This is a genomic window from Delftia sp. ASV31 (assembly GCF_016428765.1).
GTDB classification, from domain to species: Bacteria; Pseudomonadota; Gammaproteobacteria; order Burkholderiales; family Burkholderiaceae_C; genus Comamonas; species Comamonas acidovorans.
The window spans coordinates 1-95,838 of record NZ_JAELTK010000012.1 but is presented as its reverse complement, the minus strand read 5'-3'; the positions used below and the strand labels follow the sequence as shown (position 1 = coordinate 95,838).

The following is a 95,838-nucleotide window of genomic DNA, read 5'->3' as shown; positions in this document are numbered from 1 at the left end:
GCAGCTGGCCCTGGGCGCCCGCGCCGACGCCGACGTGGTGCGCGAAGGCTGCACCCAGGCCGATATCTGCGTGGAGTTCGACGGCTGCGCGCGGCTGCGCCCCTGGCTGGAGGCCGCAGGCCTGGCCTGCGAGGACAGCAGCCTGCTGCTGCGGCGCACGGTGGACACCCAGGGCCGCAGCCGCGCCTGGATCAACGGCACGCCGGCCACGGCCACGCAGCTGCGCGCCCTGGGCGAGCAACTGATCGACATCCACGGCCAGCATGCCTGGCAAAGCCTCACGCGGCCCGATGCGGCGCGCGCGCTGCTGGACGCCTATGCCGGCATCGACAGCCGCGAGGTCCAGGGCTGCTGGAGCCGTTGGTCCCAGGCCCGGCAGGCGCTGCAGCATGCGCAATCCGCCCAGGACAGCCTGCAGCGCGAGCGCGAGCGGCTGCAGTGGCAGATCACCGAACTCGACAAGCTGGCCCCGCAGGCCGACGAGTGGGACGAGCTCAATGCCCAGCACACGCGCCTGTCCCATGCCCAGACCCTGATCGACACCGCCCAGACCACGCTGCAGATGCTGGAGGACGACGAGGCCGGCGTGATCACTCCGCTGGGCCGCGCCAGCCACCTGATCCAGAACCAGGAGCACCTGGAGCCCGACTTCCAGAACATTGCCGACGTGCTGGCCTCATGCATGGCCCAGGCGCAGGATGCGCGCCATTCGCTGCAAAGCTATCTGCGCCGCGCCGACCTGGACCCCGAGCGCCTGGCCGAGCTCGATGAACGCCTGTCGCTGTGGATGCAGCTGGCGCGCCGCTACCGCCGCACACCCGATGAACTGCCGGCACTGCTGGCCGGCTGGCGCCAGGAGCTGCAGCAGCTGGACGCCGCCGTGGACATCGAGGCCCTGCATGCCGCCGAGCAATCGGCGCAGCAGCACTACCAGGCCAGCGCCCGGGTGCTGTCGCAGCAACGCGCCCTGGCCGCGCCGCGCCTGTCGCGCGCCATCACCCAGGCCATGCAGGGCCTGGGCATGGAAGGCGGCCTGTTCGAGGCCGCCCTGTCCACGGCCGACTCCCCCGGTGCCTTTGGCGTGGACAGCGTGGCCTTTCTGGTTGCCGGCCATCCTGGGGCCAGTCCCAAGCCGATTGCCAAGGTGGCATCGGGCGGCGAGCTGTCGCGCATTTCGCTGGCGATTGCCGTGACCACCAGCGAGCTGGGCGAGGCCGGCACGCTGATCTTCGACGAGGTGGACTCGGGCGTGGGCGGCGCCGTCGCCGAGACCGTGGGCCGCCTCATGCACGCACTGGGCCGATCGCGGCAGGTGCTGTCCGTCACCCACCTGCCGCAGGTTGCCGCCTGCGCCGACCAGCACTACCTGGTGGCCAAGCAGCGCGCCAGGCAAGGCACGCTCAGCACCGTGCAGCCGCTGGACAGCGCCGCACGCGAGGCCGAGCTGGCGCGCATGCTCGGTGGCGAGCGCCAGTCCGAAACCACGATGGCCCATGCCCGCGAAATGCTGGCCATGGCACGCCAGGCACCTGCACCCCGCCCACCCCCACGACGGGCCGGCCGGCAGCGGCCCCAGGCCGATGCCGACCGCACACGGTCCAAGCCGGGACGCGCGGCCAACGGCGCGCGCAACACCAATGGAGGCTGATGCCATGTCGCTTGAGATCGTGCTGATCACCGGGATGTCCGGATCGGGAAAATCCGTCGCCCTGCATGCGCTGGAGGATGCTGGCTACTACTGCGTGGACAACCTGCCTCCCGAGCTGCTGTCCGCCTTCGTCGAACTGGAGCACGGCCGCCACAGCAACAAGGTGGCCATCGCCATGGATGCGCGCAGCGCCGGCGGACTGCCCCACCTGCCCGGCCAGCTGGAACGGCTGCAGCGCCAGGGCGTCGTGCCCCACCTGGTCTTTCTGGACGCCACCACGGGCACCCTGGTGCGGCGCTTCTCCGAAACCCGGCGCCGCCATCCGCTGTCGCAGGGGCCGGTCGCCGAAGGCCGCCGCGCCCTGGTGCAGGACATAGAAACCGAGCGCGAGCTGCTGGGCGACCTGCGCGAGAAGTCGCATGTCATCGACACCAGCCACCTGCGCTCGTCCCAGCTGCAAAGCTATATCAAGGAGCTGATTGCGGCCCCGGTGGGCCAGATGACGCTGGTCTTCCAGTCCTTCGGCTTCAAGCACGGCCTGCCCTCGGATTCCGACTATGTGTTCGATGTGCGCATGCTGCCCAACCCGCACTACGAACCCCAGCTGCGCCCGCTGACCGGCATGGACGCGCCCGTGGCCGAGTTCCTGCGCCAGCAGCCCGGCGTGGACCAGATGCGCCGAGACATCCAGCAGTTCCTGGAGTCCTGGCTGGACATGATGGCCAGCAACCACCGCAGCTATGTCACCGTGGCCATCGGCTGCACGGGGGGCCAGCACCGCTCGGTCTTCCTGGTCGAGGAACTGGCGCGGCACTTCGCCCCGCGCTGGCCCACGCTGTGCCGGCACCGCTCGCTGGACAGCCGGCCCACGCTCAAGCCTGCCGACTTGCTTGCGCACGACGTCTGAGTGCCAGGCCCCGCCTCCGGAACACTGCGATGCAAGGCTTGCCGATGACGAACGCTCCGCGTGTGCTGCTCGTGGAGGACGACCCCGCCATCGCGCGCACCGTCTGCTATGCGCTGGAGCGTGACGGCATTGCCGTGCGCCACTGCCTGCAGCTGGCCGATGCACGCGCGCAATGGCAGGCGCAGCCGCCCGATGCCCTGCTGCTGGACGTGGGCCTGCCCGATGGCAACGGCCTGGACTGGTGCCGCGAGCTGCGCCAGGCCGGCTCCGCCGTTCCGCTGCTGGTGCTCAGCGCACGCGGCGAGGAAATGGACCGCGTGCTGGGCCTGGAGCTGGGCGCCGATGACTACCTCACCAAGCCCTTCAGCCCGCGCGAGCTGGTGGCCCGCACCCGCGCCCTGCTGCGCCGTGCGCAGCGCCTGCAGCCCGCGCCAACGGCCAGCGCAGCGCCGGCCGATGCCATGTTCAGCATCGATACGCAAGGCCAGCGCGTGCGCATGCAGGGTGTGGCACTGGATCTCACGCGGCGCGAGTATCAGCTGCTGCGCTGCCTGCTGGAGCGCCCCGGGCGCATCCTCAGCCGCGAGTTCCTGCTCGACAGCATCTGGGGCCAGGACAGCGACAGCACGGACCGCACCGTGGATACGCACGTCAAGACCCTGCGCGCCAAGCTGCGCGCCCAGGCGCCGCAGCAGGACTTCATCACCACCCACCGCGGCATGGGCTACAGCCTGACGCTGCCGGGCTGAGCCACCGCAGCACGCCATGCGCCTCGGACTGCGGCTGTTCTTCGCCTTTTTCGTCATCAACGGCCTGGCCGCATTCTTCGTGCTGCGCGTCTTCATGGTCGAGGTCAAGCCCAGCGTGCGCAAGGTGACCGAGGACACGCTGGTCGAGACCGCCTACGCCCTGGCCGCGCTGGCCAGCGACGACATGGCCAGCGGCGTGCTGCAGCAAAGCCCCGCCGACAGCCGCTTCGCGCACCACATGCAGGCCTATGCCAACCAGACCGTCAAGGTCTGGATCTGGGACACGCGCAAGACCAGCCTGGACATGCGCGTCACCGTCACGGACCAGAAGGGCCTGGTGCTGTTCGACTCGGCCGGCCTGGACCAGGGCGCCGACTACTCGCGCTGGCGCGACGTGTACCGCACGCTGCGCGGCGAATACGGCGCACGCACCACGCGCGAGGTGCAGAACGACGAGGCCAGCAGCGTCATGTATGTCTCGGCACCCATCATGGTCGATGGCCGCGTGGCGGGCGTGCTCACCGCCTCCAAGCCCGCCCACTCGGTGCAGAAGATCGTGGACAGCGCGGAAAGCAAGATGCTGCGCGGCGGCCTGCTGTTCCTGCTGCTGTCGGCCGGCGTGGGCTTTGCCGTCACCTGGTGGCTGGTCATCCATGTGCGGCGCCTGCGCAGCTATGCCCAGCAGGTACAGGCGCCCACGCTCAACGAGGCCGCCTCGCCCACCACGGCGCCCCCCATGCCCGAGGCCCCGCGCATGCCCGGCGAGCTGGGCGAGCTGGCCCGCGCCATGGAGAACATGCGCAGCCGCCTGGAAGGGCGCGACTACATCGAAGGCTATGTGCGCGCCCTCACGCACGAGCTCAAGAGCCCCGTGGCTGCCATCCGTGGCGCAGGCGAGCTGCTGCAGGAAGACCTGCCATCGGCCGACCGCGAACTGTTCGCGCGCCAGGTGGTGGACCAGTGCCAGCGCCTGCAAAACCTCGTGGACCAGTTGCTGCGCCTGAGCCAACTGGAGCAGCGCCGCGCCCTGCACCCGCACACGGCCTGCAGCCTGCAGGCCTGTGCCGAACAGGCCGTGGCGCAAGTCCACAGCGCAGCGCACCAGCGCCGCATCCAGCTGGTGCGGCAAGGCCAGGACAGCAGCGGCCCCTGGGAGCAGGACCTGGTGGTGCTGGCCCTGAGCAACCTGCTGAGCAACGCCATCGACTTCGCCCCAGAGGGCAGCAGCATCCACGTGGACCTGGAGCCCGGCCGCGTCAGCGTGCGTGACCACGGCCCCGGCGTGCCCGAGGCGCTACTCGGCCGGCTGGGCGAGCGCTTTTTCACCACCCCCCGCCCCAACGGAGAACGCAGCGGCACGGGACTGGGCCTGTCCATCGTGCTGCGCATCATGCTGCTGCACGGCGGCAGCATGCAGGCCGCCAACGCCCAGCCCGGGCTGCGTGTCACGCTGAACTGGCCACTGCGGGCACACTGACGCCCACCCCCTATCGGCCCTGCGAATCCGACTTCACACCCGCTTCACACACTTCATTCCGGCCACACAGCCCCCGCCCAGACTGCGTCCACGATCAACGAACGGGATGTGGAATGAAGAACCGACTGCTTGCCAAAGGCGTGGCCCTGCTGGTCATGCTGGGCCTTTTGATGCTGGGCCTGGGCCTGATACACGACGTGGTGCGGGACCGCATACGCAACCGCGACAACGCCGTGCAGGGCGTGGTCGCCAGCCTGGCTGGCCGCCAGACGCTGATGGGCCCGGTGCTGGTGCAAAACTGCACCGAGACCACGGGCGTGGAAAAAGGCAGCAAGACCGAATGGACCACGCGCCAGTTCCAGCGCATGCTGCTGCCCGACCAACTGCGCCACCAGGCCACGGCGCGCATGGAGGAGCGCTCGCGCGGCCTGCACCAGGTCAGCACCTATGCCATGCAGGACAGCATCAGCGCCAGCTTCACGAACGCCGCCCAGTACCTGGAAAAGCCCTCCATCGACACGGCGGCCAACCAGACCGTGCGCTGCGGCGCACTGCGGGTGGCGCTGTCGCTCACCGATCCGCGCGGCATACGCTCGGCCACCATCGAAGCCGATGGCAAGAGCCTGGACGTGGGCCCCGGCACATCACTGGAGCGCTACTCGCAGGGCCTGCAGGCGGAACTGGCGCCGGCCCTGCTCAAGAAGGACGGGCCCCTTGAACTGAAGATTGCCCTGGAACTGGTGGGCACCGAAAAGCTGGCCTTCGTGCCGCTGGGCAGCCACAGCCAGGTCCAGTTGTCGGCCGACTGGCCCCATCCCTCGTTCGGTGGCAGCTTTCTGCCCAACCGGCGGGAGATCAGCGACAAGGGCTTCGAAGCCAGCTGGAACCTCTCGGCCCTGGCTTCATCCGCACGCCAGTCCTTCACTGACCAGCAGCCGCTGTGCCAGCCTGGCCGCCGCGACATGGAGGAATACGCGGCCACCGCCCATGCCCCCAACAGCGGCCCTTGCCTGGAATCGCTGGATACGGACTTCGTGGACCCCATCAACGCCTACTCGTTGAGCGACCGCGCCACCAAGTACGGCCTGCTCTTCGTGGTACTGACCTTCGTGGCCGTCGGCCTGTTCGAGGTGCTCAAGCAGCTGCGCGTGCATCCCATCCAGTACCTGCTGGTGGGATCGGCGCTGTGCAGCTTCTTCCTGCTGCTGATCAGCCTGTCGGAGCACATGGGATTTGCCAGCGCCTACGGCATTGCCGCCTCGGCCTGCGTGCTGCTGCTGGCCTACTACGCCAGCCACATCCTGGGCAGCCTGCGCCGCGGCCTGCCGTTTGCGGCGGGCATCGCCGCACTCTACGGCCTGCTGTACGTGCTGCTGCAACTGGAGCAAAGCGCGCTCATCGTGGGATCGATCGCGCTGTTCGCGGTGCTGGCCCTGATCATGGTCTGCACGCGGCATGTGGACTGGTATGCCTTCGGCCGGCAGGATGGCGACCGCTCCAGTGAAGGCGCGGGCACCCCACCCACCGTGGGAGCGCTGCAGCCATGAGCACCATCACCGCCATCAGCGATATCCGCAGCCCGGACAATCAGGCGCTGGAGCGCCAGCGCTGCGAGCAGGCATGGCAACAGGCCGTGCAAAGCGGGGACCGCCATGCCCTTGGCTCACTGCGCCTGCACATTGCCGACGCCACCGCACGCGCCAGGCGCACGCCCGGCGCGCGGGAGCAGTGGCTGGCCTGGATGCTGCTGCGATGCGCCCTGCTGCTGCCGCGCCGCAGGTTCTAGCCAGCCGGGCCGGCCGTGGCCTCAGCCCGCGAACTGCGCATCCAGCAGCTTGCGCACCGGGGCTGGCAGGCCCATGTCGGCCCAGGCTCCGGCATCGGCCCAGCAGCCCTGGCCGTCTGCCATGGCAGCATCCGGGCCGCTGCCATGGACAGGCACGCGTACCGGATGCAGATGCAAATCACGATGGGTGAGCACATGCAGGAAAGCCGGCAGCTCGGTCCAATCCGCGGATCGTGCGGCAGGCCAGTGCCGTGCGGCGGCCTGCTCCAGCGCCTCGCGTTCATTGAACACGGGCGGCGCATAAAGCCCCGCCCAGATGCCCTGTTGAGGACGGCGCTCCAGCCAGACGCGGCCTTGCCCGTCCACGGCGATCAGCAGCCACCAGGCCTCGGAACTGCGCTTGAGCTTGCGCGTTCGCACGGGATAGTTTTCGGGATTGCCAAAGCGCGCCGCGCGGCACTGCGGCTGCAGCGGACAGACCAGGCAGCTGGGCTTGCGCGGCGTGCAGATGGTGGCACCCAGGTCCATCAGGCCCTGGGTATAGCGGGGCATGGCCTGCTGCAGATCCTCGGTGGGGCACAGCTGCTGGGCCAGGTCCCACAGTTCGCGCTCATTCCTGGCAACCGCCAGATCGGCATCGAAAGCCAGCACGCGCGTGAGCACACGCCGCACGTTGGCATCGAGGATGGGCACACGCTCGGAAAAGCAAAAGGAGGCGATGGCGCCCGCCGTGGACCGGCCTATGCCGGGCAGCGTGGCCAGATCCTCGGCCCTGCGTGGAAAGGCACCACCCCAGTCCTGAACCACGGCCTGGGCACAGCGGTGCAGGTTGCGCGCGCGGCTGTAGTAGCCCAGGCCGCTCCACAGCGCCAGCACCGCGTCCTGCGGTGCGGCCGCCAGGCTGGCGACATCGGGGAAGGCATCGAGAAAGCGCTGGTAGTAGCCCAGCACGGTACTCACCTGGGTCTGCTGCAGCATGATTTCGGAGAGCCAGACGCGGTAGGGATCGCGCGTCTGCTGCCAGGGCAGGTGATTGCGTCCATGCGACGCCTGCCACTGCACGACGGGCGTGGCAATCGAGGGAAAGGTCAAGATATCAAGCAGTCAGTGAGGTTTCCTGTGCAGCCTTTGCCAGGCCGGGGAAGGCAGGCGTGGGCGACAGGGGTTGCAGCAGTTCCATGGTGGCCTGCCCCAGCTGCAGCTGCAAGGCCGTGAGCTGTTCGTCAGCGGTCTCGATCTCGGCAATGCGTTCCACCAGGCCCGAGGCCGCATTCTGTATGCGGTCCACCGCTTCGATGCGGCGGGCAAAGCTGCGCTTGCGCTCCTTCAATTGGGCATCGAGCTGGGCCGTGGCGGATTTGCTCCACATGTCCACGTCGTTGGCCGCAGACTCGAACACCGTGCGCAACCGCATCGCCAGCGCCTTGATCAGGCGCTGCGCAAACGCAGGATTGCTGCGCCTGAGCGCATGACCCAGGCCCAGGTACTGGGTATAGCTGGCCTCGATGCGCTGCAGGTCGGCGCCGAACTCGGCCAGTTCCAGCTGGGCCGGAGCCTGCAGCGAGAAGCCGAACTCGGCATTGAGTTCCTTGAAGGTCGCGCCCAGCATGGACTGGATCTCTCCGGCCTGCGCCTGGGCCCGGGTCGCCACGGTGCGCAGGCGCTCGAAGGTTTCGGCATAGACCTTGCGGGCGCCCAGCTTCAGGCCGCGCTGCTCCAGCGCATCCTTGAGATCGACCAGCTCCTGCTTGAGCGCGCTGGAGCCCAGCTGGCGGAAGATGTCGCGCAGCATGCGCATGTGCACCAGCCGAACGGCCTGGATCCTGGCGGCGCTGGCATCGAAATCCTGCTGCTCGCTCTCGATGCGGTGGCGCATGGAGGCGATGACGCTGGCATTCTTGCCGCGCAGGCTGCGCAGCTCGGCCATCTGGTCGTCCAGGTCGCGGCGGCGGATGTTGAGCACGCGCTCCACCTCGACCTGCAACTGCTGCACATTGGCCCTCACGGCCGTCTGCAGCACCTTCTGGCGCTGGCCCATGATGCCCTCGGCCAGCATGTTCTCGAAAACGGGCAGTCCGCTGGCCTGCAGCAGCGCATCGTTGCTGGAGACCTTGGCCACCAGGCCCTTTTGCGCCGACACGGGCAGCACCCGCTCCATGGGCAGGCCCAGCATCTGTGCCGACTCCTGGCGCTGGCGCTGCAGCTGGGCCTGCACCTGCGACGCGGAACTCAGGCTGTCCCAGAGCGTGTCTATCTTGTTGAGCACCACGAGGCGGGAGTCGGCCAGCGCATGCTGGCCGGAAGCCACATCGGGCGGCAGCACATGGTCGCGCCAGATGGCCAGATCGGACTTGGTCACGCCGGTATCGGCCGCCAGCACGAAGACCACGGCATGGGCCTGAGGGATCAGGTTGACGGTCAGCTCGGGCTCGGCGCCCACGGCATTCAGGCCGGGCGTATCCAGAATCACCAGCCCCTGCTTGAGCAGGGGATGGGGCATGTTGATCAGCGCGTGGCGCCACATGGGCACCTCCACCAGGCCCTGCTCATCCACGAAGGGATTGCCGCCCTGGTCCTCGTCATGCCAGAAGCCCCAGGTCCGCGCCAGTTCCACGGAAACCTTGCGCACTTCGGCCACCTTGGCCAGCGTGTCGGCGATCTGCTGGGCATTGTTCACGTCGAGCGGCAGTTGCAGCCAGGCCTCGGGACGGGCGCGCCACTGGCCCAGGCTTTCCAGCGATTCGCGCGTATCGATGGGCAACAGGCGCAGGCTGGGCTGCAGCTCGGCTTCCCAGCCCAGCTCGGCGGGGCACATGGTCGTGCGCCCTGCGCTGGCCGGCATGAGGCGGCGGCCATAGTGGGCGAAGAAGACCGCATTGATCAATTCGGACTTGCCGCGCGAGAATTCGGCCACGAAGGCCACCATGACCTTGTCGCCACGCACCTGGGCTTCCAGCCGCTGCAGCCGCTCCTGCACCGCGACATCCAGCAGCTCCTGGGACTGCAGCCATTCGCGCAGCGCATGCAATTGCTGCGCAAAGCCGCGGCGCCATGCGCCGTGCTGGTCGAATTGCTCGTTGAATGATGGTCCCACGTGTTTCCCCCGCCATTGCACCGCCAATGTCTGCCGATGCCTAGTGATCGCCTCGACATTGCGCCGCAAGCGTGATGCCTGTTCTCTTCAAAATATAGCACCGTCGCCCCGTTTTGCCTGCTGCGGCGCCCTAAGGCCGGCCCCTGGAGCGGGGGGATTACGTACAAAATATCGTTTATTTACAAATGAAACAATATTTCACCATCAATCTGCGGCGGTTGGTGCCTGAAATTTAAAGAAACAGGCGTTTTCTGCAAATGCTTCGCGGGACCTCCCGCAATGCAGCCGCAACAGGCGTTACGAGACGTTGAGAATTCGCTCCGTTTTTTGAAGCGATCATCCCGCCTTCTGGCACCGCGCGCAGAAGTAGGTGCTGCGCTGCCCCTGGCGCAGCATTTGCACGGGCGAGCCGCAGTGCGTGCAGGGCAGGCCTTCGCGGCCATAGACCTTGGCCTGCAGCTGGAAGTGGCCGGCCATGCCGTCGGGCGCGGAGAAATCGCGCAGCGTCGTGCCGCCCTGCTCCACCGCCAGGGCCAGCACGCGGCGGATCTCCTCGAACAACCGGCGCACCTTGCGCGGCCCGACCTCGCAGGCTGGCTGCGTGGGCGCGATGCGCGCCATGAACAGCACCTCGGACGCATAGATATTGCCCACGCCCACGACCACGCTGCCGTTCAGCAGCAATTGCTTGATGGGCGTGCGGCTGGCCTTCAGGCCGGCCCGGAAGGTCTCGAACGAGAAGCTGTCATCCAGCGGCTCCATCCCCAGATGGTCCAGCAGCCTGCGCGCCCAGGGATCGCTCTCGGCCGCCACATACATCACCGCACCAAAGCGCCGCGGATCATGCAGCCGCAGCAGGCCCTTGCTGGTCTGCAGGTCGAAATGGTCATGCGTTCCTGCTGGCCCCAGCGGTGCTTCATGGGGGGCCACGAAACGCAGGCTGCCCGACATGCCAAGGTGCAGCATCAGCAGGCCCTCGCTCAGCTCCATCAGCAGATACTTGCCGCGCCGGCGCACGCCGTGCACATCGCGCCCGGCCAGCAGCTCGGGGGCAATGCCCAACGGCCAGCGCAAGGGCTTGCCCAAGGCCACGGATTCAATGCGCGCTCCGGCGATCTGCGCGGCAAAAGCGCGCCGCGTGACTTCTACTTCTGGCAATTCAGGCATGCGATCCGGGTTGTGCTGTAGTTGTGCGAAATGTGGTCTGGGCTTCGATTATTATGGTTCGATGGATCATCGCCTTCGCCTTCAGGGACTTGCCGTGGCAGCAGCCCTGGCCATGGGTTCCGCCACTGCCTGGGCACTCCCAGGCAAGACCGCAGCCACCATCGAGACGGAATCCCCCGAACCTCCCTCGTCCGCCGCCGCCTCTGCGGAGGACGATCGCGCCGCCCTCAACGCCGAGCTGTTCTACGAGATCCTGGTCGGCGAGATCGCCGCCAGCGAAGGTGCGCTGGGCGACGCCCAGGCCATGATGATGGAGGCCGCTCGCACCAGCGGCAGCGAGCAGCTGTACCGGCGTGGCACGGAACTGGCGCTGCAGTCGCGCTCCGGTGAACGCGCCCTGGCCAATGCCCGTGCCTGGCTGGACGCCTTTCCCCAGTCCCGCGACGCCAACCGCTTCGTGCTTCAGATCCTGGTGGCACTGAACCGCATCGCCGATACCGGCAGCTATCTCAAGCGGGAGATCGAGGCCACGCCTGCTCCCTCCAAGCCCGCCACCTACCTGGGCATCACCCAGCTCTACAACAACGCCAGCGACAAGGCCCTGGCGGCCGATGTGGTCGAGCAGGCCATGGCGGGCGAGACCGACAACCCCGCCAGCGGCCCGCTGGCCTGGGCCACCATCGGCCACATGCGCCTGGGCGCCGGGCAGAAGGCTGCCGCCATGCAGGCCGTGCAAAAGGCACAGGCGCTGACACCCGATACCGGCCCCGTGGCCCTGCTGTCCATGGAACTGCTGGAAGCCGGCATGCCTGAGGCGGAGCCCATCGTCAAACGCTATCTGGCCAAGAACCCTTCAGCCCAGATGCGCATGGCCTATGCCCGCGTGCTGCTGGGCCAGCAGCGCCTGGACGAGGCCCGCCAGCAACTGGTCTCCATCACCGTGGACTCCCCCGACTACGCCGAAGCCTGGGCCACCCTGGCCGCGCTGCAGCTGCAGTCCAACGACGTGGATGCAGCCCAGGCGTCCACCGAGCGCTTCGGCAAGCTCGTGCCGCAGATTCCCGCCGGTGTGGCGCGCAGTGCGGGCCAGTCCCAGTACTATCTGCTGCAGTCCCAGATTGCAGAAAAGCAGGGCAAGTTCGCCGAGGCCGACGCCCTGCTGCGCCGCATCGACGACGCGCCCAACCTGTTGAGCGTGCAGGCGCGCCGTGCCGCCCTGCTCGCGCGCCAGGGCAAGCTCAAGGAAGCCCGCGCCCTCATCGAGGCCGTGCCCGCCAGCGGCCCCAGCCAGCAGCGGCTCAAGCGCCTGGCCGAAGTGCAGTTGCTGCGCGATGCCAATCAGAATGCCCAGGCCTACGCGCTGCAGGCCGAGTTGCAAAAGCAGGACCCTGAAGACGCCGAGCTTGCCTATGACACCGCCCTGCTGGCGGAGCGCATTGGCAAGCATGACGAAATGGAGCGGCTGCTGCGCGGCATCATCGCGCGCCAGCCCGATTTCCAGCACGCCTACAACGCGCTGGGCTACTCCTTCGCCGAACGCGGCATCCATCTGGATGAAGCCGAAAAGCTCGTCGGCAAGGCGCTGGAAATGTCGCCTGGCGACCCCTTCATCACCGACAGCCTTGCCTGGGTGAAATTCCGCCGGGGCGACCTGGACGAAGCCCTCAGGCTGCTCGAAAGCGCCTACGCATCACGCCCCGACGTGGAGATCGCCGCACACCTGGGCGAAGTGCTCTGGGCCAAGGGTGATCGCGAACGCGCGCAGAAGATCTGGCGCCAGGGCCTGGCCACCAGTCCCGACAACACGACCCTGCGCGAAACCCTGCGCCGCCTGGGCGTCTCGCTTTGAGCCACCGCGCCGTGCCCGGATTGCCGCATCCCGCCCTTGCACGCAGGCAGCTGTGCGCCACGGCGGCCGCCGCCGCACTGCTGGCCCTGGCCGGCTGTGCCCTGCCACCCCGCCAGCTGCAGGCCGACGCAACCGCCCCCACCGCTGCAGGCCACTGGGCGGGCCGGCTGGCGCTGCAGGTGGAAGATGCGCAAAACCAATCCTTCAGCGCAGGCTTCGAGCTGCTGGGCACCCCCCAGCGCGGCGAGCTGCTGCTGTTCACGCCCCTGGGCTCGACACTGGCGCGTTTGCTCTGGGAACCGGGACAGGCAAGCTTGCAACAAGGCGAGGAGCGCAAGACCTCGGACTCGCTACCGGCACTGGTGCAGGAGCTGACCGGCAGCGATCTGCCCATTGCCGCCCTGTTCGACTGGCTGCAGGGCCGGGCCACCGCAGCCGCAGGCTGGCAGGTCGACCTCTCCCGCATGGAGCAGGGCCGCCTGTCCGCCCGGCGCAATGACCCGCAGCCGCCGGCCGCGCTGCGCATCGTGCTCGACACGCCCTGATTTCCGCCGGGCGCGCCTGCTCCATCCCCACCTGCCGCCCCTGCCTCTTTTTCCTCATCCTCTCCAGCCCATGCGCTCGCTCCACGACGTGCCGGCTCCGGCCAAGCTCAACCTGTTCCTCCACATCACCGGCCGCCGCGCCGATGGCTATCACCTGCTGCAATCGGTCTTCATGCTGTTGGACTGGCATGACACGCTGCATTTCGACAGGCGTGGCGACGGCCAGATCAGCCGCGAGGACCTGTCGGGCATGGCACTTCCTGCCGACGATCTCATCGTGCGGGCCGCACGGGCCCTGCAGCAGGCCACCGGCTGCCGCGCGGGCGTGCACATCGGCGTGGAAAAGCGCCTGCCGGCGCAGGCCGGGATGGGCGGGGGCTCGTCGGATGCGGCATCGACCCTGATCGCACTGAACCGCCTGTGGCAGTTGAACCTGACGCGGCGCGAGCTGCAGCGCATTGCACTGGTCCTGGGCGCCGATGTGCCCTTCTTTCTGTGCGGCAACTCCGCCTGGGTGGAAGGCATAGGCGAGCACATCACGCCGCTGGAACAGGCCAATGCCCTGCCGCCCCAGCGGTTCGTGGTGGTCAAGCCCGAGGCGGGGCTGGAGACCTTGTCCATCTTCCGCGACGCAACCCTCAAGCGCGATCATGCCCATGCTACAATCGAAGACTTTGCTGCAGATCACTATGGCTTTGGCCAAAACGACTTGCAGCCTGTCGCCGAAAGGCTGCAGCCTGAAGTGAAAAAAGCCATCGATTGGCTAAACTCACTAAAACTGCATGCTAGAATGACGGGCTCAGGAAGTGCAGTATTTGCACCACTGACGCAAACGATTGACTTAAAGGATGCTCCTGGCGCCTGGAATGTCAGAGTTTGCAGCAATCTGCAGGCCCATCCTCTCAAGGATTGGCTGAAAGATGAAAGTTTATAGGCTGTCTGCCTGCGGCAGAAGGCCTGTGTAGGGGAGTCGCCAAGTTGGTAAAGGCACCGGATTTTGATTCCGGCATGCGAGGGTTCGAGTCCTTCCTCCCCTGCCAAACGTCTTTCGCGTCAAGGCAAACCCATCGTACTGGGGCGCTCAATGCATTCACATCATCCTGACATCATGGTCTTCACCGGCAATGCCAATCCTGGCATGGCCACTGAAATCGTTCAGCACCTCGGCACCACGCTGGGCGCAGCCGACGTGGGTCGTTTCTCCGATGGAGAAGTCGCCGTCGAGATCAAGCAGAACGTGCGTACGCGCGACGTCTTCGTCGTGCAATCCACCTGCGCACCGACCAACGACAACCTGATGGAACTGCTGGTCATGGTGGACGCGCTCAAGCGTGCATCGGCCGAGCGCATCTGCGCGGTGATTCCCTACTTCGGCTACGCCCGCCAGGACCGCCGCCCGCGCTCCACCCGCGTGCCGATCACGGCCAAGGTCGTGGCCAACATGCTGCAGGCCGTGGGCGTCGAGCGCGTCCTGACCATGGACCTGCACGCAGACCAGATCCAGGGCTTCTTCGACATCCCCGTGGACAACATCTATGCCACGCCGGTGCTGCTGGGCGATCTGCGCCAGAAGAACTACGAAGACCTGATCGTCGTCTCCCCTGACGTCGGCGGCGTGGTCCGCGCACGTGCGCTGGCCAAGCAGCTCGGCTGCGATCTGGCCATCATCGACAAGCGCCGCCCCAAGGCGAATGTCTCCGAAGTCATGCATGTCATCGGCGACATCGACGGCCGCAACTGCGTGATCATGGATGACATGATCGACACCGCCGGCACGCTGGTGAAGGCGGCCGAAGTGCTCAAGCAGCGCGGCGCCAAGAGTGTCTATGCCTACTGCACGCACCCGATCTTCTCGGGTCCGGCCATCGAGCGCATCGGCAACGGCAACGCCCTGGACGAGGTCGTGGTGACCAACACCATTCCCCTGAGCGCCGAGGCACAGGCCTGCGGCAAGATCCGCCAACTGTCCGTGGCCCCCCTGATTGCCCAGACGATCCAGCGGATTTCCACCGGCGATTCGGTGCTGAGCCTGTTCTCTGAATAAAATATCGGCCCCTGTGGTCGGAACCCAGCAAACCTCCTTCGGGAGGTTTGCGCGTTCCGGAGTGGTTTCAGGACCACCCCGGGACACCGCAAGAGCAGCCTGGTCCGCATCGGACAGGCGTTCTTTTATCAACGGATGAGGCTGGTCGCGGTCCATCCATCTAGGAGTTAGTTATGCAATTCGTCGCTTTTGAGCGCGCCAAGCAAGGTACGGGTGCGAGCCGCCGTCTGCGCAATTCGGGCAAGGCCCCTGGCATCGTCTACGGCGGTGCTGCCGAAGCCCAACTGATCGAAATCGATCACAACGCCCTGTGGCACGCCCTGAAGAAGGAAGTGTTCCACTCCAGCATCCTGGACATGGAAGTCAACGGCCAGACCTCCAAGGTCGTGCTGCGCGACGTGCAATTCCACCCCTACAAGCAGCTCATCCTGCACGTGGACTTCCAGCGCGTTGACGACAAGACCAAGGTTCACCTGAAGGTGCCGCTGCACTTCGAAGGCATGGAACAGTCCCAGGCCGTCAAGGTCGAGAACTGCACGATCACTCCCCTGGTCCATGAACTGGACGTGGTGTGCATGCCCGCCCAACTGCCCGAGTTCATCACCGTGGACCTGAGCGGCCTGACTTCCAAGTCCACCCTGGGCCTGCAAGGCCTCAAGCTGCCCAACGGCGTGAAGGCCGTGGTGCGCGGTTCCAACAAGAACCCCGCCCTGATCTCCATCAAGCTGCCCGAAGTGGCTCCTGATGCATCGGCAGCTCCCGTGGCAGCCCCGGCCGCTCCGGCCAAGAAGGGCAAGAAGTAATTCTTGGCTTTCCCTTGCGGTGGCCCCGGCTGCCGCAAACCTGCAAAAGGCCCACCTCGCGTGGGCCTTTTGCATGGAGGAGCACCCTCGCCCGCCTGCTGCGGCCGCCATGGAGATAATCGCCCGATGATCAAATTGTTTGTCGGCCTGGGCAACCCCGGGCCGGAGTATGAGGACACCCGCCACAACGCGGGCTTTTGGTGGATTGATGCGCTGGCGCGCGAACTCAAGGTCCAGCTGGTGCCCGAGCGCAGCTACTTCGGCCTCATGGCCCGTGCCAGCGTGCGCGGCGAGAACGTCTGGCTGCTGCAGCCGCAGACCTTCATGAACCTGTCGGGCAAGTCGGTGGGCGCGCTGGCGCGCTTCTTCAAGATCCAGCCCGAGGAGGTCCTCGTGGTCCATGACGAACTGGACTTCGAGCCCGGCCAGGTCAAGCTCAAGCGCGGCGGCAGCCACGGTGGCCACAACGGCCTGCGCGATATCCATGCCCAGCTGGGCTCGGCCGACTACTGGCGGCTGCGCATCGGCATAGGCCATCCGGGCCACAAGGCCGAAGTCGCCAACTGGGTGCTCAAGAAGCCCGCGCCCGACCAGCGCCAGCTGATCGAGGACAGCATCGCCCACTCCCTCAAGGCCTGGCCCGAACTGCAGGCCGGCAACATGGACAAGGCAACCTTGCTGATCCACACCACCAAGCCGCCACGCCCCAAGCCCGCACGCCCGGCCACGGCCGAGAGCGACAAGGGCTGAGCGTTCAGGAAGAAGCGGGAGCCTGGGACTGCAGACGCAGGTACTTCTGCATCAGCGTCTCGCGGTCTTCCACATGGGCGGGATTCACGGGAATGCAGGCCACCGGGCAGATCTGCACGCACTGGGGCTCATCGAAATGGCCCACGCACTCCGTGCACTTGCTGTGCTCGATCTCGTAGTACTCCTCGCCCATGGAGATCGCATCGTTCGGGCACTCGGGCTCGCAGACATCGCAGTTGATGCATTCGTCGGTGATCATCAAAGCCATGGCAGGTCCCTCGCAAGTGCCAGCCACGCTCCGGGCCGGGCGGGCCCATGTGCCCCGAACGGGCCTTGCAGCAAGGTGGCATCAGTCATGCCGCCATTATCCTGTCCGCCACATAAGCATGGAGGCTGCACGGGCAAGCCCGGCGCCCTGAAATCGATGGCCGCGTCCCCGTCCATCGGGGCCCTGCCGCTTCAAAGGCCGCTATGCTGCGCGCATGGGCCGTGCGCAGTACCATTCGGGCCCTTCCAAGAACAACCCACCCACTCCGCCGACGTGACCGCCACCCACCCTGCCGAGGCCGATTGCCCATGAGCATCTTTCTGCTCAAGCGCCTGCTGATGCTGGCAGCCACGCTGCTGGGCGCATCGGCCGTAGTTTTCGGCGTGCTGGAAGTGCTGCCCGGCAATGCCGCCCAGACGCTGATGGGTCCCGATGCCGCGCCCGAGGCGGTGCACGCGCTGGCCGTGCAACTGGGGCTGGACCGGCCGGCCTGGCAGCGCTACCTGCAGTGGCTGCAGGGGCTGCTGCACGGCGACATGGGCCTGAGCTACGCCTACAGCACACCGGTCAGCGAGCTGGTGCTGGAGCGGCTGGCCGTCACCGTGCCGCTGGCCGTGATGGCCATGCTCATCACGACCGTGCTGGCACTGGCCGCCGGCATCTATGCCGCATCGCGCCACAACCGCTGGGGCGACCTGGGCATCATGGGCCTGGCACAGGTCGGCATCGCCATCCCCAATTTCTGGTTTGCCATCCTGCTGATCCTGGTGTTCTCGGTGAAGCTGCAATGGTTTTCCGCCGGCGGCTTTCCCGGCTGGAGCGAGGCCGACGGCGGCGGCCCGCTGCAGGCACTGCAGGCGCTGCTGCTGCCGGCCATCTCGCTGGCCGTGGTGCAGGCGGCCATCCTGGCGCGCATCACGCGCTCGGCCGTGCTGGAGGTACTGCGCGAGGACTTCGTGCGCACGGCCCGCGCCAAGGGACTGTCGCGCCGTGCCGTGCTCTGGGGCCATGTGCTGCGCAACGCCATGATTCCCGTGCTCACGGTCATGGGCCTGCAGTTCGCCCAGTTGCTGGCCGGCACCATCGTGGTGGAGAACGTGTTCTACCTGCCGGGCCTGGGCCGGCTGATCTTCCAGTCCATCGCCAACCGCGACCTGATCGTGGTGCGCAACTGCGTGCTGCTGCTGGCAGCCATGGTGGTGGTCATCAACTTCATCGTGGACGTGCTGTACGCGGCCATCGATCCGCGCATCGAGGCCAGCGACGTATGAGCCAGCCGCACAGCCCTCCTTCGCCCCCGCCCTCCGCCTCGCCAGCGGGCCATCGGCCCACGCGGGCCGTCACCCTGGGCGCGCCCGCCGGAGCGGGCCGGCGCATGCTGCGCCACCGCAGCTTCCTGCTGGGAGCGGTGCTGACCGCGCTGCTGCTGCTCACGGCCCTGCTGTCTTTCTGGTGGACGCCGGGCTCTGCCTACGACATGGACATGGACGCCAAGCTGGCTGCACCGGGCGCCCTGCACTGGCTGGGCACCGACGCCTATGGGCGGGACGTGGCCTCGCTGCTGTTCCTGGGCGCGCGCAGCTCCATCCTGGTCGGCGTGATTGCCGTAGGCATCGGGCTGTCGATGGGCGTGGCGCTGGGCCTGGTCGCGGCAGCCTGCAGGGGCTGGGTGGAAGAGGCCATCATGCGGCTGGCCGATTTCAGCTTTGCCTTTCCCGCGCTGCTGTCGGCCATCATGCTCACGGCCGTGTTCGGCGCGGGCATCGTCAACGCCATCATTGCCATCGGCATCTTCAACATCCCCACCTTCGCGCGCATCACGCGGGCATCGGCCAAGGCCGTGTGGGCGCGCGAGTATGTGCTGGCCGCACGCGCCTGCGGCCATGGCCGCGCCAGCATCACCTGGCGCCATGTGCTGCCCAACATCCTGCCGGTGCTGGTGGTGCAGGCCACCATCCAGTTCGCGCTGGCCATTCTGGCCGAGGCCGCCCTGTCCTATCTGGGCCTGGGCACGCAGCCGCCCCAGGCCTCCTGGGGCCGCATGCTCAGCGAGGCGCAGACCCTCATGTTCCAGGCACCGCTGCTGGCCGTGTGGCCGGGCCTGGCCATTGCGCTGTCGGTGCTCGGGCTCAACCTGCTGGGCGACGGGCTGCGCGATCTGCTCGACCCGCGCCTGTCGCGCCAGCGCTGAGGAAGGCACGCGCCCATGCCCCTGCTCGAAGTCTCCGGCCTCACCATCACCTTGCAGACCCCGCGCGGCCGCGCGCGCGCCGTGCAGAACCTGGAGTTCATCCTGGAGCGCGGCGCCACGCTGGGCCTGATCGGCGAGTCGGGCTGCGGCAAGTCGCTGACCGCCCTGGCGCTGATGGGCCTGCTGCCCGAGCATGCGCAGGTGGACGGCAGCATCCAGCTCAACGGCAAGGAGCTGCTGGACATGGACGAGAACGCGCTGTGCCGCCTGCGCGGCAACCGCATGGCCATGGTGTTCCAGGAGCCGATGACGGCGTTGAACCCCGTGCACGGCATCGGCCGCCAGGTGGCCGAGCCGCTGCGCCATCACCTGCGCCTGGGCCGCCAGGCCGCGCGCGCGCATGCGGTGGCGCTGCTGGAGCGCGTGGGCATTGCCCGTGCGGCCCAGCGCTATGACGACTATCCGCACCAGTTCTCGGGCGGCCAGCGCCAGCGCATCACCATCGCCATGGCCCTGGCCTGCGGGCCTGACCTGCTGATTGCCGACGAACCCACGACGGCGCTGGACGTGACCGTTCAGCAGCAAATCCTGGACCTGCTGCAGGAACTGGTGGCCGAGCATTCCATGGCCCTGCTGCTGATCTCGCACGACCTGGGCGTGATCGCGCAGAACGTGGAGCAGTTGCTGGTCATGTACGGCGGCAGCGTGGTCGAAAGCGGCATGACCGAGGCCATCTTCGCGCGCCGCGCCCATCCCTATACGCGCGGCCTGTTCGCGGCCAGGCCCCAGCTGGACCTGTCCGCCCCCGGCAGCCTGCCGCCGGCCCGGCTGCCCACCATTGCCGGCACCGTGCCCGAGCTGGTGGACCTGCCGGCCGGCTGCGCCTTCGCGGGCCGCTGCAGCTTCACCGAGCCGGCCTGCCACAGCGAGCGCCCGCGCCCCGTGGTACTGGAGCGCCCGCAGCGGCCCACGCCCGCATCCCTGCAGGCCTGGGCACAGCCGCATGTGGTGCGCTGCCTGCGCCCCGAGGCCATTGCACAGGACCTGCCTGCACAGGAATGCGCATGACAGAGCACCCCCTCCAGGCGCCACCGGTCCAGACGCCACCGGCCTCCGATGCACCCCTGCTGCAAGTGACAGGCCTGGCCCGCAGCTACCAGTTGCCGCGCCGGTCGCTGTGGCGCGCGCCGGAGCAGGTGCATGCGCTGCGCGGCGTGGATTTCACGCTGACGGCGGGGCGCAGCCTGGGCGTGGTGGGCGAGTCGGGTTCGGGCAAGTCCACGCTGGCACGCCTGGTCATGGCGCTGGACACGCCCAGCGCCGGCAGCGTGCGGCTGCTGGGCCAGGATCTGCACCAGTTGGGCCGCCAGGCACTGCGGACGGCACGCCGCGACTTCCAGATGGTGTTCCAGGACCCCTACGGCTCGCTGGACCCGCGCATGACGGTGGAGCACATCGTCTGCGAACCCCTGCTCGCACAGCCTGCGTCGCCCAAACGCACCGCCCGGCGCGACCTGGCCCGCGCCACGCTGGAACAGGTCGGCCTGCGCGCGCAGGATCTGGACAAGTACCCGCACGAGTTCTCGGGCGGCCAGCGCCAGCGCATCGCCATTGCGCGGGCATTGATCACACGGCCCCGCCTCATCGTGGCCGATGAGCCCGTGAGCGCGCTGGACGTCTCGGTGCAGGCCCAGGTGCTGAACCTGCTGCACGATCTGCAGCAGCAGCTGGGCCTGTCCTATCTGTTCATCAGCCACGACCTGGCCGTGGTCCAGCACCTGTGCGACGACGCCATCGTGCTCAGCGAGGGCCGCATCGTCGAGCGCGGAGCGCCGCAGCAGCTGTTCCACGCCCCGCAGCACCCGTATACGCAGGCCCTGGTCCGGGCCGTGCCGCGCATCGCCCTGCAGCACCGGGCCTGAAAGCTGACGGCCGCCCGCGCGGACCAGGCCCCCAGGGCCACGCACCCGTGCGCCGTGGTGTAAAAACACTGCTGCAGGCCGCAGACAGCGGCCCGAGAACCATCTGCAAGAATTTCCGGAGACCTGTTCATGTTCAACCGCCGTTCCCTGCTGGCCAGCTCCGCTGCTGCCGGCCTGCCCCTGCTGATGCCCTGGCCTGCGCTGGCCCAGAGCCGCAAGGACAGCATCACGCTGGCGATGACGCTGGAGCCCCCGGGGCTGGACCCCACGGCCGGCGCCGCATCGTCCATCGGCGAGATCGTGCTCTACAACCTGTTCGAGACGCTGACCAAGATCAACCCGGACGGCAGCGTCTCGCCGCTGCTGGCCGAGAGCTGGGAGGTCTCGCCCGACCTCAAGACCTACACCTTCCGCCTGCGCAAGGGCGTGAGTTTTCAGAACGGCGAGCCCTGCAACGCCCACAGCGTGAAGTATTCCTTCGACCGGGCGGGCGACGACAAGAGCACCAACAAGGACAAGCGGACCTTCGCCTCCCTGTCCACGCGCGTGGTGGACGACCACACCGTGGTCGTGATCAACAAGGACATCGATCCCGACTTCCTCTTCGTGCTCGGCCAGGCGACTTCCATCATCGTCGAGCCCAAGAGCGCGGCCACCAACGCCACGCGCCCCGTGGGCACGGGCCCCTACCAGTTGGGCAACTGGAGCAAGGGCGCCTCGGTCACGCTCACGGCCTGGCCGCAGCACCGCATGGCCTCCGGCCTGCGCATTCGCCGCGCCAGCTTTCGCTTCATCTCCGACCCTGCGGCCCAGGTCGCTGCGCTGCTGGCTGGCGACGTCGATGCCTTCCCGCGCGTTACGCCGCGCAGCGTGGCCCAGTTCAAGGCCAACGGGCGCTTCCAGGTCGTGGTCAGCGGCTCGCGTGCCAAGACCATCCTGGCCATGAACAACGCACGCAAGCCCCTGGGCGACGCGCGCGTGCGCCGCGCCATCGCCGCGGCCATCGACCGCAAGGCCGTGATCGACGGCGCGGGCGACGGCTACGGCCTGCCCATCGGCAGCTACTACGTGCCCACGGCCTTCGGCTACGTGGACACCACGGGCATCAACCCCTTCGACGTGGAAAAGGCCAAGGCGCTGCTGGCCGAGGCCGGCGTCAAGACCCCGCTGGAGCTGACCATGACCCTGCCGCCCACGCCCTACGCGCGCCAGGGCGGCGAGGTGATTGCCGCGCAGCTGGCCAAGATCGGCATCCGCGCCAAGCTGCAGAACGTCGAATGGGCGCAGTGGCTGTCGGGCACCTACACCCTCAAGAACTACGACCTGACGCTGATCTCCCATGTCGAGCCCTTCGACCTGGGCAACTTCGCCAAGCCCGATTACTACTGGGGCTACCAGTCGTCCCAGTTCAACGAGCTGTACGACAAGATCAAGAACGCCTCGCGCCCCGCCGACCGCTCGCGCCTGCTGGGCGATGCCCAGCGCCTGCTGGCCCAGGATTGCGTGCACGCATTCCTCTACACGCCGCAATGGGTCACCGTGGCCAACAAGAACCTGCGCGGACTGTGGAAGGACATGCCCATCTTCGTCAACGATCTCTCGGCACTGTCCTGGGCCACCTGAACCGCGCACCGGCTGAGCCACAGGCGACAGGCGCGCCGGTGGCCCCGGTCCACACTGCGGCAGATCTGCCGCTGAAACCGCCACCCTCGAGGAAGCCGCGATGACTGGAACGACACAGGCCCTGCACGACCTACCCGCCCATGCGCTGCTGCGCGCCTACCGGGAGCGCAGCCTCTCGCCCGTCGAGGTCATGCACGAGCTGCTGGCCCATGTGCAGCGCTGGGAGCCGGCCCTGGGCGCCACCTACCTGCTGCGCCCCGAGGCCGCACTGGCCCAGGCACGCGCCAGCGAGGCCCGCTGGCTGCGCGGCGAGCCGGCAGGCCTGCTCGACGGCGTCCCCGCCACGGTCAAGGACAACATCGCCACGCGCGGCGACCCCACCCCCGTGGGCACGGCCGCCACGCCCCAGGTCGCCGCCCCGCTGGACGCACCGCCCGCCGCGCGGCTGCGCGAAGCGGGCGCCATCCTCTTCGCCAAGACCACCATGCCCGACTACGGCATGCTGTCCTCGGGCCTGTCCTCGCTGCACGGCAACACCTTCAACCCCTGGGATCCGGACAAGACGCCGGGCGGCTCCAGCGCAGGCGCGGGCGCCGCTGCGGCGGCCGGCTACGGGCCGCTGCATGTGGGCACGGACATTGGCGGCTCCATCCGCCTGCCCGCAGGCTGGTGCGGCATCTTCGGACTCAAGCCCAGCCTGGGCCGCGTGCCCATCGACCCGCCCTACACCGGCCGCTGCGCCGGCCCCATGACGCGCAGCGTGGCCGATGCCGCGCTGATGATGCAGGCGCTGTCGCTGCCCGATGCGCGCGACAGCATGGGCCTGCCGCACCAGGACATTGCCTGGAGCGGCTTCGACATGGACCCCGCCCAGGTGCGCGGCCTGCGCATAGGCCTGCTGCTGGATGCCGGCTGCGGCCTGCCCCTGCAGCCGCGCGTGCGTGCCGTGGTGGAGCAGGCTGCGGCCTGGCTGGAATCGGCCGGAGCCCATATCGAGATCATCCAGCCCTGGCTCACCCGCGACATGCTCGACGGCCTCGACCATTTCTGGCGCATGCGCTCGCATGTGGAAATGCAGTCGCTGCCGGACGCCCAGCGCCGCGTGGTCCTGCCCTTCATCCGCGACTGGGCCGACAGTGCCGGGTCCATCACCGCCACCCAGCTGTTCGTGGCAAGCCAGCAGTCGCACCTGCTGCGCGTGGCCACGGTGCGGGCCACGGCGGCCTTCGACTATGTGCTGTCCCCCGTGGCGCCCATCACGGCCTTCCCGGCCCACCTGCCCAGCCCCACCAACGACCCGCTGCGACCGCTGGAGCACATTGCCTTCACCGTGCCCTACAACATGTCCGAGCAGCCCGCCGCGTCCGTGCCCTGCGGGCATGACGGGCAGTTGCCCATCGGCGTGCAGATTGCGGGCCGGCGCTTTGACGACCTGGGCGTGCTGCGGCTCAGCCGTGTGCTGGAGCAGCTGCGGCCGCCGCAGCCTGCCTGGCCACAGCCCCTGCCGCCGGGCCGGGGCACTGGCGACAGCGAAGACGGGGCACAGGCGCGGGCACGCGCAGTGCCTGCTACTCCAGCCTGATTCCCGCATCCTTGACGATGCGCGCCCAGCGCGGCAGGTCGCGCGCCATGGCCGCTGACAGCTCCTCGGGCGTGCCGCCCACCGGGCGCAGCCCCATGGCCGCCAGGCGCCCGCTGAGTTCGGGCGAGGCCACGATGCGCCGCACCTCGGCCGAGAGCTTGTCCACGATGGGCCGGGGCGTTCCCGCCGCCACGAAGGTGGCGAACCAGCCGTTGGCCTCGAAGCCCGCCAGCCCCAGCTCGGCAAAGGTGGGCACCTCGGGCAGCGCCGGATGGCGCTGCATGCCGGTGATGGCCAGGATGCGGATCTTGTCGGACTTCAGGTGCGCATTGGCCGAAGACACGTCGATGAAAGCCGACGACAGCTGCCCGCCCAGCACATCGTTGACCAGCGGCGCCGCGCCCTTGTAGGGAATCAGCGCCAGATCCAGCCCGGCCCGGGCACGCAGCAGCTCGCCATGCATGTGCGAGGAGGTGCCGTTGCCGTAGTTGCCGTTGCTGTACTTGCCCGGATGGGCCTTGACCAGGGCGATGAACTCCTGCAGCGTCGTGGCCGGCACGTCGCGCGGCACCACGAACAGGTCCGAGGACAAGGCCACCTGCGATACGGGGGCAAAGTCCTTGAGCACGTCATAAGGCATCCTGGCGTACAGCGCAGGCGCCTGGATCATGGCCGTGATCCCCAGCAGCAGCGTATAGCCGTCTGGCGCCGACTTGGCCACCACATCGCCGCCGATGATGCCGCTGGAGCCCGGCCGGTTCTCCACCACCACGGGCTGGCCCCAGGCCTGGCTCAGTTGCTGGGCAATGATGCGGCCGATGATGTCCGTGCCGCCACCCGCCGGATAGGGAATCACCATGCGCAGCGGCTTGGACGGATAGGCACCGCCTGCCGGCTGTGCAAAGGCGATCGGCGATGCCGTTCCCAGGGCGGCACCCAGTGAGGCGCTGGCGGCGCATGCCAGCGCTGCCCGCAGGCAGCCGCGTCGGCTCGATTCCATGGCTTGTCTCCTTGTCCTTCGGTGCTCCGCCCTCGTTGGCGGGACGGTGTGCCCTGCCGCAGTGGCAGGGTCCATGGACAGTGTGGCCACCGGGCCTTCAGCCACCAATCGCCGATCGTCTCAAAATGATTGGCAAAAAAGATCAGCGGCCGCGATGCTGGGCCTGCCGGTAGGCGCCCGGCGGCAGGCCGGTCCAGCCCTTGAAGGCGCGGTGAAAGGTGCTGGCCTCCGCAAACCCCACGCGGGCCGCGATGTCGGCCAGGGTCAGATCCGGGCGGTTCAGCAGTTCGATGGCGGCGTCGCGGCGCAGATCGTCCTTGAGGGATTGGAAGCCCAGGCCTTCGTCGCGCAGGCGGCGGCGCAGCGTCTGCGGTGTCATGGACAGCGCGGCGCCCACCTGCTCCAGCGAAGGCAGCTCCCCCGCCAGGTCTCGGCGCAGCAGGCGGCGGATGCGCTCGCCCAGGCGCGTGCGGTCGCGGTAGCGGATCACCAGGCCCATGGCCGCCTGGTCCAGGAATTCGGCCAGGCTCTCCGGGGTCTGCACCACGGGCAGCTCCAGCCAGCGCGCATCGAACTCCAGCCCCGTGAAGTCGCGGTCCCGCTGCAGCGGCGCCAGGAACAGGCGCTGCGCCTCCGTGCCATACGGCATGCTGGCTCCGACCGGCGCGCATACGCCCGTCAGCTCAATCCTGCGCGACACCAGCCAGGACATGACGCCATAGCCCAGAAAGCAAAAGGAACGCTCGGCATAGGCCAGCGGCGCATCACGCTCGCGCAGCGACACCATGGCGATGCGGGCCACGCCATCCACCACCTGCAGCCGGGGAGCGAAGTCGCGCAGCACCAGGCGGTAGAAACGCAGCCCGGCCTGCAATGCCTCGCCCAGCGTGCGGCAAGGCAGCATGCTGCGGCAGGCCTGGGCAAAACTGCCCACGGGCAGCGGATGGCGGCACAGGCCCCACAGCTCGTCGCGGCAGACACGGCGCAGCACGCGGATCAGCGCCGCGTACTGCGCCTGGGTCACGCGCGACAGCGGCGCGTCCAGCAGGGCCGGCGCAATGCCGGCGCGGCGCAGGATGGCTGGCACATCCATGCCATTGCGCTGCACGCCCTGCACGATCTGCAGGACCTGGGCAATGGCAATGGTGTGGGCCGTGGTCTGTGGCATGGGCTTGGTGGAGACGGCGTCAGATGGGCAGGTCAAGGCCTGCCCGCCATTGTCTCCATCAATGGCCCAGATATCGATCCAGGAATCCGAGCACCCGCTGCTCGTAGGGCTTGGGCGCGTAGTCGTACAGGTCCACATGCGCGGCGCCTTCCACCATCCACAGCGCCTTGGGTTCACGCGCCGCATTGAACAGCTCGCGCGTTTCTGCGGGCGTGGTGTGCCGGTCCTGCAGGCCGGCAGCGATCAGCACGGGAGCACCCAGCGCCTTCACATGGTCGATGGGACGCAGTTGCGCCAGCTCCAGATGCAGGCGCAGCGGCAGCTGCCACGCCAGCAAGGGCGTGACCACGTCCGCCAGCCAGCCGATGTGCGCGCGCACGCGGTTGTCTATGGCCTGCCGTATGTCGGGGAACACGGACTCCAGCACCACCGCATCCGGCCCCGGCGCCACATGGGACAAAAGCAGGGCCGCGCCGCCCAGCGATGTGCCGATCACCGCCACCTTCTCGCCCGGCAGCTGTTGCCGCACATAGGCCATGGCGGCACGCACGCCTGCGCCTTCGACCATGCCGAAGCTGATGCGCTCGCCACTGCTTTCGCCGTGCGCGGGCAGGTCGATCAGGCAGACGGAGTATCCCTGCCGATGGAGCATGCGCGCACGCGCCAGCATGGCCAGCCGGTCTGCGTACACGCCGTGCAGCAGCAGCACGGCACCATGGCCCGGCTGCCCCTTGGCAAACCAGCCCCGGACCTGCCCGCCCTCGTCGGTGGGCAACTGCAGCGTCTGGACCGGCCAGTCCGCGGGCGGCGCGCCGACAGGCTGGTGGTCCGGCTGGCTCAACAGGCTGCCCACCAGCCAGGCCGCCGCCATCAGCAGGGCCAGTCCGGACAATCCCGCCATCAGCAAGGCGGCAGGCCATGAAAGATTGCGCAATCGGGAAAGCATGGCGTGGACTGTGCCACGGCCCGGCCCTTGCGCCGTGGCCCGCAGCGAAAAGCAGAGTATTCCTAACGCTGCACCAGGGCCAGCCGCACGGCCATGCCCAGAAAGACCAGCCCGGCCACGCGGTTGAGCCAGTTCTGGGCGCGCACGGAGCGCTGAAGCAGCACGCCGAACCAGCCCGAACAGCAGGCGATGGCGCCGAACACCAGCAGCGCCGCCAGCATGAACACGCAGCCCAGCACCATCACCTGGGTGGCCACGCTGCCGCGTGCGGGGTCCGCGAACTGCGGCAGAAAGGCCAGGAAGAAGATCAGCACCTTGGGATTGGTGAGGTTCATCACCACGCCACGCCCCACCCAGCGCAGCGCCCGTGCGGGGGTCAGCGGGTCGGCTGCGCCGGCCAGCGGCATCTCGCCCGGCCGGGCCACGGCGCGCAGCGCGCCCCAGGCCAGCCAGGCCAGATAGGCCGCGCCGCACAGCTTGATGGCGGTGAACAGCAGGGGCGATGCAGCCACCAGCGCCGCCAGGCCCAACGCAACCGCCGCCGTATGCACCACCAGCCCCAGGCACAGGCCCAGCACCACGCACAGGCCCACGCGCCAGCCACGCTGGGCCGATTGCATGAGCACGAACAGGTTGTCAGGCCCCGGGCTCAGGCCCAGCAGCACGGCCACGCCGAAAAAGGCCAGCAGGGTTTCAAAGGTCGGCATCGCTTCTCTCTTTTCGATTCATCGCATGTTCCAGCGCGGCTTGGGTCAGGCTTGCGCCGTGACGATCCAGCCTTCCAGCGGATCCAGGTCGTGCGGCAGCCCGTAGAGCGCATCGCCCTGCGCATGGCGTGCTGCCGCCCAGGCGGCCTGCAGCATGCAGATCACGGCGTCCAGCCGGTCTCCGCTGCCGTCCGCCAGCAACTGGTTGCGGGTTTCTTCGGCGTCGATACGCAGGCGCAGCGCCAGCGGGTTGTCGCCGCTCTCCAGCGCCGCCAGCAATTGCACACGCGCCTGATGGCGTTCGGACGTTTGCCGCGCGGGTTCGTCGCTTTTGTAGCTGAGGCGGCCCATCACGGCACGCGCCAGCATGCCCGGGTAGGCTTCCAGCGCCACGCGGCGCACATCGCCTTCGCCGGGCGGCTGCAGGCCCGGCAGATGCACGCCGGCCGCGCGCAGCAAGGGCAGCCCGGCATGCAGCATGTAGGCTACGGGCGGATTGACCCACTTCATGGAAGGGCTGGCACCGGCAGGCCAGTCCGTGGCGCGGTGCGCGAACTTGCCGCCTGCGGGCCGCGCCGCGCAAAAGGCCTTGAACTGGTCGCGTATGGCCTGGCGCGTGAGGCCGGCGTAGTGATCCATGCAGGCCGCCCAGTCCGTGGGCCAGCCCAGTTGCTCCACCAGTTCGCGCGGCAGGCCAAAAGGCAGGTCGAATCCGCCCACCCAGGCCGACTGCGCCGACTGCGCCGAATCGGCGGGCCGGGCCAGCCAGGCGGCCCATGCGTCCAGCGAGGCGAACTCCAGCAAATCCTGCAGGATCACCGTGTCGCCAGCCAGCAGGTGGCCCAGGGCCATGGTGATGGGCTTGCGCGCCGTAGGCCGGCTGCTGAAATCGCAGCCCAGCACCCGTATTGCCGCCATGGCGCTCAGCCCAGGCCCAGCGCCGTCACGCCGACAGCAATGCACACCGCGCCCGCAATGCGCGCCAGGCGGTCTCCTTCGCGCAGCATGTGGCCGCCGATCAGCGCCGCGAACAGCATGGAGACTTCGCGCGCAGGCGCCACGTGCGACATGGGCGCATCCTGCATGGCGTAGAGCACCAGCACATAGGCGATGGGGCTGATCAGCGCCACCAGGGCCGCGAAACGCCACTGCGTGCGCCACAGGCTGCGCGCAGTGGGCAGGTCGCGCAGCACCACGGGAGCGAGCAGGAATACGCGCACGAAGTTGCCCATGTAGTCGATGAGGATGGGCGACATCAGCAGCATCTTCACGCCGTAGCCGTCCACCACGGTGTAGCTGGCGATGAAGGCGCCCGTCAGCAGGCCGTACCACAGGCCCAGCCGCAGCCGCTCGCGCGCTTCGGGGTCATGGCGCGCGCGCAGCAGGCCGGGGCCGCCCGCGATCAGGAACACGCCAACCACCACGCCGGCAATGCCCAGCACACCCAGCGAGGAAATCTGCTCCCCCAGGAAGACCACCGCCACCATGGACGACAGCAGCGGCCCCGAGCCGCGCGCCAGCGGATAGACCACGGTGAGGTCCGCGCTGCGGTAGCCGCGCAGCAAGGTGACGTAGTAGGCCACGTGCAGCAGGCCGCTGGCCAGCACCACCAGCCATTCGTTGCGGCCCCATGTGGGCACCACATCGCGCCCCACCCACCAGCCCAGCGGTGCCCAGATCACCATCATGATGACCGAGGTGAAGAAGGCGAAGCGCGAGTCGCCGCCCGCCTTCTTGGCCACGATGTTCCAGCCGGCATGGATGAGGCCGGCAATGATGATCAGGGCAAAGGCTTGCAGCGACATGGGCAGGTCCGGGGAAAGCGGGGCTCGGGCTTGGCGCGGGAAAGAAAAAAGGCCGCGCACTGCGCAGCCTGGGGTCTTGTCTGAGGCGTCCGGGGACGCCACCCCGGGGAGTTACCTGCGGCTGGACACCAGCGAGAGGAACTCGCGGCGCAGTTCAGGATTGGTGAGGAAGGCGCCGCGCATGACGGAGTTCAGCATCTTGCTGTCCATCTCGCGCACGCCGCGCCAGGACATGCAGAAGTGCGAAGCCTCCATGACCACGGCCAGGCCGTCGGGGCGGGTCTTGTCGAGGATCAGGTCGGCCAGCTGGATGATGGCCTCTTCCTGGATCTGGGGGCGGCCCATGATCCAGTCCACCAGCCGCGCGTACTTGGACAGGCCGATGACATTGGTGTTCTTGTTGGGCAGCACGCCGATCCAGATCTTGCCGATCACCGGGCACAGATGGTGGCTGCAGGCGCTGCGCACCGTGATCGGGCCGACGATCATCAGCTCGTTGAGGTGCTCGGCGTTGGGGAACTCGGTGATGGCGGGCTGCGCCACATAGCGGCCGCGGAACACCTCGTTGACATACATCTTGGCCACGCGGCGCGCCGTGGCGCGCGTGTTGTGGTCGTGCGTGGTGTCGATGACCATGCTGTCGAGCACGCCCTGCATCTTGTCCTGGACTTCGTCGAGCAGCAGCTCGAGTTCACCGGGCTCGATGAATTCGGAGATGTTGTCGTTCGCATGAAAGCGCTTTTGCGCCTGCTTCAACCGTTCGCGGATCTTGACCGAGACGGGGGTGCCCTCGGCCTGGCTGTCTTGTTTCATGTCGACGAGTTCTCTGAACATGGCTGGCATGGTAACAGCGAAACCCGCGGCATGGCACGCAAGGGATTTTCCACCCAAACGCAGGTTCTGCCCGCGCTGAAAGCTATCATTTTAATAGCAAAAGAATGGCTTGTGTGACAGAACCCGGGGCTAGAGGCGGAATTCGGCAATCAGCGGCAGATGGTCGGACATGCGCCACCAGATGCGTCCCTTGGGCACATGCAGGCCCAGCGGGGTGAGGCCGCGCACGTAGACGTGGTCCAGCTGGGCCAGCGGCAGGCGCGAGGGATAGGTGGGCACGCTGGGCAATTCGTCGTATTCGTACAGGCCGAAACCGCCGAGCATGCGCTTGATCTGGCCACCCCAGTCGTTGAAGTCGCCAGCCACCACCACGGGCGCGCCGGGCGGCACCTCGCGCTCGATGAAGCGCTTGAGCTGTGAGACCTGGCGCACGCGGCTGCCGGGGATCAGGCCCAGGTGCACCACGATGGTGTGCACGCGCCGGTTCTGCACTTCCACCTCCACATGCAGCAGGCCCCGCTGCTCGAAGCGGTGGTCGGAGATGTCCTCGTGCTGGTGGCCCACCACGGGCCAGCGAGTGAGCAGCGCGTTGCCATGCTCGCCATGGCGCGTGTAGGCATTGGTGCGGTAGACGGCCTCGTAGCCCAGGGGAGCCAGGTACTCCGCCTGCGAGACCTGGGGCCAGCGCTCGAAGTACGCGGCCTCCTTGTGGTTCATCTTGCGCACTTCCTGCAGGCAGACGATGTCGGCATCGAGCTGCTCCACAGCATGTCCCAGGTTGTGGATCTCCAGGCGGCGCACGGGACCCATGCCTTGCACGCCCTTGTGGATGTTGTAGGTCGCGACGCGCAGTATGGACGGGCCGGGGTCCACCTCGTGGGAGGATTTCACGTTGTCAGTCATAGGCGGTCAGGAACACAGGGATCGGGATCAGTCCAGCTCCAGTGAAGCGAATCGCGGCAGCATCAGGATGGCTTCCGCATTGGACGGGGAGTAGCAGCGCTCGGCAGCGCCATGCCAATGATGCCAAGCAGATGCGGTATGTTCCCTCGGATTCAAGAACACAGGGGTGTAGGACGGAATCCGCAGGCCGAAAACCCTCTCGCGGTTGTGCCATACACCAGGCGCATAGCGGTGCTGCCAGGCCGGGTAGATGGTGTAGATGTTCTCCAGCGCCCAGTCCTGCAGCAGGCAGCCGGGCGCCTCGGGATCGATGCCGGTTTCTTCCCGCACCTCGCGCACTGCGGTCTCGCGCCAGGACTCGCCTTCATGGTCCTTGCTGCCCGTCACCGACTGCCAGAACTCCCCGCCCTCAGGCGCCGGTGCCGTGCGGCGCATCAGCAGCACCTGCCCGTCATCGCGGTAGATGACGACCAGCACCGATTCAGGGATCTTGTAGCCTGGCATGGCAGGCATCAGCCCTTGCCCTGGACCGCTTTGGTCGCCACGGGCGGTGGCAGCTCCTTGGCCTGCAGCGCGCGCACCTGATGCACGAGCTGGTTGTGCGCATCCAGAAAGGCGGCGGCGATGACCTTGCCCTCGTTGGTATTGCTCCAGCCCGCGCCTGCGGCGCCCAGGCGGCCCAGCACCATGCCGCCCACGCCCAGATCGGTGGTGCGGGCGGCACCCGTGGCAGCGGCCACCTGCTCGGTGGTTTCGTTGTCCGACAGCAGCAGCGCGGTTTGCGCCTCCTTGAACTTGACCTGCTCGACCATGCCGGCCAGCCCCGCGATGTCCCGCAGCACCGGAATCATGGCAACCACGCCGGCCAGGCCCCGGCCCGCGTCCTGCTCGCTGAAGGTCAGGCTGGGCGTCAGCGTGTATTGCGCCTCATAGCCACGGCCCTTGCGCACCGTGGAGTTCTCGCGCAGCACGCCGGCGTTCTTCAGGTCCTGCTCCTGCACCGTGCCGCGCAGGCCCGCGCCCCTGTCCACCACACGAAAGCAGCCGCTTTGCTGGGCCAGCAGCTTGATCAGCGGCACGGGCGAGGCGGGCAGCTGGTAGCCCGACCCCATGACGTAGCCGTTGGGATTCTCGGCCAGGGCGAGCGTGGCCACGGGCGCGTCGCAGCGCACGAGTTCGCGCGAGCCATTGTTCGCGCCCAGGGGCCCGGCGGAGCCTGTGATCTCCGAGCCGCCCTGCCCCAGCTCGGTCTTCTTTTCCCCGCAGCCGGACAGGCCCAGCCCTGCCAGCACAGCCAGCGCCACCGATGCAATGCCTTGAAAACGCATGAAAGCTCTCCGCAAAAAGAAAAACGGCAGAAGCTTTGCCAGCTTCTGCCGTCCGTATCAAGCCGCCAGGCCCGGTCCTCAGCCCTGGGTGGCCGCCAGCGGGTTGCGCAGGCGGATGTGCAGCTCGCGCAGCTGCTTTTCGTCCACGGGCGAAGGTGCCTGCGTCAGCAGGTCCTGGGCACGCTGGGTCTTGGGGAAGGCGATCACGTCACGAATGGAGTCGGCACCCGTCATCAGCGTGATCAGGCGGTCCAGGCCGAAGGCCAGGCCACCGTGCGGGGGCGCGCCGTATTGCAGCGCGTCCAGCAGGTAGCCGAACTTGGCGCGAGCGTCTTCGGGCGAGATCTTGAGCGCGTCAAACACCTTGCTCTGCACGTCGGCGCGGTGGATACGCACCGAGCCGCCACCCAGCTCCCAGCCGTTCAGGACCATGTCGTAGGCCTTGGCCAGGCAGTTGGCCGGGTCGGTGACCATGAGCTCCTCGTGGCCGTCCTTGGGCGAGGTGAAGGGATGGTGCACGGCCGCCCAGCGGTCGTTTTCCTCGTCGTGCTCGAACATGGGGAAGTCCACCACCCACAGCGGCGCCCAGCGGTTCTCGAACAGGCCGTTGGCCTTGCCGAATTCGCTGTGACCCACCTTCAGGCGCAGCGCGCCGATGGAGTCGTTGACGATCTTTTCCTTGTCGGCGCCGAAGAAGATGAGGTCGCCGTCCTGTGCGCCCGTGCGCTTGAGGATCTCGGCAATGGCCGCGTCATGCAGGTTCTTGACGATGGGAGACTGCAGGCCATCGCGGCCCTTGGCCACTTCGTTGACCTTGATCCAGGCCAGGCCCTTGGCGCCGTAGATCTTGACGAATTCGGTGTACTGGTCGATCTCGCCGCGCGAGATCTGCGAGCCGCCGGGCACGCGCAGCGCGACCACGCGGCCGCCCTTGGTCGTGGCGGGGGTGGAGAACACCTTGAAGTCCACGTCCTTCATGACTTCGGTCAGTTCGGTGAACTCGAGCTTGACGCGCAGGTCAGGCTTGTCCGAGCCGAAGCGGAAGGCCGCATCCTGGTACGTCATCATCGGGAACTCGCCCAGATCCACGTTCAGCTGGGTCTTGAAGACCTCGGTGATCATGCGCTGGAAGATGGCGCGGATTTCCTCTTCGTCCAGGAACGAGGTCTCGCAGTCGATCTGTGTGAACTCGGGCTGGCGGTCGGCGCGCAGGTCTTCGTCGCGGAAGCACTTGGTGATCTGGTAGTAGCGGTCGTAGCCGGCCACCATCAGCATCTGCTTGTACAGCTGGGGCGACTGCGGCAGGGCGAAGAACTCGCCGTCATGCACGCGGCTGGGCACCAGGTAGTCGCGCGCGCCTTCGGGCGTGCTCTTGCCCAGCATGGGCGTTTCGATGTCGATGAAGCCTTCCTTGTCCAGGAAGTTGCGCACCTGGATGGCCGTGCGGTAGCGCAGCATCATGTTGCGCTGCATGTAGGGGCGGCGCAGGTCCAGCACGCGGTTGGTCAGGCGCACGGTCTCGGACAGGTTCTCGTCGTCCAGCTGGAACGGGGGCGTGACCGAGGCGTTGAGCACGTTCAGCTCGTGGCACAGCACTTCGATCTGGCCGCTCTTGAGCTTGTCGTTGGTCGTGCCTTCGGGACGTGCGCGCACCAGGCCCTTGACCTGCACGCAGAACTCGTTGCGCAGGCCTTCGGCAGTCTTGAACATCTCGGCACGGTCGGGGTCACAGACCACCTGCACATAGCCTTCGCGGTCGCGCAGGTCGATGAAGATCACGCCGCCATGGTCGCGGCGACGGTTCACCCAGCCGCACAGGGTAACGGTTTCGCCCATCAGGGCTTCGGTCACTAGACCGCAGTAATGGGAGCGCATGGCCATGATGAAAAGCTTCCTGCGCCCGGGATGGGCGCGACAGTTTGTTATTTGGATTCCGCGGGCAGTGTGAGATCCGGAGGAGTCACCACGCCCATCGAAACAATGTACTTGAGCGCGGCATCCACGCTCATTTCCAGCTCGATGCAATCGCTCTTGCGAACGATGACGAAATAGCCGCCCGTCGGGTTCGGCGTTGTCGGCACGAAGACGCTCAGGTATTCGTCACGCAGATAGGCGGCGACCTCTCCGCTGGGCGAGCCGGTGACGAAGGCCACGGTCCAGACGCCTTCGCGCGGCCACTGCACCAGCACGGCGGTGCGAAACGCATTGCCACTGTCCGAGAAGACGGTGTCGGACACCTGCTTGACGCTGGAATAGATGGAGCGCACCACGGGAATGCGGCTGACCACCGCATCGCCCCAGGAGACAAGCTTGCGGCCGATGAAGTTGCTGGCCGCAGCACCAACCACCAGCAGGATCAGCAGCGTGAGCACCACGCCGAAGCCGGGAATGTGGAAACCCAGCAGCCGGTCCGGATGCCAGGCCTCGGGCAGGATGGCCAGCGTCTGGTCCAGCGTGCCGATGATCCAGTTGAGCACGCCCAGCGTGATCACCAGAGGAACAATCACCAGCAGGCCGGCGAACAGCCATTTGCGCAGAGCGGACATGAGAAATGCAAGCCTTGATTAATGGCCCGTGGAGGGTGCGGGAGCAGATGCGGGGGCCGCAGCAGGCGCAGTTGCCGCAGGTGCGGCAGATGTATCCGAGGCCTGGGTGTCTGCCGCTGGAGCCGGCGTGGCGGCGCTCTTGCTGCCGCTGTTCTTGAAGTCGGTCGCGTACCAGCCCGAGCCCTTGAGCTGGAAGCCGGCAGCCGTCAGCTGCTTGGAAAAGGCCTCGGCACCACAGGCCGGGCAGGTCGTCAGCGGAGCATCCGAGATTTTCCGCAGCACGTCCTTGGCATGACCGCAGGAGCCACACTTGTATGCATAAATAGGCATGGCGCTAATGCTTATACGAGAGAAGATGCAAAACTTTCGATTATAGGCATCCGCCCGATACTGCGGCTGCCTTGCCCCCAAAGGCCCAGGCCGGAGAGCCGCAGGCCGCATGCATCAGTCGGTACCTGATGGCCCGAAATGCAAAATGCCAGTCGCGCGGACTGGCATTCCATCAGGGCGGTGCGGGCCCCGCTGCCGGGGCGCCTGCCGCGTCCATGTTCAGCGCCGTGCCCGGCGCCGCTGCATCCCCATACCGGCCAGCATGATGGCAAGACCCATCAGCACAAGGGCAGGCACCCCGGTGGCGGGGACCGGCTCCGGCGTCAATGCGGCAGCAACCACCAACTCCTGGTCCCGCGAATTGTTGGCCGGCTCCGGGTCCGTGGTTCCACTGACCGCCGTCACGGTGGCTGTCAGGCTGCCCTGCGTGGTGGGCGTGAAGCTCACCGTGCAGGAAATGCTGGCACCCGAGGCCAGCGGCGCGCCTGTCGGCACCGCAGGCGTGCATGAGGTGCTGGCACCTGCCGGCAGCCCTGCGATGGAGCAATTGGCAAAGGCTGCCGCATTGGGGCCGGCATTCGTGCAGACGAACGATCCCTTCACGGGAACACCCACGTTGGCGGTGGCCGGCAGCGTGACGCTGGTGGCCTGCATGTCGGCCCGCTCCACGGGGTTGAAGGGGTGGGCCTTGGTGTTGTTGGCCGGCACCGGATCCACCGTGCTGCTGCTCGCCGTCACCAAGGCCGCGATGGTGCCCGTTGTGGTGGGCGTGAACTGCACTGTGCAGGCGATGCTGCCGCCCAATGCCAATGGCGAGGCCGTGGGCACGCTGGGCGTGCAGGACGTGGTCGCCCCGGCTGGCAGGCCGGAGATCACGCACGAGGCCGCCGTGGCCGCACTGGGGCCGGCATTGGTGCAGCTGAAACTGCCGGAGACCGGCGTGCCCACAGCCATGGTCAGGGGAAGCGTGATGGAGGTGGCCTGCATGTCGGCCGCTGGCGCAACCGCCAGCACGGCCGGGCTGGCTGGCTGGTTCAGGCCGATCAGGCTGAGGTTGGAAGCGCCATTGGTGAAGCTGCCTGTCGCGGTCGGGCGCACGTCGAGGCTCACCTCGCAGAAAGCGGCGCCCTGGGCCAGGTCTCCGTTGGACACGGTCACGGTGCTGCCGCCTGCTGCGGCCTGCACGGTCGCGCCGGGGCAGGTGGTGCTGGCATTGCCCTCGACGACCAGTCCTGCAGGCAGGTTGTCGGTAAACGACCAGCCTCGCTTGCGCAGCAGATCGGTCGTATTGGTGATGGTCATGGTCAGCCGGGAGACCTGGCCGAGTTGAATGCTGGCGGGCGAGAAGGCCTTGTCCAGTTGCGGCGTGACATCGATGATCTGCGCGTTGTCGATCGACGAATCGTTGCCCATGGAGCTGGTCTGGTCGTTGTGCAGAACAAACCCGACAGAGGCTCCGCTGAAGAGCAGGGCTCCGGGAGAGTTCACTGTCTGGGCCCTGGCCGTTTGTATGATCCCAGTACCGATAGGCATCGTATTGAACGACACACCATCCACGCATGGATCGACAGCGTTCATGGAGATGGGCAGTTCCGCATTAGCGTCATTGACAAGAGAAAAACGCAGCAACGGAGCGACGAATCCTGACGAGCAGAAGTTCGCCACCACATCGGCACGGGCCGTGAGGAATCTGCTGCCGGAACTTTGCGGAATATTGGCCTTGGTGCGAAAGGCAATTGCGCCAGCAGGATAGGTTCCATTCGCTGTAAGCATCGCCATGACGTGATTTTTGACCGCATCCGCCGCACTCTGGCCCTGATAGCGCCCTGCGACCTCCGCCATCTGCTGCAGGGCGTTCCAATTGCCTTGGGAACCGCAGGCCGCACTCATCGTCGCCGAAGTTGGATCCTGGTTGAAGGACGTGACTATGCCATTGCACTGGTTGGCGCTCATCCGGTACAGGGGGTCGGCGGTATACATCTGCCCCGCAGGGTCCGCGCCCTGGTAGACCAGCAGATCCCGCCCCTCCGTGGTGATGGGGGGTGTCTGCGGGTTTTCGAAGTCCTCGCTCCAGACAATGACCGGAGCGACCGGGATCCTCGGCGCAGCCATTGCCACCTGGCCGCACAGGGCTGGCACAAGCAAGGCGCCTCCAAGCCACCTCCATCGGAACCGGACGCCGGCAACAGGCCGCAGCTTCAGCCGGCGAGCCCTCGCAATCAGTTTGAGTGTTTTCATGACGGTGCTTCCTCCCAAGCGTTTGCTATCCGGAGGTCCGCCGTACTGTCACGACCTGTGCTTCACACCACCCAAGTCAGCATTCCGGGACCTCCACAATCCCAGCCGCCGACTATATAGTTAATAACTATTGATGATTGTCATCAATTGTTTTTGCAAATGACGAGGAAGCGGCGCTTACCTTTCGGGCCTGAATTCAAGAATGTCTGCGCTGCGATTGGCCAGCCACTGCGGCGCCAGTGACCCGGCCACCATCCCCGTCACAGCCGCCAACAGGCCCGCCAATTGCTGCGGAAATGCCTCGTGCAAGGCAGGAGTGGCCATGAAGACCACCCACACGCCAATGCCCAGTGCCACGGCGCAAATGGCGCCCTGCGTGGTGGCGCGCTTCCAGTACAGCCCGAAGACCAGGGGCACGAAGGCGCCGACCAGCGGCACCTGGTAGGCGCTGGAGACCAGCTCATAGATGGGCGTTCCTTCCATCTTGATCGAGTAGGCCAGCACGCAGATGCTGAAGACGAGCACGCTGATGCGCATGGCCAGCAGCATTTCCCGGTCGCTGGCCTGGGTGCGGAACTGGCGCCAGATGTTCTCGGTGAAGGTCACGCTGGGCGCCAGCAGCGTGGCCGAGGCACAGGACTTGATGGCCGACAGCAGCGCGCCGAAGAACAGCACCTGCATGACGAAGGGCATCTTGTCCATGACCAGGGTGGGCAGTACCTTCTGCGGGTCCTGCTTGAGCAGCTCAGCCGTCTCGCCGGGCATGATGATCAGCGCGCTGGCCACGAGGAACATGGGCACGAAGGCGAAGCAGATATAGGCCGAGCCACCGATGACGGTGCCGCGCGTGGCTGCCTTCTCGCTGTGGGCCGACATCACGCGCTGGAACACGTCCTGCTGGGGAATGGAGCCCAGCATCATGGTGATGGCCGCGCCAAAGAAGAAGAGGATTTCATGCCAGCTGGGCTCGGGCCAGAACTGGAACAGATCGCGGCTCACGGCCAGGTCGATGACCTTGCCGGCACCGCCAGCCATGTCGCTGGCAAACCAGGCCAGCACCACCAGGCCGACGACCAGGATGATCATCTGCAGGAAGTCCGTCACCGCCACCGACCACATGCCGCCGAACAGCGTATAGGCCAGGATGGACACCACGCCGATGGCCATGCCCATGGAAATGCTGACCGTACCGCCCGACAGCAGGTTGAACACCAGGCCCAGGGCCGTGACCTGGGCCGAGACCCAGCCCAGGTAGCTGAGCATGATGATCAGCGAGCAGACGATCTCGATGGACCGGCCATAGCGGTGGCGGTAGTAGTCGCTGATGGTCAGCAGCGTCATGCGGTAGAGCTTGCCCGCGAAGAACAGGCCCACCAGGATCAGGCACATGCCCGCGCCGAACGGGTCTTCGACCACGCCGCGCAGGCCGCCCTCGATGAACTTGGCGGGCACGCCGAGCACGATCTCCGAGCCGAACCACGTGGCAAACGTGGTGGTGATGATCATGTACATGGGCAGATGGCGCCCGGCAATTGCGAAGTCGGCCGTGTTCTTGACCCGCCTGGCCGCCCACAGGCCGATGGCGATGGTCACGAACAGGTAGGCGATCACCATAGAGAGCAGCACGCTGGCACTCCTGTTTCAAAGTGGGAAAAGGGAGAGGTCCGGAAACCCGTCAGTGTTCTCAGTACCAGCGCAGCCGCACCACCAGTTGCAGCAGGATCAGCGCGATGACAAAGCCGATGCCGGCGCTGACGATGGCCTGCAACAGGCGGTTGGTGAGCTTTTGCTGCTGCAGCAGCTCCTTGAGCAGTTCGTCGTGCTCGCCGGAGTTGCGCGTGAGCCGGCGATGGATCAGGCGCGGCAGCTCGGGAATGAGCTTGGCATAGCGCGGCGCCTCGGCCAGCAGCTCGCGCCACAGCCGTTGCGGGCCCATCTGGTCCAGCATCCATTTTTCGAGGAAGGGCTTGGCCGTGCTCCACAGGTCCAGGTTGGGGTCCAGCTGGCGCCCCAGGCCTTCGATGTTGAGCAGCGTCTTTTGCAGCAGCACCAGCTGCGGCTGGATCTCGACTTGAAAGCGGCGCGAGGTCTGGAACAGGCGCATCAGCACCATGCCCAGCGAAATCTCGGCCAGCGGACGGTCGAAGTACGGCTCGCAGACGGCGCGGATGGCGGCCTCCAGCTCGTCCACGCGCGTGCTCGGCGGCACCCAGCCGCTTTCGATATGCAGCTCGGCCACGCGCTTGTAGTCACGGCGGAAGAACGCCGTGAAGTTCTGCGCCAGGTATTCCTTGTCGTACTCGGTCAGCGTGCCGACGATGCCGAAGTCCAGCGAGATGTAGCGCCCGAAGGTCTCGGGCTCCAGGCTGACCATGATGTTGCCCGGGTGCATGTCTGCGTGAAAGAAGCCATCGCGAAAGACCTGGGTGAAGAAGATGGTCACGCCGTCGCGTGCCAGCTTGGGGATATCCACGCCGGCTTCGCGCAGGCGCTCGACCTGGCTGATGGGCACGCCGGTCATGCGCTGCATGACCATCACGTCGCTCCGGCAGAAATCCCAGTACACCTCGGGGATCAGCACCAGGTCCAGCCCTTCCATGTTGCGGCGCAGCTGCGCGGCGTTGGAGGCTTCGCGGATCAGGTCCAGCTCGTCGTGCAGGTAGTTGTCGAATTCGGCGACGACCTGGCGGGGCTTGAGGCGCTTGCCGTCGGCCGACAGGCGCTCGACCCAGCGCGCCATCATGTGCATCAGCGCCAGGTCCTTGTCGATCACGGTCTTCATGCCCGGACGCAGCACCTTGACGGCCACGTCGCGCTGCACGCCGTTGCGGTCGCTGATCACGGCAAAGTGCACCTGGGCGATGGAGGCGCTGGCCACCGGCTCGCGCTCGAAGCTCACGAAGATCTGGTCCAGCTTCTTGCGGAAGGCGCGCTCGATGGTGTCCACCGCAATCTGCGAATCGAAGGGGGGCACGCGGTCCTGCAACCGGGCCAGCTCCTCGGCCACGTCGGGCGGCATCAGGTCGCTGCGCGTGGACAGCACCTGGCCGAACTTCACGAAGATGGGCCCCAGCTCCTCCAGGGCCTCGCGCAGGCGCTGGCCGCGCGGCTTGTCCAGCCGCCGGCCCAGCGTAAGCACCGCGCGCGCGCGGCGCATCCAGGGATGCTCGAAGCTCGACAGCACCAGCTCGTCGAGTCCGTAGCGGAACACCACCCAGAGGATGGTCAGCCCGCGAAGAAACCGGCTCATGGCTTGTCGTTCTCGAAACCGGGCAGGGATACCACGGGGGAACCAACGGGCGCGCTGGCGGGCGCTGCCGCACGTGCGGCCTCGGGGGCGGGGGCATCGGCATCGGGCTTGCCGGCCATGCGGGCGCCCACGAACTGGCGCAGTGCCTGGGCGGCGCTGCGCGCGACCTTGGCCACAGTGTGCGCGGGCGCATCGCCGATGATGCGGGCCAGGTCTTCCTCCACCTCCCATTCGACGTGGTCCACCAGCCAGTTGATGTCGGCGGCCAGTTGCACGTCGCCTTCGATGCGGATGGAGGGCTTGTCGCCGCGCAGGGCCACCTGGGCCAGGGCCAGCGGGGAGGTCTCCGTGACTTCAAGCAGCAGGTCGGGCTGCGCGCCTTCGGGCGCCACGTTGAACAGGCCGGCGGGCGTGATCTGCAGGGCCATGGAGTAGCCGCGCCACTGCACGCGCGCCACGCGGCCCTTTTGCCGCACGAGGCGCTCCATCGCCTCTTTCTCCTGCATCAGCACATGGTTGAGGAACAGCACGAGGCGCTGATGCACCTCGCTGACCAGCCATTGCGGCGGTTGCGGACCGGCCATCACGCGTTCCATGAGACCGTTCAGAAAAGAAAAAGGGGACTGTGTTGCCATAGTCCCCGATTATTCCCGAAGTGAGAGGATGCGGCCGACGCAAATCCGGTCGAGACAAGTGGCCAGCCCATGGCGTGACCCCCTGTCGCATCCCTGGCTTGCGCCGGTCGTCTGCAAATTACTTACTGCAGTGCCTGGACGCCGGCGACCAGCCAGCCGCTGCTGCCGCTCTTGGGCTTGGTCATGTTCCAGACCTCGCGGAAGGGCGTGGGGCCTGCGGAGGCGTCCTCGCGGATCATTCCCGAGAATTCCACGCTGGCCATGTAGTCATTGCCCAGATCCTCGATGCCCAGCAACTGGGCATCGATCATGACCACGTCGGTCTGATTGGGCTGGCCAGGGCGCTGCACCTCGCGCTCGCTGAGCTGGCCACGGATCTCGGTCAGCATCTCGTCGGTCATCATGGCGCGCAGCGAAGCGATGTCCGAGCGGTCCCATGCCGATTGCAGGGTGACGAAGTTGCGCTTGGCAGCCGTCAGGAAGCCTTCGGTATCGAAGCCTTCAGGCACACCCCAGTTCTGCGAGCCTGCCAGGGCAGAGCCGATCTGCACGCCGGAACCCGAGGCCAGGGCGGCCGGCTGGTGGTTCTGCTCCCAGGGACGGGCCGAGGCGTCGTTGCCGACCTTCTCGGGGTTGTACTGGCGTGCCAGCGGTGCGCTGTCCACGTTGCCACCCATGTTGCCCGCGCCCGCAGGGGCCGGGTTCTGGAAGGCGAAGGGGCTGGACGATGCCTGCTGCGCGCCGGCCGCTGCACGGCGCGAGCGCATGACCATGCCCACCACGACCATGATGACCAGGGCCAGCAGGGCGATCAGCAGGAACTGGCCGAAGGCGGCGCCCAGGCCCAGCGAGTGGGCCAGCCAGGCCAGGCCCAGGCCGGCGGCCAGACCGCCGAGCATGGCGCCCCAGGGCTTTTTGGCCGGAGCGGCCGCAGGCGGCGTGGCAGGCTTGCCCGCAGCGTTCTGTGTGGCGGCGTTCTGCGGCGGCGTGTTCTGCGCCGGCGCGCGCGTAGCTTCACGCTGCGTCACATTGCTCGACTGCTTGCCCACCGATCCGCCACCGCCCATGCGCTTGGCGTCGGCCGTGCCGTGGACCACCACCAGCATCGCGACCAAGACCATAGACCATAGCTTTTTCATGTCATCTCCTCGAATAATCGTGTTGCCGTCACCTCACCGAGCGCCTCGCGCGCTCAGCACTTGATTCCCACATGCAGCGCGGCAATGCCGCCCGTCATGTTGTGATAGTCCACATGGCCGAAGCCGCATTCCTGCATCAGGCGCTTGAGATCCTCCTGGCCGGGGTGCATGCGGATGGACTCGGCCAGATAGCGGTAGCTGGCGTCATCGCCCGCCACGAGCTTGCCCATGGCCGGAAGAATCTTGAAGGAATACCAGTCGTAGGCTTTCTCCAGGGGCTTGGCCACCTTGGAGAACTCCAGCACCAGCAGCTTGCCGCCGGGGCGCAGGACACGGTTCATTTCCTTGAGCGCCGCATCCTTGTGGGTCATGTTGCGCAAGCCGAAGGCCACGCTGACCAGATCGAAATGGTTGTCGGGAAACGGCAGGGCCTCGGCATCGCAGACCATGGTGGGCAGGATCACTCCCTTGTTGATCAGGCGGTCGCGGCCCACGCGCAGCATGGCTTCGTTGATGTCGGTGTGCACCACCTGGCCGGTGGAGCCGACCTTCTTGGCGAAGGCCAGGGCCAGATCGCCCGTGCCACCCGCGATGTCCAGCGCCTTGTCGCCTTCCTTGAGGTTGGCCACCATCACCGTATAGGCCTTCCAGGCACGGTGCAGACCACCCGACATCAGGTCGTTCATGACGTCGTAGCGCGAAGCGACCGAGTCGAACACGCCGCGCACGCGGCTGGCCTTCTCGCGCTCGTCCACCGACTGGAATCCGAAATGTGTGGTGCTCATAACAACGATGCTAAGCAAGCAGTAGTAATGCGTACAGCGACAACCCCGTGTGACCACGGGCTTTGCCGGGCAAGGGTTATCAAGAACAAACAGCTTGAAACGCCTTCAAACAAAGACTTTCAAGCTATTTTAAATATAGCACCACCCCCAATAACCCTGTGCCGTACAGAGGTCCGGAATGTGGTGCGAGGGGAACGGCGCCATACAGCGCGCACCCGTGCGCGGCGTCAGTGGCTGCCGCAGCCGTGTCCGCCGCCGCTGGCCTTGCCGGGCATGGGCGTGTCGCGGTCCATACCGGACTCCTGCAGCCGGTCCAGGTACTGCGCCCAGAACTCGTCCTGGCGGCGGCCCAGTTCGTAGAGGTATTCCCAGGTGTACAGGCCGCTTTCATGCCCGTCGCTGAAGAAGGGCTTGATGGCGTAGTTGCCCACGGGCTCGATGGCCGTGATGGACACCTCGCGCTTGCCCGTCTGCAGAACTTCCTGACCCGGGCCGTGGCCCTGGACTTCGGCCGAGGGCGAGTACACGCGCAGCAGCTCGAAGGGGATGCGAAAGCTTGCGCCGTCGGAGTAGGCCACTTCCAGCACGCGCGATGCGCCGTGCACGGTCAGGGCTTCGGGGGTTGGGGTGTCAGGGGTCAGGCCGGCCATGCGGTGCTCCTCATTCAGTGGCGGGGTGCTGCTGCCAGGCATCGAGTGCCTGGACCAGCGCCGTGTCTATGGCTGGCAAGCGCGCTGCCACCTCGGCCTCGCGCTCGGCATTGCGCGGGCGCTGGGCCGGGGCCCAGACCGCGCCCGGGAAATGGCTGTCCCAGTCAAAGCGCGCAATCACATGCCAGTGCAGGTGCGGCACCATGTTGCCCAGCGCCGCCAGGTTGATCTTGGCCGGCGCAAGGCGCTCACGCAAGACGCGCTCGACCACGACCACGGCATCCATGCAGTGCTGGCGGTCGGCGGCGTCCAGGTCGGAGAACTCGGCCGCATGCGCATTCCAGACCACGCGGTAGAAGGCCGGAAAGCCCTCTTCCTGCGCGCGGATCACGCGCAGGCGCCGGCCGCGCCAGACAGGCAGGCCGCCTTCTGTGGCGCACAGGGGGCAGGAAGCGGGAGCAGCCATCAGACCAGAACCCGTTCGATGCCGCCGGCGTTGGCACGCTGCACGTACTCGGCCATCCAGTTCTCGCCCAGGATCTGGCGCGCCATCTCGACCACGATGTAGTCGGCCTCCAGCAGGCCATTGTTCATGTCCCCGCCGTAGCGCGACAGGCCCTGCAGGCAGCTGGGGCAGCTGGTGAGGATCTTCACGTTGTCCTTCTCGGCCAGGGCGCCGCTGGCGCGCAGCGCGGCCTCGCCCTTCTTAAGTTCCTCTTCCTTGCGGAAGCGGATCTGCGTGGAGATGTCGGGGCGCGTGACGCCCAGCGTGCCCGATTCGCCGCAGCAGCGCTCGCTCTTGACCACGCCGTCACCCACCAGGGCCTTGACGGTCTTCATCGGGTCCTGCAGCTTCATGGGCGAGTGGCAGGGGTCGTGGTAGAGGTAGCCCTCCTTGCCCTGCAGCGTCACGCCCTTTTCCAGCAGGTATTCGTGGATATCGATGATGCGGCTGCCCGGGAAGATCTTGCCGAACTCGTAGCCCTGCAATTGGTCGTAGCAGGTGCCGCAGCTGACCACCACGGTCTTGATGTCCAGGTAGTTGAGCGTGGTGGCGACGCGGTGGAAGAGCACACGGTTGTCCGTGATCATCTTCTCGGCCTTGTCGAACTGGCCGCTGCCGCGCTGGGGATAGCCGCAGCACAGGTAGCCGGGTGGCAGCACGGTCTGCACGCCGGCATGCCAGAGCATGGCCTGGGTGGCCAGGCCCACCTGGCTGAACAGGCGCTCGGAGCCGCAGCCGGGGAAGTAGAACACCGCCTCGGTGTCCGCGCTCGTGGTCTGCGGGCTGCGGATGATGGGCACGTAGTCCTTGTCCTCGATGTCCAGCAGGGCCCGCGCCGTCTTGTTGGGCAGGCCGCCGGGCAGCTTCTTGTTGACGAAGTGGATCACCTGCTCCTTGAGGGGAGCGCGCCCCACCGAGGCGGGCGGGCGCTGGGTCTGCTTCCTGGCCAGGCTGTGCAGCACGTCGGAGGCCAGGCGCTGGGCCTTGAAGCCCACGCCGACCATGGCCGAGCGCATGAACTTGATGGTGTCCGGATTGGTGGCGTTGAGCATGGCCATGGCCAGCTTGTTGCCAGGCCGGAAGCTCTTCTTGTCCATCTTGCGCAGCAGGTTGCGCATGTTCATGGTCACATCGCCGAAGTCGATCTTCACCGGGCAGGGGTTGAAGCACTTGTGGCAGACCGTGCAGTGGTCCGACACGTCCTCGAACTCCTGCCAGTGGCGCAGCGACACGCCGCGGCGCGTCTGCTCCTCGTAGAGGAAGGCCTCGACCAGCAGCGAGGTCGCCAGGATCTTGTTGCGCGGGCTGTACAGCAGGTTGGCGCGCGGCACGTGGGTGGCGCACACGGGCTTGCACTTGCCGCAGCGCAGGCAGTCCTTGACCGAGTCGGCGATGGCGCCGATATCGCTCTGCTGCATGATCAGCGACTCGTGCCCCATCAGGCCGAAGCTGGGCGTGTAGGCGTTGGTCAGGTCGGCGAACATCAGCGATTCGCGCGGCGAGCGGCCGTCATGGCTCTGGCCCACCACGGCCTGCAGCTTCTCGTTGCGGATCAGCTTGCCCTTGTTGAAGCGGCCTTCGGGGTCCACGCGCTGCTTGTAGGCGGCAAAGGGCGCCAGCTCGTCGTCGCTGAGGAATTCCAGCTTGGTGATGCCGATGCCGTGCTCGCCCGAGATCACGCCGTCCAGATGGCGCGCCAGCACCATGATGCGTGCCACGGCCTCATGGGCGGTCTGCAGCATCTCGTAGTCGTCGCTGTTGACCGGAATGTTGGTGTGCACGTTGCCGTCGCCAGCGTGCATGTGCAGCGCCACCCAGACACGGCCCTTGAGCACGCGCTGGTGGATGGCGTTGACTTCGGCCAGCAGCGGCTGGAAGGCCGCGCCCGCGAAGATCTGGGCCATGGGCGCCTTCAGCTGGGTCTTCCAGCTGGCGCGCAGCGTGTGGTCCTGCAGCTGCGGGAAGAGGTTCTCGACATCGTCCAGCCAGCCCTGCCACAGCGTGCGCACGTCGGCCACCAGGGCCAGGGCCTGCTGCACGCGGTCCTCCAGCAGCTCGGCCGAGGGGATGTCGCCCGCATCGTCCTGCTTGCCCAGCGGCAGGTCGCCGTGCTGGAAGAAGTCCGTCAGCGCATCGCACAGCTTGAGCTTGTTGCGCAGCGACAGTTCGATGTTGATGCGCTCGATGCCGTCCGTGTACTCCCACATGCGGGGCAGCGGGATCACCACGTCTTCGTTGATCTTGAAGGCGTTGGTGTGGCGCGAGATGGCGGCCGTGCGCTTGCGGTCCAGCCAGAATTTCTTGCGCGCCTCGGCGCTGACGGCCGTGAAGCCTTCGCCGTTGCGCGAGTTGGCAATGCGCACCACCTCGGCGGCCACGCGGGCCACATCGTCGGCGTTGTCGCCGGCAATGTCGCCCAGCAGCACCATCTTGGGCAGATGGCCGTTGCCCTTCTTGCTCTTGGTGGCGTAGCCCACGGCCTTCAGGTAGCGGTCGTCCAGGTGTTCCAGGCCGGCCAGCAGCACGCCCGAGCGCTTTTGCTCGGCGAACATGAAGTCCTTGATCTCGACGATGCTGGGCACGGCGTCCTTGGCGTTGCCGAAGAACTCCATGCAGACCGTGCGCGTGTGCTCGGGCATGCGGTGCACCACCCAGCGCGCGCTGGTGATCAGGCCGTCGCAGCCTTCCTTCTGGATGCCCGGCAGGCCCGACAGGAACTTGTCGGTCACGTCCTTGCCCAGGCCTTCCTTGCGGAATTTCTGGCCGGGAATGTCCAGCCGCTCGCTGCGGATGGGGGTCTTGCCGTCTGCCTCGAAGTACTGCAGCTCGAAGCTGGCCATCTCGGCGTCATGGATCTTGCCGAGGTTGTGGCCCACGCGCGTGACTTCCAGCCACTGCGCATCGGGCGTGACCATGCGCCAGGACACCAGGTTGTCCAGCGCCGTACCCCAGAGCACGGCCTTCTTGCCGCCCGCATTCATGGCGACGTTGCCGCCGATGCAAGAGGCCTCGGCCGATGTGGGGTCCACGGCGAAGACGAAGCCCGCGCGCTCGGCCGCGTCGGCCACGCGCTGCGTGACCACGCCGGCTTCGGTGAAGATGGTGGGCACCTCGTGGTCCACGCCGGGAATGCGGCGCATCTCCACCTCGGTCATGGCTTCGAGCTTTTCGGTGTTGATCACCACGCTGCGCCAGGTCAGCGGGATCGCACCGCCCGTGTAGCCCGTGCCGCCGCCGCGCGGAATGATGGTCAGGCGCAGCTCGATGCAGGCACGCACCAGGGCGGCCATCTCGGCTTCGGTATCGGGGGTGAGCACCACGAAGGGGTATTCGACGCGCCAGTCGGTGGCGTCCGTCACATGGGCCACGCGCGACAGGCCGTCGAACTTGATGTTGTCCTTGGCCGTGTGGCGGCCCAGGCTCTTTTGCACGCGGCGGCGCAGTTGCTCGGCCTCGACGAAGGTGGCGTTGAACTCATGTACGGCGCGGCGCGCTGCATCCACCAGCTGGCCCACCAGCGCATCGCGCACGGGGTCCTGCTGCGGAGCACGGCGCTTGTCGATCTCGCCCAGGCGGTGCTCAAGGGCCTCCACCAGCGCCTTGCGGCGGTCGGGACTGTGCAGCAGGTCGTCCTGCAGGTAGGGATTGCGCTGAACGACCCAGATGTCCCCCAGCACCTCGTAGAGCATGCGGGCGGAGCGGCCCGTGCGCCTCTCCTGGCGCAGCTGGTTGAGCACATCCCACATGGACGTGCCCAGCAGGCGGATCACGATCTCGCGATCGGAAAACGAGGTGTAGTTGTAGGGAATCTCTCGCAGACGTGCAGGTTCGGCAGCCTGTGCCTGCAGGGCTGCCAACGCAATCGGTACATTCATGGGGTAGACCGTGTCTGGCGCTCTCGGGGCGCCGCTAAGCCAAGTGGGAGCGCAATTTTAAGCGAGCGCCCCGAGGATGCGCTTCCCACGGGGCTCTGGACGACGCGCCGTCTTGGCCCGCGAAGCCAGCCCTCGCCAACGTGGCGGGATCTCACGGAGCCCGGTGAAGGTGCCTTATACAGAAAGAGCACAAACGAGCCAATACGAACAACCCGGCTTTTGAAACGAAATGGTATTGACCTAAAATAGCGCCGCTTCGCGTGTCATTTTTTGTCACACGACTGACATACGGGACCAGCGGCTCACCGGGTTTGGCCTGTAGTGCGGTACGAAGCATCCGAAAACAATGACACAGACATGTCATGCCCCTGCCTTACCGTGGCAGCGGTCTGAAACCGTCACCGAACTAGAGGAGTCCTCATGCAACTGAAGCAACTGGCCATGGCGGCCGCGATCGCGGCCACCACCATCTCGGCACAAGCCCAAACCGAAATCCAGTGGTGGCACTCGATGAGCGCAGCCCTGGGCGACTGGGTGAACGACCTGGCCAAGGAGTACAACGCCAGCCAGACCCAGTACAAGATCGTGCCGACGTACAAGGGCCAGTATGACGAGTCGATGACGGCCGCCATCGCCGCGTTCCGCGCCGGCAACGCGCCTGACATCCTGCAGGTCTTCGAAGTGGGCACGGCCACCATGATGGCCTCCAAGGGCGCCGTGGTGCCCGTCACCAAGGTCATGAACGACGGCGGCTTCAAGTTCGACCAGGGCGAGTACATCTCCGCCGTGGCCGGCTACTACACCGCTCCCAACGGCCAGATGATGAGCTACCCGCTCAACAGCTCGACCACCATCTTCTACTACAACAAGGACGCCTTCAAGAAGGCAGGCCTGGACGAGAACAAGCCGCCCAAGACCTGGCCTGAAGTGTTCGCCGCCGCCGAAAAGCTCAAGGCCTCGGGCCACCGCTGCGCACTGACCACGAGCTGGATGAGCTGGACCCAGCTGGAGAGCTTCTCGCTGTGGCACAACACCCTGTACGCGACCAAGAACAACGGCTTTGACGGCACCGATGCCAAGCTGGTGTTCAACTCGCCGCTGCACGTCAAGCATTTCGAGAACCTGGCCAAGGCCGCCAAGGATGGCAGCTTCGTCTACAAGGGCCGCGGCAACGTGCCTGACGCCGCCTTCGCTTCCGGCGAGTGCGCGATGATCACCGGCTCCTCCGGCCTGTATGCCCGCGTGGTCAAGGAAGGCAAGTTCGCCTTCGGCCAGTCCCAACTGCCCTACTACGCCGACGTGAAGGGCGCTCCCCAGAACACGGCCATCGGCGGTGCCTCCCTGTGGGTGATGGCCGGCAAGAGCGCCGAACGCTACAAGGGCGTGGCTGACTTCTTCAACTTCCTGAACAACACCAAGATCCAGGCCGCCAGCCACCAGCGCACCGGCTACCTGCCCGTGACCACCGCTGCGTACAAGCTGACCGAGGCTTCGGGCTTCTACGAAAAGCATCCCGGCACCGACACCGCCGTGACGCAGATGATCCGCAAGACCACCGACAAGTCGCGCGGCATCCGCCTGGGCAACTTCGTTCAGATCCGCACCATCATCGATGAGGAAACCGAACAGATCTGGACTGGCAAGAAGACTCCCCAGCAAGCCCTGGACACCGCTGTCACCCGTGGCAACGAGCAACTGGGCCGCTTCGCCCGGGCCAACAAGTAATCCTCCCATGTGATCTGCGGTGTGGCAGCTGCGCAGGCAGCCCGCACCGTGCATCACAGGCCCGCAACCGGCGGCCCCACGGCCATCCGGTGTGCGGGCTGTTTTGTTCTACCGAGTTCCGTCATGGAAAAACGCGTTCTTTTTCGATCCGCCTGGCTGCCGTGGTTGCTGATAGCACCACAGATGGTCATCGTGCTGGTCTTCTTTTTCTGGCCCGCAGGCCAGGCCATCGTGCAGTCGTTCCAGGCGCAGGATACGTTTGGCTTCTCCACCGAATGGGTGGGGTTTGCCAACTTCCAGCACCTGCTGGATGACCCTGCCTACCTGGCCTCGTTCAAGACCACGGCCATCTTTTCCGTGCTGGTGGCGGTGTTCGGCATTGCGCTGTCGCTGATGCTGGCCATTTTTGCGGACCGCGTGATCAAGGGCGCGCTTGCCTACAAGACCGCCTTGCTGCTGCCCTATGCCGTTGCGCCCGCCGTGGCGGGTGTGCTGTGGGTGTTCATGTTCTCGCCGTCCATCGGCGTCGTGGCCTATGCGCTGCGCATGATCGGCTATGACTGGAACCACCTGCTGAACTCCGGCAACGCCATGACGCTGATCGTCATCGCCGCGATCTGGAAGCAGATTTCCTACAACTTCCTGTTCTTCCTTGCGGGCCTGCAGTCCATCCCCAAGTCGCTGATCGAGGCCGCCGCCATCGACGGCGCGGGCCCCATGCGCCGCTTCTGGGACATCCAGTTCCCGCTGCTGTCGCCCACCACGTTCTTCCTGCTGGTGATGAACGTGGTCTATGCCTTCTTCGACACCTTCGGCATCGTGGACGCCACGACCCAGGGCGGTCCGGGACAGGACACCTCCATCCTGGTCTACAAGGTCTATCACGACGGCTTCAAGGCCATGGACATGAGCGGCTCGGCTGCCCAATCCGTCGTGCTGATGGTGATCGTGGTTGCACTGACCGTGATCCAGTTCCGCTATGTTGAGAAAAAAGTGCAGTACTGATCATGGTTGAACGCAGTCCCCTTCTCTCCTTTTTCTCGCACCTGATCATGGTGCTGGGCGTGATCATCGTCGGCTTTCCGCTGTACCTGGCCTTCGTGGCCTCCACGCACACGCCGCAGGACATCATCCAGGTGCCCATGCCCCTGGTGCCCGGCAGCAACTTCTGGGAAACCTACAAGGCCGCGCTGTTCGGCGGCTCGGGCCCCGGCTCCAGCGCGCCCGTGGCACGCATGATGTGGATCAGCTTCGTCTCGGCCATGGTGATCACCGTGGGCAAGATCGCGATCTCGCTGCTGTCGGCCTTCGCGCTGGTGTACTTCCGCTTCCCGTTCAAGAAGATCTGCTTCTGGCTGATCTTCGTGACCCTGATGCTGCCCGTGGAAGTGCGCATCGGCCCCACCTACGAAGTCGTCTCCACGCTGGGCATGCTCAACAGCTACGCCGGCCTGACGATTCCGCTGATCGCCTCGGCCACGGCCACCTTCCTGTTCCGCCAGTTCTTCCTGACGGTGCCGGACGAGCTGGTGGAAGCCGCCCGCATCGACGGCGCAGGCCCCATGCGCTTTTTCAAGGATGTGCTGGTGCCGCTGTCCAAGACCTCGATCGCGGCGCTGTTCGTGATCCAGTTCATCTACGGCTGGAACCAGTACCTGTGGCCGCTGCTCGTGACCACCTCGGAAGACATGTACCCCGTGGTCATCGGCATCAAGCGCATGGTGGCCAGCGGCGATACCGGCAATGACTGGAACGTGGTGATGGCGACGGCCCTGCTGGCCATGCTGCCGCCCGCTGCCGTGGTGATCCTGATGCAGCGCTGGTTCGTCAAGGGCCTGGTGGACACCGAAAAGTAAACCGCCCGCCGCCGCCCCAACCCACCGTATAGAACCCCGCAGAGCAAGCGCCAGCGCCCTTCGCTCTGCGACTCAACCAGAATCTTCGTATGGCATCCATTTCCTTTCGCAACCTGATCAAGCGCTACGGCCAGGGCCCGTCGGCCAACCAGGTACTGCACGGCGTCAACGCCGAAATCAAGGACGGCGAGTTCGTCGTCATCGTCGGCCCTTCGGGCTGCGGCAAGTCCACCCTGCTGCGCATGGTGGCGGGCCTGGAGGAGATCTCCGACGGCCAGCTGCTGATCGGCGACAAGGTGGTCAACGACGTGGAACCGGCCAAGCGCGACATCGCCATGGTGTTCCAGAACTATGCGCTGTACCCGCATATGTCGAACTACGAGAACATGGCCTACGGCCTGAAGATCGCCAAGGTGCCGCCCGAGGAGATCAAGCGCCGCGTGGACAAGGCCGCCAAGATCCTGGAGCTGTCGCACCTGCTGGACCGCAAGCCGCGCCAGCTGTCGGGTGGCCAGCGCCAGCGCGTGGCCATGGGCCGCGCCATCGTGCGCCAGCCCAAGGTCTTCCTGTTCGACGAGCCGCTGTCCAACCTGGACGCCAAGCTGCGCGGCCAGACCCGCATCGAGATCCAGAAGCTGCACGCCGAGCTGGGCATCACCAGCCTGTTCGTGACCCACGACCAGGTCGAGGCCATGACCCTGGCCCAGCGCATGATCGTCATGAACGGCGGCGTGATGGAGCAGTTCGGCACGCCTGAAGAGGTCTACCACACGCCCGCCTCCACCTTCGTGGCCAGCTTCATCGGCTCGCCCCCGATGAACCTGCTCAAGAACGCGCCCGGCGGCACGGCCGGCCGCATCCTGGGCATCCGCCCCGAGCACCTGGTCGTCGTCAGCGAAGGCGGCTGGGAAATCAAGGTGGACACCGTTGAAATGCTGGGTGCCGAGCGCCTGGTCTATGGTTCGCTCAATGGCGAGACGATGACGGTGCGCATCGACGAAGGCGCGCCCTTCCCCAAGTCCGGCGAGACCATGCGCGTGCGTCCTTCCGAAGAGCGTCGCCTGCACTGGTTCGACGCAGAATCCGGAAAGCGGATCTGATCCCCTGAAGGCCGGCTCTCCGACCTTTTCCAAGAGAGCCCCAGAGGCTCTCTTTTTCCATCCAAGCTCCCTTCTTTTGACGGACTCGCCATGACCGAGAACCTGAAATCCTGGCCCTACCCCCTGTGGGTGGCCCACCGTGGCGCTGGCAAGCTGGCGCCCGAGAACACCATGGCTGCCTTCCGCCTGGGCGCCGCGCACGGCTATCGCATGTTCGAGTGCGATGCCAAGCTGTCTGCCGACGGCGTGCTGTTCCTGATGCACGACGCCACGCTGGAGCGCACCACCAACGGCCACGGCACGGGTGGCGACCTGTCCATGGGCGAGATCGCCCAGCTGGACGCCGGCAGCTGGCACTCGCGCGCCTTTGCGGGAGAGGCCCTGCCCACGCTGGAAGCCCTGGCCCGCTGGTGCCTGGCCAACCACTTCTTCCTGAACGTGGAGATCAAGCCCACGCCCGGCCAGGAAGAGGCCACGGGCCGCGCCACGGGCGAGCTGATGAACCGCATCTGGCCCAGGGACCGCATCCAGCCGCTGTTCACCTCGTTCAAGACCGATGCGCTCAAGGGCGCACGCGACACGGCACCGCACATTCCGCGGGGCCTGCTGGTGGACAAGCTGGCCGATGCCACGGGAGACGCCGACCTGCGCACCGCGCTGGACCTGGGCTGCGCGGCCATGGTGCTCAACCATGCGCTGTGGGATGCCGCACTGGTCGCCAAGGTGCATGGCGCGGGCCTGCGCTGCAGCAGCTATACGGTCAACGACGAATGGGCCGCGCAGCGCCTGATCGACCTGGGCACGGACGGCGTCATCACCGACCGTGTCGATATGTTCAGTCCCGCATCGCGCTGAGACGGCTGCCGGCTGGCGGGGCCGGACCTTTGGAAACAACCGTCGCGGCGGCCCGCCGCACAATGTGCGTCCATGACACCGCCCCGCCCGTGCCCTCTCCCGCTGCGCCCTAGGTGGGCGCAGGCCCTGCGCCAATGCCTGGCCACCGGTCTGATGGTCCTGGCCATGCTGGTCCTCACCGTGCCCGCTCCGGCCCATGCGCAGGACCGCGCGGCAGCGGCGGCCACGGCGGCACCCGACGGCCGGCCCGCCCTGCCCAGCGTGGACGATCTGCGCAAGCAGCTGGACGCCATTCCCCGCAAGCTGGCCGAGGACGATGACGGCCGCAAGCTGCTGGACGAGGCTGCGGCCATTGGCGCGGCGGCCGACCAGGTGGCGGCCCGCCGCACCGAGGAACTGGCCGACATCGATTCACGCCTGGCCGGCCTGGGCCCCGCGCCCGAAAAAGGCGCCCCTGCCGATGCGCCCGATGTGGCCGAGCAGCGCGCCAGCCTGGCCAGGCAGCGCAGTGCCGTGGATTCCGAACTCAAGCTCGCGCGGCTGGTGTCGGTCGATGCCGACCAGCGCGGCAACGAGCTCATACGCCAGCGCCGCGAACAATTCCAGGCCGCACTGACGGCCCGCACCGACTCGCCGCTGGGCCGACCTTTCTGGCGCAACCTGCGCGCTGCCGCGCCTTTGGACGCGGCGCGCCTGCAGGGCCTGGGGCGCGAGCTGCGCCAGGCCGTCGCCGCCACCATGGCGTCCGATCGCCGGGGCGGCTTCATCGCCAGCCTGGCCGCCGCCTTGCTGATCGTCCTGCTCGGCCCCTGGCTGGCCGAGCGTCTGCTGGTGCGCGCCGCGCCCGCGCGCCTGCCCAGCGGCCGCCTGCGCCGCTCGTTGCGCGCGGCGGCCACCGTGCTGATCAACACGCTGCTGATCGGCCTGGCAGCGCAACTGGCCTGGAGCGTGCTCAAGGCCGGCGATGGCTTCAGCGAATCGCTGGATGCGCTGGCCAAGGCCAGTGTGCAGGTCACGCTGTTCGGCGCCTTCGTGGTGTCGCTGGGCCAGACCCTGCTGTCGCGCAGGCGCAGTTCCTGGCGCCTGCCCGGCGTGTCGGACGAGCTGGCCGAGCGGCTCAGCCCCTATCCCTGGTGGATTGCCGCCGGAGCCGCGCTCAACGGCCTGGTGACCGAAGTCAACGCCATCATCGGCGCCAGCCTGGCCGCCGAGGTCACGGTGCACGCCCTGTCGGCCCTGCTGATTTCGGCCGTGGTCATGCTGGCCCTGCGGCATCTGCGCGCGCCGGCGCCGGTCGCGCAGGAAGACGGCGCCCAGGCAGAGCCTGCGCCGCCCCGGCCCTTGTGGGTGGGCCTGCTTGTGGCCTGCGCGGCGGTGGCCAGCATTGCCACCATTGCGCTGGCCGTGACCGGCTACGTGGCGCTGGCCGGAACGCTGGCGCGCCAGATGGTGTGGACCGGCGTGGTCTTTGCCACCACCTACCTGCTGTTCCAGCTGGGCGACGATCTGTGCGAGGCCCTGCTGTCGTCCAAGGGCAGCTTCGGCACCCGGCTGAACCAGAGCCTGGGCATCGAGGGCCGGCTGCTGGACCAGGCCTCGGTCCTGGTCTCCGGCCTGCTGCGCGTGGCCCTGTTGTTCTACATGGTGATCGCTTTGCTGGCGCCGCTGGGCACGGGGCCGGACGAAGTGTTTCGCCGCGGCAGCACGGTGAACCACAGCCTCAAGGTGGGCGACTTCACCATGGCGCCGCAGGCCCTGTTCACCGCATTCGCCGTGATCGTCACGGGCCTGATCGTGATCCGCGTGATCAAGCGCTGGCTGACGGACCGCTACTTCCCCAACACCTCGCTGGAGCCGGGCATGCGCAGCTCCATCACCACGCTGCTGGGCTATGTGGGCGGCATCTTCGTGGTGGCCGTGGCGCTGGCGGGGCTGGGCATCAGCGTGGAGCGCATTGCCTGGGTGGCCAGCGCGCTGTCGGTGGGCATTGGCTTTGGCCTGCAGGCCATCGTGCAGAACTTCATCTCGGGCCTGATCCTGCTGGCCGAGCGGCCCGTGAAAGTGGGCGACTGGGTGGTGCTGGGCGATACCGAGGGCGACGTGCGCCGCGTCAACGTGCGCGCCACCGAGATCCAGCTGGGCGACCGCTCCACCGTCATCGTGCCCAACTCGGAATTCATCACCAAGACCGTGCGCAACATGACGCTGGCCGGCGCGCCCGGGCGCGTGCTGCTGCGCCTGCCCGCACCGCTGGACACCGATGCCGAACGCATGCGCACCCTGATATTGGAGGCCTTTCGCACGCATGAAGGCATCCTGGACACGCCCGAGCCTGTGGTGCAGCTCGAAGGCATCGCCAACGGCACGCTGACCTTCCTGGCCATCGGCTACGTGGGCAACCCGCGCAATGCGGGCGGGGTGCGCAGCGATGTGCTGTTCAGCATCCTGGCATCGCTCAAGGGCGCGGGCCTGTACCTGTCGCCACCGGCCACCACCTCGGTGGCGGCGCCGGTGTTGACAGGCATGCCGGGCTCGCCAGGCACGCCGCCCATGCCCGGCGACCCCGCCAGCCCGGCCTAGCCGCGCCTTGCCATTTCAGATCGCACATGCGCCGCGACCACGGCCATCAGCTCACGCAGATGGCCGCGCAGCGGCTCGAAGCCCACGTTGGGCTCGCGCGTGTCCTCGTCCATGTAGACCGGGCGGCGGATCTCGATCTGCAGGCTGTGCCGGCCCAGGTGCGGCTGGCCTATGCGGCCGATCAGCTCCACGCCCTTGTAGGGCTCGTTATAGGCCACGCTGTAGCCGAAGCCCGCCAGCGTCTCGCCCACCAGCTGGATGAACTCGGGCGCGCAGGTCGTGCCGTCGCGGTCGCCCAGCACGAAGTCGGCCAGCGGCGGCGCGTCGGTACGGCCCAGGCGCTTGTAGACATCGTTGGGCATGGAGTGCAGGTTCAGGTGCCAGACGCCGCCAAAGCGCTGCACGCTGTCATCGATGGCCTGCGCCAGCGCCGCATGGTAGGGACGCCAGTAGCGCGCGATGCGGTGCTCCACCTCGGCCACCGTGCGCGGGCGTTCATACAGCGGCGTGGCCACGCCGTCCCGGCTGATGCGCTGCCAGACCAGGCCCAGGCCCTGGCGGGTCTTGACGCTGGGCGCCAGGGGCACGGGCCACTGGCCGTCGATCTGGGCGGGGTCCAGGTCGGCCTCGCTGCGGTTGGGGTCGATGTAGGTGCGCGGAAAGGTGGCCTCGATCAGCGTTGCGCCATGCGCGGGCCACTGATCCCAGAGCGCGGCCACATGCGTGTCCTCGCCACGGCGCAGCAGGGACATGGGCACGGCATGGCCGAAATCCTCGGGATAGGACGTGCCGCTGTGCGGCGAGTCGCAGACGATGGGCAGCACCTCGCCGGTGGCGGGATGCACCACGACCGGGGTGTCCGGCCGGGGGCGCAGGAAATCGGTCTGTGCCATGCGGTCCATCAGTCGAGCTTGATGTTGGCGCGCTTGGCCACGGCCGTGTAGCGCTCGATGGCGGCCTTGATCTGCTTGGCAAATTCCTCGGGCGTGTTGCCCATGGACTCGCCCGAGATGGATTTTTGCTTTTCCAGGTAGTCAGGCATGGCCATGGCCTTGTGCGCAGCCGCATTGAGCTTGTCGATGATGGGGCGCGGCGTGCCGGCAGGTGCGACCAGGCCGAACCAGCCGCCGTCGCCCATCTGCGGGAAGCCCAGCTCGGTGTAGGTGGGCACGTCGGGCAGCACGTCGGCGCGCTTGAAGGCCAGCACGGCCAGCGGGCGCAGCTTGCCGTCCTTGATGTGGGGCAGCGTGGAGGGCAGGTTGTCCGTCATGGCATTGACCTGGCCGCCCAGCGCGTCGGTGATGGCCTGGCCCGCACCCTTGTAGGGGATGTGCAGCAGGTCGATACCGGCCAGGTTCATGAAATTCTCGATGTTGGCGTGGCCCAGGGAACCTGTGCCCGGCGAGGCAAAGCTGTACTTGCCCGGGTTGGCCTTGGCCAGGGCGATGAACTCCTTCATGGTCTTGGCGGGCACGCTGGCGTTGATCACGAACACGCTGGGCACGGACATCACATTGGTGATGGGCGCGAAATCCTTGATCGGGTCGTAGGGCAGCTTGCGGAAGATGGCCGGGTTGGAGCCATGCGTGCTCACCGTGGCCATGCCGATGGTGTAGCCATCGGCCGCAGCACGCGCAATTTCGGAGGCGCCAATGGAGCCGCCCGCCCCGCCCCGGTTGTCCACCACCACGGACTTGCCCAGGATCACGCTCATCTTCTCGGCCAGCAGACGCGCCACCATGTCGGTGGAGCCGCCCGCACCAAACGGCACGACCAGGCGGATCGGCCGGCTGGGATAGTCGGCAGCCGGGCCCTGGGCCCAGGCGACGGGAGCCAAAAGAGCAGCGGCGGCGCAGGCGGCCAGGCTGGACAACAGGGTGCGGCGCATTGCCATGATGTGTTTCCTCTCGTGATGGATGAAAGAGCGGCCTGCTGCAGGGCAGGGCTTCGCGGAACAGGCGCCGATTCTGGACAGCCGCCGCACGCGCGAAAAGAGACAAGACGGCAAGCAACTATGACAAACCGTCATAATTGCGCCCGTCATGCGCATGCACTCTCCCTCGCTTTCCGAGCTGCACGCCTTTGCGGCGGCGGCGCGCCTGGGCAGCTACTCGCTGGCAGCCCAGGAGCTGTATGTCACCCAGGGCGGCATCAGCCGCGCCATCGCCCGGCTGGAAGAGCACCTGGGCTTTGCCCTTTTCGAGCGCCAGGGCCGGCGCAGCGTGCTGACCGAGGCTGGCCGTGAATATCTGCAGGCCGTCGAGCCTGCCGTCCAGTCCATCGAATCGGCCTCGGCCGCCGCACGCAGGCGCCACTTCGGCCCGCAACTGCGGTTGTCGGTGGTGCCCACGCTGTTCAGCCACTGGCTGATTCCACGCCTGCCGCGATTCAATGCCCTGCATCCGGGCATCGTCCTTTCGTTTGCCCCCTATCGGCGCGATGACCCGCTGTCCGCCGCCGAGATAGACGGCTGGCTGCGCGTGGGCAGCGAGCCCTGGCCCGCCCATGTGGTGGCCGACTATGTGGTGGGCCGCGATCTGGTGCCCATCTGCCATCCGCGCGAATTGCAGGGCCCGCAAGCCATTCGCAGCGCAGCGGATGTGCTTGCGCGCCCCTTGCTGTTTCACACCAACTATCCGGGCAACTGGGCGCGCTGGATGAGCCACCTCGGCCTGCCCGGGCCCTGCCCCGCGCCTGCGGCGGACTTCGAACTGGTGGCCCTGCTGGTCCAGGCCGTGGCCGCCGGCATGGGCGTGGCCCTGGTGCAGCGCTGCCTGGTGGAGGAAGACCTGGCCGCCGGCCGCGTGGCCCTTGCCTTGCCTGCACCCGTCCACATCGAACGCGGCTACTTTCTGTGCCGGCCGGCTGCACGGATGCCTTCCGAAGCGTTTGTGCAGTTCCGCGCATGGCTGCTGGAGCAGGCCGCGCCAAGTGCCGTGCCTCCAGCCACAGTCTCAGGCCCCTGATCGCCGGGAGAAACGCCCTCTTCCGTTGATCTGCATCAATCTTTGCTGTCGGCCATCAGCGCCAGCCGCGCGAAAGCACCCACTGGCAAAGCGCCATCACGAGGACCAGGGCGGTGTAGGTGGCTATCTTTGCATCGCGCCCGAACCACCACAAACCGGCCAGCAATACCAGCGCACCAACAACCAAATTGATAGCAACCTGCAACCACCAGGCAAGGGATTGCTGCGATTTTCCATAGATCAAAAGCGCGCAGAACATCAGGGCCGGCGACAGGAAAAGTGCAGGCGCCAGGAAGTTCAGCCAATGATTCGTACTCGCAATCCATCCCATGTGCGGGCTCCGATTCCAGGGTGTTGTGATCAGGGATGCCTGAAACTGCGCGAAATTTTATAATCCCGGGTTATGGCAGTCTGGGCACTCGGCATCAACCACCACACGGCTCCGCTTGATATGCGGGGACGTTTCGCGTTCGCGCTTGACCAGATCGTGCCCACGCTGCAGGGCCTGCGCGAATCGCTGACCGGCCCGGGCCGCCAGCACAGCGCCGTCGAGACCGCCATCCTCTCCACCTGCAACCGTACCGAGATCTACTGCGCGGCCGAAATGCCGGCCATGGACCACACGCTGCACTGGCTGGCCAACAGCGGCGGTATTTCGTCCGAATTGCTGCGCTCGCACTCCTATCTGCTGGAAGACGGCCATGTGGCGCGCCATGCCTTCCGCGTGGCCAGCGGGCTCGATTCCATGGTGCTGGGCGAGGCCCAGATCCTGGGGCAGATGAAAAATGCCGTGCGCGCCGCAGAGAACGCAGGCGCCCTGGGCAGCACGCTGAACCAGCTGTTCCAGCGCAGCTTCGCGGTGGCCAAGGAAGTGCGCAGCTCCACCGAGATCGGCGCCCACAGCATCAGCATGGCCGCTGCCGCCGTGCGGCTGGCCGGCCAGCTGTTCGAAGACCTGTCCCAGATCCGCGTGCTGTTCGTGGGCGCGGGCGAGATGATCGAGCTGGTCTCCACCCATTTCGCGGCCCGCCACCCCAAGCAGATCATGATCGCCAACCGCACGCTGGAGCGCGGCGAGAAGCTGGCTGCCCAGTTCGGCGCCGGCACCATGCGGCTGGCCGACCTGCCCGACCATCTGCATGAATACGATGCCGTGATCAGCTGCACGGCGTCCAGCCTGCCCATCATCGGCCTGGGCGCCGTGGAAAGCGCGCTCAAGAAGCGCAAGCACCGCCCCATGTTCATGGTCGATCTGGCCGTGCCGCGCGATATCGAATCCGAGGTCAAGGACCTGCGCGACGTCTACCTCTACACCGTGGACGATCTGGCCACCGTGGTGCGCACGGGCCAGGCCCAGCGCCAGGCAGCGGTCGAGCAGGCCGAAGTCATCATCGACCATGGAGTGCAAAGCTTCATGCACTGGCTGGACCAGCGCCGCCCGCAGGCGGGCGTGGTGCCGCTGATCCGCCAGCTCAACACCCAGACCGATGAATGGCGTGCGCTGGAGATTGCGCGCGCCAAGAAGCTGCTGGCCAAGGGCGAAGACATCGACACCGTGCTGGAGGCCCTGTCGCGCGGCCTCACGCAGAAAATGCTGCACGGCACCCTGGCCGAACTGCACAAGGGCGATGCCGACCAGCGCAGCCAGACCATGGACACGGTCTCGCGCCTGTTCCTGCGCTCGGCCCAAAGCGGCCCGCGCGGCACGGCCCCCGACAAGGCGCTCTAGCGGCGCTCGCCGCCCCTGCGCAGGGCCGCGCGCCAGCGGGCCTGCGGCGCCCCGGCCGCACTTGCGGCCCCTCCCCGCCCCTCCCGGTTTTTACGGCCCATCCGCCCTTCCAGGCCCCCACGTTTCCCGCCGCAGTGCTGCCCGAGCAGCCCTTCGCACCACCGCCCCACACCATGCAAGACTTTCTGCGCCAACAACTGGAGCGCTACGCCCAGCGCCTTGAAGAACTCAACTTCCTGCTTTCGCGCGAAGACATCATGGGCGACATGAAGCAGTACCGCGCCATCTCGCGCGAGCACGCGGACGTCACCGCCATTGCAGGCCGCTATGCGCGCCACAGCCAGCGCGAGGCCGATCTGGCCGCCGCGCGGGACATGCTCTCCGACCCCGACATGGCCGACATGGCGCAGGAGGAAATCGCCAGCGCCGAGGCCGAGCTGGTCCAGCTGGAGGACGAGCTGCAGCGCCTGCTGCTGCCCAAGGACCCCGATGACGCGCGCAACGCCTACCTCGAAATCCGAGCAGGCACGGGCGGCGACGAATCGGCCCTGTTCGCAGGCGACCTGGCCCGCATGTACACCCGCCACTGCGACGCCGTGGGCTGGAAGGTCGAGATCATGAGCGCCAACGAGAGCGAGCTGGGCGGCTACAAGGAAGTGGTGCTGCGCGTGGAAGGCACGGATGTGTACGGTCGCCTGCGCTTCGAATCCGGCGGACACCGCGTGCAGCGCGTGCCGGCCACCGAGACCCAGGGCCGCATCCACACCAGCGCCTGCACCGTGGCCGTCATGCCCGAGCCGGACGAAACCCAGGCCATCACGCTCAACCCGGCCGACCTGCGCATCGACACCTTCCGCGCCAGCGGCGCCGGCGGCCAGCACATCAACAAGACCGACTCGGCCGTGCGTGTGGTCCACCTGCCCACGGGCATCGTCGCCGAGTGCCAGGACGGCCGCAGCCAGCACAGCAACAAGGCCAAGGCCCTGCAGGTGCTGCAGGCGCGCCTGCAGGAGAAGGAACGCAGCGAGCGCGAAGCCAAGGAGGCCGCACTGCGCAAGGGCCTGATCGGCAGCGGCGACCGCAGCGACCGCATCCGCACCTACAACTTCCCGCAGGGCCGGCTCACGGACCACCGCATCAACCTCACCATCTACAAACTGCTGGCCGTGATGGAAGGCGACCTGGGCGATGTGCTCGACGCGCTGCAGGCCGCACGCGAGGCCGAACTGCTGGCCGAGCTGCAGGTCAACAACTGAGGCCCGGGCCATGGCCAATCCCCCCATCGTCAAAGAAGCGCTGCAGCAGGCCCAGGCCCTGGGGCTTGCGCGCATCGACGCGCAAATGCTGCTGCTGCACGTGCTCGGGCGCCAGTCTGGCGGCCGCGCCTGGCTGCTGACCCATGACGAGGACATGCTGACCGCCCCCCAGGCCGAGGCCTATGCCGCGCTGTGCGCACGCCGCCTTGGCGCGGAACCCGTTGCCTACCTGCTCGGCCACAAGGAGTTCTACGGGCTCGATCTGGCCGTGGACGCGCGTGTGCTCGACCCACGCCCCGATACCGAGACCCTGGTGGACTGGGCGCTGGAGCTCATGCCTGCCCAGACCCAGGCAGCCCCCGCTTGCCGCGTGGTGGACCTGGGCACCGGCAGCGGCGCCATAGCGCTGGCCCTGCAAAGCCAGCGCCCCGGCGCCACGGTCTGGGCCGTGGATGCCAGCGCCGACGCACTGGCCGTGGCCAGCGCCAATGCCACGCGCCTGCAACTGGGCGTGCAGTTCGCGCATGGCAGCTGGCTCCAGCCGCTGGCAGGGCAGGCACCGTTCGACCTCATCGTCAGCAACCCGCCCTATATCCGCGACGACGATCCGCACCTGCAGGCCTTGGCGCATGAGCCGCTGTCGGCGCTGGCCAGCGGTGCCGATGGCCTGGCCGATATCCGCGCCATCATCGCCCAGGCGCCCGCGCTGCTGGTCCGCGGCGGCTGGCTGCTGATGGAGCATGGCTGGGACCAGGCCGATGCCGTGGCCGCCCTGCTGCGCCATGCCGGCTTTGGCGACGTGCAGCATCGCCACGACCTGGGCGGCATTGCCCGCTGCACGGGCGGGCAATGGCAAGGGCAGGCCAGCGCTCTGACCTGAGCTCTGGCCTGGGCGCAGCAATCCCGCATGCTTTCAAAGTCCGCGCCGAGAGTGAAATAATCCCATCCATGCCGCCGCGCCTGCGGCGCCCACCACGACCCCGGAGCACCACACAGATGAGCGACACCCAGCAACGCATCGACCAACTGGTCAAGAGCAACAACATCCTGCTGTTCATGAAGGGCAGCGCCAGCTTTCCCATGTGCGGTTTCTCTGGCCGCGCCATCCAGATCCTCAAGGCCTGCGGCGTGGAAACCAAGGACATCTCCACCGTCAACGTGCTGGAAGACCAGGAAATCCGCCAGGGCATCAAGGACTACAGCAACTGGCCCACGATCCCCCAGCTCTACGTGCAGGGCGAGTTCATCGGCGGCTCGGACATCATGATGGAGATGTACGAGTCGGGCGAGCTGCAGCAGCTGCTGGCACCCAAGGCCTGAGCCTTCTCGCACCACGCGCCTTCGGCGCAGCATCGAGCCACCTTCGGGTGGCTTTTTTTCGCCTGCGCCGAGCTGCCGGCGGACTCCCCGGGCATGCCTCAGGGCCAGGGGCATGCGATGTGTGGTCGAATGGTCACATCTTTCACATCCGGAAAAGCGCGCCTGCGCCCGCTTCTCCGCCCTGCCTATGAGTCTGTCCCAAAGTCTGCTGTTGATCGTCGCGCTGATATTGACCAGTGCCTTCTTCTCCGTGGCCGAGATCTCGCTGGCCGCCTCGCGGCGCCTGCGACTGCGGCAGATGATGGAGGACGGCGAACCCCGCGCCGAACTGGTCATGAAGATGCAGGCCCAGCCGGGCGAATATTTCACGGTCACGCAGATTGGGCTCAATGCCGTCGCCATCCTGGGCGGCGTGGTGGGCGAAGGGGCATTGACCCCCTATCTGGCCGAGCTGCTGATGCTCTGGCTGCCCGACAGCCGTGCGCAGACCGTGGGCTTCCTGCTCTCGTTCGCCAGCGTCACCTCCCTGTTCATCCTGTTTGCCGACCTGCTGCCCAAGCGCCTGAGCATGGCCGAGCCCGAGGCCCTGGCCATCCGCGTGCTGCGCCCCATGCTCTGGTGCATGGCCGTGCTCAAGCCCCTGGTCTGGTGCTTCAACCACTTGGCCGACGCCGTTGCCAAGCTGTTCGGCCTGCCCACGGTGCGCGATGACCGCATCACCCACGAAGACATCCTGGCCATGACCGAAGCCGGCGCGCGCGCCGGCGTGCTGGCCGCGAAGGAGCAGCAGGTGATCGCCAACCTGTTCGAGCTGGACTCGCGCACCATCGGCTCGGCCATGACGCAGCGCGACCGCATCGCCTACTTCCACCGCGACGACCCCGATGAACTGATCCGGGTCCGCATTGCCGAGGAGCCTTTTTCCACCTACCCCGTCTGCGACGGCGACATCGACCACATCGTCGGCTATGTCGATGCCAAGGACCTGTTCCAGCGCGCGCTGAACAACCAGCCCCTGTCGCTCATGGACGATTCGCTGGTCCACAAGGTGCTGGTAGTGCCGGACCGCCTGACGCTGGCCGAGGTGCTGGAGCAGTTCCGCCAGGTGCATGAGGACTTTGCCGTCATCGTCAACGAATACAGCCTGGTGGTCGGCGTGGTCACGCTCAATGACGTGATGAGCACGGTGATGGGCGGCCTGGTCAGCCCGGGCGACGAGGAGCAGATCCTGCGCCGCGACGAGAACTCCTGGCTGATCGATGGCGTCACGCCGGTCGAGGATGTGATGCAGGCCCTGGAGCTCGACGAGTTGCCGCATTCCGAGGACTACGAAACCCTGGGCGGCTTTCTCATGGTCATGCTGCGCCGCATTCCCAGACGCACGGACACCGTGCAATGGGGCGGCTACCGCTTCGAGGTCATGGACGTGGACAGCTACCGCATCGACCAGGTGCTGGTCACGCGCATGTCGGGCAGCAGCCCGGCCGCCCCGCCCAATGCAGGCGACACGGCCGCCGCCGTGGCCAAGGTGTCCAGCATGTCGTCGGACACGTCGTCCTGAAAACGCAGCAAGGCAGGCCTGCAGGACTGCCGCCAGGCGCCAGCCTGCGGCCCCTCAGGCCGAGCGCGAGGGCTCGATCTCCCAGCGGCGCTGCGCAGCGAACACAGCATTCGGATACTGGGGCTGGCCGCGGCTGCCGTTGTAGCGGCCCAGCGCCATGTAGGCATCGCCGTTTTCGCGGTCCAGATAGTGGCGCAGGATCACGCAGCCAAAGCGCAGATTGGTCTGCATGTGGAACAGCTTGCCGATGTCGCCATCGCCGATCAGCCGCATCCAGAACGGCATGATCTGCATATAGCCGCGCGCACCCACGCTGGAGATGGCGAACTTGCGGAACGCGCTCTCCACCTGCACCAGCCCCATCACCAGCGAGACTTCCAGGCCGGCGCGCTTGGACTCGTACCAGACGGTTTGCAGGAACTCCAGCCGAGTCGCCAGTTCGGGCTTGCGCGAACGCAGGCGCTCGCTGCTGGCCGTGAGCCAGCGCAGGTAGTCCATGCGGGCCTCGGTAGAGGCAAAGCGCAGCTCGGGCGGAGCCGATCCCGTGACGGCCGAACTCAGCGCGGTGCGCACCGAATCGGCCAGCGGCTCTTCCAGCTGCCCGCCAGCCCAGGCTGGCGCGGCCACCGCGCCCAGCAACGGCGCAGCACCCAGCGAAGCCGCCAGGCGCAGGCAATCGCGGCGCGCTATCACGGGGGCCTGGCTCACAGACCCAGCCTCTGCTTGAGATGGCCCAGCACATCGGCAGCGGCCATCTTGGTCGCTTCCGTGTCGCGGCGATGCTGGTACTCAACCTGGCCTTCCTTCAGGCCGCGGTCGGACAGCACCACGCGGTGCGGCACGCCAATCAGTTCCCAGTCGGCAAACATGGCGCCCGGGCGTTCGCCGCGGTCATCCAGGATCACGTCCACGCCCAGTGCCAGCAACTCGGCATGCAGCTTCTCGGCGGCTTCCTTCACGGGCTCGCTGCGGTCCATGCCGATGGGGCAGACCACCACGGTGAAGGGTGCAATCGCGTCGGGCCAGATGATGCCGCGCTCGTCATGGTTCTGCTCGATGGCGGCAGCGGGCAGGCGCGTCACGCCAATGCCGTAGCAACCCATTTCAAACAGCGAGGGCTTACCGTTCTCCGCCAGGAAGGTGGCGTTCATGGCCTGGGAGTACTTGGTGCCCAGGTAGAACACATGGCCCACTTCAATGCCGCGCTCAATGGCCAGCTCGCCCGCGCCATCGGGGGACTTGTCGCCGGCCACCACATTGCGCAGGTCGGCCACGGCATCGGGCTCAGGCAGGTCACGGCCAAAGTTCACGCCGGTGATGTGGAAGTCGGCCTCGTTCGCGCCGCAGACCCAGTCGGCCATCACGGCCACCTCGCGGTCAACGACCAGCTTCACGGGCTTCTTCAGGCCGATGGGCCCCAGGTACCCGGGCTGGCAACCGAAGTGCTCCTCGATCTCGGCCACAGTGGCAAAGCGGAAGCCCACGTCCAGGCCAGGCACCTTGGCCACCTTGATCTCGTTCATCTCATGGTCGCCGCGCAGCAGCAGCAACCAGACCTGGCTTCCCGCCACATCGCCCTTGTCGTCGAGCTTGTCGGTGGCCAGCACCAGGGACTTCACCGTCTGCGACAGCGGCAGGCCCAGCTGGGCAGCCACGGATTCGCAGGTGCTGTTGCCCGGCGTTGCCACACGGGCCATGGCCTGGGCTGCAGCGGGACGGGGGCCTGCAGGCGCCAGGGCCTCGGCCTTCTCGATATTGGCGGCGTAGTCGCTGCTGGGGCAGTAGACGATGGCGTCTTCGCCCGTGGAGGCGATCACCTGGAATTCCTCGCTCAGATCACCGCCGATGGCGCCGCTGTCGGCACGCACGGCACGGTACTGCAGGCCGAAGCGATCGAAGATGCGCTTGTAGGCCGCGCGCATGGTCTGGTAGCTGATCTGGGCGGTGTCGCGGTCCTTGTCGAAGGAATAGGCGTCCTTCATGATGAACTCGCGGCCGCGCATCAGGCCAAAGCGCGGGCGGCGCTCATCGCGGAACTTGGTCTGGATCTGGTAGAAATTCTTGGGCAGCTGCTTGTAGCTCTTGAGCTCCTGGCGCGCAATGTCCGTCACCACCTCTTCGCTGGTGGGCTGGATCACGAAGTCACGGCCATGGCGGTCCTTGATGCGCAGCAGCTCGGGGCCCATCTTCTCGAAGCGGCCGGTCTCCTCCCACATCTCGGCAGGCTGGACCACGGGCATGGTCACTTCCACGGCACCGGCACGGTTCATTTCCTCGCGCACGATGGCCTCGACCTTGCGGATCACGCGCAGCCCCATGGGCATGTAGTTATAGATGCCTGCGCCCAGCTTCTTGATCAGGCCGGCCCGCGTCATGAGCTTGTGGCTGACCACTTCGGCATCGGCCGGAGCTTCCTTGAGGGTGGAGATGAAAAATTGGGAGGCTTTCATGGATCAGGGGCTTCGCGGGAATCGGGGCAGCGTGCTTGCCGCTGGCAAGGCACCGTGCATAATGGACACAATTCAGAAAATTGGGGTTCGATTATGCTTGACCGGGACGGATTTCGCCCGAACGTCGGCATCATCCTGCTCAACCAAAAGAACCAGGTGTTCTGGGGCAAGCGCATCCGCACCCACAGCTGGCAGTTTCCACAGGGCGGCATTGACCGGGGGGAGACACCCGAACAGGCCATGTTCCGGGAACTGCATGAGGAAGTGGGGTTGATGCCCAACCACGTTCGCGTGGTCGCCCGCACCCGGGACTGGTTGCGCTACGAGGTGCCAGACCGGTACATCCGCCGCGATGCGCGCGGACACTACAAAGGCCAGAAGCAGATCTGGTATTTGCTGCAACTCATGGGTCACGACTGGGATTTGAACCTGCGTGCTACGGACCACCCCGAATTCGACGCCTGGCGCTGGAACGACTACTGGGTGCCACTGGATGTGGTGGTGGAGTTCAAACGCGGCGTCTACGAGATGGCCCTGACCGAGCTGGCACGCTTTCTGCCACGGGGCGAGCAGCAGCGCAACCGCTATCTTCGCAGCGGCATGCGCCCCAGGGAAGCCCATGAAACAGGCCCCGAGACCTATGGCGCTCCAGGCTTGCATCCGGCGCGCTCAGGCAGCTTTCGCGTCAATCCCGGCATGGAGTTGCCGCCTGGAGCATGCTTCGATCCTGATCCACAGTCAGGGCAGCAGCAGGTCTTGCACCCCGATCCAGGCAAGGCCTGAAGCCAAAGGCTCCATGCAAAAGCGCACCCGAGGGTGCGCTTTTTCTTTGCCCCGATTGCGCAGGCATCAGTGCCCGGCAATCACCATGTTGTCGCGGTGCACCATCTCCGGGCCTGCGGAATAGCCCAGCAGGCGCTCGATCTCCACCGAGCTCTTACGACAAAGCAGGCGCGCCTCGGCACTTGCATAGTTGGCCAGACCACGCGCCACCTCGATGCCCAGCGCATCGCGCACGGCAATCACATCGCCGCGGGCGAATTCGCCATCCACATTCACCATGCCGATGGGCAGCAGGCTCTTGCCTTCGTCGCGCAGCTTGGCCACGGCGCCGGCATCCACGGACACGGAGCCGCGCAGCTGCAGATGGTCGGCAATCCACTGCTTGCGCGCCTGGTTCTTGTGGGTCTGCGCCACGAGCAGCGTGCCAATGGACTCGCCCGCAGCCAGACGCACCAGCACGTCCTGTTCGCGACCCCAGGCGATGACGGTTGAAGCACCCGACCCCGCCGCACGCTTGGCCGCGAGGATCTTGGTGATCATCCCACCCTTGCCGATGGACGAGCCCGCACCGCCCGCCATCTCCTCCAGTGCAGGATCGCCGGCATTTGCCACGTCGATGAAACGCGCATCGGGATTGCTGCGTGGATCGGCGCTGTAAAGGCCTCGCTGATCAGTCAGGATGACCAGGGCATCGGCTTCGATCAGGTTCGCCACCAAAGCACCCAGGGTGTCGTTGTCGCCGAACTTGATCTCATCGTTGACCACGGTGTCGTTCTCGTTGATCACCGGCACGATGCCCAGCTCCAGCAGCGTCAGCAAGGTGTTGCGCGCATTCAGATAGCGCTCGCGGTCCGCCAGGTCGGCATGCGTGAGCAGCACCTGGGCACTGCCCATGCCCTGCTCGCGCAGCTTGGACTCGTACATCTGTATCAGCCCCATCTGGCCCACGGCTGCAGCGGCCTGCAGCTCATGGATCTCCTTGGGCCGCGCGGCCCAGCCAAGGCGCTTCATGCCTTCAGCCACCGCGCCGCTGGAGACCATGATCACCTCGCGCCGCTGACCGCCATGGCTCTCATCCCCGCGCACCAGGGCCGCCAACTGGCGGCTCCACTCCTGGATGGCGGCTTCATCAAGACCGCGACCTTCATTGGTCACCAGGCTGGAGCCGACCTTGACCACGATGCGATGGGCATCACGCAACAAGTTGGAAGACATGGATGGATAGTGATTCTTGCAGCGCAGGCCCAGGCAGGCCGCGCCGCTGTTGTGATCAAGACGATGGGAGCAGCAGGCGGCTCTTACTCGGAATCGCGAGGGGCAAAACGCGGATCGGTGAGATCCACGCCATCACCCTCGACTTCGACGAAGCGCGGATCGATTTCCTTGGGCCCGGCCTCGATCTGCTGCTGCTCATGCACATGTTTGTAGATGGTGCGGATCAGCACTTCACAGCCTTCGCGCGTCAGGGCGGAAATCTCGAAGACCGGCCCCTTCCACTTGAAGCGCTTGACGAAGTCCTTGACGCGTGCAGCGCGCTCCTCGGCCGGCACCATGTCCAGCTTGTTGAGCACCAGCCAGCGCGGCTTGTTGTACAGCTCGGCATCGTACTTCTGCAGTTCGCCCACGATGGCCTTGGCCTGGGCCACAGGATCCACGCTGTCATCGAACGGCGCCAGGTCCACCACATGCAGCAGCAATCGGGTGCGCTGCAGATGGCGCAGGAACTGGTGACCCAGGCCCGCACCTTCCGAGGCGCCTTCGATCAGGCCAGGGATGTCGGCCACCACAAAGCTCTGCTCGGCAGCGACGCGCACCACCCCCAAATTGGGATGCAGCGTGGTGAACGGGTAGTCGGCAATCTTGGGACGCGCATTGGAGACCGCGGCAATGAAGGTGGACTTGCCCGCGTTGGGCATGCCCAACAGGCCCACGTCGGCCAGCACCTTGAGCTCCAGCTTGAGATTCTTGCGCTCGCCGGGCCAGCCCGGTGTCTTTTGCCGAGGCGCGCGGTTGATGGCGCTCTTGAAGCGCAGGTTGCCGTAGCCGCCGTCGCCACCCTTGGCAATGGTGACCACCTCACCGGCCGTCAGCAGCTCGTAGAGCACCTCGCCGGTTTCGGCATCGCTGATGATGGTGCCAACCGGCATGCGCAGCGTGATGTCGTTGCCCGCCGCACCAAACATGTCCGAGCCCTTGCCGTGCTCACCGCGCGTGGCATCGTGCCGGCGCGAGAAGCGGTAGTCCACCAGGGTATTGAGGTTGACATCGGCCACCGCGTAGACATGGCCGCCACGACCACCGTCTCCACCATCGGGACCGCCAAATTCCTTGTATTTTTCGTGCCGGAATGACACGCAGCCATTGCCGCCGTCACCGGCGGAAATGTCGATATAAGCTTCGTCGACGAACTTCATGAGGCATCCAGTTTACAAAAAGCAGTGTGCACCAGACAGCCCCAGGCCACACCTCAGAGACGGAAAAGAGGGCGAAGGCACGATGCACAACCCTCCTGAAACGACAAAGCCCCGACAGGTCGGGGCTTCGAGCGTCGAAGTGACAGGGCTTAGGCAGCCGTCACATTGACCGTGTGCTTGGACAGTGCACCCTTGACAGCAAACGACACGTGGCCGTCCACCAGAGCGTACAGGGTGTGGTCCTTGCCCACGCCGACATTGTCGCCGGGATGGAACTTGGTGCCACGTTGGCGCACGATGATCGAGCCGGCCGTGATCAGTTCACCACCGAAAGCCTTCACGCCGAGCATTTTGGGCTTGGAATCGCGCCCGTTTCGCGTAGAGCCGCCGCCTTTTTTCTGTGCCATGACTCAGCTCCTGAATTAAGCAGCGATCGCCACGATCTGCAGCTCTGTGAACTGCTGGCGATGGCCTTGGCGCTTCTGATAATGCTTACGACGGCGCATCTTGAAGATGTGCACTTTGTCGTGCTTGCCGTGAGCAACCACGGTTGCCTTGACAGACGCACCGGACACCAGAGGTGTGCCGACCTTGATTTCAGCGCCGTTGCCGACTGCCAGAACCTGATCGATCACAACTTCTTGGCCTACGTCCGCAGCAATCTGTTCTACCTTGATCTTTTCGCCGGCTGCAACGCGATACTGCTTGCCGCCGGTTTTTATGACTGCGTACATTTAAACCTCTTGAATTTGAGAGTTCCGCGAACGAATTTCCACGGAAGCCGGGGATTCTAGCACGCACTCACATTCTTTGCATGAAGCGCTTCCACCCCGCGCCCAAACAACCGCCAGGGCGGGCCGCAGGCGGGATCGCTCTTCCTATAATTGCCGATCCACTTGGCGGCCACAGTACCTTGACCACAGCTCTCTCCACCCCCAATCCGCTTGCCCTGATCACTGACGACATGCGCGAGGTGGATCATGTGATCGCCCAGCGCCTGACGACCACCGTCCCGCTGATTGCCCAGATCTCCCAGTACATCATCGCTGCCGGCGGCAAACGCCTTCGCCCGGCCCTGCTGCTCATGGTCTGCAATGCGCTGGGCTACGAAGGCAGGGACAGGCATGTCCTGGCGGCCGTGGTCGAGCTGATTCATACCGCCACCTTGCTGCACGACGACGTGGTGGACGAGTCCACCCTGCGCCGTGGCCGCCCGACGGCCAACGAGACCTTCGGCAATCCGGCCAGCGTGCTGGTCGGCGACTTCCTGCACTCGCGCTCCTTCCAGATGATGGTGGAAGTGGGCAGCATGCGTGTGCTCAAGATCCTCTCGGACGCCACCAACGTGATCGCCGAAGGCGAGGTGCAGCAGCTCATCAACACCCATGATGCCTCTCTGGACGAAGCCGGCTACCTGCACGTCATCCGCTCCAAGACCGCCCAGTTGTTCGAGGCCAGCGCCCAGCTGGGCGCCGTGCTGGCCGACGCACCCCGCGAGATCGAACAGGCCTGCGCCATCTATGGCCAGGCCCTGGGCACCGCCTTCCAGATCATTGACGACGTGCTCGACTACACAGGAGACACCCAGGAAATGGGCAAGAACCTGGGCGACGACCTGCGCGAAGGCAAGTGCACCCTGCCGCTGATTGCCGCCATGCAGCGCGGCACTCCGGAGCAGGCTGCCATCGTGCGCAACGCCATCGAGCAGGGCTCAACCGAGCAGTTGTCTGCCGTTGTGGATATCGTGCGCAGCACAGGCGCGCTGGATGTGGCACGCGAAGCCGCCCATGCCGAGGCACGCCGCGCCATTGACGCAATAAATGTGCTCCCGAGCAATTTGCATACGGCAAGTTTGCTACAATTAGCCTCTCAGCTTTTGGAGCGACGCACCTGATTTCAGGCTGCATTGCTTTGTCTAAAAAAGCAACGGGGTGTAGCTTAGCCTGGTAGAGCGCTACGTTCGGGACGTAGAGGCCGGAGGTTCGAATCCTCTCACCCCGACCATTTCTGGTCACTTCATCACCACGCCACCATTGAGCCAGGTTCAAGACCTGGGTGCGCAGCAGTGCGTCTGGCCTTTCAAGCCTTCAGGGATGATAGGATAAATGTCCTTTCCTCTCAAACGTCTTGCTACATGGCTGTTGCTGACTCCTCGCTCAAGAATGCTTCCGCTGTTGCATCGCTTCCCGGCATCGGGCGAGCCCTGATATCAGCAGGCAAGGTATCGCAGCAGGCAGCGGAAGCCGCCGCCAGCAAGGCCGGCGCCAACCGCACCTCGTTCATTGCCGAGTTGAGCAACGCGGGCATCCTCTCGGCCCTGGAAGTGGCCGAGACGGTCTCCACCATGTTCAGCGCGCCGCTGCTCGATCTTGATGCCGTCAACGCCGCGCGCCTGCCGCATGAGCTGCTGGACGCCAAGATCATCAGCTCCTATCGCGTCCTCCCCTTGAGCAAGCGCGGCAACCGCATCACGGTGGCCACGGCCGACCCGACACAGCAGGAAGCTGCAGAGCAGATCAAGTTCACCACCCAGCTAGGCGTGGATTGGATCATCGTCGAGGCCGACAAGCTGGAACGCCTGATAGCTCAGCAGAGCAAAAGCGCCAGCGAAGCCATGGAGAGCTACAGCGGGGGCGGCGATTTCGAGTTCGGCGACCTCAAGCCCGACGAGGTTGCCGAGGAGAAGGACAACACGGCGGCAACGGATGTCGAGGACGCGCCCATCGTCAAGTTCCTGCACAAAATGCTGCTCGACGCCTTCAACATGCGCGCGTCGGACCTGCATTTCGAGCCCTACGAACATCAGTATCGCGTGCGCTTCCGGATTGACGGCGAGTTGCGCGAGATCGCATCCCCCCCCATTGCGATCAAGGAGAAGCTGGCCTCGCGCATCAAGGTGATCTCGCGCATGGACATCTCGGAAAAGCGGGTTCCGCAAGACGGGCGCATGAAGCTCAAGGTGGGTCCGGACCGCGTCATCGACTTTCGCGTGAGCACCCTGCCCACGCTCTTCGGCGAGAAGATCGTGATCCGTATCCTTGACCCGAGCTCGGCCAAGATGGGCATTGATGCCCTGGGCTACGAACCCGAGGAAAAGGCTCGCCTGATCGAAGCCATCGGGCGCCCCTACGGAATGATTCTGGTGACAGGCCCCACGGGCTCGGGCAAGACGGTGTCGCTGTACACCTGCCTGAACATGCTGAACAAGGCCGGGGTGAACATCGCGACGGCAGAAGACCCCTCGGAAATCAACCTGCCCGGCGTCAACCAGGTCAACGTGAACGAAAAGGCAGGCCTCACCTTTGCGACGGCGCTCAAGGCCTTCCTGCGCCAGGATCCCGACATCATCATGGTCGGTGAAATCCGCGACCTGGAAACCGCCGACATCTCGATCAAGGCCGCGCAGACCGGTCACTTGGTGCTGTCCACGCTGCACACCAACGACGCACCGACCACGTTGACGCGCATGCGCAACATGGGCATTGCCCCCTTCAACATCGCATCGAGCGTGATCCTGATCACCGCCCAGCGGCTGGCCAGGCGCCTGTGCCCCCAGTGCAAGGAGCCTGCGGATATCCCGCGGGAGGCGCTGCTGGAGGCGGGCTATGACGAGGCGGACATCGATGGCAGCTGGGTCACCTACAAGCCCGTGGGCTGCCAGGCATGCAACAACGGCTACAAGGGACGCGTCGGCATCTACCAGGTGATGCCGATCAGCGAGGAAATCCAGCGCATCATCCTGCAGGACGGCAGCGCACTGGAGATCGCGGCACAGGCCAAGCGTGAAGGCGTGCGGTCTCTGCGCGGATCCGGACTGCACAAGGCCAGGCTAGGACTGACCTCGCTCGAAGAAGTGCTGGCAGTCACCAATGAGTAAATAGCGCGGACAGCGCAGACAACAAAAGAGGGAGCACGATGGCCACAGCCGCGTCCAAGGGAATCAAGGACTTTGTCTTCGAGTGGGAAGGCAAGGATCGCAACGGCAAGATCATTCGAGGCGAAACCCGGGCCGGAGGCATCAATCAGGTCCAGGCCATGCTGCGCCGCCAGGGCGTGCTCCCCAGCAAGATCAAGAAGCGCCGTACGCGCGGTGGCAAGAGGATCAAGCCCAAGGACATCGCACTGTTCACGCGCCAGATGGCCACGATGATGAAGGCCGGCGTTCCGCTGCTGCAGGCCTTCGACATCGTCGGGCGCGGCAACACCAACCCCAGTGTCACGCGCCTGCTGGCCGATATCCGCTCCGACGTGGAGACGGGCACGTCGCTGAATGCGGCCTATCGCAAGCACCCCATGTACTTCGATAGCCTCTACTGCAATCTGGTGGAGGCCGGGGAAGCGGCCGGTATCCTGGAGGCCCTGCTCGATCGGCTGGCCACCTATATGGAAAAAACCGAGGCCATCAAGTCCAAGATCAAGTCCGCCTTGATGTATCCGATTTCGGTGGTCGTCGTGGCTTTCGTCGTCGTGACCATCATCATGATCTTCGTGATTCCCGCCTTCAAGGAAGTGTTCACCTCCTTCGGCGCGGATCTGCCGGCACCGACGCTGTTCGTGATGGGTATCAGCGACATCTTTGTCCAATGGTGGTGGGTGATCTTCGGCGTGATCGGAGGCGGCTTCTACTTCTTCATGCAGGCCTGGAAGCGCAATGAGCGCATGCAGCAGTTCATGGATCGTGCAATGTTGAAGATGCCGGTCTTTGGCGTGCTGATCGAAAAGTCCTGCGTTGCACGCTGGACACGCACGCTGTCGACCATGTTTGCTGCAGGCGTTCCACTGGTCGAAGCACTGGATTCCGTCGGCGGCGCCTCCGGGAATGCCGTCTACGCCAATGCCACCGAGAAGATCCAGCAGGAAGTCTCCACCGGCACCAGCCTCACGGTGGCCATGACCAATGCCAACGTCTTTCCCTCCATGGTGCTGCAGATGTGCGCCATCGGCGAGGAATCCGGCTCCATCGACCACATGCTCGGCAAGGCGGCCGATTTCTACGAAGAGGAAGTCGATGACATGGTGGCCGGCCTGTCCAGCCTGATGGAACCCATCATCATCGTCTTCCTGGGCACCCTGATCGGCGGCATCGTGGTTTCGATGTATCTGCCCATCTTCAAGCTGGGTCAGGTGGTCTGATGGTTTTGGAACTCTGGATGCAGGCTGCATTGGGCGGCCTGCTGGGCCTGTTGGTTGGCAGCTTTCTCAACGTGGTGGTGCATAGGCTGCCCCGCATGATGGAACAGCAATGGAATGCGGAATGCGCCCAATGGGCGCAGGAGCAATCCGGCGCTGCGCCTGCCCCTGCCGAGGCCCCCCTGAGCCTGAGCCGCCCCCGTTCGCGCTGCCCGCATTGCGGCCATGCCATCCACTGGTACGAGAACATTCCCGTGCTCAGCTATCTGGCGCTGCGCGGCCGGTGCTCGGAATGCAAGGCATCGATCAGCATCCGCTACCCGCTGGTGGAACTGGCCTGCGCTGCGCTATTCGCCTACTGCGCGGCGCAATGGGGCATCACGCCCACAGGCGCTGCCTGGTGCCTTTTCAGCGCAGCCTTGCTAAGCCTGGCATTGATCGATTGGGATACCACACTGCTCCCCGACGACATCACCCTGCCCTTGCTGTGGGCCGGGCTGCTTTCATCTGCACTGCACTGGACCGCCGTGCCTCTGGCCGACGCGGTCTGGGGTGCTGCAGCGGGCTATCTCTCGCTGTGGCTGGTCTACTGGGCCTTCAAGCTGGCCACCGGCAAGGAAGGCATGGGCTACGGCGACTTCAAGCTGTTTGCCGCGCTGGGGGCCTGGTTCGGCTGGCAGGCTCTTGTGCCCATCATCCTGATCTCGTCCGTGATTGGCGCCATCGTGGGCATTGCGCTGAAGATCAACAGCCGCCTGCGCGAAGGTGGCTATGTTCCCTTTGGCCCCTTTCTTGCGGGCGCCGGCTTTGCCGCCATGGTGTTCGGACCCCAGCAGATGCTGCAATCCCTGTTGGCGGCCATCGGTCTTTGATCCGACACTGCGGCATGGAATCCAGCAACGCCCCGCCACCACGTCCGCACCCGCGTCCTTTCCGGCTGGGCCTGACCGGCGGCATCGGCAGCGGCAAGAGCACCGTGGCCGCACAGCTTGCCTTGCGCGGAGCAAGCATCATCGATGCCGACCAGATCTCGCGCAGCCTCACCGCCCCGGCAGGTGCCGCATTGCCCGAGATTGCGCGCAGCTTCGGGCCTGAACTGATCGATGCGAACGGTGCTCTGGACCGTGCGCGCATGCGCGAACTGGTCTTCCAGCAGCCTGCCGCACGCCAGCAGCTGGAAGCCATCATCCACCCCCTGGTGGCTCGGCAAACGGCCCTTGAAGTCCAGCAGGCCACCGATGCCGGATGCGCGCTCATCGTGCATGACATCCCTCTGCTTGTGGAGTCCGGCCGCTGGCCTGCCCTGCTCGATGCCGTGCTGGTCGTGGACTGCCGGACGGAAACACAGATCGCACGCGTCATGGCCCGCAACGGATTGCCCCGCGATGCCGTGCAAGCCATCATCGCCGCCCAGGCCACCCGCGCGGCAAGGCTGGCGGCAGCCGACTGGGTGATCTACAACGACGAAGCCATGACGATAGAGGCTTTGCACGCATGCACCGATCGAATCTCGGCATGGTTCGGGCTATGATGCACGCCATGGCTTGGCCTGTGCGTGTAATTCAGCATGTGCACGACGTAGACAGCTGATTCCTGAGCACCCCGAGGAGCCCAGCAAGCGTGATCCTGTACGAATATCCTTTCAATGAGCGCCTGAGGACCTACCTCAGGCTGGAGCAGCTGTATCGCCGCCTGGGCGAGCTGCTGTCGCGCGCTCATTCCATCGATCACCATTTCGCGCTGGTCACCATCTTCGAGATCATGGACGTGGCAGCACGCACCGACCTGAAGACGGACGTGCTCAAAGACCTCGAACGCCACAAAAGCCTGCTCGACAGCCTGCGCGGCAACCCCGATATCGCCGAGCACATGCTCGACCAGGTGTCCCGCCATGTGGAGCAGTGCTTTGCCCAACTCAATGCCCAGAACGGAAAGGCCGGCCAGTCCCTGACCGACAACGAATGGCTGATGGCCGTGCGCAGCCGCATCGGCATCCCTGGCGGCACCTGCGGTTTCGATTTGCCGGCCTATCACGCCTGGCAGTTCCATGACCCCCAGGTGCGACTGCGTGATCTGGAGGACTGGGCCAGCACACTGACCCCGCTGGGTCAGTCGCTGCAGCTGCTGCTCAAGATGCTGCGCGAAACCGGCGTGCCGCAATGGGTGGCAGCAGAAAAGGGCGTGTTCCAGCAGGCCATGCCGCCCGGTCGCAGCTTTCAGCTGCTGCGCCTTCGCATAGACCCTGCGTTGAATCTTGTTCCGGAAATCAGCGGCAACCGCCTGCTGGTTTCAGTGCGCCTGCTTCGCCCCGAGAGCGGCGCCAAACCCCAGCCTTGCAGCGAAGATGCCTCGTTCGAGGTCACGCTTTGCAGCTGATGGAAAAGACTGCCGGCATGTCCACGAAAGCCACACCCTCTGCCGATGCATCATCCGCAGGGCCCACGGTGCGCTGCCCGACCTGCAGCGGCCCCAGCCTGTTCGCGCCGGCCAACCGCTTTCGGCCCTTTTGCAGCGAGCGCTGCTACCAGATCGACCTGGGCGCCTGGGCCAACGAGGAATTCCGCGTGCCTGCGCCCATGCCTCCCGAGGATTCGCCCTTCGGCGATCCTCGCACTGAACCCTGAACAGGCCTGTTCAGACTTTCGGTTGGCCTGCCTCGTAGAAGCCGGCATCAAAAGGCAGCCCACGTTCCTCGCTGAGCCATTGCAGCACCGGATAGGCGCCAGGCAGCACCGGCTGCACCTGCAGCGGAAGTTGCTGCCAGGCCATCTGCTGGCCTTCTCGCATCTCGAACTCCCCGCTCCAACGCGTGATCTTGCACCAGTGCAGGCGCACCAGGGCATGCGGATAGTCATGCTCGGTCACCTTCCAGACGGGGGCTGCCGCGATCTCGACGCCCAGCTCTTCCTGAAGCTCGCGACGCAATGCCTGCTCCACGGTTTCGCCGGATTCGATCTTCCCGCCAGGGAACTCCCAATAGCCGGCATAGGGCTTGCCAGGCGGCCGGCTGGTGATCAGCAGCGCGCCATCGGACTCGCGCAGGAGCACGCCAACGGCGACTTCGGTGTGCTTGCGCTGGGCCGGCGCTTGAGACGGCGGTTGAGACTGGGCAGCATCGGCGCCGGCGTTCAGAGAGATTTCTTTTTCAGTCACTTGATCTTTCGCAAAAAACCGCCCGGCCCCAAGGCCGGGCAGCAGGCTTGTCAGAGCTCGGCCTCTTCGGCCAGCCCTTGGACATCGGCGATGCCGGTCTGGCGCTGGTTCGGGCGCTCGGCGCGGCCCGCATAGTCACGGGCGAACTGATGGGCCACACGGCCGCTGCGCGAGCCACGCTCCAGCGCCCAGACCAGGGCCTCAGGACGCGCGGCCTCGATCGTGGCCTGGTCCAGTCCCAGGGCCTCCAGCCATTGAGCCACCACGCGCAGGTACTCGTCCTGGCTGAAGGGATAGAAGCTCACCCACAGGCCGAAGCGCTCGGACAGCGAGATCTTTTCCTCAATCACCTCGCCGGGATGCAGCTCGCCATCCTCGCCGCGCTGGTAGGTCAGATTCTCGGACTGGTACTCCGGCAGCAGATGGCGGCGATTGCTGGTCGCATAGACCAGCACGTTCGGGCTGGCGGCGCTGACCGATCCATCCAGAATGGACTTCAGGGCCTTGTAGCCAGGCTCGCCTTCCTCAAAGCTCAGATCGTCGCAATAGATGATGAACTTCTCGGGCCGGCCGGCCACCACATCGACGATGTCGGGCAGGTCCGTCAGATCGGCCTTGTCCACCTCGATCAGGCGCAGGCCCTGCGACGAAAAGGCATGCAGGCAGGCACGGATCAGCGAGGATTTGCCCGTGCCGCGCGCGCCGGTGAGCAGCACGTTGTTGGCCGTGCGGCCGGTCACGAACTGCTCGGTGTTGCGCGCGATCTTGTCCTTTTGCACATCGATGTTCTGCAGGTCGGACAGTTGCATGGCGCCGACGTGGCGCACGGGCTCCAGCAGGCCGCAGCCGTTGGCGCGCTTGCGATAGCGCCAGGCGATGGCGGTATTCCAGTCTGCGGGGGATTGCAGCGGCTGGGGCAGGATGGCCTCGATGCGCTGCATCAGCTGCTCGGCGCGCTGCACGAGTTGCAGCAAGGGGGCGGCGACGGCTTCTGTGGGCAATGTCATGGATGTCTCTCGAATACGGATCTCACGGCCACCGACGCTGGATATGCCCGGGAATCGAGATGGATCTCATGCCAACGCCAGAGCTTTTGCGCGCCGGCCGCCATTGAAAGCTGGCAGCAGCCAGGCACAAGGCCTGCGGCTGCCGGCGGCACGGTGGGTGGAGAGTCAGGAGCGGTAGTCGGCGTTGATGCTCACGTAGTCGTGGCTCAGATCGCAGGTCCACACGGTCTGCTCGGCCTCCCCTCGGCCCAGTAGCACGCGCACGATGATCTCCTGCTGCTTCATCACGCGCTGGCCGTCTTCCTCCTGATAGGCAGGGTTGCGGCCGCCATTGACTGCGACATGCACATCGTTCAGGTACAGGTCGATCTTGGTCTGGTCCAGATCGTCGATGCTAGCATAGCCAACCGCCGCGAGGATGCGGCCCAGGTTCGGGTCGCTGGCAAAGAACGCCGTCTTCACCAGGGGCGAATGCGCGATGGAGTAGGCCACCAGGCGGCACTCGGCCTCGGTCTTGCCACCCTCCACCTTGACGGTGATGAACTTGGTGGCACCTTCGCCATCGCGCACGATGGCCTGGGCCAGCAAACGCGACACATCCAGCAATGCGGCCTTCAGGGCCTGGCCTTCGGCGCTGGTCAGCGAAGTGATCTGCGCATTGCCGGCCTTGTGCGTGGCCACCAGCACAAAGGAATCGTTGGTCGATGTGTCGCCGTCGATGGTCACGCGGTTGAACGAGCCGTCGGCCAGCTCCTTGACCAGGGGCTGCAGCAGCTCGGGAGCGATGGCCGCATCGGTGGCCAGAAAGCCCAGCATGGTCGCCATGTTGGGGCGGATCATGCCCGCGCCCTTGCTGATGCCTGTGATGCTCACGCGCTTGCCGCCAATGTCCACGGCCCGGCTGAAGGCCTTGGGCAGGGTGTCGGTGGTCATGATGCCCTCGGCAGCCGTGCCCCAGTTGTCGGCCTTGGCTGCGGCAATGGCGGCCGGCAGGCCGGCTGCAATGCGGTCCACAGGCAGCTCTTCCATGATCACGCCAGTGGAGAACGGCAGGATCTGCTCGGGCTTGAGCTGCAGCAGCGCTGCCAGATCTGCGCAGGTACGGCGCGCACGTGCCAGGCCGTCGGCGCCAGTGCCCGCATTGGCATTGCCTGTGTTGATGACCATGGCACGGATGGCGCCCGCTGTCTGAACCAGATGCTCGCGGCTGACCTGCACAGGCGCTGCGCAGAAACGGTTCTGCGTGAATACGCCAGCCACCGAAGCGCCCTCGTCGAGCAGGAACACGGACAGGTCCTTGCGGTTGGCCTTGCGCACACCGGCTTCGGTGACGCCGATGCGAACGCCGTTGATCGCCAACAGGTCGGCGTGCACGGGAGCGGAGAGATTCACAGGCATTGAGGGGCTTCCTACAGTGAAAGAAAAACGCGCTCCATTATCGGAACAAACCGGAGCGGCACGTATTTCATCGACCTTAAAAAAGAAAACGGCACGGAGTGTATCCGTGCCGTTTTCCGTGTCTTGCGGTGTCTTACGACGCCCGCCGCATCACGACAGCTTGCCGTGGCACTGCTTGTACTTCTTGCCGCTGCCGCAGGGGCAGGGATCATTGCGGCCCACGCGAGCGCCTTCGGGCAGCTCCAGCGGCTCGTCTTCGACGGAGCCACCGATGTCGCCATCCGACGGAGCGCCATAGGTCATGTGCTCCAGGCTGTGGGCGCTGCGCTGCTCCAGGGCCTCGGTGGCCTGCTCCACCTGTTCGCGCGACTGCACCTGCACGGTCATCAGCACGCGCGTGACCTCGGTCTTGACCTGGTCGATGAGCTGGCGGAACAGCTCGAAGGCCTCGCGCTTGTATTCCTGCTTGGGCTGCTTTTGCGCATAGCCGCGCAGGTGGATGCCCTGGCGCAGATAGTCGAGTGCAGACAGGTGGTCACGCCAGTTGGTGTCGAAGCTTTGCAGTAGGACGGCGCGCTGGAATTGCGTGAAGTTCTCGCGGCCGATCAGCTCGACCTTGGCATCGAACACTTCGCGGGCGGCCTGCAGTACCTTTTCGAGGATTTCCTCGTCGGTGATGGCATGCGCGGACTGCACCTGCGACTGCAGCGGCAGCTGGATGCGCCATTCGCTTTCCAGCGCCTTTTCCAGACCGGCCAGGTCCCACTGCTCTTCCATGGACTCGGCAGGAACGTACTGGCGCACCAGATCGGACACCACGTCGTCGCGCATCACCGTGATCATCTCGTACAGGTCCGAGGCGTCGAGGATCTCGTTGCGCTGCTGGTAGATCACCTTGCGCTGGTCGTTGGACACGTCGTCGTATTCGAGCAGCTGCTTGCGGACGTCGAAGTTGCGGGCCTCGACCTTGCGCTGAGCGCCTTCGATGGAGCGGGTCACGATGCCGGCTTCGATGGCTTCGCCATCGGGCATCTTCAGGCGGTCCATGATGGCGCGCACACGGTCGCCAGCGAAGATGCGCATCAGCGCATCGTCCAGGCTCAGGTAAAAGCGCGAGGAGCCGGGATCGCCCTGGCGGCCCGAACGGCCACGCAGCTGGTTGTCGATACGGCGCGATTCATGGCGCTCCGTGGCGATGATGCGCAGGCCACCCAGGGCCGAGACCTTGTCGTGCTCGATCTTCCAGTCTGCGCGCATTTGTTCGATGCGCTGCTGGCGTTCGGCTTCGGACAGGGATTCATCGGCCTCGACAGCAGCCACCTGCTTTTCGATGTTGCCGCCCAGCACGATGTCGGTGCCGCGGCCGGCCATGTTGGTGGCGATGGTGATCATGCCGGGACGGCCGGCCTGGGCCACGATGTCGGCCTCGCGCTCGTGCTGCTTGGCGTTGAGCACCTGGTGGGGCAGGTTTTCCTTGTTGAGCAGCTCGTCGATGATTTCGGAGTTCTCAATCGAAGTCGTGCCCACCAGCACGGGCTGGCCGCGCTCATAGCATTCACGGATATCGCGGATCGCCGCCTCGTACTTCTCGCGCGTGGTCTTGTAGACACGGTCGAGCTGGTCGTCGCGCTTGCTGGGACGGTTGGGCGGAATCACCATGGTCTCGAGACCATAGATTTCCTGGAATTCGTAGGCCTCGGTATCGGCCGTGCCCGTCATCCCAGCCAGCTTGCCGTAGAGACGGAAGTAGTTCTGGAAGGTGATCGAGGCCATGGTCTGGTTCTCGGCCTGGATGGTCACGCCTTCCTTGGCCTCGACCGCCTGGTGCAGGCCGTCGCTCCAGCGCCGGCCTGCCATCAGGCGGCCCGTGAACTCGTCAACGATGACGATCTCGCCGTTCTGCACCACATAGTGCTGGTCACGGTGGTAGAGGTTGTTGGCACGCAGCGCCGCGTAGAGATGGTGGACCAGGGTGATGTTGGCCGGGTCGTACAGCGAGGCGCCCTCGGCAATCATGCCGGCGTGGCCCAGCAGGCGCTCTGCGGCCTCGTAGCCCTGGTCGGTCAGGAACACCTGGTGGCTCTTCTCGTCCACGGTGAAGTCGCCGGGCTTGGTCACGCCTTCGCCGGTGCGCGGGTCGGCCTCGCCTTCCTGGCGCACCAGGTTGGGAACGATCTTGTTCATGGCCACGTACATGGCCGTGTGGTCTTCGGCCTGGCCGCTGATGATCAGCGGCGTGCGGGCCTCATCGATCAGGATGGAGTCCACCTCGTCGACGATGGCGTAGTTGAGCACGCGCTGAACGCGGTCGCCCGACTCGTAGACCATGTTGTCGCGCAGGTAGTCGAAGCCGTATTCGTTGTTCGTGCCGTAGGTGATGTCGCTGTTGTAGGCGGCCTGCTTTTCCTCGCGCGGCATGTTGGGCAGGTTGATGCCCACCGACAGTCCGAGGAAGTTGTACAGCTTGGCCATCCAGGTCGCATCGCGATTGGCCAGATAGTCGTTCACGGTCACCACGTGCACGCCATTGCCCGACAGTGCGTTCAGGTAGACCGGCAGCGTGGCGGTCAGCGTCTTGCCTTCGCCGGTGCGCATTTCTGCGATCTTGCCGTAGTGCAGCGCCATGCCGCCCAGCAGCTGAACGTCGAAGTGGCGCATCTTCATGACGCGCTTGGAGCCCTCGCGCACCACGGCGAAGGCTTCGGGCAGCAGGTCGTCCAGCGACTCGCCCTTGGCCACACGTTCCTTGAACTCCTGCGTCTTTGCACGCAGAGCCTCGTCGCTGAGCTTCTCGTAGTCGGGCTCCATCGCATTGATGCGAACAACCGTCTTGCGGTATTGCTTGAGAAGCCGATCGTTTCGGCTGCCGAATAGTTTGGTGAGGAAGTTGGTGGCCATGCGAAAAAGACACACCGCCACCCGCTGAAGCGGACTGCGGTGTGCCTGGAATCCCTAGATTGTTGGATTTCAGATGGGGCCGCTCCACCTGCCTGCAAGTGCTCTTCTGAAGAACACATGCGACCGGGCCGAAGCGAGAACCGAACAATTGATTCTAACTGCCTCTGTCCAACCCTCTCTCAGGCAGGCCGACGCATGCAGCCGCACAGCCCCGAACCCGAATCCCCGGACCCGCGCCCCCCCAGATGCTGCTATAACGACCCTCCGGGCCGGCGCATGCCAACGCTGCCAGTCCAGCCCTTCAAGCCCATGACCTTCACACGCCGCCACCACGCCGTCACCGCCCTGCACGCCGTCGAGAACTCGCCCACGCTGGCGCGGCTCGCACAGCTCACCCGGGACTCCAGCAATCGCCTGACGGCCATCCTGCCCCTGGTGCCGCCGCTGCTGCGCGCCAGCCTGCAGGCAGGCCCCATCGAGGGCAGCACCTGGTGCCTGCTGGTGCGAAACAATGCGGCGGCCGCCAAGATCCGCCAGTTGCTTCCCGCCATGGCCGCCCACCTGCGCACCAAGGGGTGGGATGTGACCGAGATCCGGCTCAAAGTGCAGGCCTGATCGGCCGCTGAAACAAACGCGGTCGGAAATGAAGAAAGCAATGAAAAAAGGCCTCCGAAGGAGACCTTTTGGTGCCGGTTGTCGGATTCGAACTGACGACCTACCGCTTACAAGGCGGGTGCTCTACCAACTGAGCTAAACCGGCGAAGCACGAATTCTAGCGCAGAAAAAGACCGCTTCAGCCGTTCCCGGCGTCTGCGAACACGCTTGCGCGCGTGATCGCAGGCCCAGGGTACGAAAAACCTACTTCACCAGCTTCAGCGAGGGCCGCGTGCCCGAGGGCGGCGGCGTGCGCGGGGGCTCTTCATCATCGCCCTCGTTCTGGATACTCACCAGCTGCACCACGCGTTCGTCGGCAGCTGGCTCGGCCGGCACTTCAGCAACTGCGTCCTGCGACACAGGCTCATCGGATTCCTGCTGGACCGAAACTTCGTTGTCGGCGTCGGCATCCGACTCCGGCGCCGGGAAAGCCATGCCTTGCCCGGTCTCCCGTGCGTAGATGGCCATCACCTGCTCGACAGGCACCATGATTTCGCGTGGCTTGCCGCCAAAGCGGGCCGTGAAGCTGATGAAGTCATTGCCCATCTGCAGGCCGCTGGTGGCGTCGTAGCTGACGTTGAGCACGATCTCGCCGTCGCGCACAAACTCGCGCGGCACCTGCACGTTGCGGTCCACGCGCACTGCGATGTGGGGTGTGAAGCCGTTGTCGGTGCACCACTCGTACAGGGCCCGGATCAGGTAGGGGCGGGTGGAAGTTGCTTCGGGGGCAGTCATGACGATCCCAGGAAAAGAGTGGTCGTAATACGAAAACGGGCAGGATGGCGACCGGTTGACCGCCTTCCCTGCCCGCGCAATCAGTCGTCAACCGATGCGAATTATTTGCGCATCACCTTCTCGGAAGGCGTCAGCGCTTCGATGTAGGCAGGGCGCGAGAAGATGCGCTCGGCGTACTTGAGCAGCGGGGCGGCGTTCTTGGACACCTCGATGCCGTAGTAGTCCAGGCGCCACAGCAGCGGGGCAATGGCCACGTCCAGCATGGAGAAGTTCTCGCCCAGCATGTACTTGTTCTTGAGGAACACGGGAGCCAGTTGCGTCAGGCGGTCGCGGATGTGGGCGCGCGCCTTTTCGATGGCCTTTTCGTTGCCCTTGACGTTGCGCTCCTCGAGCGTGCTCACGTGCACGAACAGCTCCTTCTCGAAGTTCAGCAGGAACAGGCGCACGCGGGCGCGGTCCACCGGGTCGCCGGGCATCAGTTGGGGATGCGGGAAGCGCTCGTCGATGTACTCGTTGATGATGTTCGATTCGTACAGGATCAGGTCGCGCTCGACCAGGATGGGCACCTGGCCGTACGGGTTCATCACGCTGATGTCTTCAGGCTTGCTGAACAGGTCCACATCGCGGATCTCGAAGTCCATGCCTTTTTCGAACAGGACGAAACGGCAACGGTGTGAAAAGGGGCAGGTCGTTCCCGAATAAAGCACCATCATGGTGGAGGCTCCTAAAAATCAAAAAGAGTGGGTCGCTCGCGGCGCCCACTCTGCACACAGTTCAGCCGCGCAATCGCTTGCACGACCTTCTGCAGTCACGGTTTTATTTGACGTCTTTCCAGAACGCGGCGTTGAGGCGCCATGCAATGAAGATGAAGACCGCCAGGAAAAGCAGCACGCCCACGCCAATGCGGATGCGGCTGTTCTGTGCCGGCTCACCCATCCATTGCAGGTAGTTCACCAGATCGCCAACTGCCTGATCGTACTGCACTGGGCTCATGGAGCCGGGAGAGACCTGCTCCCACCCCTTGAAAACCTGGGTCTTCACGCCGTGCTCCTCAGCTTCTTCGAAGATGGCACGGCGCTCGCCCTGCAGTTGCCACAGTGCATGGGGCATGCCTACGCTGGGGAAGGCCAGGTTGTTCCAGCCCGTGGCCTTGGTGTCATCGCGGTAGAAGGTGCGCAGGAAGGTGTAGAGATAGTCGGCACCCGTGCCGTTGTGGCCTGCGCGCGAGCGCGCGATCACCGTCAGATCCGGCGGATTGGCACCGAACCACTCCTTGGCTTCCTTCGGGTTGATGGCCGCCTTCATGGTCTCGCCCACCTTGTCGGTGGTGAACAGCAGGTTGTCCTTGATTTCCTGCTCGGTCAGCCCGATGTCCTTCAGCCGGTTGAAGCGCATGAATGCGGCCGAATGGCAGCTCAGGCAGTAGTTGACGAACAGCTTGGCGCCGTTTTGCAGCGATGCCGTGTCATTGGTCTTGCCCGGGGCCTTGTCCCAGGCGATGCCGCCTTCGGAAGCCTGTGCACCGGTCATGATGCCCAGGGCCGCGATCAACGTGAGAATCAGTTTCTTCATTGTTGTTCTCTCCAGCTTCAGTGCGGCTTGAACGTCACACGATCGGGAACGGGTTTGGTCTTGCCCAGGCGGCTCCACCAGGGCATCAGCAGGAAGAAGCCGAAGTAGAACAGCGTTCCGACCTGGGATACGCGCTCGCCTATGGGCGAAGGCGGCTGCACACCGAGATAGGCCAGGATCACGAAGTTGATCACGAAGATGCCGTAGAGGTACTTGTGCCAGCTCGGACGGTAGCGGATGGACTTGACCGGGCTGCAATCGAGCCAGGGCAGCGCGAACAGGATGATCACGGCGCCACCCATCACCAGCACGCCCCAGAACTTGGCGTCGATGGACAGCATCATGGCGATGACGCCCAGGGCCACGATGGCGACCACGCCCTTGACGGCGGCCGGCAGGCGCGACTTGAGCACGCCAAAGCCCGCACCCAGCAACACGCAGGCGATCAGCACATACATCATCTCGCTGGTGATGGCACGCAGCATCGAGTAGAACGGCGTGAAGTACCAGACCGGCGCAATGTGCGAAGGCGTCTTCAGCGGATCGGCCGGGATGAAGTTGTTGTACTCCAGGAAGTAGCCGCCGAACTCGGGCGCGAAGAACACCACGGCCGAGAACAGGAACAGGAACACCGTCACGCCGAAGATGTCGTGCACCGTGTAGTAGGGATGGAAGGGGATGCCGTCCAGCGGATGGCCCTTGGCGTCCTTGGGCGCGTTGGGGCCCTTGATCTCGATGCCGTCCGGATTGTTGGAGCCCACGTCGTGCAGCGCCAGCAAGTGGGCCACGACCAGGCCCAGCAGCACCAGGGGCACGGCGATCACGTGGAAGCTGAAGAAGCGGTTGAGCGTGGCATCACCCACCACATAGTCACCACGGATCAGCAGCGCCAGGTCAGGGCCGATGAAGGGGATCGCCGAGAACAGGTTCACGATCACCTGGGCGCCCCAGTACGACATCTGGCCCCAGGGCAGCAGGTAGCCCATGAAGGCCTCGGCCATCAGCACCAGGAAGATGGCGCAGCCGAAGATCCAGACCAGTTCGCGCGGCTTGCGGTACGAACCGTACAGAAGGCCGCGGAACATGTGCAGATAGACCACGACGAAGAAGGCCGACGCGCCCGTGGAGTGCATGTAGCGGATCAGCCAGCCCCAGGGCACATCGCGCATGATGTACTCGACCGAGGCGAACGCCTTCTCGGCGTCCGGCTTGTAGTGCATCACCAAGAAGATGCCGGTGACGATCTGGATCACCAGCACCAGCAGTGCCAGCGAGCCGAAGATGTACCAGAAGTTGAAGTTCTTCGGAGCGTAGTACTCCGACATGTGCACACGGTAGGCGTCGAAAGCCGTTGGAAAACGGTTCTCGAACCAGTTCGTGAGCTTGGCGCCCGCAGGCGCGTTCGGATCGATGTCCTTGAATTCGTGGGCCATTGTTCTTGTCTCCCTCAAGCCTTGTCTTCACCGATGAGGAGCTTGGTCTCCGACAGGTACATGTGCGGTGGCACCTGCAGGTTGTCGGGGGCCGGCTTGTTCTTGAAGACACGGCCAGCCATGTCAAAGGTCGAGCCATGGCAGGGGCACAGGAAGCCGCCCTTCCAGTCATTGGGCAGCGAAGGCTGCGCGCCGGGCTGGAACTTGTCGGAAGGCGAGCAGCCCAGGTGCGTGCAGATGCCGACGACGACCAGCACTTCGGGCTTGATCGAGCGGGCTTCATTCATCGCGTAGGGCGGCGTGAACTCTTCAGGGTGGCGCTTGGACTGGGGATCGGCCAGCTGGCTGTCCAGCTCGGGCAGTTCCTTGATCTGTTCCGGCGTGCGCTTGATGATCCAGACTGGCTTGCCGCGCCACTCGACCGTGAGCTTCTCGCCGTCCTTGAGTGCGGAGATATCGACCTCCACTGCAGCCCCGGCGGCCTTGGCCTTCTCGGATGGCTGGAAGGTGCTCACGAACGGGACGGCTGTCGCCACGCCGCCCACCGCGCCAGCACACGCCGACGTGATGATCCACGTCCGCTTGCTGGAGTCGATTGGAGTGTCACTCATGGGGTTCCTCGAACTACGTCGCTTGAGTTGGGGTCAACAATAAATTGTAGCGGGGCGAGTATGGTTATTCCATACCGACTCCGACATTGACAGGCTCCAAAGCCGCGCAATACTGCGCTATCTCAAACTCTTTCCAGATGGAGCCAGCCATGGGCATGATGCAGGAATTTCGTGAGTTCGCAGTTAAGGGAAACGTGGTAGATCTCGCCGTGGGCGTCATCATCGGCGGAGCGTTTGGCAAAATCGTCGATTCCGTGGTAAACGACCTGATCATGCCGGTCGTTGGCCTTGTTTTCGGCAAGCTGGACTTCTCCAATCTGTTCGTCGTGCTGGGCAGCGTGCCCCCCGGAACAGCGATGACGCTCGATGCCCTCAAGAAGGCCGGCGTCCCCGTATTTGCCTATGGGAACTTCATCACGGTGGCGGTGAATTTCATCATCCTGGCCTTCATCATTTTCATGATGGTCAAGCAGATCAACCGCCTTCGCCGCGAGGCCCCGGCCGCCCCCGCGCCGGCCCCCGTCACACCTGAAGACATCGTGCTGCTGCGCGAGATTCGCGACAGCCTCAAGCGCTGAAATCCGTGTTTTGACGCAAATCAAAACGCCCGTGGCATGGTTGCCACGGGCGTTTTCCATTACTGCAGATTCCCGATGCTTGGGCTAGCCATTCAAGCCGCCAATTTGCGCGCCATTCGCACGGACTCAATCAGGCTGCTCGCCTCTGCAAGGCCCTGCCCTGCAATATCGAAAGCCGTGCCGTGGTCCGGGCTGGTGCGCACCAGCGGCAGCCCCAATGTGACATTCACGCCCTTTTCCACGCCCAGGTACTTCACGGGAATCAGTCCCTGGTCGTGGTACATGGCCAGCACCACGTCGAACTCACCGGGGTGGCCGGGAGCATTGCGGGCGCGCATGAACACCGTATCGGGCGCAAAAGGTCCATGGGCGTCCAGGCCCTCGGCGCGCGCCTGGGTGATGGCCGGGGCAATGATCTCGACCTCCTCGCTGCCGAACAGGCCGCCCTCGCCCGCATGCGGGTTCAGCCCTGCCACACCGATCCGCGGCGGGCGGCCCAGGCTGCGAGACAGGGCTTCATGCGTGATGCGCAAGGTCTGCAGCAGGTTGTCCTTCGTTACCGCATCGATCGCCTTGCGCAGCGAGGTATGGATGCTGACCAGCACCGTCCGCAACTCATCATTGGCCAGCATCATGCGCACCGGCATGCGGTCAAGGCCCACACCCGCATGCTGCGCAGCCTCGAACTGCAGCAGCTCGGTATGACCAGGAAAGTCCACGCCCGCAGCATGCAGCGCCTCCTTGTGCAGGGGCGCCGTCACAAGAGCCGCGATCTCGCCGCGCAAGGCAGCCCGCGCGGCCCAGACCACGCAGCGCGCAGCCGCCTCGCCGGCGCTGGCACTCACCTGGCCCCAGGGCGCAGGACCGGGCAGCCCGGGCAGCTCCAGCAAGGGAATGCAGTTCGGCGGCACCTGCCTTAGTTGCTCAGCCGACTCGATGACGGCCACGGGCATGGGAATGGCGTTGTCGCCATCGCGCGCACGCGCCGCAACCGCCGCGGCCCGCCGCAGCGTCTGCAACTCGCCGACGACGAAGCAGCCGCGCATCTGCTCGGGCGCGTCCATGAACGCCTTGGCGATGGTCTCGGGCCCCACCCCGGCAGAGTCGCCCTGGGTGATGGCCATCAAGGCCGTGGACTGTGTGGAATCAGGCATTTTCAGTATCCGGATCAGGCAAGCCGGTCATTCGCACCACGCTTGCAGCAAAAGGCCTCGCCCCCTGGGCGGGCCGATAGTAGGCGAACAACGGGCCAATAACAGGCCAGCCAGCATCAGGCCGGATTGTCTATCTCGATGAAACGGTGCTCCAGCCCCAGCTCCAATGCCACCTGCCCCGCCAGGGCCGGCGCGCCGTAGCGCTCGGTCGCATGGTGGCCGGCAGCCAGGAAGGCCACGCCCGTCTCGCGCGCCAGGTGCGCCTGCGGCTCGGAAATCTCGCCCGTGATGAAGGCATCGGCCCCAGCGGCAATCGCGGCCTCGAAGAAACCTTGCGCGCCGCCCGTGCACCAGGCAATGCGGCGAATGGGGCGCAGTCGCTCTCCCCCCACGCAGACAGGCGTGCGCCCCAGCGCCTGCTGCACATGCCTGCCCAGCGCCGCCGCGTCGGCAAACTCCGCCGCGGCCATCCAGCCCAGGTTCTGCTCGCCAAACGTTGCCTGGCCCTCAAGCCCCAGCTGCACGCCCAGCTGCGCGTTGTTGCCCCATTGCGGATGGGCATCCAGCGGCAGGTGGTAGGCAAAGAGATTGATGTCATGGGCCAGCAGCAGGCGGATGCGCTCCTTGAGCCAGCCCGTGATGCGGCCATCCATGCCGCGCCAGAACAGGCCGTGGTGCACGAAGATGGCATCGGCCTGCGCCTCGATGGCCGCCTCGATCAGCGCGCGGCTGGCCGTCACCCCGCTGACGATGCGGCGGATCTCGCCGCGCCCCTCCACCTGCAGGCCGTTGGGACCGTAGTCCTTGAAGCGCTCGGGCTGCAGCAATCCGTCGAAGTGGGCCAGGAGTTCTTGTCGCGTGGTGCTCATGAAAGGATTGTCAGCGATCCATGCGGCGCCAAAGAAAAAGGGCAGCCATGCTGCCCTTCATTCCACTGCCCAGCTCAGCCGCGCCTGGGTTGCCAACCACGGCAGGCCAGGGGCCAGAAGCCGATGGCCGCGCCCAGGATGCCCATGGCCGCCACATAGTGCGCAGGCGCCATCACATCCACCTGCTGCCACACGGACACCAGCATGGGCGTCATGCCGCCGAACACCGCATAGGCCATGTTGTAGGCAAAGGACAGGCCCGTGAAACGCACCTCGGCCGGGAAGGCGCGCACGCCCACCACCGGCAGCAGCGCAATGCTGCCCACGAAAAAGCCCACCAGCGCGTAGCTCCACACCAGCGAGGACGCCGTGCCCGGCAGGTTCAGATAGAACGCATAGGCCGTCACCGTCATGCCCAGCCAGCCCGTGACCATGGCCACACGCGTGCCCATCTTGTCGGACAGCCAGCCCCAGAACACGCAGCCCAGCGTCAGCGTCACCGTGGCCACGGCATTGGCCTTCATGGCCAGGGCCGCGTCGATGTGGAAGACCTTCTGCAGATAGGCCGGCGTGAACAGCACCACCACCACGATGGCCGTGGACAGCACCCAGGTCATCAGCGCCACCAGCACGCAGGCCTGGCGGTGGTCGCGCACGATGGTCTTGAGCGGTAGTTCGCGGTCGGCCTGCTTGCGAGCCATCAGCTCCTGGAAGATGGGTGTCTCATGCAGGAACTTGCGCAGGTAGACCGACACCAGGCCGAACACGCCGCCCAGGATGAAGGGCATGCGCCAGGCCCAGTCGTGGATCTCCTCGGCGCTGTAGGTGCTGTTGAGCCAGACACCGATGATGGAGCCCAGGAAAATGCCGCCCGTGATGCCCGAAGTCAGCGAGCCGATGGCAAAGCCGTAGTGGCGCGCCGGCGCATGCTCGGCCACGAAGACCCAGGCGCCCGGCATCTCACCACCAATGGCCGCGCCCTGCAGCACGCGCATGGCCAGCAGCAAAATTGGCGCGGCAATGCCGATGGAGGCGTAGGTGGGCAGCAGGCCGATCACCAGCGTGGGCACGGCCATCAGGAAGATGGACAGCGTGAACATCTTCTTGCGGCCCAGGATGTCGCCAAAGTGCGCAATCAGAATGCCGCCGATGGGCCGGGCCAGATAGCCCGCCGCAAAAATGCCCAGCGTCTGCAACTGGCGCAGCCAGTCCGGCATCTCGGCCGGGAAGAACAGCTTGCCGATGACGTTGGCGAAGAAAACGAAAACGACGAAGTCGTAGAACTCCAGGGTGCCGCCCAGGGCCGACAGGCCCAGGGTCTTGTAGTCCTGTCGGTTGAGAGGACGTGCGGTCGCAACAGCAGGGGCCATGCCCGGCTGCGCTTGGTCAAGCGTAGTCATGGTTTTTTTCCAGGGATCGAACAGCAGGACGGCGCGGTGGATGCCACGGCAACGGATGAGCGTGCAGCGGCAGATCGTTCTGCAAGACTTCGGGATCGGAGGACTTGGCTCTCTCTTGGGGCCGGCTTGTGGGCCGGCGCAACAGCGAACGCGGCGTGGCGCAGTCGTCGGGGGATTCTAGGGTTTGTACTGTAGCTGTGTGGGGAGCGCGGCTTTGGCGCCCTTGGGCGCAGCATCACGGCGGACCGTCTACCCGCTCTGGCGTATGGGTCATGGGATGGCGGGCTTACCGGCAGGCGCGCAAACGCTCTTCAACGGTGCAGCGCTTGCATCGCGCCAGCCCGATGGGATTGAGCGTTCACAACCCTTGCGGCGCTTGTTGCGGAACGAAGGCATGAAGCCTTTTCATCGGTCCTGGATCGTTTTCCTGCATAAGCCCCTCAGACTCTGTCCGCGAAAAGGAATGCCGCTCAGGCCAATCCTGTTTTTCGGGCATGAACAGGCTGCTGCGTGAGCATCTGGTTCGCTGATCACCGCCACTCACCGACACAGCCATTCCCGATGAAGGGTCGCAGCCGTCAACTCTCACTGTTCAAGAAATGCAACTCCACCGATTCCGGCAGAACGCAAAAACTATGGCCCACATATTCACCGTAATCTTCAAATTGAACTGCAGAACCGAATCCCAGCCAAATATAGCCATGGGCATCAATGCTTTGAACACAAGCTATCCTGCCAATGTATGACAGCATTTCCAACTGTTCATCACTGGGAAGATCTTTCAGCAGCCAGGCAGGCACACTCAACAGCCGGACATGGTTACCGACATCAATCGGACATTGTTCTCCAGCTGCCATCGAAACATCCTGCTTTCTCGCAATGGATTTTTGACTCAAATTCAAGATATCGAGAAATTCTCAGCAATCAGTTGCCGATATTTTTCATGGGAATATCTCATTTGCAAAATCTCATCGTTATTGAACAAGGGAGAAATAGCTTTCCTTTTCATTGAAGGAAGATCACAACCTTCAAACAACTTCACCAAGATATCACCAAGAACAACATCCTCTCCAGCTTCATTTCCCTCTTAGCAGCCCTTGCCAGATCTTGGGATATATTGAAAAATCCAGAATAGCAAAGCATTTTGCCGGCGCTCTTCCTGCACCATGCGGCTAGCGTTGTCATAGGCGTAACTGCGTTGCCAACCGCGTCGGTGCGTTTTGCCACACTGAATCATAGCAATACCCAATATGCAACTTCTGAACTACTCAAATTTCACCACATTTTAAACATTATCTCAATCAAATAAATCAACCCCATCCTTTTCCGCACGCTCTCGTGCACTCATATGAAAAATATCATCCTTCAAATCAACATCCGCCCCCCTGGAAGCCAAGATTTTCGCGATGTGATAGTTACCGAAAGCTGCTGCATAATTTATTGCAGTAAACCCCTCCTGTCTCTTATACACATCTAATAGGGGGGGGGGGGGGGGGGGGGGGGGGGGGGGGGGGGGGGGGGGGGGGGGGGGGGGGGGGGGGGGGGGGGGGGGGGGGGGGGGGGGGGGGGGGGGGGGGGGGGGGGGGGGGGGGGGGGGGGGGG

The 95,838-nt window shown here is 65.7% G+C and carries 89 protein-coding genes and 3 tRNA genes; 42 read left to right on the top strand and 50 right to left on the bottom strand.

The genetic code is table 11. The features are described 5' to 3' along the window. The 6 genes from recN to JHD82_RS06940 all read left to right on the top strand — a co-directional run. Nucleotides 1–1,648 (top strand): DNA repair protein RecN (gene recN / locus JHD82_RS06965; RefSeq protein ID WP_199135812.1); only part of this gene is annotated, 1,648 nt, incomplete at its 5' end. Between the two features lie 4 nt (nucleotides 1,649–1,652). Next, the gene (gene rapZ, locus JHD82_RS06960; protein WP_012207220.1) at nucleotides 1,653–2,555 is read left to right on the top strand and encodes an RNase adapter RapZ; all 903 of its coding nucleotides are present in this window, start codon (nucleotides 1,653–1,655) and stop codon (nucleotides 2,553–2,555) included. Nucleotides 2,556–2,584: 29 nt separating this feature from the next. Then, the gene (creB, locus tag JHD82_RS06955; RefSeq protein ID WP_199135811.1) at nucleotides 2,585–3,304 is read left to right on the top strand and encodes a two-component system response regulator CreB; all 720 of its coding nucleotides are present in this window, start codon (nucleotides 2,585–2,587) and stop codon (nucleotides 3,302–3,304) included. Between the two features lie 16 nt (nucleotides 3,305–3,320). Next, nucleotides 3,321–4,781, top strand: coding sequence for a two-component system sensor histidine kinase CreC (gene creC, locus JHD82_RS06950; protein WP_199135810.1), 1,461 nt, complete (start codon nucleotides 3,321–3,323; stop codon nucleotides 4,779–4,781). 113 nt (nucleotides 4,782–4,894) lie between these two features. Beyond that, nucleotides 4,895–6,328 (top strand): cell envelope integrity protein CreD, encoded by a 1,434-nt coding sequence (gene creD, locus JHD82_RS06945; RefSeq protein ID WP_012207223.1) that lies wholly within the window; start codon nucleotides 4,895–4,897, stop codon nucleotides 6,326–6,328. Further along, the gene (locus JHD82_RS06940) at nucleotides 6,325–6,567 is read left to right on the top strand and encodes a hypothetical protein (RefSeq protein WP_012207224.1); all 243 of its coding nucleotides are present in this window, start codon (nucleotides 6,325–6,327) and stop codon (nucleotides 6,565–6,567) included. The genes creD and JHD82_RS06940 overlap by 4 nt, the downstream gene beginning before the upstream one ends. 21 nt (nucleotides 6,568–6,588) lie before the next feature. On the opposite strand, the gene mutY is transcribed toward JHD82_RS06940, so the two are convergent. From mutY to mutM, 3 genes are all read right to left on the bottom strand, one after another. Further along, complete coding sequence (mutY, locus tag JHD82_RS06935; RefSeq protein WP_199135809.1) at nucleotides 6,589–7,659, bottom strand: A/G-specific adenine glycosylase; 1,071 nt, start codon at nucleotides 7,657–7,659, stop codon at nucleotides 6,589–6,591. Between the two features lie 4 nt (nucleotides 7,660–7,663). Continuing rightward, nucleotides 7,664–9,661, bottom strand: a complete 1,998-nt coding sequence (locus JHD82_RS06930) for a dynamin family protein (RefSeq protein ID WP_063328211.1) — start codon at nucleotides 9,659–9,661, stop codon at nucleotides 7,664–7,666. Nucleotides 9,662–9,997: 336 nt separating this feature from the next. Continuing rightward, a complete protein-coding gene (gene mutM, locus JHD82_RS06925) occupies nucleotides 9,998–10,828 on the bottom strand; it encodes a bifunctional DNA-formamidopyrimidine glycosylase/DNA-(apurinic or apyrimidinic site) lyase (RefSeq protein ID WP_012207227.1) in 831 nt (276 codons plus the stop codon). 61 nt (nucleotides 10,829–10,889) lie between these two features. Here mutM and JHD82_RS06920 point away from each other — a divergent pair, with 61 nt between their 5' ends. From JHD82_RS06920 to pth, 7 genes are all read left to right on the top strand, one after another. After that, a complete protein-coding gene (locus tag JHD82_RS06920; RefSeq protein WP_199135808.1) occupies nucleotides 10,890–12,677 on the top strand; it encodes a tetratricopeptide repeat protein in 1,788 nt (595 codons plus the stop codon). Nucleotides 12,678–12,688: 11 nt separating this feature from the next. Next, on the top strand, nucleotides 12,689–13,222 hold the full coding sequence (locus JHD82_RS06915) for an outer membrane lipoprotein LolB (protein WP_175403249.1): 534 nt from the start codon (nucleotides 12,689–12,691) through the stop codon (nucleotides 13,220–13,222). Nucleotides 13,223–13,292: 70 nt separating this feature from the next. After that, nucleotides 13,293–14,156, top strand: coding sequence for a 4-(cytidine 5'-diphospho)-2-C-methyl-D-erythritol kinase (gene ispE, locus JHD82_RS06910; protein ID WP_199135807.1), 864 nt, complete (start codon nucleotides 13,293–13,295; stop codon nucleotides 14,154–14,156). 29 nt (nucleotides 14,157–14,185) lie between these two features. Then, nucleotides 14,186–14,262, top strand: a tRNA-Gln gene (locus tag JHD82_RS06905). A gap of 44 nt (nucleotides 14,263–14,306) precedes the next feature. Continuing rightward, nucleotides 14,307–15,266: a ribose-phosphate pyrophosphokinase gene (locus JHD82_RS06900; RefSeq protein ID WP_012207231.1), complete on the top strand. Its 960-nt coding sequence runs from the start codon at nucleotides 14,307–14,309 to the stop codon at nucleotides 15,264–15,266. A 173-nt stretch (nucleotides 15,267–15,439) separates the two neighbouring features. Continuing rightward, nucleotides 15,440–16,069 carry a 50S ribosomal protein L25/general stress protein Ctc gene (locus tag JHD82_RS06895; RefSeq protein WP_012207232.1) on the top strand — a complete coding sequence of 210 codons (630 nt, stop codon included), beginning with the start codon at nucleotides 15,440–15,442 and terminating at the stop codon, nucleotides 16,067–16,069. Nucleotides 16,070–16,195: 126 nt separating this feature from the next. Beyond that, the gene (gene pth, locus JHD82_RS06890) at nucleotides 16,196–16,819 is read left to right on the top strand and encodes an aminoacyl-tRNA hydrolase (protein WP_012207233.1); all 624 of its coding nucleotides are present in this window, start codon (nucleotides 16,196–16,198) and stop codon (nucleotides 16,817–16,819) included. Nucleotides 16,820–16,823: 4 nt separating this feature from the next. Here the strand turns inward: pth and JHD82_RS06885 are convergent, their stop codons facing one another. Beyond that, on the bottom strand, nucleotides 16,824–17,087 hold the full coding sequence (locus JHD82_RS06885; protein WP_012207234.1) for a YfhL family 4Fe-4S dicluster ferredoxin: 264 nt from the start codon (nucleotides 17,085–17,087) through the stop codon (nucleotides 16,824–16,826). A 308-nt stretch (nucleotides 17,088–17,395) separates the two neighbouring features. On the opposite strand from JHD82_RS06885, the gene JHD82_RS06880 reads away from it, so the two are divergent. The 6 genes from JHD82_RS06880 to JHD82_RS06855 all read left to right on the top strand — a co-directional run bounded on the left by JHD82_RS06880 (nucleotide 17,396) and on the right by JHD82_RS06855 (nucleotide 24,405). Then, nucleotides 17,396–18,358 (top strand): ABC transporter permease, encoded by a 963-nt coding sequence (locus JHD82_RS06880; protein WP_199135806.1) that lies wholly within the window; start codon nucleotides 17,396–17,398, stop codon nucleotides 18,356–18,358. Continuing rightward, on the top strand, nucleotides 18,355–19,278 hold the full coding sequence (locus JHD82_RS06875) for an ABC transporter permease (RefSeq protein ID WP_199135805.1): 924 nt from the start codon (nucleotides 18,355–18,357) through the stop codon (nucleotides 19,276–19,278). Before JHD82_RS06880 ends, JHD82_RS06875 begins: the two co-directional genes overlap by 4 nt. A gap of 15 nt (nucleotides 19,279–19,293) precedes the next feature. Next, entirely contained in the window at nucleotides 19,294–20,346 is a 1,053-nt protein-coding gene (locus JHD82_RS06870) for an ABC transporter ATP-binding protein (RefSeq protein ID WP_199135804.1), read from the top strand. Next, on the top strand, nucleotides 20,343–21,200 hold the full coding sequence (locus JHD82_RS06865; protein WP_199135803.1) for an ATP-binding cassette domain-containing protein: 858 nt from the start codon (nucleotides 20,343–20,345) through the stop codon (nucleotides 21,198–21,200). The genes JHD82_RS06870 and JHD82_RS06865 overlap by 4 nt, the downstream gene beginning before the upstream one ends. Nucleotides 21,201–21,329: 129 nt before the next feature. Further along, nucleotides 21,330–22,823, top strand: a complete 1,494-nt coding sequence (locus JHD82_RS06860) for an ABC transporter substrate-binding protein (protein ID WP_012207239.1) — start codon at nucleotides 21,330–21,332, stop codon at nucleotides 22,821–22,823. Between the two features lie 100 nt (nucleotides 22,824–22,923). Then, the gene (locus JHD82_RS06855; protein WP_199135802.1) at nucleotides 22,924–24,405 is read left to right on the top strand and encodes an amidase; all 1,482 of its coding nucleotides are present in this window, start codon (nucleotides 22,924–22,926) and stop codon (nucleotides 24,403–24,405) included. On the opposite strand, the gene JHD82_RS06850 is transcribed toward JHD82_RS06855, so the two are convergent. The 22 genes from JHD82_RS06850 to JHD82_RS06745 form a co-directional block, all read right to left on the bottom strand. Then, the gene (locus JHD82_RS06850) at nucleotides 24,392–25,405 is read right to left on the bottom strand and encodes a tripartite tricarboxylate transporter substrate binding protein (protein ID WP_199135801.1); all 1,014 of its coding nucleotides are present in this window, start codon (nucleotides 25,403–25,405) and stop codon (nucleotides 24,392–24,394) included. The genes JHD82_RS06855 and JHD82_RS06850 overlap by 14 nt on opposite strands. A gap of 142 nt (nucleotides 25,406–25,547) precedes the next feature. Next, complete coding sequence (locus JHD82_RS06845; protein WP_199135815.1) at nucleotides 25,548–26,573, bottom strand: AraC family transcriptional regulator; 1,026 nt, start codon at nucleotides 26,571–26,573, stop codon at nucleotides 25,548–25,550. Between the two features lie 58 nt (nucleotides 26,574–26,631). Next, on the bottom strand, nucleotides 26,632–27,519 hold the full coding sequence (locus JHD82_RS06840; RefSeq protein ID WP_233174647.1) for an alpha/beta hydrolase: 888 nt from the start codon (nucleotides 27,517–27,519) through the stop codon (nucleotides 26,632–26,634). 62 nt (nucleotides 27,520–27,581) lie between these two features. Further along, nucleotides 27,582–28,226, bottom strand: coding sequence for a LysE family translocator (locus JHD82_RS06835; RefSeq protein ID WP_012207244.1), 645 nt, complete (start codon nucleotides 28,224–28,226; stop codon nucleotides 27,582–27,584). A gap of 45 nt (nucleotides 28,227–28,271) precedes the next feature. After that, on the bottom strand, nucleotides 28,272–29,144 hold the full coding sequence (locus JHD82_RS06830; RefSeq protein ID WP_199135800.1) for a DUF429 domain-containing protein: 873 nt from the start codon (nucleotides 29,142–29,144) through the stop codon (nucleotides 28,272–28,274). Nucleotides 29,145–29,149: 5 nt separating this feature from the next. Further along, complete coding sequence (locus JHD82_RS06825) at nucleotides 29,150–30,031, bottom strand: EamA family transporter (RefSeq protein ID WP_013800847.1); 882 nt, start codon at nucleotides 30,029–30,031, stop codon at nucleotides 29,150–29,152. A gap of 111 nt (nucleotides 30,032–30,142) precedes the next feature. Next, nucleotides 30,143–30,865 carry a GTP cyclohydrolase I gene (folE, locus tag JHD82_RS06820; protein ID WP_013800846.1) on the bottom strand — a complete coding sequence of 241 codons (723 nt, stop codon included), beginning with the start codon at nucleotides 30,863–30,865 and terminating at the stop codon, nucleotides 30,143–30,145. A gap of 129 nt (nucleotides 30,866–30,994) precedes the next feature. After that, nucleotides 30,995–31,768 (bottom strand): endonuclease/exonuclease/phosphatase family protein, encoded by a 774-nt coding sequence (locus tag JHD82_RS06815; protein WP_012207248.1) that lies wholly within the window; start codon nucleotides 31,766–31,768, stop codon nucleotides 30,995–30,997. A 27-nt stretch (nucleotides 31,769–31,795) separates the two neighbouring features. Further along, nucleotides 31,796–32,272: a dihydroneopterin triphosphate diphosphatase gene (gene nudB / locus JHD82_RS06810; RefSeq protein WP_141835246.1), complete on the bottom strand. Its 477-nt coding sequence runs from the start codon at nucleotides 32,270–32,272 to the stop codon at nucleotides 31,796–31,798. Between the two features lie 8 nt (nucleotides 32,273–32,280). Next, nucleotides 32,281–33,096, bottom strand: coding sequence for a CsgG/HfaB family protein (locus tag JHD82_RS06805; RefSeq protein WP_199135799.1), 816 nt, complete (start codon nucleotides 33,094–33,096; stop codon nucleotides 32,281–32,283). 78 nt (nucleotides 33,097–33,174) lie between these two features. Then, nucleotides 33,175–34,977, bottom strand: coding sequence for an aspartate--tRNA ligase (gene aspS / locus JHD82_RS06800; RefSeq protein WP_199135798.1), 1,803 nt, complete (start codon nucleotides 34,975–34,977; stop codon nucleotides 33,175–33,177). A gap of 41 nt (nucleotides 34,978–35,018) precedes the next feature. Further along, complete coding sequence (locus tag JHD82_RS06795; protein WP_012207252.1) at nucleotides 35,019–35,642, bottom strand: DUF502 domain-containing protein; 624 nt, start codon at nucleotides 35,640–35,642, stop codon at nucleotides 35,019–35,021. Between the two features lie 18 nt (nucleotides 35,643–35,660). After that, nucleotides 35,661–35,972: an FmdB family zinc ribbon protein gene (locus JHD82_RS06790; protein WP_034396889.1), complete on the bottom strand. Its 312-nt coding sequence runs from the start codon at nucleotides 35,970–35,972 to the stop codon at nucleotides 35,661–35,663. 219 nt (nucleotides 35,973–36,191) lie between these two features. After that, complete coding sequence (locus JHD82_RS06785) at nucleotides 36,192–38,210, bottom strand: hypothetical protein (RefSeq protein ID WP_199135797.1); 2,019 nt, start codon at nucleotides 38,208–38,210, stop codon at nucleotides 36,192–36,194. Nucleotides 38,211–38,387: 177 nt separating this feature from the next. Continuing rightward, nucleotides 38,388–39,836, bottom strand: coding sequence for a sodium:solute symporter family protein (locus tag JHD82_RS06780; RefSeq protein WP_199135796.1), 1,449 nt, complete (start codon nucleotides 39,834–39,836; stop codon nucleotides 38,388–38,390). A gap of 58 nt (nucleotides 39,837–39,894) precedes the next feature. After that, nucleotides 39,895–41,460 (bottom strand): ubiquinone biosynthesis regulatory protein kinase UbiB, encoded by a 1,566-nt coding sequence (gene ubiB / locus JHD82_RS06775; RefSeq protein ID WP_012207256.1) that lies wholly within the window; start codon nucleotides 41,458–41,460, stop codon nucleotides 39,895–39,897. Continuing rightward, nucleotides 41,457–42,095 (bottom strand): SCP2 domain-containing protein, encoded by a 639-nt coding sequence (locus JHD82_RS06770; RefSeq protein ID WP_199135795.1) that lies wholly within the window; start codon nucleotides 42,093–42,095, stop codon nucleotides 41,457–41,459. The genes ubiB and JHD82_RS06770 overlap by 4 nt, the downstream gene beginning before the upstream one ends. Before the next feature lie 122 nt (nucleotides 42,096–42,217). After that, a complete protein-coding gene (locus JHD82_RS06765) occupies nucleotides 42,218–43,234 on the bottom strand; it encodes a Tim44 domain-containing protein (protein ID WP_199135794.1) in 1,017 nt (338 codons plus the stop codon). 53 nt (nucleotides 43,235–43,287) lie between these two features. Further along, on the bottom strand, nucleotides 43,288–44,019 hold the full coding sequence (gene ubiE, locus JHD82_RS06760; protein ID WP_012207259.1) for a bifunctional demethylmenaquinone methyltransferase/2-methoxy-6-polyprenyl-1,4-benzoquinol methylase UbiE: 732 nt from the start codon (nucleotides 44,017–44,019) through the stop codon (nucleotides 43,288–43,290). Between the two features lie 227 nt (nucleotides 44,020–44,246). Then, the gene (locus JHD82_RS06755; protein ID WP_013800837.1) at nucleotides 44,247–44,669 is read right to left on the bottom strand and encodes a gamma-butyrobetaine hydroxylase-like domain-containing protein; all 423 of its coding nucleotides are present in this window, start codon (nucleotides 44,667–44,669) and stop codon (nucleotides 44,247–44,249) included. A 10-nt stretch (nucleotides 44,670–44,679) separates the two neighbouring features. Then, nucleotides 44,680–45,135, bottom strand: coding sequence for an HIT family protein (locus JHD82_RS06750; protein ID WP_199135793.1), 456 nt, complete (start codon nucleotides 45,133–45,135; stop codon nucleotides 44,680–44,682). Then, nucleotides 45,135–49,049: a DUF3683 domain-containing protein gene (locus tag JHD82_RS06745; protein WP_199135792.1), complete on the bottom strand. Its 3,915-nt coding sequence runs from the start codon at nucleotides 49,047–49,049 to the stop codon at nucleotides 45,135–45,137. The genes JHD82_RS06750 and JHD82_RS06745 overlap by 1 nt, the downstream gene beginning before the upstream one ends. Before the next feature lie 420 nt (nucleotides 49,050–49,469). On the opposite strand from JHD82_RS06745, the gene ugpB reads away from it, so the two are divergent. The 6 genes from ugpB (at nucleotide 49,470) to JHD82_RS06715 (ending at nucleotide 57,165) form a co-directional block, all read left to right on the top strand. Continuing rightward, nucleotides 49,470–50,774, top strand: coding sequence for a sn-glycerol-3-phosphate ABC transporter substrate-binding protein UgpB (gene ugpB, locus JHD82_RS06740; RefSeq protein WP_012207263.1), 1,305 nt, complete (start codon nucleotides 49,470–49,472; stop codon nucleotides 50,772–50,774). Nucleotides 50,775–50,897: 123 nt separating this feature from the next. Beyond that, nucleotides 50,898–51,779 (top strand): sn-glycerol-3-phosphate ABC transporter permease UgpA, encoded by an 882-nt coding sequence (ugpA, locus tag JHD82_RS06735; protein ID WP_012207264.1) that lies wholly within the window; start codon nucleotides 50,898–50,900, stop codon nucleotides 51,777–51,779. A 2-nt stretch (nucleotides 51,780–51,781) separates the two neighbouring features. After that, the gene (gene ugpE, locus JHD82_RS06730) at nucleotides 51,782–52,630 is read left to right on the top strand and encodes a sn-glycerol-3-phosphate ABC transporter permease UgpE (RefSeq protein WP_012207265.1); all 849 of its coding nucleotides are present in this window, start codon (nucleotides 51,782–51,784) and stop codon (nucleotides 52,628–52,630) included. 89 nt (nucleotides 52,631–52,719) lie between these two features. After that, nucleotides 52,720–53,730, top strand: a complete 1,011-nt coding sequence (gene ugpC / locus JHD82_RS06725) for a sn-glycerol-3-phosphate ABC transporter ATP-binding protein UgpC (RefSeq protein WP_034396898.1) — start codon at nucleotides 52,720–52,722, stop codon at nucleotides 53,728–53,730. Nucleotides 53,731–53,820: 90 nt separating this feature from the next. Further along, on the top strand, nucleotides 53,821–54,585 hold the full coding sequence (gene ugpQ, locus JHD82_RS06720) for a glycerophosphodiester phosphodiesterase (protein ID WP_012207267.1): 765 nt from the start codon (nucleotides 53,821–53,823) through the stop codon (nucleotides 54,583–54,585). Nucleotides 54,586–54,738: 153 nt separating this feature from the next. Further along, nucleotides 54,739–57,165, top strand: a complete 2,427-nt coding sequence (locus JHD82_RS06715; RefSeq protein ID WP_199135813.1) for a DUF3772 domain-containing protein — start codon at nucleotides 54,739–54,741, stop codon at nucleotides 57,163–57,165. Here JHD82_RS06715 and JHD82_RS06710 read toward each other — a convergent pair. Together JHD82_RS06710 and JHD82_RS06705 are read right to left on the bottom strand one after the other, a co-directional pair. Next, nucleotides 57,162–58,067, bottom strand: a complete 906-nt coding sequence (locus tag JHD82_RS06710) for an N-formylglutamate amidohydrolase (RefSeq protein WP_199135791.1) — start codon at nucleotides 58,065–58,067, stop codon at nucleotides 57,162–57,164. The two genes, JHD82_RS06715 and JHD82_RS06710, sit on opposite strands and share 4 nt — an antisense overlap. Next, nucleotides 58,067–59,059 (bottom strand): tripartite tricarboxylate transporter substrate binding protein BugE, encoded by a 993-nt coding sequence (locus JHD82_RS06705; protein ID WP_199135790.1) that lies wholly within the window; start codon nucleotides 59,057–59,059, stop codon nucleotides 58,067–58,069. The genes JHD82_RS06710 and JHD82_RS06705 overlap by 1 nt, the downstream gene beginning before the upstream one ends. 148 nt (nucleotides 59,060–59,207) lie before the next feature. Between JHD82_RS06705 and JHD82_RS06700 the strand changes: the two genes are divergently transcribed. Beyond that, entirely contained in the window at nucleotides 59,208–60,131 is a 924-nt protein-coding gene (locus JHD82_RS06700; protein ID WP_199135789.1) for a LysR substrate-binding domain-containing protein, read from the top strand. 55 nt (nucleotides 60,132–60,186) lie between these two features. Here JHD82_RS06700 and JHD82_RS06695 read toward each other — a convergent pair whose 3' ends face one another. Continuing rightward, nucleotides 60,187–60,462, bottom strand: coding sequence for a hypothetical protein (locus tag JHD82_RS06695; protein ID WP_199135788.1), 276 nt, complete (start codon nucleotides 60,460–60,462; stop codon nucleotides 60,187–60,189). A gap of 72 nt (nucleotides 60,463–60,534) precedes the next feature. Between JHD82_RS06695 and hemA the strand changes: the two genes are divergently transcribed. The 5 genes from hemA (at nucleotide 60,535) to JHD82_RS06670 (ending at nucleotide 65,997) form a co-directional block, all read left to right on the top strand. Continuing rightward, nucleotides 60,535–61,860, top strand: a complete 1,326-nt coding sequence (gene hemA / locus JHD82_RS06690) for a glutamyl-tRNA reductase (protein ID WP_012207273.1) — start codon at nucleotides 60,535–60,537, stop codon at nucleotides 61,858–61,860. A gap of 173 nt (nucleotides 61,861–62,033) precedes the next feature. Beyond that, nucleotides 62,034–63,116 carry a peptide chain release factor 1 gene (prfA, locus tag JHD82_RS06685; RefSeq protein ID WP_199135787.1) on the top strand — a complete coding sequence of 361 codons (1,083 nt, stop codon included), beginning with the start codon at nucleotides 62,034–62,036 and terminating at the stop codon, nucleotides 63,114–63,116. Between the two features lie 10 nt (nucleotides 63,117–63,126). Beyond that, a complete protein-coding gene (gene prmC / locus JHD82_RS06680; RefSeq protein WP_199135786.1) occupies nucleotides 63,127–63,996 on the top strand; it encodes a peptide chain release factor N(5)-glutamine methyltransferase in 870 nt (289 codons plus the stop codon). Between the two features lie 116 nt (nucleotides 63,997–64,112). Next, nucleotides 64,113–64,436, top strand: a complete 324-nt coding sequence (grxD, locus tag JHD82_RS06675; RefSeq protein WP_012207276.1) for a Grx4 family monothiol glutaredoxin — start codon at nucleotides 64,113–64,115, stop codon at nucleotides 64,434–64,436. A 187-nt stretch (nucleotides 64,437–64,623) separates the two neighbouring features. Continuing rightward, nucleotides 64,624–65,997, top strand: coding sequence for a hemolysin family protein (locus JHD82_RS06670; protein ID WP_199135785.1), 1,374 nt, complete (start codon nucleotides 64,624–64,626; stop codon nucleotides 65,995–65,997). Nucleotides 65,998–66,051: 54 nt separating this feature from the next. Here the strand turns inward: JHD82_RS06670 and JHD82_RS06665 are convergent, their stop codons facing one another. Further along, nucleotides 66,052–66,705 carry a lytic transglycosylase domain-containing protein gene (locus JHD82_RS06665; RefSeq protein WP_043782812.1) on the bottom strand — a complete coding sequence of 218 codons (654 nt, stop codon included), beginning with the start codon at nucleotides 66,703–66,705 and terminating at the stop codon, nucleotides 66,052–66,054. Then, on the bottom strand, nucleotides 66,702–68,447 hold the full coding sequence (locus tag JHD82_RS06660; RefSeq protein ID WP_199135784.1) for a proline--tRNA ligase: 1,746 nt from the start codon (nucleotides 68,445–68,447) through the stop codon (nucleotides 66,702–66,704). Before JHD82_RS06660 ends, JHD82_RS06665 begins: the two co-directional genes overlap by 4 nt. A 93-nt stretch (nucleotides 68,448–68,540) precedes the next feature. On the opposite strand from JHD82_RS06660, the gene JHD82_RS06655 reads away from it, so the two are divergent. Continuing rightward, entirely contained in the window at nucleotides 68,541–69,230 is a 690-nt protein-coding gene (locus JHD82_RS06655; RefSeq protein WP_012207280.1) for an RNA pyrophosphohydrolase, read from the top strand. Between the two features lie 66 nt (nucleotides 69,231–69,296). Here JHD82_RS06655 and proB read toward each other — a convergent pair whose 3' ends face one another. The 4 genes from proB to rplU form a co-directional block, all read right to left on the bottom strand. After that, nucleotides 69,297–70,445 carry a glutamate 5-kinase gene (proB, locus tag JHD82_RS06650; RefSeq protein ID WP_012207281.1) on the bottom strand — a complete coding sequence of 383 codons (1,149 nt, stop codon included), beginning with the start codon at nucleotides 70,443–70,445 and terminating at the stop codon, nucleotides 69,297–69,299. A gap of 83 nt (nucleotides 70,446–70,528) precedes the next feature. Further along, nucleotides 70,529–71,644, bottom strand: a complete 1,116-nt coding sequence (gene cgtA / locus JHD82_RS06645; protein WP_012207282.1) for an Obg family GTPase CgtA — start codon at nucleotides 71,642–71,644, stop codon at nucleotides 70,529–70,531. Between the two features lie 149 nt (nucleotides 71,645–71,793). Beyond that, nucleotides 71,794–72,051, bottom strand: coding sequence for a 50S ribosomal protein L27 (rpmA, locus tag JHD82_RS06640; protein ID WP_012207283.1), 258 nt, complete (start codon nucleotides 72,049–72,051; stop codon nucleotides 71,794–71,796). Nucleotides 72,052–72,066: 15 nt separating this feature from the next. Beyond that, entirely contained in the window at nucleotides 72,067–72,378 is a 312-nt protein-coding gene (rplU, locus tag JHD82_RS06635; RefSeq protein ID WP_012207284.1) for a 50S ribosomal protein L21, read from the bottom strand. Between the two features lie 230 nt (nucleotides 72,379–72,608). Between rplU and JHD82_RS06630 the strand changes: the two genes are divergently transcribed. From JHD82_RS06630 to JHD82_RS06595, 8 genes are all read left to right on the top strand, one after another. Then, nucleotides 72,609–73,538, top strand: coding sequence for a polyprenyl synthetase family protein (locus JHD82_RS06630; protein ID WP_034396917.1), 930 nt, complete (start codon nucleotides 72,609–72,611; stop codon nucleotides 73,536–73,538). A gap of 33 nt (nucleotides 73,539–73,571) precedes the next feature. Then, nucleotides 73,572–73,648, top strand: a tRNA-Pro gene (locus JHD82_RS06625). Nucleotides 73,649–73,778: 130 nt separating this feature from the next. After that, complete coding sequence (gene pilB, locus JHD82_RS06620) at nucleotides 73,779–75,521, top strand: type IV-A pilus assembly ATPase PilB (protein ID WP_199135783.1); 1,743 nt, start codon at nucleotides 73,779–73,781, stop codon at nucleotides 75,519–75,521. A gap of 38 nt (nucleotides 75,522–75,559) precedes the next feature. Continuing rightward, nucleotides 75,560–76,777: a type II secretion system F family protein gene (locus JHD82_RS06615; protein WP_199135782.1), complete on the top strand. Its 1,218-nt coding sequence runs from the start codon at nucleotides 75,560–75,562 to the stop codon at nucleotides 76,775–76,777. Further along, nucleotides 76,777–77,646 carry an A24 family peptidase gene (locus tag JHD82_RS06610; RefSeq protein WP_199135781.1) on the top strand — a complete coding sequence of 290 codons (870 nt, stop codon included), beginning with the start codon at nucleotides 76,777–76,779 and terminating at the stop codon, nucleotides 77,644–77,646. The genes JHD82_RS06615 and JHD82_RS06610 overlap by 1 nt, the downstream gene beginning before the upstream one ends. A gap of 14 nt (nucleotides 77,647–77,660) precedes the next feature. After that, complete coding sequence (coaE, locus tag JHD82_RS06605) at nucleotides 77,661–78,305, top strand: dephospho-CoA kinase (protein WP_180318881.1); 645 nt, start codon at nucleotides 77,661–77,663, stop codon at nucleotides 78,303–78,305. 89 nt (nucleotides 78,306–78,394) lie between these two features. After that, the gene (zapD, locus tag JHD82_RS06600; protein ID WP_012207290.1) at nucleotides 78,395–79,150 is read left to right on the top strand and encodes a cell division protein ZapD; all 756 of its coding nucleotides are present in this window, start codon (nucleotides 78,395–78,397) and stop codon (nucleotides 79,148–79,150) included. Further along, nucleotides 79,150–79,398: a DNA gyrase inhibitor YacG gene (locus JHD82_RS06595; RefSeq protein ID WP_197955214.1), complete on the top strand. Its 249-nt coding sequence runs from the start codon at nucleotides 79,150–79,152 to the stop codon at nucleotides 79,396–79,398. Before zapD ends, JHD82_RS06595 begins: the two co-directional genes overlap by 1 nt. Nucleotides 79,399–79,408: 10 nt before the next feature. Here JHD82_RS06595 and JHD82_RS06590 read toward each other — a convergent pair whose 3' ends face one another. From JHD82_RS06590 to secA, 4 genes are all read right to left on the bottom strand, one after another. After that, nucleotides 79,409–79,927: a (deoxy)nucleoside triphosphate pyrophosphohydrolase gene (locus JHD82_RS06590; protein ID WP_012207292.1), complete on the bottom strand. Its 519-nt coding sequence runs from the start codon at nucleotides 79,925–79,927 to the stop codon at nucleotides 79,409–79,411. Nucleotides 79,928–79,977: 50 nt separating this feature from the next. Further along, complete coding sequence (locus tag JHD82_RS06585) at nucleotides 79,978–80,934, bottom strand: ATP-binding protein (protein ID WP_199135780.1); 957 nt, start codon at nucleotides 80,932–80,934, stop codon at nucleotides 79,978–79,980. A 165-nt stretch (nucleotides 80,935–81,099) separates the two neighbouring features. After that, nucleotides 81,100–82,332 carry a bifunctional glutamate N-acetyltransferase/amino-acid acetyltransferase ArgJ gene (gene argJ / locus JHD82_RS06580; RefSeq protein ID WP_199135779.1) on the bottom strand — a complete coding sequence of 411 codons (1,233 nt, stop codon included), beginning with the start codon at nucleotides 82,330–82,332 and terminating at the stop codon, nucleotides 81,100–81,102. A gap of 150 nt (nucleotides 82,333–82,482) precedes the next feature. Continuing rightward, on the bottom strand, nucleotides 82,483–85,230 hold the full coding sequence (gene secA / locus JHD82_RS06575) for a preprotein translocase subunit SecA (protein ID WP_199135778.1): 2,748 nt from the start codon (nucleotides 85,228–85,230) through the stop codon (nucleotides 82,483–82,485). A gap of 309 nt (nucleotides 85,231–85,539) precedes the next feature. Between secA and JHD82_RS06570 the strand changes: the two genes are divergently transcribed. Continuing rightward, a complete protein-coding gene (locus JHD82_RS06570; protein ID WP_034396930.1) occupies nucleotides 85,540–85,845 on the top strand; it encodes a hypothetical protein in 306 nt (101 codons plus the stop codon). Nucleotides 85,846–85,914: 69 nt separating this feature from the next. On the opposite strand, the gene JHD82_RS06565 is transcribed toward JHD82_RS06570, so the two are convergent. The 6 genes from JHD82_RS06565 to petA all read right to left on the bottom strand — a co-directional run bounded on the left by JHD82_RS06565 (nucleotide 85,915) and on the right by petA (nucleotide 90,235). Next, nucleotides 85,915–85,990: transfer RNA gene (locus JHD82_RS06565), tRNA-Thr, on the bottom strand. 98 nt (nucleotides 85,991–86,088) lie between these two features. After that, complete coding sequence (locus JHD82_RS06560; protein WP_199135777.1) at nucleotides 86,089–86,619, bottom strand: ClpXP protease specificity-enhancing factor; 531 nt, start codon at nucleotides 86,617–86,619, stop codon at nucleotides 86,089–86,091. A 101-nt stretch (nucleotides 86,620–86,720) separates the two neighbouring features. Further along, the gene (locus JHD82_RS06555; protein WP_012207298.1) at nucleotides 86,721–87,332 is read right to left on the bottom strand and encodes a glutathione S-transferase N-terminal domain-containing protein; all 612 of its coding nucleotides are present in this window, start codon (nucleotides 87,330–87,332) and stop codon (nucleotides 86,721–86,723) included. A 103-nt stretch (nucleotides 87,333–87,435) separates the two neighbouring features. Then, on the bottom strand, nucleotides 87,436–88,191 hold the full coding sequence (locus JHD82_RS06550) for a cytochrome c1 (RefSeq protein ID WP_199135776.1): 756 nt from the start codon (nucleotides 88,189–88,191) through the stop codon (nucleotides 87,436–87,438). A 17-nt stretch (nucleotides 88,192–88,208) separates the two neighbouring features. Next, a complete protein-coding gene (locus JHD82_RS06545; RefSeq protein ID WP_013800811.1) occupies nucleotides 88,209–89,624 on the bottom strand; it encodes a cytochrome bc complex cytochrome b subunit in 1,416 nt (471 codons plus the stop codon). A gap of 14 nt (nucleotides 89,625–89,638) precedes the next feature. Beyond that, nucleotides 89,639–90,235, bottom strand: coding sequence for a ubiquinol-cytochrome c reductase iron-sulfur subunit (gene petA, locus JHD82_RS06540; protein WP_012207301.1), 597 nt, complete (start codon nucleotides 90,233–90,235; stop codon nucleotides 89,639–89,641). Nucleotides 90,236–90,384: 149 nt separating this feature from the next. Here petA and mscL point away from each other — a divergent pair, with 149 nt between their 5' ends. Beyond that, the gene (mscL, locus tag JHD82_RS06535) at nucleotides 90,385–90,813 is read left to right on the top strand and encodes a large conductance mechanosensitive channel protein MscL (RefSeq protein WP_012207302.1); all 429 of its coding nucleotides are present in this window, start codon (nucleotides 90,385–90,387) and stop codon (nucleotides 90,811–90,813) included. Nucleotides 90,814–90,905: 92 nt separating this feature from the next. Here the strand turns inward: mscL and pdxA are convergent, their stop codons facing one another. The 5 genes from pdxA to JHD82_RS30445 form a co-directional block, all read right to left on the bottom strand. Then, nucleotides 90,906–91,967, bottom strand: coding sequence for a 4-hydroxythreonine-4-phosphate dehydrogenase PdxA (gene pdxA, locus JHD82_RS06530; RefSeq protein WP_199135775.1), 1,062 nt, complete (start codon nucleotides 91,965–91,967; stop codon nucleotides 90,906–90,908). A 116-nt stretch (nucleotides 91,968–92,083) separates the two neighbouring features. Then, entirely contained in the window at nucleotides 92,084–92,836 is a 753-nt protein-coding gene (locus JHD82_RS06525) for a Nif3-like dinuclear metal center hexameric protein (RefSeq protein ID WP_199135774.1), read from the bottom strand. A 74-nt stretch (nucleotides 92,837–92,910) separates the two neighbouring features. Next, on the bottom strand, nucleotides 92,911–94,236 hold the full coding sequence (locus JHD82_RS06520; protein ID WP_043789739.1) for an MFS transporter: 1,326 nt from the start codon (nucleotides 94,234–94,236) through the stop codon (nucleotides 92,911–92,913). 578 nt (nucleotides 94,237–94,814) lie between these two features. After that, entirely contained in the window at nucleotides 94,815–95,138 is a 324-nt protein-coding gene (locus JHD82_RS06515) for a hypothetical protein (protein WP_199135773.1), read from the bottom strand. Between the two features lie 395 nt (nucleotides 95,139–95,533). After that, nucleotides 95,534–95,707 (bottom strand): hypothetical protein, encoded by a 174-nt coding sequence (locus JHD82_RS30445; protein WP_374191639.1) that lies wholly within the window; start codon nucleotides 95,705–95,707, stop codon nucleotides 95,534–95,536. Nucleotides 95,708–95,838 lie beyond the last annotated feature (131 nt).

What these genes read in the sequence shown, in the direction of transcription:
- JHD82_RS06920 (WP_199135808.1), top strand. Translation starts at nt 10,890, where the DNA reads ATGGATCATCGCCTTCGCCTTCAGGGACTTGCCGTGGCAGCAGCCCTG.
- JHD82_RS06770 (WP_199135795.1), bottom strand. Translation starts at nt 42,095, where the DNA reads ATGGCAACACAGTCCCCTTTTTCTTTTCTGAACGGTCTCATGGAACGC.
- petA (WP_012207301.1), bottom strand. Translation starts at nt 90,235, where the DNA reads ATGAGTGACACTCCAATCGACTCCAGCAAGCGGACGTGGATCATCACG.
- mutM (WP_012207227.1), bottom strand. Translation starts at nt 10,828, where the DNA reads ATGCCTGAATTGCCAGAAGTAGAAGTCACGCGGCGCGCTTTTGCCGCG.
- JHD82_RS06715 (WP_199135813.1), top strand. Translation starts at nt 54,739, where the DNA reads ATGGTCCTGGCCATGCTGGTCCTCACCGTGCCCGCTCCGGCCCATGCG.
- hemA (WP_012207273.1), top strand. Translation starts at nt 60,535, where the DNA reads ATGGCAGTCTGGGCACTCGGCATCAACCACCACACGGCTCCGCTTGAT.
- mscL (WP_012207302.1), top strand. Translation starts at nt 90,385, where the DNA reads ATGGGCATGATGCAGGAATTTCGTGAGTTCGCAGTTAAGGGAAACGTG.
- pilB (WP_199135783.1), top strand. Translation starts at nt 73,779, where the DNA reads ATGGCTGTTGCTGACTCCTCGCTCAAGAATGCTTCCGCTGTTGCATCG.
- JHD82_RS06805 (WP_199135799.1), bottom strand. Translation starts at nt 33,096, where the DNA reads ATGCGTTTTCAAGGCATTGCATCGGTGGCGCTGGCTGTGCTGGCAGGG.
- folE (WP_013800846.1), bottom strand. Translation starts at nt 30,865, where the DNA reads ATGTTCAGAGAACTCGTCGACATGAAACAAGACAGCCAGGCCGAGGGC.
- JHD82_RS06555 (WP_012207298.1), bottom strand. Translation starts at nt 87,332, where the DNA reads ATGATGGTGCTTTATTCGGGAACGACCTGCCCCTTTTCACACCGTTGC.
- JHD82_RS06840 (WP_233174647.1), bottom strand. Translation starts at nt 27,519, where the DNA reads ATGCTTTCCCGATTGCGCAATCTTTCATGGCCTGCCGCCTTGCTGATG.
- JHD82_RS06750 (WP_199135793.1), bottom strand. Translation starts at nt 45,135, where the DNA reads ATGGCTGCTCCCGCTTCCTGCCCCCTGTGCGCCACAGAAGGCGGCCTG.
- JHD82_RS06790 (WP_034396889.1), bottom strand. Translation starts at nt 35,972, where the DNA reads ATGCCTATTTATGCATACAAGTGTGGCTCCTGCGGTCATGCCAAGGAC.
- JHD82_RS06710 (WP_199135791.1), bottom strand. Translation starts at nt 58,067, where the DNA reads ATGGACCGCATGGCACAGACCGATTTCCTGCGCCCCCGGCCGGACACC.
- JHD82_RS06630 (WP_034396917.1), top strand. Translation starts at nt 72,609, where the DNA reads ATGCGCGAGGTGGATCATGTGATCGCCCAGCGCCTGACGACCACCGTC.
- JHD82_RS06615 (WP_199135782.1), top strand. Translation starts at nt 75,560, where the DNA reads ATGGCCACAGCCGCGTCCAAGGGAATCAAGGACTTTGTCTTCGAGTGG.
- aspS (WP_199135798.1), bottom strand. Translation starts at nt 34,977, where the DNA reads ATGGCCATGCGCTCCCATTACTGCGGTCTAGTGACCGAAGCCCTGATG.
- pth (WP_012207233.1), top strand. Translation starts at nt 16,196, where the DNA reads ATGATCAAATTGTTTGTCGGCCTGGGCAACCCCGGGCCGGAGTATGAG.
- JHD82_RS06705 (WP_199135790.1), bottom strand. Translation starts at nt 59,059, where the DNA reads ATGGCAATGCGCCGCACCCTGTTGTCCAGCCTGGCCGCCTGCGCCGCC.
- argJ (WP_199135779.1), bottom strand. Translation starts at nt 82,332, where the DNA reads ATGCCTGTGAATCTCTCCGCTCCCGTGCACGCCGACCTGTTGGCGATC.
- rpmA (WP_012207283.1), bottom strand. Translation starts at nt 72,051, where the DNA reads ATGGCACAGAAAAAAGGCGGCGGCTCTACGCGAAACGGGCGCGATTCC.
- JHD82_RS06765 (WP_199135794.1), bottom strand. Translation starts at nt 43,234, where the DNA reads ATGAAAAAGCTATGGTCTATGGTCTTGGTCGCGATGCTGGTGGTGGTC.
- JHD82_RS06745 (WP_199135792.1), bottom strand. Translation starts at nt 49,049, where the DNA reads ATGAATGTACCGATTGCGTTGGCAGCCCTGCAGGCACAGGCTGCCGAA.
- JHD82_RS06595 (WP_197955214.1), top strand. Translation starts at nt 79,150, where the DNA reads ATGGAAAAGACTGCCGGCATGTCCACGAAAGCCACACCCTCTGCCGAT.
- ubiE (WP_012207259.1), bottom strand. Translation starts at nt 44,019, where the DNA reads ATGAGCACCACACATTTCGGATTCCAGTCGGTGGACGAGCGCGAGAAG.
- JHD82_RS06865 (WP_199135803.1), top strand. Translation starts at nt 20,343, where the DNA reads ATGACAGAGCACCCCCTCCAGGCGCCACCGGTCCAGACGCCACCGGCC.
- JHD82_RS06825 (WP_013800847.1), bottom strand. Translation starts at nt 30,031, where the DNA reads ATGTCGCTGCAAGCCTTTGCCCTGATCATCATTGCCGGCCTCATCCAT.
- creD (WP_012207223.1), top strand. Translation starts at nt 4,895, where the DNA reads ATGAAGAACCGACTGCTTGCCAAAGGCGTGGCCCTGCTGGTCATGCTG.
- JHD82_RS06815 (WP_012207248.1), bottom strand. Translation starts at nt 31,768, where the DNA reads ATGACTGACAACGTGAAATCCTCCCACGAGGTGGACCCCGGCCCGTCC.
- cgtA (WP_012207282.1), bottom strand. Translation starts at nt 71,644, where the DNA reads ATGAAGTTCGTCGACGAAGCTTATATCGACATTTCCGCCGGTGACGGC.
- JHD82_RS06860 (WP_012207239.1), top strand. Translation starts at nt 21,330, where the DNA reads ATGTTCAACCGCCGTTCCCTGCTGGCCAGCTCCGCTGCTGCCGGCCTG.
- JHD82_RS06550 (WP_199135776.1), bottom strand. Translation starts at nt 88,191, where the DNA reads ATGAAGAAACTGATTCTCACGTTGATCGCGGCCCTGGGCATCATGACC.
- pdxA (WP_199135775.1), bottom strand. Translation starts at nt 91,967, where the DNA reads ATGCCTGATTCCACACAGTCCACGGCCTTGATGGCCATCACCCAGGGC.
- grxD (WP_012207276.1), top strand. Translation starts at nt 64,113, where the DNA reads ATGAGCGACACCCAGCAACGCATCGACCAACTGGTCAAGAGCAACAAC.
- creB (WP_199135811.1), top strand. Translation starts at nt 2,585, where the DNA reads ATGCAAGGCTTGCCGATGACGAACGCTCCGCGTGTGCTGCTCGTGGAG.
- JHD82_RS06855 (WP_199135802.1), top strand. Translation starts at nt 22,924, where the DNA reads ATGACTGGAACGACACAGGCCCTGCACGACCTACCCGCCCATGCGCTG.
- JHD82_RS06670 (WP_199135785.1), top strand. Translation starts at nt 64,624, where the DNA reads ATGAGTCTGTCCCAAAGTCTGCTGTTGATCGTCGCGCTGATATTGACC.
- JHD82_RS06785 (WP_199135797.1), bottom strand. Translation starts at nt 38,210, where the DNA reads ATGAAAACACTCAAACTGATTGCGAGGGCTCGCCGGCTGAAGCTGCGG.
- JHD82_RS06700 (WP_199135789.1), top strand. Translation starts at nt 59,208, where the DNA reads ATGCGCATGCACTCTCCCTCGCTTTCCGAGCTGCACGCCTTTGCGGCG.
- creC (WP_199135810.1), top strand. Translation starts at nt 3,321, where the DNA reads ATGCGCCTCGGACTGCGGCTGTTCTTCGCCTTTTTCGTCATCAACGGC.
- ugpA (WP_012207264.1), top strand. Translation starts at nt 50,898, where the DNA reads ATGGAAAAACGCGTTCTTTTTCGATCCGCCTGGCTGCCGTGGTTGCTG.
- JHD82_RS06870 (WP_199135804.1), top strand. Translation starts at nt 19,294, where the DNA reads ATGCCCCTGCTCGAAGTCTCCGGCCTCACCATCACCTTGCAGACCCCG.
- JHD82_RS06545 (WP_013800811.1), bottom strand. Translation starts at nt 89,624, where the DNA reads ATGGCCCACGAATTCAAGGACATCGATCCGAACGCGCCTGCGGGCGCC.
- JHD82_RS06835 (WP_012207244.1), bottom strand. Translation starts at nt 28,226, where the DNA reads ATGCCGACCTTTGAAACCCTGCTGGCCTTTTTCGGCGTGGCCGTGCTG.
- JHD82_RS06570 (WP_034396930.1), top strand. Translation starts at nt 85,540, where the DNA reads ATGACCTTCACACGCCGCCACCACGCCGTCACCGCCCTGCACGCCGTC.
- JHD82_RS06525 (WP_199135774.1), bottom strand. Translation starts at nt 92,836, where the DNA reads ATGAGCACCACGCGACAAGAACTCCTGGCCCACTTCGACGGATTGCTG.
- JHD82_RS06560 (WP_199135777.1), bottom strand. Translation starts at nt 86,619, where the DNA reads ATGACTGCCCCCGAAGCAACTTCCACCCGCCCCTACCTGATCCGGGCC.
- ispE (WP_199135807.1), top strand. Translation starts at nt 13,293, where the DNA reads ATGCGCTCGCTCCACGACGTGCCGGCTCCGGCCAAGCTCAACCTGTTC.
- JHD82_RS06850 (WP_199135801.1), bottom strand. Translation starts at nt 25,405, where the DNA reads ATGGAATCGAGCCGACGCGGCTGCCTGCGGGCAGCGCTGGCATGCGCC.
- JHD82_RS06660 (WP_199135784.1), bottom strand. Translation starts at nt 68,447, where the DNA reads ATGAAAGCCTCCCAATTTTTCATCTCCACCCTCAAGGAAGCTCCGGCC.
- nudB (WP_141835246.1), bottom strand. Translation starts at nt 32,272, where the DNA reads ATGCCAGGCTACAAGATCCCTGAATCGGTGCTGGTCGTCATCTACCGC.
- prmC (WP_199135786.1), top strand. Translation starts at nt 63,127, where the DNA reads ATGGCCAATCCCCCCATCGTCAAAGAAGCGCTGCAGCAGGCCCAGGCC.
- JHD82_RS06845 (WP_199135815.1), bottom strand. Translation starts at nt 26,573, where the DNA reads ATGCCACAGACCACGGCCCACACCATTGCCATTGCCCAGGTCCTGCAG.
- JHD82_RS06830 (WP_199135800.1), bottom strand. Translation starts at nt 29,144, where the DNA reads ATGGCGGCAATACGGGTGCTGGGCTGCGATTTCAGCAGCCGGCCTACG.
- JHD82_RS06655 (WP_012207280.1), top strand. Translation starts at nt 68,541, where the DNA reads ATGCTTGACCGGGACGGATTTCGCCCGAACGTCGGCATCATCCTGCTC.
- secA (WP_199135778.1), bottom strand. Translation starts at nt 85,230, where the DNA reads ATGGCCACCAACTTCCTCACCAAACTATTCGGCAGCCGAAACGATCGG.
- ugpB (WP_012207263.1), top strand. Translation starts at nt 49,470, where the DNA reads ATGCAACTGAAGCAACTGGCCATGGCGGCCGCGATCGCGGCCACCACC.
- ugpC (WP_034396898.1), top strand. Translation starts at nt 52,720, where the DNA reads ATGGCATCCATTTCCTTTCGCAACCTGATCAAGCGCTACGGCCAGGGC.
- ugpQ (WP_012207267.1), top strand. Translation starts at nt 53,821, where the DNA reads ATGACCGAGAACCTGAAATCCTGGCCCTACCCCCTGTGGGTGGCCCAC.
- rapZ (WP_012207220.1), top strand. Translation starts at nt 1,653, where the DNA reads ATGTCGCTTGAGATCGTGCTGATCACCGGGATGTCCGGATCGGGAAAA.
- JHD82_RS06885 (WP_012207234.1), bottom strand. Translation starts at nt 17,087, where the DNA reads ATGGCTTTGATGATCACCGACGAATGCATCAACTGCGATGTCTGCGAG.
- JHD82_RS06900 (WP_012207231.1), top strand. Translation starts at nt 14,307, where the DNA reads ATGCATTCACATCATCCTGACATCATGGTCTTCACCGGCAATGCCAAT.
- JHD82_RS06880 (WP_199135806.1), top strand. Translation starts at nt 17,396, where the DNA reads ATGAGCATCTTTCTGCTCAAGCGCCTGCTGATGCTGGCAGCCACGCTG.
- coaE (WP_180318881.1), top strand. Translation starts at nt 77,661, where the DNA reads ATGGAATCCAGCAACGCCCCGCCACCACGTCCGCACCCGCGTCCTTTC.
- ugpE (WP_012207265.1), top strand. Translation starts at nt 51,782, where the DNA reads ATGGTTGAACGCAGTCCCCTTCTCTCCTTTTTCTCGCACCTGATCATG.
- proB (WP_012207281.1), bottom strand. Translation starts at nt 70,445, where the DNA reads ATGTCTTCCAACTTGTTGCGTGATGCCCATCGCATCGTGGTCAAGGTC.
- JHD82_RS06895 (WP_012207232.1), top strand. Translation starts at nt 15,440, where the DNA reads ATGCAATTCGTCGCTTTTGAGCGCGCCAAGCAAGGTACGGGTGCGAGC.
- JHD82_RS06755 (WP_013800837.1), bottom strand. Translation starts at nt 44,669, where the DNA reads ATGGCCGGCCTGACCCCTGACACCCCAACCCCCGAAGCCCTGACCGTG.
- JHD82_RS06520 (WP_043789739.1), bottom strand. Translation starts at nt 94,236, where the DNA reads ATGACTACGCTTGACCAAGCGCAGCCGGGCATGGCCCCTGCTGTTGCG.
- JHD82_RS06940 (WP_012207224.1), top strand. Translation starts at nt 6,325, where the DNA reads ATGAGCACCATCACCGCCATCAGCGATATCCGCAGCCCGGACAATCAG.
- rplU (WP_012207284.1), bottom strand. Translation starts at nt 72,378, where the DNA reads ATGTACGCAGTCATAAAAACCGGCGGCAAGCAGTATCGCGTTGCAGCC.
- JHD82_RS06875 (WP_199135805.1), top strand. Translation starts at nt 18,355, where the DNA reads ATGAGCCAGCCGCACAGCCCTCCTTCGCCCCCGCCCTCCGCCTCGCCA.
- JHD82_RS06610 (WP_199135781.1), top strand. Translation starts at nt 76,777, where the DNA reads ATGGTTTTGGAACTCTGGATGCAGGCTGCATTGGGCGGCCTGCTGGGC.
- JHD82_RS06585 (WP_199135780.1), bottom strand. Translation starts at nt 80,934, where the DNA reads ATGACATTGCCCACAGAAGCCGTCGCCGCCCCCTTGCTGCAACTCGTG.
- JHD82_RS06795 (WP_012207252.1), bottom strand. Translation starts at nt 35,642, where the DNA reads ATGTCCGCTCTGCGCAAATGGCTGTTCGCCGGCCTGCTGGTGATTGTT.
- prfA (WP_199135787.1), top strand. Translation starts at nt 62,034, where the DNA reads ATGCAAGACTTTCTGCGCCAACAACTGGAGCGCTACGCCCAGCGCCTT.
- JHD82_RS06695 (WP_199135788.1), bottom strand. Translation starts at nt 60,462, where the DNA reads ATGGGATGGATTGCGAGTACGAATCATTGGCTGAACTTCCTGGCGCCT.
- ubiB (WP_012207256.1), bottom strand. Translation starts at nt 41,460, where the DNA reads ATGAGCCGGTTTCTTCGCGGGCTGACCATCCTCTGGGTGGTGTTCCGC.